The following is a 115,343-nucleotide window of genomic DNA, read 5'->3' as shown; positions in this document are numbered from 1 at the left end:
TAGCAATCGTAGGCCGGGTGAGGGGAGGTTGAGGTGGCAGAAGCGTCCACCAGGACCGTGGAGCGCGCATTGGCCCTGCTCGCGACCATCTGCGAGCGTGGCAGCGCGAATCTTGCTGACAGCGCGAGAGATTGCGACCTTGCGCCGAGCACGGCGCTACGGCTCCTGCGCACGCTGGAAGCCACCGGTTTTGTCGCCAAGGACGAAGTCGGCACCTACCGACCCGGCAGTCGAATCATCCAACTCGGTGCGCAGGCCCTGTCCAGCGAGTCTCTGGTCGACCTCGCCAGGCCGGCGATGGAGAAGTTGGTTGCCCAGACGGGTGAATCCGTCTACCTCTCCGTCGATGGCCACGCCGCCACTGCGCTCTACATCAGCATCGTCGAGGGAACCCATTCCGTCCGGCACGCCAATTGGGTCGGTCGCGCCATTCCCCTCGATATCTCGGCCGCAGGTCATGCGCTGCGCGGCGTAGTGAACACCGATGGATACGTCGTCATCGAACGCGGGGTCGAGGCGGACGTGACTGCCATCGCCTCCCCGCTGTACTCGGAGGCGCGCATCGTCGCTGCGCTGAGCATTGTCGTCCCGAGTTACCGACTCACCGGATCGGATGCTGCTCGGTATGGCGGACTGCTGGTCTCGGCGGCGGCGGAGGTATCCGCCCAGCTGAGCCGTCTCCGGAAATCTGGCCCCGACGAAAGCTCGGAAGAAAGACAGCCATGATCACATTCGACAACGTCTCCAAGGTCTATCCGGACGGCACAGTCGCCGTCGACAACCTGACGATCACCGCACCGAACGGAAAGATCACCACTCTGGTGGGTCCATCGGGATGCGGAAAGACCACCTCGATGCGAATGATCAACCGGCTCATCGAACCCAGTTCGGGCACGATCGAGCTCGACGGGGTCGATACGCAGACCCTGGACCGGGTCGCCCTGCGCCGGCGGATCGGCTACGTCATTCAGAACGCGGGCCTGTTTCCGCACCGGACCGTGGTCGACAACGTGGCGGCGCTGCCCCGCCTGCTCGGCGGAGGCAAGAAGGAAACCCGGGCCAAGGCGATGGACCTTCTGGAGCGAGTCGGCCTCGATGCCAAATTCGCGCGGCGGTATCCGTGGCAGCTGTCCGGCGGCCAGCAGCAGCGCGTGGGGGTGGCCCGCGCACTGGCGACCGATCCGCCTTTCCTGCTCATGGACGAGCCTTTCAGCGCTGTCGACCCGATCGTCCGCAGCCAGTTGCAGGACGAGTTCCTGCGCCTACAGGCCGACATCTCCAAGACCATCGTCATGGTCACCCACGACATCGATGAAGCGCTCAAGCTGGGGGATCAGGTCGTGGTGCTGCGCCAGGGCGGAACCCTGGCCCAGGCTGCGTCGCCGGCCGAATTGCTGGCCGCCCCGCAGGATTCCTTCGTCGCCGACTTCGTCGGCTCGGCCCGCGGCTACCAAGCCCTCGGGTTCCATCACATCGACGGCGAGCTCGCGCTCAGCGAAGAGCCGACAGTCACCGTGGGGCAGCCGGTTTCGTCGATACCAGCGGTCGACGGACGGTGGGTGCTGGCGATCGGGGACGGCCGCGCTCCACGTGGCTGGGTCGACACCTCGAACCTGTCCGGCGACACCGTCGCGGAGCGCGATGTCAACCTCTGCGGCACGACCGCCCGACACGGCGATCCACTGCGCGAGCTGCTCAACTCCGCGCTGTCGAGCCCGAGCGGACGCGCCGTCGTCATCGACGACTCGGGTGCCCTGTTGGGCACCGTGACCGACCAGAACCTCATTGCGGCGATCCGGCGCGCGAAGGAGGGGCGGTCATGAACTGGATCTCGTCCAATCTGGACCGCATTGTGAGCCTCACCGTCAGCCACACCTGGCTGACGGTGCTGCCCACGGTGATCGGATTGCTGCTGGCACTGCCGCTGGGTTGGTGGGCGCACCGGTCGCGGCGGGGGTATGCGGCCATTGTCGGCACCGCGGGCCTGCTCTACACCGTCCCGTCGCTGGCCCTCTTCATCCTGCTGCCGGTGCTGCTCGGCACCAAGATCCTGGATCCGATCAACATCGTGGTGGCGCTTACCCTTTACACCCTGGCGTTGCTGGTGCGGGTTGTCGCTGACGGGTTGAGCTCGGTGCCGCACGACACTGTGGCGGCCGCCGAGGCCATGGGCTACCGGGGCTGGCAGCGGCTGCTCTTGGTGGAACTACCGGTCGCCGTGCCGGTGATTGCCGCCGGACTGCGGGTCGCGGTGGTGTCCAACGTCAGCATCGTGACCATGGCTGCCCTGCTGGGTATTCCGCAACTCGGGTCGCTGTTCACCCAGGGCTTCCAGCTGCGGCTCTTCGTTCCACTCGTCACCGGCGTGGTGATGTGCGTCGTGCTGGCGGTGATCCTGGACGGCTTGATCATCGTGCTCAACAAGGTGCTCACCCCCTGGCGGCAGCGGACGGTGACCTCATGAACATCTTCGGTTGGTTCACCGACCCGGCGCACTGGACCGGTTCGGGCGGTATCCCCATGCAGGTCGGTTACCACCTGCTGTATTCGGCGATCGCCTTGCTGGGCGCGCTGGCGATCGGCGTCCCGCTCGGAATCCTGATCGGCTACACCGGGCGGGGTGAGACCCTGGTCGCCGGCCTCGCCAACGCTCTGCGGGCGCTTCCGAGTCTGGGCCTTCTGGTGCTGCTGTTCCTGATCTTCGCCCCCGTCGTCGCGGGCAAGCTCGTCTACATCCTGCCGACCATCGTGGTGCTGGTGCTGCTGGCGGTGCCGCCGATCCTTACCGGCACCTACGCCGGAATCCAGAACGCGGATCCCGATGCGGTGGGTGCGGCCCGGGGCATGGGATTCACGAAACGTCAGATTCTGCTACGGGTTCAGCTCCCCTGTGCCTTGCCGCTGCTGATCTCCGGGATCCGCAGTTCGACACTGCAGATCGTCTCCACCGCGACCATCGCGGCCTACCTGGGTCTGCAGGGCCTGGGCCGATTCATCCTCGACGGCCGGGCGCAGGCGAACTTCAGCGAAATGGCCGGCGGCGCAATCCTCGTCGCCCTCCTGGCCATCGTCTTGGAACTCGGCTTCGCCTGGCTGGGCCGATTGATCGTGTCGCCCGGCCTGCGCCGGGTGGCCGCCAAAACCAACCCGCTCGAAACCGCCGTCCCGATGGAGCCCGTGAGATGATCAGACGCAAATTGTTGTCCGCCCTGACCGCCACGGTTGCCGCAACACTGACGCTGTCTGCCTGCGGCCTCAACAGCGATCCGCTGTCCTCCGACGGTTCCGGCGGCTCGGAAGGATCCGGGGTCATCATCGGATCCGCCGACTTCACCGAGAGTCAGCTGATCGCCAGCATCTATTCACAGGCGTTGCAGGCCAAGGGAATCAGCGTCAAAGAACAGTTCAACATCGGCAGCCGCGAGGTGTACCTGGCGGCCTTGAAGGACGGCTCGATCGACCTGGTTCCGGAGTACTCCGGCGCGCTGCTCAGTCATCTGGATCCGAAGTCGACCGCCTCCTCCACCGAGGCGGTGATCACCGGCCTGGTCAGCAACATGACGCCGGGAATCACCTTGCTGGCTCCATCGGGCGCCCAGGACAAGGACGTCGTCGCGGTCACCAAGGCCACCGCGGAAAAGTACAACCTGCACAAGATCTCCGACCTCGCGCCGGTCGCCGGTGAACTGGTGCTTGGTGGGCCGCCGGAGTGGAAGTCCCGGGTTCAGGGTGTGGTCGGCTTGCGTGACGTGTACGGGCTGAACTTCAAGGAGTTCGTCAGCCTGGACGCCGGCGGCACCCTGACGATGACGGCGCTGACCAACGGCCAGATCCAGGCTGGCGACCTGTTCAGCACCGATCCGGGGCTCAAGGCCAACAACCTTGTCGCCCTTGAGGATGACAAGGATCTGTTCGCGGCCGAGAACGTGATCCCACTGGTCAAATCGGCCAAGCAGACCGAAACCCTCACCAAGGCACTCAACGCCGTGTCGGCGAAGCTGACCACCGACGACCTGATCGACATGAACGCCGAGGCCGCGACCGGAACCAACCTCTCCGACATCGCCAAGAAATGGCTCGCCGACGCGGGCCTGAGCGGTAACTGAGCACTACACGAAAAGGAACCACCCCATGACCGTGACATCCGGGCCCCGCCCCGTCCGCTCTGCCCGTGGCAGCGAAATCTCCTGCAAGGGTTGGCAACAGGAAGCCGCCCTGCGCATGCTGATGAACAACCTCGACCCCGAGGTCGCCGAGCATCCCGAAGATCTGGTCGTGTACGGCGGCACCGGCAGGGCCGCGCGGAGCTGGGAAGCCTTCGATGCGATCGTCGCGACCCTGCAGTCCCTCGAGGACGACGAGACCATGCTCATCCAGTCCGGCAAGCCGGTCGGCGTGTTCCGTACCAACGTGTGGTCACCGCGCGTACTGCTGGCGAACTCGAACCTCGTGGGCGACTGGGCCACGTGGGAGCAGTTCCGCAAGCTCGAGGCCGAGGGCCTGATGATGTACGGCCAGATGACCGCCGGCTCCTGGATCTACATCGGCACGCAGGGCATCCTGCAGGGCACCTTCGAAACCTTCGGTGCGGTGGCGCGCAAGAAGTTCGGCGGAACGCTGGCCGGCACCATCACCCTGACCGCGGGGATGGGTGGCATGGGCGGGGCGCAACCGCTGGCCGTCACCATGAACGACGGTGTGGCGATCTGCGTCGACTGCGACGAGAGCCGCATCGACCGGCGGATCGCACACCACTATCTGGACACCAAGGCCGCCGACATCGACGAGGCTCTGAAGATGGCGGTCGAGGCGCGAGACGCCAAGCGGCCGTTGTCGATCGGTTTGGTGGGCAACGCCGCCGAGGTGTTCCCCGAACTATTGCGGCGCGAGGCGCCGATCGACATCGTCACCGATCAGACCTCGGCGCACGATCCGCTGGCCTATCTTCCGCTGCACATCGACTTCGAGGACATGAAGAAGATGTCCGAGAAGGATCCGGTCTATTTCACCGAGCAGGCCGAGCTGTCCATGGCCAAACACGTCGAAGCCATGGTCGGTTTCATGGACCGCGGAGCCGAGGTCTTCGACTACGGCAACTCGATCCGTGACGAGGCCCGCAAGGCCGGATACGACCGGGCTTTCGCTTTCCCAGGGTTCGTCCCTGCCTACATCCGGCCGCAGTTCGAGGAGGGACTCGGCCCGTTCCGGTGGGCGGCACTTTCGGGTGATCCCAAGGACATCGCCGCCACCGACCGGGCGATCCTGGAGCTCTTCCCCGACAACACGCATCTGCGCCGCTGGATCACGATGGCCGGGGAGAAGGTCAAGTTCGAGGGCCTGCCGGCCCGCATCTGTTGGCTCGGCTACGGCGAACGACACAAGGCGGGGTTGAAGTTCAACGAGATGGTCGCTTCCGGTGAGCTGTCGGCGCCGATCGTGATCGGCCGCGACCACCTGGATTCCGGGTCGGTCGCCTCGCCCTACCGCGAAACCGAGTCGATGCTCGACGGATCCGATGCGATCGCCGACTGGCCGCTGCTCAACGCGATGGTCAATGTCGCCTCGGGAGCCTCCTGGGTGTCGATCCACCACGGCGGCGGTGTGGGGATGGGGCGCTCGATCCACGCGGGTCAGGTCTGTGTCGCCGACGGCACCGAGTTGGCCGCGCAGAAGCTTGAGCGGGTGCTGACCAACGACCCGGGTATGGGCGTCATCCGGCACGTGGACGCCGGCTACGAGCATGCCGCCTCTGTCGCCCGCGAGCGTGGCGTCCGGATCCCGATGTGGGAGAACGCATGACCGCCTTCGACTCGCTGTGGCCGACGATCCTCGATGTCGGACGCAATTCCGGCACCGGTGGTTACCGCCGGTTCGCGTGGTCCGACGCCGACATGACGCTGAGGGAGTGGTTCGTCGGGGAGGCCGACCGCCGCGGCATGGGCGTCGAAGTCGACCGCAACGGCAACATGTGGGCGTGGTGGATGCCGCGGGGATGGTCCGGCGATCCGCGCGACGCCTTCGTGACGGGTTCGCATCTGGACTCGGTGCCCGACGGTGGTGCGTTCGACGGACCACTCGGTGTGGTGTCCGCGTTTGCGGCGGTCGACATCCTGCGTGAGCGTGGTGTGGTGCCCACCATTCCGGTCGGGGTGGCGGCGTTCTCCGACGAGGAAGGGGCACGCTTCGGCGTGGCATGTGTCGGATCGCAACTGTCGACCGGCGCCCTGAGTCCGGAGCGCGCCAGAGGACTGCGGGACAACGACGGAATCACGTTGGCCGAGGCCCTCACCCGTGTCGGCCGCAATCCGGAACATCTCGGTGCCGACCCAAGCCTGGCCGAACGGGTCGGGGTATTCGTCGAACTGCACGTGGAACAGGGCCGGGCGATGGACCTGGTGGACGCGCCCGTCGCGGTGGCGTCGTCGATCTGGCCGCACGGGCGGTGGGAATTCACGTTCGCCGGTGAGGCCAACCACGCGGGTGCGACGCGGCTGATCGACCGCCGCGACCCCATGCTCGCGTTCGCATCCTCGGTGCACTCCGCGCGGGCCGAGGCGGCCCAGCACGGTGCGGTGGCCACCTTCGGCAAGGTGATCGTCTCCCCGAACGGGGCCAACGCGATCCCGTCGCAGATCCGCGCGTGGCTGGACGCCCGAGCACCCGATGAGGCCACCCTGACCGCGCTGGTCGAGCGGATCACCGCGGAGGCGCACCACCACGCCGCCACCGATTCGATCGATCTCGAGGTGTTCGCCGAATCCGTCACGCCGATCGTCGAATTCCCGGAGGGACCGCGGGCCAGGCTGCTGAAGGCCCTCGCCCATCTGGGGGAGGTACCCGTGTTGCCGACGGCGGCGGGTCACGACGCCGGCATCCTGTCCGAACAGGTGCCAACCGCGATGTTGTTCGTGCGCAACCCAACCGGTGTCTCGCACTCACCTGCCGAGTTCGCCGAACCGGGCGACTGCAATCAGGGCGCGGTCGCCCTCGCCGATGTCATGGCGGACTGGGTGACCGCGTGACGACAGCCGTGGCCGATTGGTGGTGCGAACACGCCTGGCTGGGCGGCGACACCGTCGAATCCGGGGTACTGATCTCGGTCGCGGAGGGGAAGGTCGCGTCGATACGGACCGACATGTCACCCGTTGGAACGGCGAATCGGCTGCGGGGCCTGGTCATACCGGGCCTGGGCAACGCGCATTCGCATGCATTCCACCGCGCGCTGCGGGGACGCACGCAGCGCGACCGTGGTTCGTTCTGGACGTGGCGGGATCTGATGTACCGGGCCGCTGACCGACTCGATCCGGACACCTACCGGGCACTGGCCCGGGCCGTGTACGCCGAGATGACGCTGGCCGGGATCACCTCTGTCGGGGAATTCCACTACCTGCACCACGACGTGGGCGGGCGGCCGTACTCCGACCCGAATGCGATGGGGCACGCGCTGATTGCGGGCGCTGCAGAGGCGGGACTGCGCCTGACGCTGCTCGACACCTGCTATCTCAGTTCGGCTCCGGACGGGGCGCCGCTGAACGAGGGACCCCAGCAGCGCTTCGGTGACGGCAGCGGAGCGGCCTGGGCGGAGCGAGTCGAGACTTTGCGTCGGGAAACGCAGGCATCCCCCGGACTGCTTGTGGGCGCCGCACTGCATTCGGTGCGCGGAGTCCCGGTCGAACACATGCCCGCGGTCGTCGAGTGGGCTGACGCCAACCAGGCGCCGCTGCATGTGCACTCGTCGGAACAGCGGGCCGAGATCGACCAGTGCATCGCTGTGCACCGCCGAACACCCACGGCTGTCCTCAAGGACGCAGGGGTGCTGGGATCCCGGACCACGGCGGTCCACGCCACCCATTTGACCGATCGGGATCTCGCCGACCTGGACGAGACGGCGACGGGTGTGTGTTTCTGCCCAACGACCGAACGGGACCTCGGCGACGGAATCGGCCCCGCGCCGGCGCTTCTCGACCTGAAGGGATTGTTCAGTCTGGGATCGGACAGTCACGCGGTCATCGACCTGTTCGAGGAGGCCAGGGCCGTCGAACTCGACGAGCGGTTGGCCCGGCAGAAACGTGGAATCATCGCGGCGGCAAAGCTGTTGGAGGCGGCGACGATCGGCGGGCAGCATGCACTCGGATGGACCGACGCGGGAGAGTTCCGGGTCGGGGCACGCGCGGATCTCGTCGCGGTGGACCTCGGCTCGGTGCGTACCGCGGGCAGCGGTGCGTCGGTCGAGGCGCTGGTGTTCGCGGCCGCCGCGGGCGATGTCACCGATGTGGTCATCGACGGTCGGGTCGTGGTCTCCGACCGCAGGCACGTAACTGTCGACGCCGCTGCCGAACTCGCCGCGACGATCTCCGATCTGATGGGCGGGTCATGAGCACCGTGTACACCGGTATCGCCGAACTGGTGACCAATGATCCGGCGTTCGGCGACGGCAGCGCACTGGGCGTCATCGCCGATGCGGCCGTGGTCGTCGAGGGGGAATCCATCGCGTGGGCCGGTCGACGCGCCGATGCACCGGATGCCGACGCCCGCGTGGACTGCGGCGGGGTCAGCGTCATTCCAGGCTTCGTCGACAGTCATGCCCATCTGGTGTTCGCGGGCGAACGCTCCGCGGAGTTCGCCGCGAGGATGAGCGGGAAACCTTATGCAGCAGGCGGGATCGCGACGACGGTCGCCGCCACGCGCGCCGCCGACGATGCCACCTTGACCGCTGGGGTCAGCCGCCTGGCCCGCGAACTGCGTACGGCGGGCGTGACCACCTTCGAAACGAAGAGCGGGTATGGCCTCACTGTGGCCGACGAAGCCCGTTGCCTGGCCGTCGCCCGCGAATTCACCGGCGAAACTACCTTTCTCGGTGCGCATGTGGTGCCGGCTGAGTACCGGGACGACCGCGAGGGCTACATCGCTCTGGTCGCCGGCCCGATGCTCGACGCCTGCGCTCCGGCCGCCCGTTGGGTCGATGTGTTCTGCGACCGGGGGGCTTTCGACGTCGACGAGTCCCGGGTCATTCTGCGCGCCGGCATCGAGGCTGGTCTGCTACCCCGCGTACATGCCGGTCAACTCGGTCCCAGTGGCGGAATCCAGATGGCGATCGAGCTCGACGCCGCGTCAGTAGATCACTGCACCTATGCCACCGATGCCGACATCGAAGCGTTGGCCGCGGGGGCAACGGTCGCGACCTTGCTGCCCGGCGCGGAGTTCTCGACGCGGGCGCAATGGCCCGATGCCCGCAGGATGTTCGACGCCGGTGTCACGGTGGCGATCGCGACCGACTGCAACCCGGGCAGTTCCTTCACCACGAGCATGCCGTTCTGTATCGCCGTGGCGGTCAGGGATATGAACTTCACCCCGGCGGAGGCGCTGTGGTCGGCGACAGCCGGCGGTGCGGCCGCGTTACGGCGCACCGATGTCGGCATGCTGTCACCCGGCAAGCGGGCGGACTTCATCTGCCTCGACGCGCCGTCGTACGTCCACTTGGCCTACCGGCCCGGCGTGCCGCTGGTGCGAGACGTCGTGGTCGGCGGCCAGATCGCCTAGAACACTTCGGCTTCGAGGCGCCGCAGATGCTGACGTGGGGGCCCGAGCAGCTGTGCACTGCCGTGCGCCCGCTTGAAGTACAGCTGGATGTCGCTCTCCCAGGTGATGGCGATGCCGCCATGCAGCTGGATGGCTTCGGCCGTTACGGCGGACAGCGCCTCGCTGGCGAAGTAGCGGGCCAGGGAGGCCGTGGTGGGTGACGGGGCGGCGATGGCGTCGTTGACGACGGCGCGGGCCGAAGACACCTTGACGTACAGGTCGGCCATCCGGTGCTTGAGCGCCTGGAAGCTGCCGATGGCGCGGCCGAACTGCACCCGGTCCTTGGTGTAGGCGACGGTGAGATCGAGGCATCGCGTCGCGGCACCGATCTGTTCGGCGGCCATCAGCAGGGCGGCGGTGTCGGCCAGGCCGGGATCGGCGCCGAGGACGACGGTGTCACCGGGGATCACCGCGGACAGCCTGCGGGTCAGATCCATGGTGGATTTGGGGGTCGCGGTGAACGTGGTCCAGCGCGTCAGGTTCTCCCCGTCGGCGGCGATGACGACATCGGCCACGTCACCGTTGATGACGTAGTCGGGGTCGAAGGCGACGGTGCCGATGGAGGCGCCTTCGGCGAGGCCTTCGAGCGGCTCGTGATCTTCGACGGCCAGCAGCGCGAGTTCGGCCAGGGTGGTGCCGAGCAGCGGGGTGGGCACCAGGGCCTTGCCGAGCTCTTCGAGAACCACTGCGGCATCGGCGAGTTCGCCGCCGGCTCCGCCTAGTTCCTCGGGGACCACCAGGGCGGCCGCACCGACCTGCTCGCACAGCAGGCTCCACAGCTTCCCGTCGTAGCCGCGCTCGGACTCCATGGCTGTGCGCACGGCCTCCGGCGAGGCGTGCTTGTCGACCAGGGCGGCGACGGTTTCGCGCAGCATTTGCCGTTCTTCACTCACGAGAGGACCTCCAGCAGTCGACGACGATGCGTAGTGGGATCGCCCCAGGCGCTGCGCAACGCCTGCACACGCAGCAGAGACAGGGACAGGTCGTGTTCCTGGGTGAACCCGATGGCGCCGTGGGTCTGCAGCGCCGACCGGGCGGCCAGCAGCGCGGCGTCGGCAGCCGCGACCTTGGCGGCGCTGATGTCACGTGCGGTGTCGGGCGATCCCTCCGCCAGTGACAGCGCCGCGCCGTAGACCAGCGGCCGGGCCATTTCGACAGCGATGAGCACATCGGCGAGCTTGTGCTTGATGGCCTGGTACGAGCCGATGATCCGGCCGAACTGGGTGCGCTGCTTGGCGTATTCGACGGACTGATCCAGCATGGCCTGGCCGGCGCCGACCAGCTGGGCGGCGGTCGCCAGGACACCGAACTCATAGGCCCGCGCGGTGTCCGCGGCCTGGGTATCACCGGTTGCGGTGACGTCGAACAGCTTTCGGGCCGGGTCGATGGAATCGTGTGCGGCGCCGACCGTGACGGCGCCGACCTGCCCGTCGGCGGCGAGCAGGGTCAGTCCGGCGACGTCGGCGTTGACGGCGCGCGGCACCTGCGGAGGCATGGCGACGGTGGCGATCAGCTCACCGGAGGCCAAAGCAGTGGAGCGCTCGCCCCATTCATCTAGGCCGGCGAGCAGGATCGGTGCGACGGCGATGGATTCGGTCACCGGACCGGGCACCGCCCAGTAGCCCAGCCGCTCCAGCGCGACGACGAGGTCGACGGGGCTGGCTTCGATGCCGTCGTACTTCTCGGGTACCAGCAGCGCGGTCACTCCGAGGTCGGTCAGCTGTGCCCACACCTTGCGGCCGGGCGCGGTGTCGCCGTCGCCCCAGGCGCGCACGGCAGCCGGAACATCGGCGGCCCCCAGTGCGGCGTCGATGCTGGCCGCGAAGTCCCGCTGCTGTTCGTCGATTTCGAAATTCACTTTGGCTCCCGGGGCAGGCCAAGAAGGCGCTCGGCAATGATGTTGCGCTGGATCTCGTTGGTGCCGGCGTAGATCGGGCCGCCCAACGCGAACAGCAGGCCTTCGGTCCAGTGGTCGACGAGCTCGGCGTCCGGACCCTGCATGTCGAGTGCGGTCTGATGCAGGGCGACATCCAGATCGGACCAGAACACCTTGGTCACCGAGGACTCGGCGCCCAGCTCACCACCGTTGGCCAGCCGGGTCACGGTGCCGAAGGTGTGCAGCCGGTAGGCCTGGGCCTTGATCCAGGCATCGGCCACCCGGTCGGTGAACGCCGGATCGGGATTGCTCTTCCACTGTGCGACAAGCCGTTCAGCAGGTGCCATGAAGCGTGCCGGGCTACGCAGCGACATGCCGCGCTCGTTGCTCGACGTACTCATCGCCGCGCGCCAGCCCTCGTGCACGCCGCCGATCACGTCGTGGTCCGGCACGAACACGTCGTCGAGGAAGATCTCGCCGAACCCGGTGTCGCCACCGAGCTGGGCGATCGGGCGCACGGTGATGCCGGGAGCCTTGAGGTCGAACATGAAGTAGGTCAGACCCTTGTGGCGCTGTGCCTCCGGGTCGGAGCGGAACAGACCGAACCCGCGCTCACCGAAGGGCGCGCGGGAGCTCCAGATCTTCTGCCCGTTGAGTTTCCAGCCGCCGTCGACCTTGGTGGCCGTCGAGCGCAGCGAGGCCAGATCGCTACCTGACTCGGGCTCGGACCAGGCCTGGGCCCAGATCTCCTCGCCGCTGGCCATTTTCGGCAGCACCCGCTGGAGCTGTTCCTCGGTGCCGTGGGCGAACAGCGTCGGCGCCAGCATCGCGGTGCCGTTGGCGCTGGCCCGGCCGGGGGCGCCGGCGTGGAAGTACTCCTCCTCGAACACCACCCACTGCAGCAGGGTGGCGTCGCGGCCGCCGTACTCCTTGGGCCAGGCGATCACCGACAGTCCGGCGTCGAAGAGCACCTTGTCCCAGCGGCGGTGCTGTTCGAAACCCTCAAGGGTGTCGTACGACTTCGTCGGGAACGAGTCCCGATTGGCCGTCAGGAAGTCGCGGACCTCGGCCCGGAAGGCCTCGGTCTCGTCGTCGAATGTCAGGTCCATTGCACCCCTTCTCGGGTCCCTCTGCTGCGCAGCACCGGTTTGATCACCTTGCCGCCCGGATTTCGCGGCAGCACATCCAGAAACTCAACTGATCGCGGCGCCTTGAAGTTGGCCAGATGCTCACGGGCGTAAGCGATCACGGCGGCCTGGTCGAGTGTGACGCCGGGCTTGAGCACCACAAAGGCCTTGCCGACCTCGCCGAGTCGCTCGTCGGGAACGCCGATCACCGCTGTCTCGGACACGCCGTCCAACCGGGCCAACACCTGCTCGATCTCGGCCGGGTACACGTTGAACCCGCCGCTGATGTACATGTCCTTGAGGCGATCGGTGATCGTCAGGTTGCCACGCGCGTCGAGCGTTCCGATGTCGCCGGTGTGCAGCCAGCCCTCGGCGTCGATGGTCGCTGCGGTGGCCTCGGGGTCATCGAGGTAGCCGAGCATGACGTTGGGCCCGCGCAGCAGCACTTCACCCGAATCATCCAGGCGCAGTTCGAAATCGGCGATCGGCCGGCCACAGGTGGTGGCCACGGTGACGGCGTCGTCGTCGGCGCTGCACATGGTGCCGAATCCGGCTGCCTCGGTCAGGCCGTAGGCGGTCAGCACGATGTCGATGTCGAGTTCGGACTGCATCCGCTCGATCAGCACCACCGGCACCACGGCCGCGCCGGTCACCGAGAAACGCAGCGAGGACAGGTCGTAGTCGGCGCGGTTGGGATGGTCCAGCAGGGTCTGGAAGATGGTCGGCGGGCCGGGCAGGACGGTGATGCGCTGCTCGGCAATGGTTTTCAGGACCTGTTCGGGTTTGAACGTGAGCACCGGGTACAGCGTCGCGCCGGTCTGCAGGCAGGGCAGGATGCCCGCCTTGTAGCCGAAGTTGTGGAAGAACGGGTTGATGGCGAGGTAGCGGTCGGCGCTGGTGACCTGGCCGCACTCGGCCCAGGCTGCAGACCCGTCGAGCGACTGGCGGTGCGCGCACAGCACGCCCTTGCTGCGCCCGGTGGTGCCGGAGGTGAACAGGATGTCGGAGACGTCGTCGGGCTGCACTGCCGCGGCGCGTGCGTCGACCCGTTCCAAGGCCTCTGATCCAGATCCGCGGGCGACGAACTCGTCCCAGGTCCCGTCCTGTTTATCGATGGGCACCCGCACGATGTGGCGCAGCGCCGGGAGCGCGTCACGGTCCAGTTCGGCGGAGCGGTCCGAGCCCAGGAACTCGCCCGCCGCGATCAGCAGCGGGGCCTCGGTGCGGGCCAGGATGTCGGTGGCCTCGCTGGCGGTGTAGCGGGTGTTCAGCGGCACCATCTGTGCGCCGGCGTAATGCGTGGCCAGGCAGGCCACCACCCAGTGCCAGGTGTTGGGCGACCAGATCGCCACCCGATCGCCGGGTGCGACACCGAGGTCGATCATCGCCGCGGCGGCTTGGCGTACGTGCGCGCGCAGTTCCGAATAGGTGAGCCGCTGATCATCACTGACCAGGGCGTCGTGGTCCGAATACTGCACGGCAACCCGGTCCAGCACCGCTGGAACGGTGCGGCGATCGCTCGTCATCGATGCTCCCTTAACAAAGCAAGTGCTTGGTAGGTTAGCCTACAGGGGTGATAGAGGTCCAGGAGTTCCGGGCCGAGGTCCGGCAGTGGCTCGCAGACAATCTTGTTGGCGAATTCGCAGCGCTCAAGGGCCTGGGCGGACCGGGGCGTGAACACGAAGCCTTCGAAGAACGACGGGCATGGAATCAGCATCTGGCCGCGGCGGGGTTGACCTGCCTCGGCTGGCCGGTGGAGCACGGCGGGCGCGGCCTGTCGGTCGCGCATCGCGTCGCCTTCTATGAGGAGTACGCCCGCGCCAACGCGCCCGACAAGGTCAACCACCTGGGAGAGGAGCTGCTGGGGCCGACGCTCATCGAGTACGGCACCCCCGAACAGCAGAAGCGGTTCCTCCCCAAGATTCTCGACGTCACCGAACTCTGGAGCCAGGGCTACTCCGAGCCCAACGCCGGCAGTGACCTCGCCAATGTGGCGACGACGGCCGAGCTGGTCGGCGACGAATGGGTCATCAATGGCCAGAAGGTGTGGACCTCGCTCGCCCACTGGGCACAGTGGTGCTTCGTGGTGGCGCGCACGGAGAAGGGCTCCAAGCGGCACGCCGGGCTGTCCTATCTGCTGGTGCCGCTGGATCAGCCGGGCGTCGAGATCCGCCCGATCATCCAGCTGACCGGAGACTCCGAGTTCAACGAGGTGTTCTTCGACGACGCCCGCACCGAGGCCTCGCTCGTGGTCGGTCAGCCCGGTGACGGCTGGCGCGTCGCGATGGGCACGCTGACCTTCGAGCGCGGGGTGTCCACGCTGGGACAGCAGATCCGCTACGCACGCGAGCACTCCAACCTCGTCGAGCTGGCCAAGCGCAGCGGCGCGGCCGACGATCCGCTGATCCGCCAGCGCCTCACCGAGTCGTGGACCGGCCTGCAGGCCATGCGTTCCTACTCGCTGGCCACCATGGATGTGGAACAGCCCGGGCAGGACAACGTGTCGAAGCTGCTGTGGGCCAACTGGCATCGCGAGCTCGGCGAGATCGCCATGGACGTGCAGGGCACAGCCGGGCTGACCCTGCCCGAGGGTGAGTTCGACGAGTGGCAGCGGCTCTACCTGTTCTCGCGTTCGGACACCATCTATGGCGGGTCCAACGAAATCCAGCGCAACATCATCGCCGAGCGGGTGCTCGGCCTACCCCGAGAGGCAAAAGGGTGAGTGATCTCTCCGTAGCTCCCAAAGAGGTCGAGGGCCACGGCCTATTGGCGGGCAAGGTGGTCCTGGTGACCGCCGCCGCCGGCACCGGCATCGGCTCGTCCACCGCGCGCCGTGCGCTGCTCGAGGGTGCCGACGTGGTGGTGTCCGACTACCACGAGCGCCGTCTGAACGAGACCCGTGACCAGTTGGCCGAGCTCGGCCTGGGCCGGGTCGAGGCCGTGGTCTGTGACGTCACCTCCACCGAGGCGGTCGACGCACTCATCGCCCGGTCGGTCGAGAAGATGGGCCGCTTGGACGTTCTGGTGAACAACGCCGGCCTGGGCGGCGAGACCCCGCTGGTCGACATGACCGACGACGAGTGGGACCGCGTCCTGAACGTCACCCTGAGCTCGGTGATGCGGGCGACCCGCGCCGCGCTGCGCTACTTCCGCGACGTCGAGCACGGCGGCGTGATCGTCAACAACGCCAGTGTTCTCGGCTGGCGCGCACAGCATTCGCAGTCGCACTACGCCGCGGCCAAGGCCGGCGTCATGGCGCTGACCCGTTGCAGCGCAATCGAAGCCGTCGAATACGGCGTGCGGATCAACGCGGTCTCGCCGAGCATCGCGCGGCACAAGTTCCTCGAAAAGTCGGCCGATGCGGCCCTGCTGGACCGGCTGTCGTCGGACGAGGCGTTCGGCCGTGCGGCCGAGCCTTGGGAGATCGCCACCACCATCGCCTACCTGGCCAGCGATTACTCGAGCTACCTGACCGGCGAGGTCATCTCGGTTTCCAGCCAGCGGGCCTAGCGGTCGTGACCACGCTCGCCGATGTGATGGTCGAGCTGGCCGAACTCGAAGATCTGAAGATCCGCGAGGTCAACGAGAGGCACGGCGACGATCACGGCGTGCACCTCGGCAAGCTGCGCGCATTCGCGAAGCGACTCAAGACGCAGCAGGGGCTGGCGGGAGAAGGCGTTCGAGCGTGACGAGCTGGACACCATGGTGCGTGAAGCGCGCGCACCGAAGGTTCACGACTGGCTGGTGAACTACGTGGTGAAGAAGCACCCGGAGGCCGGAGAGCTGCGCCTGGCCTGGTCCGCAGACCCGGATCCGTAGTCGCCAGTGCCGGCCGGGCACTTACCGCGGATCACGGAGATGGTGCGCCGCCAAGAAGCCTAGGGTTCTTCCATCCCGCGCCGCGCCAGCCCGGTCCGGTCCGCCCAGCCGCGGATGTCGCCCTTGGTGATGGCCAGTGCCAGCAGTTCGGGAAATGCGTCAGGGGTGCAGGCGAACGCCGGGATTTCCATCGCGGCCAGATCGGCGGCGATCTCCCGGTCGAATGACGGTGCGCCCGAATCGGACAGCGCCAACAGCACCACCACCTGAACGCCCGCATCGACGAGTTGCTTGACCCGGGCCAGCATCTCGTCGCGGACGCCGCCCTCATAGAGGTCCGAGATCAGCACGAAGATGCTGTCGGTCGGCCGCGTGACCAAGGTCTGGCAGTAGGCGATAGCCCGGTTGATGTCGGTGCCGCCGCCGAGCTGGGTACCGAACAATACGTCGACGGGATCGTCGAGGAGATCGGTGAGGTCGACGACTTCGGTGTCGAACACCACGAGTGAGGTGCGCAGCGACCGCATCGACGCGATGACCGCCCCGAAAACTGCCGAGTACACGATTGATTCGGCCATCGAACCGGACTGATCTATGGCCAGCACGATGTCCTTGGTCACCGATCGGCCGGCGCGGCGGAACCCGACCAGCCGTTCGGGGATGATCGTCTTCAGGTCCGGCTGAAAAGTTTTCAGGTTGCGGGCGATGGTGCGGTTCCAGTCGATGTCGGAGGCCAGCGGCCGGTTGGTCCGCGCGCTGCGCGACAGCGCGCCGCGCAGCGTGGCCCGGGTGCCGTCGGCGATGCGCCGCTCGATGTCCTCGACCACCTTGCGCACCAGGGCCCGAGCCGAGGCCTTCGACTCGTCGGGAATGGCCTCTCCCAGCGTGATGAGCGTGGTGGCCAACGACAGGTCCGGGACGACGCTGTCCATCATCTCCGGTTCGAGCAGCAGCATGCGCAGGTTGAGCCGTTCGATGGCGTCCTGCTGCATCACCTGAACCACGGTGCTGGGGAAGTACTTTCGGATGTCGCCCAACCAGCGCGCCACCTTGGGCGCCGATCCGCCGAGCCCGCCCTTGCGGTCGTAGAGCGCCGACAATGCCTTGTCCATCTCGACGTCACCGGCTTGCAGGCCCGGCAGCGATTCGGCATCCGACCCCAACACGAGTCGCCACCGGCGGTCGCGTTCGTCCGGGATGGTGTCATCAGCCATGGTTGATACCTCGTGCGAAGATGGCGGCCGCCGCGATCACGGCGGGGCGAGCGCGTTCGGCGTTGATGTCGAATTCGGTGGTCACGGCCGACCCTGCGGTGGCCACCGCATGCCCGATGTTGCGTTTTATGCCGGCGTCGAAGGTGCTGAAGGTGCGACGCACCAGCGGCAGGACATCGGTGAACTCCGTTGCCGTCAAACCGATCAACCATTCGTCGATCACGGAGAGCAGCTCGGTGTCGTGCACCAGCAGCAGTCCGCTGCCGGACAGAAAACCCTCGATCCAGGCGGACTTCTCGTCGGCCGGCGCACCGATGCTCAAGGCGCGGCGCATGCGGCGGGCCGCTTCGGTGGTGGTGAACACCGCTCCGTCGACACCGATTCGGACGAACCGGCCGACCAGGCTGCCGTGCAGATCATCGCGATCAGCCAGCCGCGCGATGGTGGCCAGCCATTCGCCGCGCACGTCCCCCTCCAGCAGATCCACGGTGTCGGTGACTGCGTTGACGTGGGCGAGCATTTCGGCGGCCGCGTCCGGACCCAGTCCGGTCAGCGTCGCCGGGAGCCCGACGTTCACCCGGCGCAGCAGCGACGTGGTGACCGCGCCGAGTGCGCCTGCGTCGGTGCGGCGCACATCGCCGTAGCGCAGAGAGCGGGCCAGCGCGGGCAGAGCCGCCATGAGTTCGGTGAGGTCCCGGTCGACCGCGGCCTTGTTCTCCAGGATGGCCAGCAGTTGCGGGACAGCCTCGTCGACACCGCCGAGCAGGGCCGCCTCGATCGCCGCGGTGACCTGGCCCAGATGCGTTGCGTTCTCGGCGGTGTCGGCCAGTTTCGCTTTGCAGGCGCGATAGACGGTATTACCCCACACCGAGGAGATCACGACCTTGACCGCGAACTCGGGCTGCCACTGCAGGGTCCAGGGTTCCTTGAACGTGCCCTGCCCGCTGGCTGTCTCGGGCTCGCCCCACGGTATGTCGAGTACGGCAAGCCGGTGCAGCAGATGGGATTTGGCCAGGTCGTTGGGCTTGCGCAGGTCGAGGGTGACCGGTTTGGCTCCCGCGTCGGGTTTGAGCCGCAGCGATTTCTGCTGCTTGGCGATGTCGGCGAGCAGCGGCACCATCGGCAGGTGTTCGGGAATGCTGCCGAGCCGTTCGCCGACGACCAGCTCCCGCACGATCAGCCCGAACCGGGTGTCGGAGCCCTCGCACAACACGGCCTCGGTGGCCTCGTTGACCTCACTCAAACCCGGATGTGCCCGGCCCCGCATCGCGGCCAGTGCGTTGGCCAGCCGGACTCCTTCGATGACGTGGGCCGACGACACAAAGATGTCGTGGTCGCGTAATGCCCTGGCGGCCAGCGTGAGCCAGGTTTCCACCGGTCGGTCCCGCTCGAGGAACGCGTGCTGGTACCAGCCGGGTGAGCGGACGCCTGCGCCGTAGCCCGAGGCCGCGGACAGTCGCGAATGCGTCCAGGGCACCCACACCGTCGCGGACTTGACCTTGGGCAGGCCGCGCAGCAGTGCCGAGTCCGCGCTCGCGGCCGGCAGTTTCCCGGCCAGCGCGGGCGCGTGCCAGGCTCCGCACACCACGACGACCGCCGAGAATTCCTTGGCGGCTTTACGGATCACCTGGCGCATGTGTGCTTCGCGCTGATGCTCGATCGGATCGTCATTCTCAGGCAGGGGGTCGGGCTCGAGTTCCCGCACGGTGTGCATGGCCTCGGTGATCGCCTCGAATCCGGTGCCGTCCGTCCGGGATTCGACGACATCATCCCACCAGCGTTCGGGGTCGTCGTAACCCGCGGCGTCGGCAAGGGCCGCGATCGGATCTACCCGCACCCGCGACGTGTTCTCGTGCCGCTGGTCGCGCTGGGCCAGTACGGTGGCCGCGGGCAGATCGCAGAACCGCACCGGAACCTGGCGCCGGGCCGCCCACAACAGCGCCTGCCACTCGGGGGAGAAGGCGCCGAACGGCCAGAACGCCGACACCGCGGGATCGTCGACCGCGTAGGCCATGATCGCCACGGGCGGCACCATGTCCGGGTGGTCGACGTCGGTGGTGAGCCGGTCCGCGTCGGCCGGGCCTTCGATCACCACGATGTCCGGCTGGATTCGGTCCAGCTCGGACAGCACGGCACGGGCAGACCCGGGACCGTGGTGCCGAATACCCAGGACGTGGGTGGTCACGAGTTCAGCACGTCCCGCGATGCCCGGTAGAAGTCGGCCCAGCCGTCGCGTTCGCGCACCACGGCCTCCAGGTACTCCAGCCACACCACCGCGTCGTTGACCGGATCCTTCACGATCGCACCGACGATGCCCGCCGCGGTGTCGGCCGGTCGCAGCACCCCGTCGCCGAAGTGCGCCGACATCGCGATGCCCTGCGTCACCACGGAGATCGCTTCGGCGGTGGACAGGGTGCCGGACGGTTGCTTGAGCTTGTTGCGGCCGTCGGCGGTCAACCCGGAGCGCAGTTCGCGGAAAACGGTGACCACCCGGCGGATTTCGTCGGCGGAGGTCGGCACCTTCGGGAGTTGCAGCGATCCGCTGATGTCGGCCACCCGGCGCGTCACGATCTCCACCTCGTCTTCGAGGCTCGCGGGCAGCGGAAGCACCACGGTGTTGAACCGGCGGCGCAGGGCTGAAGACAGGTCGTTGACGCCGCGGTCGCGGTCGTTGGCCGTCGCGATCACGTTGAAGCCTTGCGTGGCCTGCACCTCGGAGCCGAGTTCCGGTATGGGCAGAGTCTTTTCGGACAACACCGTGATGAGCGCATCCTGTACCTCCGACGGGATACGGGTGAGCTCCTCAAGCCGCGCGATCTTGCCGGTGCGCATCGCGGTCATGATCGGTGACGGAACCAAAGCCTGCTCGGACGGACCTTCGGCGATCAGCCGGGCGTAGTTCCAGCCGTATCGCACGGCTTCCTCGACGGTGCCCGCGGTGCCCTGGACCAGTAGCGTCGAATCCCCGGTCACGGCCGCAGCCAGATGCTCCGACACCCACGTCTTGGCCGTGCCGGGGACCCCGAGCAGCAGCAGCGCCCGGTCGGTGGCCAGCGTCGCCACGGCCACCTCGATGATCCGTCGGGGTCCGATGTACTTCGGGGTGATCTCGACTCCAGCAACGGTTTCCCCACCCAGCAGGTAGCGCACCACCGCGTGCGGCGACATCGACCAGTTCGGTGGCGCCGGCTTGTCGTCGGCGCTGCGCAGCGCGGCGAGTTCGGTGGCGAACAGTTGCTCGGCGTGCGGACGCAGCAGGGTGTTCGGCCCGCTTGTATGGGCAGCAGGAGTCATCGGAGTTCCTTCGCAATGTCGGATCGCAGGGTGAGCAGCTCGAAGATGGTGGCGTAGAACTTGTGCAGCTCTTCGTCGGCGGTGAGGTCGGTGAGGGTGGCGAAGCGTGGCAGCCAGTCCAGCGGGTACCCGGCGGCGAGGTGTGCCGCGGCCTCGCGGCGTTGGCGCGCCGTGCCCCAGCCGGCCCCGGCCAGGGATCCGAACAGGCCTGCGGCAACCTCACGGACGAACGGTTGCGGCAGGCCCGCCACGATGCGCACCAGGGGCGCGGCCTCCGCGGTGTTGGTGAGCGCGCGGATCAACTCGGCCGCGATCGCCGGGTGTGCGGTGGCGGGGTCGAAGTGCGTGGCGTAATCGCTGGGCAGACAACGCTGCAACAGCGGCACCGCCCAGGTGGGGTCGTTGCCTCGCAGCGCACTGCCGGTCAGCGCGGCCAGCACGGGTTGGTAGGTGGTTTCCGAGAGCGTGCGGGCCACCTTCTCCGGTGCGACCGCGCCGAAAACCTCGGCCCAGAACCCGATCGGGGTGCGGGCGACGACGGCTTCCGGCTTGGTGGTGCTCAGCCCGTCACGAACCGCCGCGGCGTCGGGCGAGGGCAGGGGATGCACCGCGATCTTCGCGCCCAGCAGTGACTTCTTGACCGAGAAGATCTGAGCGGCACGGGCTTTCATTCTGTCCAGGTAGCGGCTGCATGACCGGTCGCCCAGCACCGCGATGGCGGCACTGCTGACCGTGACCGCCCGATCGTCGAGCGCGGCCTCCAGGAAGGGTTCGTCGGCGTCATGTTCGGGTGACGCGAACGCCGCCAAGAGGGCCACCCGGGACTCGGCGTCCTCGCTGGCCCAGTGCTCCGCCACCAGATCGCGGGCCCGGTCCGGGTCGAGCGTGCGCGCGGTCGCGAGCCAGCTCAGGCGCTTGGCGGTGTCGCCGTGGGTGTAGTCGGCCTCCTTGGGCCACTCCGTGGCCTCCGTCCGCACCACATTGCGCAGCGCGCGGTGGTTGCGACCGTAGTGTTCGACGGCGTACCACTGGCCGCCGCTGCCGATGGCGTCCCAGAGTGCTTGCGTCACAGCGTCACTCTGCTGCAGGCGCAGCAGTCCGGGGATCAGCCGAGGGGGCAGGCGCAGGCCGGCCGCGGCGATGTCGGCGAGCGCGCCGTCGAGGATGGGACGCACGGTCAGTGCGCGTTCGATGAGGAAGCCGTGCGCGGCGGTGATCAGCGGCCGGATCTCCGGCGGTGCCGAGGGCGCATTCGGTTCGACACGTTCGGGACGCTGCCCGGCGCGCCGTGCGAGCGCGTAAAGGGCCGCCACCCGCAGCACCGACCCGACCGGATCGGCGGCGTCGTGCACCGCAGCGACGCTGCCGTCAACCGGGGCGTCGAATGTGCCGTCCGGGAAGGGTTTCGCGCCATATCCCACCGTGGCGGCGGAGATCATCCGCGCATAGTCGCTCACAGCGCGGTCACCGCCGGTCCGGTCAGGCGCGATGGTGGCTCGTCGCTCAACATGGACAGCGGGTCGATGCCGTCTGTGGTGATCTCGACCAGCAGCGGCTGCAATCGCCCGCCACTTCCGGCCTGCAGGCGCGCCCAGCGGTCGTCGTCGCAGATCGCGGAAAGGGCATTGCCGTCCGCGTCGACCAGATGGCGGCGTTTGGGCCTGCTGTGTTGCACGGCCCGGGCGGTGACGATCGCCGGGAACCGCAGCAGCCAGGGGTCGACCGACAGTGCGCGGGCCCGGGCCGCGAGCGCGTCGTCGATACCGGTGCCGGTCACGCTGAGGTGTTCGATCGGAGTCGTCGGCACGTCGCCGTCGGGGATCGCGACGCGGAAGCTCGACGGGCCGCCGGGATACAGGTGGACGCTGCCGGCGAACTCGCGCCCAGGGGTGAGCCGGTTGTCGAAACTGGCGCCGCTCGGCGCGGTCGACTGCACGTTGACCAGCAGCCCGGTGCCCGTGCCGCTCAACCACATCCGCCGGGTGGTGTACCGGTCCTCCAAGGTTTCCGCGTATCCGAGTACCTGCCAGGTGTCGTTCACCGGATCGGTGGCCAGGACCTCGGCCCGTGACACCGTGAACCCGATGTGCCGGCGCACCGCGGCGGCGGTCTCCTCGGACAGCGCGTCGATGGTGCGGTACGCGTCGGCCAGCAGCCGCATCAACGCGAGATCCTCGATGATCTTCCGCGGCCACTCGTCGTGCGTGAGGTGCCCGGGCAGGCTGCGCAACCAGCGCGCCAGGCCAGGTGCCTTCGCGTCGACCATGCGTTTGGCGATCGGTTCACTCCACCCGGCGTACGGATCGACGCTGATCCCGGCGATGCCGTTGCGGACCTGGTCGTCGATCCACCGCCGGAGTTGCTCCAGGCCCTCGGCGACGCTGTGCTCCCGCGCCGCGACCGCCTTCTCGCTGACCTCACGCGGTGCCTTCGGGGGAGCCGGTGTGACGACGGCGCTCGGCGGGGCTTCCGCCGCGGTGTCGACGCTGCCGCCGCACCAACGCAGCACCAGACCGGCCACATGTTTGCAGGGAAACTGCCGCGACGGGCACGAGCACTTGTACGTCGGACCCACCAGGTTGACCTGCACGCGGTACGGGGTGCGACCGCTGCCCTGGAAGTCTCCCCACAACAGGGTCTGGGTGGCGCCGGTGTTGGACCAACCCGCCGCGCCGGCGAGTTTCTGGCCCGCGGCGTAGGCCTTCCCGGCAAACTGGCGTACCTCGTCGGTGGACCATGCCGTGTTCTGGTCCACCCCGTTGTTCACCGCCGCCCCTTCAAATGCCTGCTGACCCTGAGCCAGCGTAGCCAGATCGGCAGACAGGGTCTCCACAAGATCTTCACAAACGCTGCCCTTGGCCACCACAACCTGCACTTAGAGTCGGATCCGTGAAGCGAATCCTGGTCGTCGACGACGAGCCGACCATCCTGTCCGCGGTGGCCACCAGGCTGCGCGCCGAGGCATTCGAGGTCGAGACCGCCGTTGACGGACCGTCGGCGGTGGCAACCGCCGCGGCTACCCAGCCGGATCTGGTGGTGCTCGATGTCATGCTGCCCGGCTTCGACGGACTGGAGGTGTGCCGGCGCATCCAGGCCGAGCGCGTGGTGCCGGTGCTGATGCTGACCGCCCGCAGCGACGAGACGGACATGTTGATCGGTCTGGGTATCGGCGCCGACGACTACCTGACCAAGCCGTTCAGCATGCGCGAACTGGTGGCCCGGGTACGGGTGCTGTTGCGGCGGGTGGATCGGTCGGCCGGTGACCAACCGCTGTCGGTGGGCGACTATCGCATCGACCTCACCGAGCGCCGGGTGCATCAGGGAGACCAGGAGATCCATCTGACCCGAACCGAATTCGACCTGCTGGCCTTCCTGGCCGGCCGCCCCCGCGCCGCGGTGCCCCGCGAGACGCTTCTGGAGCACGTCTGGGGTTGGGCGTCGGATGTGGAGAGCCGGACGGTGGACAGCCACGTCAAGGCATTGCGGCGGAAGTTGGGGTCGGAGTTGATCCGAACCGTGCACGGCGTCGGCTACGCCCTGGAGGTTCCGCGGTGAGTTTCGCCGGCCGGGTGACCGCACTGTGGGACCGGCTACCGAGGCCGCTGGATCCTTTCGCGTCGTTCAAGGTCAAGACCGGCCTTTTGGTCGGAGGTGCAATCCTGTTGGCCTCGTTCACCTTCTGGGTCGGTGCCAGCTGGCAGTTCCGGTACGCGCTGCTCGCCGCGCTCGCCACGTCGCTGATCCTGACGCAGTTCCTCGCCCACGGAATGACCTCGCCGCTACGGCAGATGACGGCTGCAGCGCGCGCCATGGCACAGGGGGACTACAGCATCCGGGTACGCGCCACCTCGCGCGATGAAATCGGGCAACTGGCAACGGCATTCAACCAGATGGCGGCCGACCTCGGGGCCGCTGACGAGTACCGGCGCGGGTTGATCGGCAACGTGTCCCATGAGCTGCGCACGCCGATCACCGCCCTGCAGGCGGTGCTGGAGAACGTGGTGGACGGGGTCGTCGAACCCGATGCCGAGACCATGCGGATGGCCCTGTCTCAGACCGAACGTCTGGGCGAATTGGTGACCAACCTGCTCGACCTCTCGCGTGTCGAAGGTGGGGCGATTCCGTTGCAGATCAGCCGGTTCGATGTCGACGAGTTCCTGCGCGAGGCCGTCGAACACGTCTCCGTATCGGCCGCCGACGTACCGGTGGCGCTCAGGGTGTCGCCACCGGGCCTGAAGGCCGTGGCGGACCCGGCGCGGCTGCGGCAGGTCGTGGTGAACCTGGTGGACAACGCGATGCGGCACAGTCCGGCCGGTGGCCGCGTAACGGTGCTGGCGGCCCGCGGGGTATCGGGCCTGCGGCTGGAGGTCACCGATCAGGGCCCGGGCATCGCGCCTGCCGAACGTGAGCGGGTCTTCGAGCGGTTCACCCGCGGCGCCACCTCGGACGGCGGAACCGGTCTGGGGCTCGCGATCGCGCGGTGGGCAGTCGAATTGCACGGCGGTGTCATCGAAGTGATGGCCACCGAGTCGGGATGTCGGATCAGGGTCAGCATCCCTGAGTCCGCGATGGGGGAGAGGTCGAGATGACGACAACAGTTCCGGAGACGCCACCGCTGCTGATCGGGCCGGCATTGCCGCGTCAGGGTGAACCGGGTTGGACGGTGTGGTCCCACCGGGTGTGGCCCATCGCCCCGCTGGCCTCAGCGCCCCGCCGGGTGTTGGCGGCCGCGCTGATTGCCGGGCTGGTCGGCACCGGAGTGTGGCGCCTGTCTGTGCTCAGCATCGGCTACCTGGTGGTTGGTCTGCTGGTCTTCGGCGTCGTCTACGGCACCGCGCCGCGCCGCCCGAGCCGGCCCGAATCGTTCGGTATCGGACTGACGCTGGCCCTGCTGGCCGTGCCGGCGTTGCTGGCCGCCGGTTGGATGGGCGCGCTGTGTCTGACGGCCGCCTGGATCATCGGCTGGTGCACGCTGGTCGGTGGCCGGACCTGGACTGCGGTGTTCGCCGGGCCGTTTCTTCCGTGGGTGCTGTTGGGCCGGTTACGGGGTTGGGTGTACCAGGCGGTGCGGTCCGCGTTACCTGCCCGCTCGGGACTGCCCAGCCTCGGACGCGTCGCCGCGGTGACCGGACTGACCGTCGGCCTGGTGGTGGTGTTCGGTGCGCTGTTCGCCGCCGCTGACCCGGCATTCGCGCACCTGGCCGGCAACCTGGTGCCCTCGGTCGTCGGAGTCGATTTTTTCTCGCGGACAGCTGTATTCGGCATCGTGGTGACGTTCGTGCTGGGCGGGGCTTACCTCGTGCGGTTCCCGCCGCGCCTGGACGCGATGGCCCCGGTGCCGATGCAGCCGGTGCCGCGGTGGGAGTGGGCGCTGCCGCTGGGGGTACTCGACACGCTGTTCATCGCGTTCGTCGCGGTGCAGGCCACCGTGTTGTTCGGCGGGCACACCCATGTGCTCGAGACCGAGGGGCTGACCTATGCGGAGTACGCCCGCCAGGGGTTCTGGCAGCTGCTGTGGGTCTCGGCGCTGACGCTGCTGGTGCTCAGTGTGGTGATCAGAGTGGCGGGCCGGGTCAGCGCCGCCGACCGCAGGGTGCTGCGGATATTGGTCGGAATCCTTTGTGTCACATCAATTGTGGTGGTGATATCGGCAATCCATCGGATGTGGCTGTACCAGCAGGCGTACGGCTTCAGCACGGAGCGGCTGATGGTTGTCACCACCGAGGTATGGCTGGGCGCGGTGTTCGTGCTCGTCGCGGTCGCCGGGATCCGGATGACCGGCCGGTGGCTGCCGCGGGCCGTCCTGGTGGCCGGTGTCCTCGCCCTGCTCGGGCTGGGCGTGTTGAATCCGGAACGCTTGATCGCCGACCGCAACATCGACCGCTTCGAGCAGACCGGCGCGCTCGACGCCGAATATCTGTCCGGGCTGTCCTCTGATATCGATCCGGCACTGCACCGGTTGCCTGAGCACATTCGCGCCTGCGTGCGGTCCGATGGTCCGGAATCGGACCCGTGGTACCTGTTCAATCTCTCGCGGTCGCGAGCTGACCGTCCGGCGGTGACCGATCTTCCGGAGTATTGCTCGGCGTACTGGTCGTACGACTACCGGTAGGTCGCCAGAATCGCGCCGATTCAAAGACTGTCAACCTCGCCGCCGTAGGCCGAAGGTATCCCGCATGACCGCACTCGCCGTCGACGGATCAACTCGAACCACTCCACTCGATCCCGTCGCGCTCGACCCGGAGACGCTGGGTTATCCGGCCGACAACCGCGCTGCCATCCCGCCGCTGGCCAAGCAGTGGGAGCGGCTCGATTTTCGCGAGATCCTTTCCCGGCCTGCCGCTTTCCTGTCGATCAGCCAATCCAACTCGCTGTACAGGCCGGGCGGGGTTCAATACGCGGAGGGTCACGCGTTTCGCGGCAGCCTGGACGCGACCGTGAAGGTGGCGAACGCGGCCCGTTCGGCGCCGAACTTCGTTTCGTTCAACTGGATCGGGTTCTCGGTGTTCCGCGACGACTACCCGAAGACGGATTTCGACAAGGTCCAGTACGACGGGTGGACCGGCCACATCGACGCCACCCCCGAGCAGATCGCCTGGGACAACGAACTTGTCGGGGAGCTGCGTGACCTGGTCCAACCCGGTGACAACGAGTTGTACGAGAAGGCGCTCCAGACGGCTTTCGTCGGCACCGACCTTCCCGGTGCGTTGAGCCGGCAACGGGTCGAGGTGTTGGTGCTCACCGGGATACATCTCGACTGGTGCGTGGAAGGCAACGCCCGCGCGGCCCGGGACCACGGCCTGCTGCCCATCGTGATCGGCGACGCGACCGGTGCCGCCCACCCCGACCAGGAGCGGGCCGCGTTCGAACGGATCAACAACTTTTTCGCGCCGGTCATCACCTCGGACCAGTTCGCGGATTGGGTCGGCCGCTGATGGGTAACGTCGGGCTGCTCCTGGTCGGCGTGGCGCTGTTCGTCAACGGCTTGGTTTCGGTCGGAGTTGTCGATGCCCGGGGCGCCGCCCCGATCAACCTGTTCGTCGGAACTGCTCAGGTTGTCCTGCCCACACTGGTGCTCGTCCAAGCGGGAGGCGATCCGGGCATCGTCAACGCGACCTGGCCGAGTTACCTGTTCGGATTCACCTACCTGTGGTTCGGTTTCATCCAGATCTTCGACATCGACACGCGGGGATTCGGTTGGTACAGCACGTTCGTCGCAGCGGTCGCGGCCTACTACGCGATCAAGAGTGTCGGGACCGATCCGGTGTTCGCCGTCATCTGGGCGACGTGGGCGATCATGTGGTCGCTTTTCTTCGTGCTGCTGGGTCTCGGGGTGACGAAAGCCGGCCGGATTGACCTGGGCCACTTCACCGGATGGTTCCTCGTGCTGCTCGGGGTTCCGACCTGCACCCTGCCGGCGATCCTGCTGTTGAACGGGATCTGGCCGACGTCGCCGGTCGCTGGTGTGGCGGCCCTGGTGGTGCTGTTGGCCGCCACCGCGCTGTCCGTGGCGCTGTCTCGTCGGAGTGCACGAGGTGAGGACGTGCTCTCGGTTCCGCCCGGCGGCCTCGCCGAGACGCCGGTCGTCGGGGGTGTGCCACAGCCGGTGTGAACCTGACGCGCAACGGCGGGCCTCCCATCGGGGGGCCCGCTTTCGTGTGTGAGCGGCGTGACGCGGCGGAATGAAAGCCGAACGTGACCTAGCAAGCGCTTGGTTGCTATGCTGTGACGATGGCGGATACGCCCAGCCAACCGGCAAGCAGACGCGACGAGCTTCTGGACCTTGCCGCGACCATGTTTGCCGAACGCGGCCTGAAGGCAACGACAGTCCGCGATATCGCCGACTCCGCAGGAATCCTGTCCGGCAGTCTCTACCACCACTTCAAGTCCAAAGAGCAGATGGTCGAAGAGGTCATGCGGGACTTCCTGGACTGGCTGTTCGCGCGGTACCTGGAGATCCTCGACCAGGAGTCCACTCCGTTGGGCCGCCTCACCGGCTTGTTCATGGCCTCGTTCGAGGCGATCGAGCACCGGCACGCGCAGGTGGTGATCTACCAGGACGAGGCCAAGCGGCTGTCCGACATCCCGCAGTTCGGTTTCGTCGACGAGCGCAACCGGGAACAGCGCAAGATGTGGGTGGACATCTTGCAGCAGGGCATCGCCGACGGCACGTTCCGCCAGGACATCGACGTCGACCTGGTGTACCGGTTCATCCGTGACACCACCTGGGTTTCGGTCCGCTGGTATCAACCGGGCGGACCGCTTTCGGCCGAAGAGGTCGGCCGGCAATACCTCGCCATCGTCCTCGGCGGAATCACCGCCGGGAACGCCACTGTCAAAGGAGACCAGTAATGCCTGAGGCATACATCGTCGACGCCGTGCGCACGCCGGTCGGCAAGAAGAACGGCTCGCTGGCGCAGGTGCACCCGATCGACCTCGGCGTGCACGCATTCCGCGCCATCTTCGACCGGGTCGACGTCGATCCGGGTGCGGTCGACGACGTCATTGTCGGTTGCGTCGACGCCATCGGCGGGCAGGCCGGCAACATCGGCCGCCTGACCTGGCTGGCCGCCGGATACCCCGAGGCCGTCCCCGGCGTCACCGTCGACCGGCAGTGCGGTTCCAGCCAGCAGGCCATTTCCTTCGGTGCCCAGGCCATCATGTCGGGCACGGCCGATCTCATCCTGGCCGGCGGCATGCAGAACATGAGCTGGATCCCGATTTCCTCGGCCATGGTGGTCGGCAAGGAGTTCGGATTCACCTCGCCCACAAACGAATCCAAGAGCTGGCTGCACCGCTACGGCGACCAGGAGATCTCGCAGTTCCGCGGCTCGGAAATGATCGCCGAGAAGTGGGACATCTCCCGCGAGGAGATGGAGGAGTTCGCCTACAACAGCCACCAGCGGGCGTTCGCGGCGATCCGGGCCGGCCACTTCGACAACGAGATCGTCCCGGTCGGTGACTTCGGCATCGACGAGGGGCCGCGTGAGTCGACGCTGGAGAAGCTGGCCTCGCTGAAGCCACTCGTCGAGGGCGGTCGGCTGACTGCCGCGCTGGCCAGCCAGATCTCCGATGGTGCGGCGGCGGTGCTGCTGGCCTCCGAAGAGGCGATCAACAAGTACAACCTGAAGCCCCGCGCCCGCATCCACCACATCAGCGCGCGCGGCGATGATCCGGTGATGATGCTGACCGGCCCGATCCCGGCCACCCAGTACGCGCTGGAGAAGACCGGCCTGTCGATCGACGACATCGATACCGTCGAGATCAACGAGGCCTTCGCCCCGGTGGTGCTGGCCTGGCTGAAGGAGACCAAGGCGGATCCGGCGAAGGTCAACCCGAGCGGCGGCGCCATCGCGCTGGGTCACCCGCTGGGCGCCACCGGTGCCAAGCTCTTCACGACCATGCTCAACACGCTCGAGCGCACCGGGGGCCGCTACGGCCTGCAGACCATGTGCGAGGGTGGCGGCACCGCCAACGTCACCATCATCGAGCGCCTCTGATCTGCCGGATCACTTCCGTCAACAGTGCCCCGCAAGCTCCGGCTTGCGGGGCACTGTTTGCATCAGGGGCGGTGGCCGAGCAGCGCGGAGATCGCCTGCTCGGCCTTGGCGATCTCCAGTGGTTCGCCGGTGATGATGTCGGCGTAGAGGAACGACTCGACGATTCGCACGATGAGGTAGGCCAGGTCATTCGGCGGTAGTGGCGGATCCAGCCGACCTTCGGTGATCTCGTCTTCCAGGAGTTCGGCGATGGCCGCGGTCAGGCGGGACTGCAGTTACCTCGACCGTCTGGACTTGGGTTTCATCGTCGACCGCGAGCTCGTGCCCGATGTGTGGGACCTGGCCGACGGGCATATCGACGAGATCTGCTGAACCGCAACTGGTTCTGCGCTAGTCCGCATCCGTCGCGAATCGCACCTGCTGCGCAGCCTCGACCAGCGCGCGCGCCAACACCGATCCCGGCTCTGTCGCGCTGGTGACCAGTGCGACCGTCGCGGTCACCGACGGGTCGTTCAGCGGCACCACCCGCACCTCGGCCGGCGGGCGCAATGTGCGCAGCCAGTTCCGGCCGACGATGCTGGCCCACCGGCCGGTGCCGACGTGGGCCAGCAATGAGACCACGGAATCGGCTTCCAACTGCGGCGACGGGGCCAGACCGCACTCGGCGAGCGCGTCATCGAGGAGTTGACGACCCCGCATGTCCTTGTTCAGCAGGCACAACGGCAGTTGCAACGCGTCGGCCCAGGTGATCGGATCCGATTGGCTCGCCAGCAAGTCGCCGCTGGCGATCAGCACCTGACGCTCCTCGTAGAGCGGTGTGACCAGCAGGTCCGCGGTGTTCTGCCCGTCCGGGTAGTTGATTCCCGCGTCCAGCTCGAACCGGCGGAGGCGTTCCACGATTCCTGCCGAGCGCTGACTGCTCTCCAATTGCACCCGCACCAGCGGATGCTCGGCGCAGAACGCATCGGTGAGCAGGGCGACGGTGCTCGAGGCAGCGGGGATGACGCCGAGCCGCAGCTCTCCGGTCAGCCCGGTCTGCAGCGCCGTGACCTCGTGGATGAGTGCGTCGTGATCGGCCAGGATCCGACGCGCCCACAACACCAACCGCTCGCCTTCGGGCGTCAGACCTTCAAAGCTCTGCCCCCGCCGCACCAGTGGAACCTTGAGTTCGTTCTCCAGTTTGCGGATGGCTTCCGACAGCGCCGGCTGCGATACGTAGCACGCGCTCGCGGCGCGGGCGAAATGCTTCTCGCGGGCGAGCGCGACGAAGTATTCGAGCTGGCGGAACAGCATGAGCCATTCGACCACGGTCGATAGGCACGACTTATCAGGTCGTCGGAAATTGCCCTTGGACTCCGGTGTTTCCCGGCGCGCAGACTGAACTCATGACAGACCGGGGCACCGAACAGCGCACTGACGCCGAGGGGCATGACCAACCGGCGTTCCATCCCTACCATCACCCCGCGGCCGGATGGGGTGCCGCCAAGAGCGTCACCGAGTTCCTGATCCGCGAGCGCGAGCCCATCGACGGCCCCCGCGCGATCATGAAGATGAACCACGAGGACGGCGGCTTCGACTGTCCGGGCTGCGCCTGGCCCGATGACATGAAAGGCCTCAAACTCGATATCTGCGAGAACGGAATCAAACACGTCACGTGGGAGATGACGCACAAGCGCTGCGGTCCGGGCTTCTTCGCCCAGCACACCGTCTCCGAACTGGCGTCCTGGAGCGATTTCGCGCTCGAAGACCAGGGCCGGCTGACCGACCCGATGGTGTACAACTCCGAGACCGATCACTACGAACCGATCAGCTGGCACGACGCGTTCGAGGTGGTCGGCCGGGCATTGGCAGATCTGGACGACCCGAATCAGGCGTCGTTCTACACCTCTGGCCGTCTCGGCAACGAGGCCACCTTCCTGTACCAGCTGATGGCCCGCGAGCTCGGCACCAACAATCTGCCGGACTGCTCCAACATGTGCCACGAGGCCAGCGGGCGCGCGCTGCAAGCCGCGCTGGGCACCGGCAAGGGCACCGTCGACCTCGAGGACTGGGAGACGGCGGACGCGTTGTTCATCATCGGCGTCAACGCCGCCTCCAACGCGCCGCGCATGCTGACCGCGCTGTCCGAGGCCTACCGCCGGGGCGCGCAGATCGTGCACATCAACCCGCTGGTCGAGGCCGGCGCCACCAAGACCATCATCCCGCACGACTTTCTGCGGATGGCGACCTTCAAATCCACCAGGACGGGCACGCTCAACCTGCAGCCCCGGATCGGCGGAGACATGGCACTCATCCGCGGTATCGCCAAAGCCGTTCTGGAACAAGCGGATACCGATCCCAAGGCGCTCGACGCGGAGTTCATCGACCGCTACACGGTCGGTTTCGACGACTACCGCGCGGTGTGCGAGGCGACGTCGTGGGACGAGATCGAATACAAATCCGGCGTCCGTGAGAAAGACATCCGCAAGGCGGCCACGATCTACTGCGATGCCGACCGCAGCATCATCAGCTGGTGCCTGGGTGTCACCCAGCACGAGCACGGCGTGGACAGCGTGCGGGAGATCGTCAATCTGCTTCTGCTGCGCGGCAATCTGGGGCGCGAAGGCGCCGGCCCGTCGCCGGTGCGCGGCCACAGCAATGTGCAGGGGAACCGCACCTGCGGGATCGACCACCGGCCGGCCGCGGCCTTCCTCGACCGGCTCGCCGACGTGTGCGGAATCGAGCCGCCGCGCGCGCACGGAATGGATACCGTCAACACCATCGAGGCCATGCACCGCGGCGAGCTCAAGGTGTTCGTCGGTATGGGTGGCAATTTCGCCAGTGCCGCCCCTGACACCGCGTACACGTTCGCGGGGCTGCAGAAGTGCGATCTCACCGTGCAGGTGAGCACCAAACTCAACCGCAGCCATGTGATCCATGGCCGCCGGGCACTGATCCTGCCCTGCCTGGGCCGTACCGAGAAGGACCACCACAAGGCCGGGGTGCAGTCCACCTCGGTCGAGGATTCGATGAGCATGGTGCACCTCTCGCTCGGGATGAAGAAGCCCGCCTCGCCACACCTGATGTCGGAACCGGCGATCATCGCGGGGATCGCCCAGGCCGCACTGCCCACCAGTGCCACACCGTGGAGCTGGTACGTCGAGGACTACGACCGGATCCGGGACACAATGGCCAAGGTGCTCAACGGTTTCGAGGACTTCAACCGACGGGTGCGGCTGCCGCTGGGCTTCCGGATCAAGCAGCCCGCGCGGGAACTGATCTTCCTCACCCCGTCCGGCCGCGCCGAGTTCTCGGCGGCCGACCTACCCGACGGCAGCACCGCGCCGGGCACCCTGATCCTGGCCACGCTGCGGTCGCACGACCAATGGAACACCACCATCTACTCCGACAACGACCGCTACCGCGGCGTGAAGAACCTGCGCACACTGGTCTTCATGAATGCGCAGGACATGGCCGACCGCGGCATCAAGGAGTTCGACGACGTCGACATCGTCGCGACCGCGCGCGACGGCAGTACCCGATCGTTGAGGCGCTACAAGGCGATTCCGTACGGCATCCCGCGCGGCTGCGCCGCGGGTTACATGCCCGAGATGAACGTGCTGTGCGCTATCGGGGACTACAGCACCCAGAGCGACCAGCCGATCATGAAGAATGTCAAGGTGACTGTGGAACCCTCGGCCTGATGCACGCGTCCAGACTGCTCTCGGCGCCCGGCAGGCTCGGCGGATCGGTGATCGTCGGGGTCGGCGCCGGTGCCGTCACCGGTGCGTTGACCGATGCTCCGCTCGGTGTACTGGTTGGGATCGCCGCTACGGGAGCTGTTTTCGTTCTCGCAGGCTGGATTCTGCTGTGGCCCATGGACGCCGAGGCCACCCACCGTCACGCACATCAGGAAGCATTCAACCCGGTGGTCGACGAGCTCGTGATCGTGGCGGCCGCGGTCGGTGCGCTGGTCAGCATCGTCTTCATGCTCGTGCACGGTGGTTCGCACAGCGATCCGACTGCGGCAACGGCCGCTCTGGCCGGGGTTTTCATGGCGTGGGCCGGTATGCACCTGATGTACGCGGCGCGATACGCGAAGCTCTACTACACACCGGCGGTGGGCGGCATCGACTTCAACTCCGACGACCCACCGGCATTCCGCGACTTCTTCTACTTCAGCTACAACCTGGGAATGACCTATCAGGTCTCGGACACCAGCGTCACCGACACGACGATTCGCGCGGTGGCACTACGGCATTGCCTGCTGTCGTATCTGTTCGGCACCGTCATCCTGGCGACGACGATCAACCTTGTCGTCGGCATCGTGTCCAGCTGAGGCCGGGTCCGGGCAGCAGCACTGCGACGCCGATGGCCGCGGCGACGCCGATGACGGTGTCGATTCCGCGGTAGGTGAGCAGCGCCAGCGGCTCCGCCGGCTCGGCCAGATCGGTCATCAGCATGATCAGCGGGGTGAAGAACCCCAGGGCGATCGCGTGATGGTGTGCCATGAACAGTTCGGTGGGAAATAACAGCACCATCACGCAGACGGCCAGGATGTACTCGTTGGGATGAGGAACCAGGAGCAGCGCGGCCACCACGAGCCCGATGAGTGTCCCCATCAAGCGGTGCACACCGCGGCGGACCCGGCCACCGGTGTCGGCCGCGGCCATCGGACCGGCGGCAGCGGCGATCGCCCAGTTGGCATGGTCCACCCCGAGAAATAGACCTGCGGTGCCCGCCGTCGCGACGGCGGCCGCATACCGGGCAGCGTGGATCATCACGTTCTGCGCGGGGGTGGCGGCAAGGAGTGGGATGGGGGCAGCACGCGGTGCGTCGAGGGCGCCGAGCAGGATGCACAGTAAAGCCGTTGCGGCGCATATGGAGACGGCCGCCAACGGCGAAACCCGGCCAGCCGGTATCGTGGCGACCGCGCCGAGGGCGAACACCCCGTAGAACGGTCCCTCCGGTTTGAGTGCCAGGCGGTCGGTCACCACCGAACCCACCGTCACGAAGGCGACCGCGGTGACTACCAGCGCCCAGGGATGCGCGTGCACGTTCGCCAGTGTCACGCCGATGGTGACGCCGGCGACCAGGATGGCAGCCGCCTGGGTCTGATGGACGATGCGACGTTGCCGGGCCTCGGCCCGGCCGTACATCCCGGTGACGGCACCGAACACTGCGTAGATCATCAGGTCCGGGCGTCCGGCCACGAGCAGCGCCGCCCCGGGCACCGCCAGGCCGAGGGCGACCCGCAGTGCCGGGCGATGATCGCCCGGTGGAGGCGTCATCGCGATGCGCACCCGCGCGTACACCTCGACGGTGCGCATCTGGATTCTCCGATCGATGAAAACTGTGTTGGTGCAACCTCAATCGAGGTTGCACCACCGCGATGCACTCGTCAAAGCGGAGTTTCCGACGAGCTGATCGGAGCTGCCTATCGGTCACGCGGTCTGCGGATGTGGCGAAGCTGGCGTGCCATCATTTCGGACCGGCCATGCTGCTCTGATCGCTGGTCCAGGAAATGGTGTGCCGGAACGCCAGTCGACGGCGCATCTCGGCTCCAGGCATGACCCTTCCGACAACAGCCCGCAGCTGATCGAAACTCAGTTGCGGGTCGCGAACCGGGAACGGCGGGGGCACCGGCCCTCCGGGCGCCGGCCGCGGATGCTTGATCAGACCTATGAGCGGGTTGGTGACTGCGGAAGCCAAGTCCCACATCGTGTCCCGCGCCGACAGCGGTGCGGCCAGGCCGACGACGAGAAACCGGCCGCCGGGTGCGAGTAGACGTTTGACCTCGGTCAGCGCCTGCTCGACGTCGAGGTGGTGCAGGACCGCCACCATCGTGATCAGGTCGACGGGACCGTCGAGTTTGCCGAGTTGGCCGTCGTCGATGGTGACATTGGTCAGCCCGGCGCACCGCCGGCTCGCTTCGGCGCGCATCCCCGCGTCGAGATCCGTTCCGTGGACGTGCGTGAAACGGGGAGCCAGCTGAGCCACCAACCCGCCTTGACCGCACCCGATATCGATTGCGGTCCCGCGATGCCTGGGCAGGTTCGACAGGATCCAACGGTGGAAATGGTCGTTGTGGCTCCACGGGTGTCTGCTGTTGAAATCATGCAGTCCTTCGGCGGCCCGCCTCACCAGCGGGTGTTCGACGCGACGGATGTCCATCCGTCCACTGTGCCGGGCCGGCCGCGACGATGGCTATCCAGCGGTGGCCAGGCGGCGACGACGCCAGCCCGCGATCGCCCGCGCGGTGGAAGTGGTGGCGGGGACCAGGATCGGGAACAGACCGATGAAGAACAGAGAGAAGAAGCCGAGCACAGACATGCGGAACTCACTTTCGTGGCGGGGATTTTTGGCTGTCGCAACTGGTAGAGGACTTGGTGTTGCGTTCGTGACGTACGTTACAAAGCCGATGTGACTCTGACGATGTCCCGAGCGGCTGAAATATCGGTTGCGATATGTCCCCGGGGGACAAATGGGGTGGTTCCGCGGAATTCGCCACTGCCTGGACCTGGGGAACTACGGTTTAAGCATGCCCGGTGTCCGTCCCTTGGACGAGGCGACGATCGCGTCAGCCAGCCTCGCCGTCACCGGCCGGCTCGCCGACAAGCTGCCCGCCATCACTGCGGCCGTGCAACGATGTCTTATTGCTGAAATATCTGAACTTCGTGGTGAGGAGCAGCTTCAGCAGTTGCTGAGTGATTCCGTCGGCGCCAATATCGAGACTTTCTTCTCGGCGGTGCGGCACGGAATATCGGTGGACACCATTGGGCCGCCGACATCCGCGCTCGAATACGCTCGGCGGCTGGCTCAACGCGATGTGTCGGCAAATGCGTTGACGCGGGCATACCGGCTGGGCCATCGCGCGACGCTCGGGTTCGTCCTCGAAGAGGTGCGCGCTGCAGGCTTGACGCCGGAGCTGGCGCTGGCCGTGTACGAGCAGATGGAGGCGGTCTCCTTCGACTACATCGATGAGATCTCCCAGCAGATTGTTGGCGCGTACCAGGATGAGAGAGAGCGCTGGCTGGAATCGCGCAACAGCGTGCGGATGTCGAAGGTTCGCGAATTGCTCACAGCCGGTACCGATGTCGACGTTGACGCGGCCGCCAACGCAATCCGGTACCCGCTCAATCGAATTCACCTGGCGGGTGTGGCCTGGTGTGATGACTCCGACGCCGGCAACGAGTTGTCGGCGATGGAGCGGTACTTCGCCGGGTTCGCCGAATCGATCGGCTCGAAGGAGAGCCCACTGTTCATCTCCGTCGACCGGGTGACGGCGTGGGTGTGGATCCCGGTGCCCGGCGAGGCTGCTGACGATGTGGTGGACCGGTTACGCGACTTCGGTGACGGGCCATTCATCGCGGTTGGCGACGCGTTGCCCGGCGTCGACGGATTCCGGCACTCACACCGGCAGGCCCAGGACGCGCGGTCGGTGGCCATCGCGGCCGGCTCGCCGGCTCGGCGATTCATTGCCGCCGGCGACGACGGAGTCTCGGTGGCCGCGTTGCTCGGCGGCAATGTCGAATCGGCCGCTCAGTGGGTACGTGACGTACTCGGGCCGCTGGCCGAGAACACCGAGAACGACGAGCGGCTGCGGGAGACCCTGCGCGCCTTCCTCGGTAGTGGTTCCAGCTACAAGGCGGCGGCCGAGTTACTCCACATGCACACCAATTCGGTGAAGTACCGGGTAGCCCGCGCCGTCGAGCGGCGCGGGCGTCCCATCGTCGATGACCGGCTCACCGTTGAGCTGGCGTTGTTGCTGTGCCACCAGCTGGGTGCAGTGCTCCTGCGCTGAGTGCTACTGCACCGGTCCGGCACCGGTAATCCGCGAGCAGACGCAGAATCGCCCCTTTCGCGTCGGAAAAGGGCGATTCTGTGTCTGCTCGGCGAGAAAGTTACTGGATGTAGCCCGAGGCGGACTGCAGATGCGCGACAGCGTCGTCGACGATCTTCTCGACCAGTTCGGCACACGTCGGCAGATCGTTGATGATGCCCGCCACCTGGCCGGAGGCCAGCACGCCGGCGTCGGTATTGCCTTCCACCAGGCCGGCTTTGAGCAGCATCGGGGTGTTGGCCGCCATCACGACCTGCGACCAGGTGAGCTCTTTGCCGTGCCGCATGGCCATGCCGTCCTTGGCCATCGACAACCAGGTCATCCCGGAGAGCTTCTTGAACTTCTGGGCGTTGCCGATCGCTGCGGCGAAACCGCGTGCCCGCGAACCGCTCTCGAGCTTTTCCACCAGACCGGTGCGCAGCACCCGGTGCGGCATGCCGTCCACGCGGGTGGACACCACGGTGCCGTCCAGCGCGGCCTGCAGGTAACGCTCCTTGACGGCGTCGGGCACGGTGGAATCCGCGGTCAGCAGGAAACGAGTGCCCATCGCCACGCCCGCGGCACCGTAGGACAGCGCCGCGGCCAGGCCGCGGCCGTCGAAGAAACCGCCCGCCGCGATCACCGGCATGCCGGTGTCCTTGACAGCGTCGAGCACCGAGGGCAGCAGTAGCGTGGTCGCGACCGGGCCGGTGTGGCCACCGCCCTCACCGCCCTGCACGATCACCGCGTCAGCACCCCAGCCTGCCACCTTCTTGGCGTGCTTCGCCGCGCCGACCGACGGGATCACCACGACGCCTGCGTCTTTCAGCTTGGCGATCAGCTCGGGCTTGGGAGCTAGAGCGAAGGAGGCGACTTTGACTCCTTCGCGGATCAGGAGGTCTACGCGCGCACCGGCATCGCCCGCGTCGGCACGCATGTTGATGCCGAAGGGTTTGTCGGTGGCGGCCTTGACCTTGGTGACGGCGGTCTGCAGTTCCTCGAGCGTCATCGTCGCTGACGCCAGGATGCCGAGCCCGCCGGCATTGGAGGTTGCGGCGACCAGTCGTGCACCGGCCACCCAGCCCATTCCCGTCTGCACGACGGGATGCTCGATGCCGACCAGCTCGGTCAGCGGAGTCTTGAGCTTGCCCATTCTCTAAACCTTGACCTCTTTGTCGCGCAACGACTTTGGATCGATGACCTCACGCAGGAGCTTGAGTTCCTCGTCGGTGGCCAGCCGGGTGGTTTCCGCGGTGTCGAGACCGTGCACCTCGAACGAGGTGTTGTCGGCGACCTGATCGGCCTCGACGCCGGGGTGCAGCGACACTGCCCGCATCTGGTGATCGGGGCCGTTGAAGTCGAACACGCCCAGGTTGGACACCACGCGGTAGATGTTGGCGAACCGGTAGGCCGGGTTCTCCGGATCGACCTTGTCCCAGCCGATTCCGGAGACGATGTCCACCGATTCGGTGAACACGCGCTTGGAGTGGTTACCCACGAAGTAGCTCGTGGCGTGGTTGATCGAGTTGCCGGGGGCGCCGCGGACCCCGAACATCTGCCGGGTCGGCTGCTGGATCGGGCCGAACGCCGACAGGTTCTGGTTGCCGTAGCGGTCGATCTGGTTGGCGCCCATCACCACATGGCGCTTGCCCCAGGCCAGGGTCTCGAAGACCCGGTTGAACGGCATCCAGCCCTCGACGGTGAAGGGGGCGCCGATCGCCGGGGTATCGGCCAGGATCCGGGCCTCACCGTCGGTCAGCACGATGTCGGGGGAGAAGGTCAGCCGGGCCAGACGGGCACCGATCTGGACGACGGTGGTCATCGGGCTGGCCATGATCTCGCCGGCATCGCGGAACAGTTCGGCGCAGGCGACGGCGCACACCTCGGCGCGGGTCACGGCAATCACTTGCTGGCCTCCTTGTTTTCGGTGCTCCTCGCGTCCGCAGCGGCTTCTTTGAACTTCCGCACGGCCGCTTGGTAATCGGCCTCGCTACCGGACAGATACGTCTTGACGAACTCGGCCCAGGTCTCCTCGGAGCCGGCGGCCTCTGCGTAGTGGCGCTGGAACTTCTCGTCGCGCCGGTAGTCGGGCTCATTGGTGGTGAAGTGCGCACCGTTGGGAGCCTCGACCACGGAATCGACCATCATGCGGTTGATCAGCAGGGCCTGCATCGGAACGGCCTTGACCAGTTCCTCGGTGGAGACCACGCGCTCAACGGACAGGAAACGACGCTGCGCCGACATCAGGAACAGATCGTCGAAGTAGGGATCGATGCCCGTGTAGGCGGCATTGCCCTGGGCGTCACCGAGATTCATGTGCACGAAGGCCGCGTCGAGGTTCAGCGCGGGCATCGCGACGAGCTCCTCGTAGGCGCCGTCGGTCGGGTACGGCGACTTCACGGTCTTGAGCTCGTCGCCCCAGAACGTGCGGACATCGCTACCGAGACCGGCGCGGATCGGCAGGAACGGCAACCGCTGGGCGGCAGCCTGCAGGCCGCAGCGCAGCATGCCCTCGTCCATCTCGCGGGCCTCGATCGCACCGGTGGTGCGGGCCTTGGCGAACCACGGGTCGTAGAACGGCGGCGAGTCCAGGGACACGAAGCCGTAGTAGGCGCGCTTGACCTTGCCCGCGGAGCAGAGCAGGCCCAGATCCGGACCGCCGTAGGTGACCACGGTCAGGTCTTTGACGTCGGTGCGCAGCAGTGCGCGCACGAAGGCCATCGGCTTGCGCCGCGAGCCCCAGCCGCCGATGCCGATGGTCATACCGCTTTCGATCGAGGCGACGGCCTCGTCGAGAGTTGTCCTCTTGTCAGTCATTTTTCCCCTTCTCGGTTCCGGCGAAGGCGTCACGGTGCTCGTCGGACACACCGGACAGGTTGAGTTCGAAGGTGAAGCCCTGCTCCATCCGGTAGCGCGCGTTGACGGGCTGCACGTCGATGAAGTTCAGCGCCTCCTTGGCCGCCCGGATCACCCGGGTGTCCTTGCTGGCGATGTCGCGGGCCACGCGCAGCGCGGCCTCGTCGAGCTCGGCGCGCGGGACCACCTCGTGCACCGAACCGAAGTGGTGCAGCGTCTCGGCGGGCACGGTGGCGGCGGTGAAGAACAGGCGACGCATCAGGTGCTGGGGGACCAGGCGGGAGAGGTGCGTGGCGGCACCGAGCGCTCCGCGCTCCACCTCGGGGAGGCCGAACTTGGCGTCGTCGGAGGCGACGATCACGTCCGCGTTGCCGACCAGGCCGATCCCGCCGCCCACGCAGAAGCCGTTGACCGCTGCGACGACCGGGACCTCGCACTCGTAGACGGACTTGAACGCGTGGTAGCAGCCGCGGTTGGCGTCGATGAGCGCGGTGAAGCCTTCGGTGTTCTGCATCTCCTTGATGTCCACACCGGCGTTGAAGCCACGGCCCTCGGCCCGCAGGATCACCACGTGGGTGCTGCGGTCGCGGCCTGCGGCGGTGATCGCATCGCCGAGTTCGAACCAGCCGGCCGACGGGATGGCGTTGACGGGCGGGTAGTTGACGGTGACCGAGACGATGCCCGGCTCGACTGTCTTGGTGGTGATCGTCATCAATCCACTTCCTGAAGGGGTCGCTACCTAAGCAAGCACTTGCTTGGTACGCTAGCACAGTGACCGATACGCCAGAAGCCGGTGCCATCAATTTGGGTTTGACCGGCAAGGTGGTCCTGGTGACCGGCGGAGTGCGAGGGGTTGGCGCTGGAATCAGCGCGGTTTTTGCCGGTCAGGGCGCCACTGTGGTGACCTGCGCACGCCGTCCGATTGAGGGATTGCCCTACGAATTCCACAGCTGCGATGTCCGCGACGACGACTCGGTCGCCGCGCTCATCGAGGCCATCGTGGCCAAGCACGGTCGGCTGGACGCCGTGGTGAACAACGCCGGCGGATCGCCCTACGTGGCTGCAGCCGATGCGTCGGCGAAGTTCAGCGCCAAGATCATCGGGCTCAATCTGCTCGGGCCGCTCTCGGTCTCCCAGCACGCCAACGCGGTCATGCAGAAGCAGGAGACCGGCGGTTCGATCGTCAACATCTCCAGCGTCAGCGCGCACCGGCCCACCCCGGGTACCGCCGCCTACGGCGCGGCCAAAGCCGGCATCGACAATCTGACCACTACGCTGGCTGTCGAATGGGCGCCCAAAGTGCGGGTGAACTCCGTGGTGGTCGGCATGGTTGAGACCGAACAGTCCGAACTGTTCTACGGGGACGCCGAGTCGGTGGCCGCGGTGGCTGCCACCGTCCCGCTGGGCCGGCTGGCCAAGCCCACCGATATCGGCTGGGCCGCAGCATTTTTGACCTCTGACGCGGCGTCCTACATCAGTGGGGCGGCGCTGCAGGTGCATGGCGGTGGTGAACCGCCGACTTACCTCGACGCCTCGAACGCCAACAAATAATTCGGTCAGAAACTAAGTCGGCCAGGAATTAAGGAGAAGAACTATGGGATTGCTCGACGGCCGCGTGGTCATCGTGACGGGTGCCGGTGGCGGTATCGGACGTGAGCACGCGCTCGCCTTCGCCGCCGAAGGTGCCCGCGTCGTGGTCAATGACATCGGGGTCGGCCTGGACGGGTCGCCGGCCGGTGGTGGCAGCGCCGCGCAGAACGTGGTCGACGAGATCGTCGCGGCCGGAGGCGAAGCCGTCACCAGCGGTGCGAACGTCGCCGACTGGGCGCAGGCCGAAGGCCTGATCCAGACCGCCGTTGATGCCTTCGGCGGCCTCGACGTCCTGGTCAACAACGCCGGCATCGTGCGTGACCGGATGTTCGCCAACGCCACCGAAGAGGAATTCGACGCCGTCACCGCCGTGCATCTCAAGGGGCACTTCGCCACCATGAAGCACGCCGCCGCGTACTGGCGGGCCAAGGTGAAGAGCGGAGAAACCGGCCCCGACCAGCTTCAAGCCCGCATCATCAACACCAGCTCGGGTGCCGGCCTGCAGGGCAGTGTCGGGCAGGCCACCTACAGCGCCTCCAAGGCCGGCATCGCCGCGCTGACCCTGGTGGCCGCGGCTGAGATGGGTCGTTACGGCGTCACCGTCAACGGCATTGCGCCCTCCGCCCGCACCCGGATGACCGAGACCGTCTTCGCCGACATGATGGCCACCCAGGACGATGCCTTCGATGCCATGGCCGCGGAGAACATCTCCCCGCTGGTGGTGTGGCTGGGCAGCGTCGAGTCGCGTGACGTCACCGGCAAGGTTTTCGAGATCGAGGGCGGCAAGATCCGCGTCGCCGAGGGCTGGGCGCACGGTCCGCAGATCGACAAGGGTGCCAAGTGGGATCCCGCCGAGCTGGGCCCGGTCGTCAACGACCTGCTGGCCAAGGCTCGCCCCGCGGTTCCCGTCTACGGCGCGTAGTTCTCTCCGTCGATCAGACATAAAACTGCCCCTTTTCAAGCGAAAAGGGGCAGTTTTGTGTCCGGTCGCGCGTTAGGCGGCGTCCTTCTTTTCCGCCTTGTCCTTCGGGTCGCTCGGCGCGGTTTGGCCAGTGGCCTTCTTGACCGCATCCTTCATGTTGCGCACCGACGATGACACCTGATCACGGGCGTCCTCGACAGCGGCCTTGACCTTGTCGCTCGAGCGCTTCAGTTCCTTCGCGACACCCGGCGCGGCCTTGTTGCCATCGCTGAGATCCGTTGCACCAGAACGCGCCTTGAGCTTGGACGGCAATCCGGTCACGGCCGGCTTGGCGACAGAGGCGGCCTGGGCATTGTCCGCCGTGGCCTCGGTGGCCTCGGTGACATCGCGGGTGGTGTTCTGCACGGCCGTTTTGACGCTCTCGACGCCAGCCGTCAGCTTGTCGCGTAATTCGTTCTCGTTCTTGGGGATTGCCTTGTCGATGCGTTGGATGACCTCGGCGTTGATCGCCCGGCTGAACTTGGTCACGGAGAAGCTGGCATCGGCAAGGCCACGGTTGATCGCGGTGGCGATGGCGGCCGGATCACGTGTGGCGAAGGACTGCACAACACCATCTGCGGCCTGCTGCAACTGCCTCGACAGCGTGCGCAGCTGACGGAACGCCTCGACACGGAACGGGGTTTCGGGACCGATCTCGGTTCCGTTCCAGTTGACGACGCGCCAGCCGTCCTCAGGATTGCCCTCGACCACCACGTAACCGGTATTTCGCAGCGGATTGGTCATCAGCCACATCGGGTCCGCATTTTCTGCATTCAGGAAAACCCAGAACATTATTGCGCCGCCGTGCGAGAATGCTGCGGCATTCCGGTCCCCGTTGTCGTACATCGTCTGAATTGCGCCGTCCATGCGGGCATCGAATTCTCGGCCATTGATCGAGCCCGGGATCCGGGCGTCCAGGTCGCCCTGCAACCATTTCAGTGGCGCCTGCAGGTAGCCCTTGACGGCGTCGGATTCGGGAGTGCCCTCGTAGATTCCCGCCTCGATTTCCTGCAGGCCGGGAAGAACCTGGATCGGAAGGCCCAGATACTCCGCCATCGGTGCCGCGGTCAGTTGGGTCCGGACCATCGTCGAGGCGTAGATCGCATCGTAGTTGTTGTCGCCGAGCACTTTTACGATGTCGCGGGCCTGTTGCCGGCCCTTCTCGGTGAGCACCGGACCCGGGACGGAAGAGTCGGCAACGTTCGCCGCATTCGCTGTCGATTCACCGTGGCGGATGAAAGTGATACGCATGACTTCCGCGGCGTGCGCGGCAGGAATGGCCAGGAGAAATGCCAGGAACAGCATTCCCGTGCCTACAATCGTCGCTCGGATACCCGAGCGCCTGAAATAACTCATCTTGCTGCGTTCCTCCAATCGTTGTGTACAGGTGGAGCGAAATGAGCGTATGGCTGAGTTGCTGGGCATTGTTCAGATGTCTCGATGTTTGAGACTGGTTATTGCCACGGATTGCAAAGCAGAGGAATTGGTCCCTTTTGTTGCTTTTGGCGCGAATGCAAAAAGGCGCCCCGGACCAACTGGTCCGGGGCGCCCCTTGAGAATGCCGACTGGTTAGGCGGCATCCTTGTTACCGGCGGTGTCGTTGCCGGCACCGTCGTTGTCGGCGGCAGGCTTGCCGGTCTGGCCGGTGGCCTTCTTGACGGCGTCACCGAACTTCTTGATCGACGACGACACCTGATCCTGGGCTTCCTTGACCGCGGTCTGAACCTTCTCGCCGGTACGGCCGAGCGACTTCGTGACGCCCGGCACGACCTTGTTTCCATCGGACAGATTGGTCGCGCGACGCGGTGTGGCGATGCTGTCCAGGGTCTCCTGAACCTTCGTCTTCACCGCCGGGCCGGTTGAGGTCTCGTCGTCCCGCTGGCTTGCGGCCGTGACGGTCTCGCTGACCGCCTCCGGTGCCGCGGTGAGGTTGCGCGTGACGACGTTGGTGTTCACCGCGGCTTTCACGTTCTCCACCTCGGTGGACACTTTCTGCTGCAGATCTTCGGTGCTGGTCGGGATCGCAGCGGTCGTCCGCTTGATGATCTCGGCGTTGATCGCACGATTGAACTTGAGCACCGAGAAGCCCGCATCAGCGATGCCGCGGTTGATCGCGGTGGCGATGGTGGCGGGATTTCCTGAGGCGAAGGACTGCACAACACTGTTGGCGGCCTGCTGCAGCTGCCGGCTGAGGGTGCGGAACTGGAGCCCCACCTCGTGCTCGAAAGACGGCTCCGGTGCGAACTTCTGACCGTTCCAGTCCACCAGGGTCCAGCCATCTTCCGGATTGCCCTCGACGACCACGTAATCGGTGTTGCCCAACGTGTACTGGCTCAGCAGCATGCCCTTCTGGGCCATGCTGAGGTTGTTCGCGTTCATGATCGTCCAGAACATGATGGTGCCGCCGTGTGAGAACACGATGGCGTTCCGATCGCCCTTGTCGTACATGCCCTTCAGGGCATTGTTCACACCAGCGTTGAAATCATTGCCGTCGAAGTCGGTACCCGGTTGCGTTGCAGTGAGGTCGGCGGGTGCGCCAGGCAGGAGGCCGGCCCATTTGAGCGGCGCGAGGATGTAGGCAGTTCCGTACTGGTCCTGGGACTTGCCCTCCAACGCGCCTGCGGGGATCTCCGAGATGCCGTCTACCACCTGGATCGGCAAGCCGAGGTACTGCGACATCGGGGTCGCGGTCTGCTGCGTGCGCAGCATGGTCGAGGCGTAGATCGCGTCGTAGTTGTTGTCACCGAGCTTGTCTACCAACGCTTGTGCCTGCTGCCGGCCGGTCGGGGTGAGGCCGGGGCCGGGGATGGTGGTATCGATGATGTGGTTCGCATTGGCCTCCGACTCCGCATGGCGGACGAACGTCACACGCATGACCTCGGCGGCATGGGCCACGGGCATCGCCATGAAGAACGCGAGGAATGCCAGGGCGACACCCCCTAGGAGACTTCGGTATCGTGACGTCGGCGCGTCACCTCTGCGGCGGTTCATGTGTTTCCTCCATTGTGGCTGTAGGGATTTCACGTGACCTGCCGGTGACACTGCGCTGGCCGGCCAGTTGAATTGTCTGACCATTGGCTGTGAAGATGCGCAGTTATCCCGTTGTGTGGGAAGGAATTTGACAAGGATTTCGATTCTGCTACCGCCCTGATCCAGGCGGTGCAGATGCGGCTCAGTCCCCCTCCTCGAGCGAGGAGGGGGACCGACCCGGTTGGTATTACATTGCGCTACCGCCTATTTCACGCGGCGTCTTTGGCCTTCGGCTTGGCCGTGTTGTTGTCGGACTTGTCGGACTTCTCCGCCTTGTCGGCACCGGTGAGCTTCTTGACGGTCTCACGCGCCTGCTTGGCCGAGGATTCGATCCCGCTACGCACGTCGTCCGCGGCACGGTTGGCCCGGTCGCGAACCGCGGAGACTGCCTTACCCGGCTCTGCCTTGTTGCCGTCGCTCAGCTTGGTGGCGCCGTTGGTGGTACGGACCGCGGTGGTCTTCTCGACCGACTCGGTGGTCTTCTCGACCGCCGACGTGGCGCCCTCGCTGACCTTCTCAACCACAGCCTTGGTGTCCTCGGTGGCGTTCTCGACGGCGGACTTTGCGTCCTCGGCGAGGTCAGCCACTGTCGGGGCGCTACGTTCGGTGACAGCCTTCTGAGTGCTGAGCTTCGACACCTGCGTTGTCGACTGGCCCAGTGAGCCGGGGATGCCGGTGATCGCGTTGACGGTGTCGGTCACCGAATCCGTCACGAACTTGACCCCGGCCTGTGCGACGTCCTGGAGGCCCTGGGCGCCCGTGGTGACGATGCCCTGCGCGTCCAGCGAGAGAACCGGGATACGCATGTTGTAGATCGCCTTCTGTGGGGCGACGATCAGGTCACGCACATTGACGAACATCTGGGTCGGGTAGTTCGCCGGTCCGACTTCCTGGCCGGCCCATTCCTTGAGGGTCCAGCTACCGTCGTCGTTCTTCTCCACGACCACCGTGTCGGTGTTGTTCAACGGATGCTGCACGATCAGCAACAGGTTGGGGTTGTCGACGTTCATCATCGTCCACATCATGATGGTGGCGCCGTGCGAGAACACCGCGGCGTCGACCTCGCCGTCACCATTGGTGTCGGTGGTGTCGTCCTCGACCTGGGTAAGTGCATTCGTCACGCGCTCGTTGAACTCCAGGCCGTTTTCGCCACCGGGGATCGGGACGAACTGCAGGCCCATGGTCCACGCCAACGGCGCGAGGATGTAGCCGATGCGGCCGATGCCTTCACTTTCGGGCAGGCCCTCGAAGATGCCGGCACTGATTTCCTGTACGCCGGAGTTCTGCTGCGGGTGATCCGGGTCGAACGCGCCCAGGACCGTGACCGGCAACCCGCGCTTGGCGGCGAACGGCGCTGCGGTCTCCTGGGTGCGAATCATGGTCGAGGCGTAGAGCGCGTCGTACTTGGTGCACTCCGCGGTCGGGCACTGAGCATTGGCCCAGTCCAGCGCCTGCTGCTCACCGGTGGCGCCGCCGTTCTGGTTCACCTGATCGTTGGTCAGGTGCGGCCCCGGGGTGCTGGTGTCGATGTATCCGGAGGCGTTGCCCTGAGACTCGGCGTGCCGGATGAACGTCACGGTCATCGCCGCGGCCGGCAGGGTGGCAGCGGCGAACAAAGAACACGCCGTCAGGGTGGTTGCGGCGGCACCGGCAGCCCGGCGTCGATTGGGTCGTTGCATAGGGTCTCCATCGGTTCACGAAAACGTGGGCTGCCGCTCACTTGCCGTTAACTGTGTGCGCGCTCACAGAACATAATCAAAATTCTGTTCACTCGTCAATTCTGCTACGCAGAGTTGCGTAATTGGCCAGCTCCAGGACACCTGGCAACAGAAAGGCGCCCCCGGACAAAGTCCGGGGGCGCTGCGCGTTGTAGGCGGTCAGGCCGGGTCGCAGATCACGATCGGGATCTTGCGGTCGGTGTAGGACCGGTAGTTCACGAAGTCGGCATACATGGCGTCGAGCTTGGGCCAGTACACGTCGCGTTCGGCATCGGTGGCGTCGCGCGCGGTGAGTTCCAGGGTCTCGCGCTTGGTCTGGAACTTCACCTCGGGGTTGGCCACCAGGTTCAGGTACCACATCGGGTTGGTCGCACGGCCGCCCTGCGAGGCGACCAGCACGATGCGCCGGCCCTCCTGCAGGAACAGCAGCGGGCTGTCACGTTCCTCGCCCGACTTGCGCCCGATCGTGGTCAGGATGCCGACTTCGGCGCCACGCAGGAACTTGTCGCCGAACCGCCCGCCCGTCTTCTTGAAGATCCAGGTCTGGGCGCGCGACATCCACTTGATGGCGGCGCCGGTCGAATTCGCGTTGAGGCGTTCGACCTGTTTGGGGCTCAGCGGGCGAGGGGTGTTGGCCATGCGGTGGACCTTAGCGGCTGAGGAACGGGGTCAGGGACGCGCGGATGTGGTGGATCTGTCCGTCGGATTCGGGGATCAGGAACGTCTCGTCGACGTGCGAGCAGACCCGCCATCCGAACAGGCGTGGCTTGGTCAGTACGTCGAACTTGGCGCGGATGTTGTCGCCGTCGACGCTGTATTCCGGTGGCGTCGTCTTCTCGATCAACTTGAACTGCGGGCCGTTGTTCAGGCTGCGCCGCAAGTGATCACCGGAGCGGCCGGTCTTCAGGCCCATCTCGATGCGGATGCAGTCCGCCGTGAACGGCACCGCGTCGGCCTCATGCGTCGCCAGCGCATCGATATAGGCCTGGGCCGCCGCGATGCGGTCCGCTTCAGAGACAGGCACTAGATGCGCTCGATGATCGTGCCGGTGGACAGCGCGCCCCCGGCACACATGGTGATCAGCGCGGTGCTCTTGTCGGTGCGCTCCAACTCGTGCAGCGCCGTGGTGATCAGGCGGGCACCGGTCGATCCGACGGGGTGGCCGAGGGCGATGGCGCCGCCGTTGACGTTGACCTTGTCCATGTCGGCACCGTGCACCTGAGCCCAGGACAGCACCACCGAGGCGAACGCCTCGTTGATCTCGACCAGGTCGATGTCGCCCATCTTCATGCCGGCCTTCTCGAGGACCTTCGCGGTGGACTGCACCGGGCCGTCGAGGTGGTAGTAGGTCTCGGCGCCGACGTTGGCCTGGCTGATGATGCGGGCGCGCGGCTTGAGGCCCAGCGCCTTCGCCTTGTCCTCGTCCATCCACAGCACCGCCGCGGCGCCGTCGGAGATCTGCGAGGACGTACCGGCGGTGTGGATGCCGCCCTCCATCACCGGCTTCAGCCCGGCCAGGCCCTCAGCGGTGGTGTCCCGCAGACCCTGGTCGCGGCTGACGGTGTTCCATTCCGCGGTCGGCTGCTTGTTCTCGTCGATGACCGGTGCCTCGATCGGGGAGATCTCCCGGTCGAAACGACCCTCGGCCCAGGCCTGCTTGGCCTTCAGCTGCGACGCCAGACCCAGCGCATCCACATCGGCGCGGGTGATGCCGCGGCGCTTGGCGATCCGCTCGGCAGCCTCGAACTGGTTGGGCAGGTCGATGTCCCACGACGCGGCGCGGGCGCCGCCGCCGTTGGCCCCCAGGCCGACGCGGCTCATTGCCTCGATGCCGCAGGCGATGCCGATGTCGATGGCGCCGGTGGCGATCAGACCCGCGACCAGATGATTGGCCTGCTGGGCGCTGCCGCACTGGCAGTCGACGGTGGTGGCACCGACATGCTCGGGCAGTCCAGCGACCAGCCAGGACTGCCGGGTGACATTGTTGCCCTGCTCGCCGTACTGCGTGACGCAGCCGCCGATGAGCTGCTCGACGCTGCCGGGGTCGATTCCGGCCTTCTCGATGAGGGCCTTCTGGACGGCTCCGAGAAGCTCGGTGGCGTGCAGGCCGGACAACCAGCCGTTGCGCTTGCCGATGGGGCTGCGGGTGGCTTCGACGATGACAGGGTTACCCATGAAGTCAGGCTAGAACACGTTTCATTACTCTGACAAGCGCGGATGTATCACTGCCTTTGATCTGCGGTCAAGCCGTGTTTCAATGGTCTCAATTGGTACTAGACCACGTTGTTTCAAGCATTGCTGGCTACGCGCACGGCTTGCCGCAGACACTAGGAGTTAGACACATGGGCTGCCCGAACATCCCCAAGGAATTCGACTTCCTCGATTCTGAGCTCAACCTCAAGGGCCTGCCGGTCGAAGAGCTTGCCGAGCTTCGTAAGGCCGAGCCGGTTCGCTGGGTCGACGTGCCCGGTGGCACCGGAGGCTTCGGCGACAAGGGCTACTGGCTCGTCACCCGCCACGAGGACGTCAAGGACGTCTCGCTGCGCAGCGACGTGTTCTCCAGCTCGATGAACGGCGCGATCCCGGTCTGGCCCCAGGAGATGACCCGCGAGGCCGTCGACCTGCAGAAGGCCGTCCTCCTCAACATGGACGCACCGCACCACACCCGCCTGCGCAAGATCATCTCGCGTGGCTTCACCCCCCGCGCACTCTCGCGGCTCGAGGACGAGCTGAACTCGCGTGCCCAGGCGATCGCCAAGAACGCCGCGGCGTCGAACACCGGCGACTTCGTCGAGCAGGTGTCCTGCGAGCTGCCACTGCAGGCCATCGCCGAACTGCTCGGTGTTCCCCAGGACGATCGCGACAAGCTGTTCCGCTGGTCCAACGAGATGACCGCCGGCGATGACCCCGAGTACGCCGATGTCGATCCGGCGATGTCCTCCTTCGAGCTCATCTCGTACGCCATGAAGATGGCCGAGGAGCGGGGTAAGAACCCGACCGACGACATCGTCACCAAGCTGATCGAGGCCGACATCGACGGTGAGAAGCTGTCCGACGACGAGTTCGGCTTCTTCGTCATCATGCTGGCCGTCGCCGGTAACGAGACCAGCCGTAACTCGATCACGCACGGCATGATCGCGTTCTCGCAGAACCCCGATCAGTGGGAGCTGTTCAAGAAGGACCGGCCGAAGACCGCCGTGGACGAGATCATCCGGTGGGCCACGCCGGTGTCGGCCTTCCAGCGCACCGCCAGCGAGGACACCGAGATCTCGGGCGTCAAGATCAAGGCCGGCGAGCGCGTCGTGATGTCCTACCGCTCGGCGAACTTCGACGAGAACGTGTTCGACGATCCGTTCAGCTTCAACATCCTTCGCGATCCCAACCCGCATGTTGGCTTCGGCGGCACCGGGGCGCACTATTGCATCGGCGCCAACCTGGCTCGCCTGACGATCAACCTGATCTTCAACGCGGTGGCCGATCACATGCCCGACCTCAAGCCGGTCGGCGACCCCGAGCGGCTGAAGTCCGGTTGGCTCAACGGCATCAAGCATTGGCCGGTGGACTTCACGGGCACGTGCCCGGTCGCGGGCGAGCCGGCGAAACAAGCTTGAGTCACTGAGGCCCTCGACGAATCAAGGAGGATTCGGGTGGATTTCACACCGAACCCGGAACAGCAGGCCGTCGCCGATGTGGTGACGTCCGTTCTGGAACGCGACAACTCTTGGGATGCCCTGGTTTCCGGTGGTGTCGCGGCGCTGGGAGTGCCCGAACGACTCGGCGGTGACGGTCTGGGTCTGCCCGAGCTGTCCACCGCGCTGACCGAGATCGGTCGGCACGGCACCACCGGTGCGGCGCTGGCCACCATCGGCCTGGGTCTGGTGCCGCTCCTCGACCTGGCCTCCGACGCCCAGCAGGACCGTTACCTCGCCGGTGTGGCGACAGGTGCGGTGCTCTCGGCGGCGCTGAACGAGCCCGGGCAGTCGCTGCCCGAGCGGCCCGCCACCAACTTCGCCGAAGGCAAGCTCAACGGCACCAAAGTCGGTGTGCCCTATGCCGAGACGGCGAAGTGGTTGCTGGTCACCGCCGACAACGCGGTGGTGGTGGTTTCACCCGCGGCCGACGGTGTGACGGTCACCAAGACCCCGACCTCCAACGGTTCCGACGAATACGTGGTCACCTTCGCCGACGTCGCGGTCGACGCCGGCGACGTGCTCGGCGGCGCGACTGCGCACCGGGTCAACCAGCTGGCGCTCGCCGCCACCGGCGCGTTCGCCGCCGGTCTGGTGGCCGGCGCGCTGCGGTTGACCGCCGACTATGTGGCCACCCGCGAGCAGTTCGGCCGTCCGCTGTCGACGTTCCAGACTGTCGCCGCACAGCTGTCCGAGGTCTACATCGCTTCGCGGACAATCTCTCTGGTGTCCACCTCGGCCCTGTGGCGGTTGTCCGAGGGCCTTGACACCGACGAGGACCTGGCCATCCTGGGCTACTGGTTCACCTCGCAGGCCGCGCCGGCCATGCGGCTGTGCCATCACCTGCACGGCGGTATGGGTATGGACATCACCTACCCGATGGACCGCTACTACTCCTCGATCAAGGATCTGACCCGGCTGTTGGGCGGTCCGTCGCATCGCCTCGATTTGGTGGGAGCGTAATGTTCATCGATCTGACCCCGGAGCAGCGCGCGCTGCAAGCCGAACTGCGCGAATACTTCTCGACTCTCATCACGCCCGATGAGGCCAAGGCGATGGAGTCCGACCGGCACAACGAGGCCTACCGCACGGTGATCAAGCGGATGGGCAGCGACGGCAAGCTCGGCGTCGGTTGGCCCAAGGAGTACGGCGGCCTGGGCTTCGGTCCCGTCGAGCAGCAGATCTTCATCAACGAGGCCAACCGCGCCGATATCCCGTTGCCGATGGTCACGTTGCAGACGGTGGGCCCCACCCTGCAGGCCCTCGGCACCGAGGAACAGAAGAAGAAGTTCCTGCCCGGAATTCTCGCCGGTGAAGTGCATTTCGCCATCGGTTACTCCGAGCCCGACGCCGGCACCGATCTGGCGTCCCTGCGTACCACCGCGGTCCGTCACGGTGACGAATTCATCGTCAACGGACAGAAGATGTGGACCACCGGCGCGCACGACGCCGACTACATCTGGCTGGCCTGCCGTACCGACCCGACCGCAGCCAAGCACAAGGGCATCTCGATCCTGATCGTCGACACCAAGGATCCCGGCTACTCCTGGACCCCGATCATCCTGTCCGACGGGGCGCACCACACGAACGCGACGTACTACAACGATGTGCACGTGCCCGCCGACATGCTCGTGGGCGAGGAGAACGGCGGCTGGAAGCTCATCACCACCCAGCTCAACCACGAGCGGGTCGGCCTCGGGCCGGCCGGCCGCATCGCCGGCATCTACGACCAGGTGCACACCTGGGCATCGAAGCCCGGTTCGGACGGTGTCACACCGATCGAGCAGGACGACGTGAAACGCCTTCTGGGGCAGATCAAGTCGATCTGGCGGATCAACGAACTGCTCAACTGGCAGGTCGCGGCCTCCGGCGAGACCATCGCCGTGGCCGATGCCGCTGCCACCAAGGTGTTCTCGACCGAGCGGATCCAGGAAGTCAGCCGGTTGGCCGAAGAGATCGTCGGCAGTTACGGCAACCCGGCCGACTCGGAGACCGCCGAACTGCTGGTCTGGCTGGACAAGATGGCCAAGCGCAACCTGGTGATCACCTTCGGCGGTGGCGTCAACGAGGTCATGCGCGAGATGATCGCGGCGTCGGGCCTCCGGGTGCCGAGAGTGACCCGGTAGAGCGAAGGGTTGACATGAGCGCGAATCTGCAGGCCGGCATCGACGAGATCATCGCGGCTGGTCGAAGCAAGCCGACGGTGGCTCGGGATCTGGTGAATCAGCCGATGATTCACCACTGGACCGATGCGATCGGCGACAAGAACCCGATCTACGTGGACGCGGAGGCAGCAAGAGCTGCAGGGCATCCCGGCATCGTGGCGCCGCCGGCGATGATCCAGGTCTGGACCATGATGGGTCTGGGCCGCACCCGCTCCGACGATGATCCGCTCGGCCGTGCGATGAAGTTGTTCGACGACGCCGGGTATGTCGGCGTCGTGGCCACCAACTGCGACCAGACCTATCACCGTTACCTCGAGCCCGGCGAGCAGGTGGTGATGAGCGCCGAGATCGTCGGCATCGTCGGCCCCAAGCAGACCGCGCTGGGTGAGGGCTACTTCATCAATCAGAAGATTCGCTGGCATGTCGGTGACGAGGAAGTTGCCGACATGGACTGGCGGATCATGAAGTTTCTCCCGGCCGGAAAGCAGGCCGCGGAGGACTCAGCTGAAACAGCTGTCATCCCTGAGGATCTCGATCCGGACAAGCTGATGCGGCCGTCTTCGTCGCGGGACACCAAGTTCTTCTGGGACGGCATCAACGCTCACGAACTTCGGATCCAGCGTCGCCCCGACGGGACGCTGCAGCATCCGCCGGTGCCCGCGGTGTGGAAGGACTACCAGGAGCCGGTCACGCCGGACGACTACGTCGTGGCCTCGGGCAAGGGCACGGTGTTCAGCTACGTCGTGCACCACGCGCCGAAGGTGCCCGGGCGCACCCTGCCGTTCGTGATCGCCCTCGTGGAACTCGAGGAAGGGGTCCGGATGCTGGGCGAGTTGCGGGGTGTCGACGCCGATCAGGTGAAGATCGGAATGCCGGTCACCGCAACCTATATCGACTTCCCGGACAGTGAGATCAGTCCGGCTTGGACGTTGTACGCATGGGAGCCGCAAGCATGAGCCTGACTGTTTCCGATGTTGGCGTGGGCACTAGCCTCCCCGAACTCAAGATCTACGGCGACCCGACGTTCATCGTCTCCACCGCCATCGCGACGCGCGACTACCAGGATGTGCACCACGACCGGGACAAGGCGCAAGCCAAGGGTTCCAAGGACATCTTCGTCAACATCCTCACCGACACCGGGCTGGTCGGCCGCTACGTGACCGACTGGGCGGGACCGAACGCCGTCATCAAATCGATCAAGCTGCGACTCGGAGTGCCGTGGTACGCCTACGACACGATCGCCTTCACCGGTGAGGTCACCGAGATCGAGGGCGACCTGGTGACCTTGAAAGTGGTGGGCAGCAACAGCCTTGGCAACCACGTCATCGCCACGTCCACCCTGGCTCTGGGAGGCGCACAGTGAGCCTGTCCGGTAAAGCCGCCATCGCCGGTATCGGCGCCACCGACTTCTCCAAGAACTCCGGTCGCAGTGAACTGCGTCTGGCCGCCGAGGCGGTGCTCGACGCACTCGACGACGCCGGCCTCAAGGCGTCCGATGTCGACGGCTTGGTGACGTTCACGATGGACTCCAACCTGGAGACCGCCGTGGCCCGCTCGACCGGGATCGGGGATCTGAAGTTCTTCAGCCAGATCGGCTACGGCGGCGGCGCCGCGGCCGCGACGGTGCAGCAGGCGGCTCTGGCCGTCGCGACCGGTGTCGCGGAAGTCGTTGTGGCCTACCGGGCCTTCAATGAGCGCTCGGAATTCCGGTTCGGCCAGGTGATGACCGGCCTGACCGTCAACGCCGACTCGCGTGGCGTCGAGTACAGCTGGTCGTACCCGCACGGGCTGAGTACACCGGCCGCGTCGGTGGCGATGATCGCTCAGCGGTACATGCACGAATACGGCGCCACGAGTGCCGATTTCGGTGCGGTGTCGGTGGCCGACCGCAAGCACGCCGCGACCAACCCGAAGGCGTTCTTCTACGGCAAGCCGATCAGCATCGAGGATCATCAGAATTCGCGGTGGATCGCCGAACCGCTGCGGCTGCTGGACTGCTGCCAGGAGAGCGACGGCGGTGTGGCCATCGTCGTCACCACGCCCGAGCGGGCCAAGGATCTCAAGCACCGGCCGGCGATCATCGAGGCCGCCGCTCAGGGCGCCGGAACCGACCAGTTCACGATGTACTCGTACTACCGCGACGAGCTCGGTCTTCCCGAGATGGGGCTCGTCGGCCGTCAGCTCTGGCAGCAGAGTGGCCTGTCGCCCGACGACATCCAGACGGCGATCCTCTACGACCACTTCACCCCGTACACATTGATCCAGCTCGAGGAGCTCGGCTTCTGCGGTAAGGGCGAGGCCAAGGACTTCATTGCCGGCGGCGCCATCGAGATCGGCGGCCGGCTACCGATCAACACCCACGGTGGTCAGCTCGGTGAGGCCTACATCCACGGGATGAACGGCATCGCCGAGGGCGTACGCCAGTTGCGGGGTACCTCGGTCAACCAGGTCGACGGCGTGGAGCATGTGCTGGTCACCGCGGGCACCGGCGTGCCGACCTCCGGGCTCATCCTCGGATAAAGGTGCATCGCCACCCCCTTCGGGCACGGTAATGTTTGCTCCGGTTGTGCATCACGCATAGAAGGGGGCCGCGGTATGGCGGTGGAGCGCGACAGTAGCCCGTACGGGTCGCAGACGTTGCTCGGTCCGGGTTGGCCGAGTGTCGACGAAGAGCAGCTGACCGCGGCAGCGGCGTCGTATCAGAAGATCGCCGCCAAGATCAGCGGCACCGTCGTCCCACAACAGACCAGCCAGCTGTCGAAGCTGCAGGGTGGCTGGGAAGGCACCGCATCGCTGGCTGCCTCGGGTGAGGCGACCACGATGATCGGCGGGCACGAGGCCAATGGCCTACAGGCGCAGGCCATCTCCACAGCGCTGATGAAAATGGCAGCGACCGTGGCGGAGACCAAGACGATCGTCAATGCCGCCGCTCAGGAAGTGCAGGTCGAGGTCGAGGCGATCCAGAAGCTGGGGGTTCTCGGCGGCGATGTGCAGGCACTGATCGAGAGTCGGGTCAAGGCGGGTTTGGCGCAGAACACCGCGACGGTCTCGGCTGCCTCCGCGGAAATGGCGGACAGCCTGAGCACGGTGGCCAACCTTCCGCAGATCGGTACTCCGCCGACGGCCCAGGCGCAGCAGGCAGCCCAGAAGGGCGCCGATTCGATGATGCAGCTGATCAGTCAGCTGCCGCAGATGCTCGGCCAGATCCCGCAGATGGCCAGCCAGATTCCGCAGCAGCTCTCCCAACCGCTGCAGCAGTTGTCGCAGCCCTTGCAGCAGCTGACCTCGATGTTGGGTTCGGGCGGCAAGGGCACAGGCGGTGGGCCCAGCCCGTTCTCGGCATTCTCGAACCATCCGGCGGCCGGCGGCTCCGGTCCCAGCAGTGGTGCGGGCATGGTCAAGGCCGCGGGTCTACCCGGGGGCTCCGGTGGCGGCAGCCCGCAGACCCCTTTGTTGGCGAAGATGGTGGGCGGTGGCAGCACTTCACCGGTCTCGGTCGACGCCGGTGCCACCGCCGCTGTGGTTGGCGGTGTCGCCCCAGTGGCGGCCGCCAATGCGGCCGGCGGCGGCATGGGTGGTGGCATGGGCATGATGGGCGGCGGCCAGCGGGCCGGTGGCGGTGGGGGCACCGCGACCGGACTGGCGGTCCCGGCTCCTTTGGAACATGACACGGGGGATGGTGACGATGACTATGACGATTGGTGATCGGTGTCGACGAGAAGGGGGCAACCGTGGGTGAGCTAGGCCCGATGAAAATGCCCGGGGCGATCGGCTGGGACGCCGCGTCGTTGAATCTGCCGGAGATGCCGCCGATTCAGGCCGGCGAAGACGCGATGAGCATGACCATCTCCGGCATCCTGCCGGCTCTGGCGGCCTCGCTGACCACCAATGTGACGGCGTTGTCAGCCAAGGAAAACATGTTCAACGCCAAGCTTTCGGATGCCCAGGGCGCCTACGAGAAGGCCGACGAGTCCGGTGGTCAGGGTGTCGGTCAGCTCAGCCAGATGATGGGGCAGATGGGGCAGATGGGCCAGATGGCCAGTGCTCCCGCCCAGATGGCAGGCCAGATGGGTGGGCAGTTCGGCTCCCTGATGGAGCCGTTGATGAAGGCCATGGAAGGCGCCAAGGGCGGCGGTTCGGAGAACGGCGGCGCACCAGGTGCCGGCCAGCCCGGCGGCCCGGGTGGGCCCGGCGGCCCGAATCCGCAACAGCAGCAGGACGAACGCGAAGCCAAGCTCGACGATCGGGACAAGCAGCAGAACGATCGCGAGACAGCGCAGAACGAACGCGACGTTGCGCAGGACCGACGCGACGCCGGTCTGGATGCGCGGGAGACGCAGATGAACGCCCCCACCGGCGGGGCGGCGTCGGCGGCTCCGCATGCGGCGCCTCCGGTCACGCACTCGGCACCGCCCGCGTCCGCACCGCCCGCTGCCGCGCCTGCCCCGAGCCAGCCGGCTCCCGGCCCGGTTCCGGTGGCACCCGAGGCCCCACGTCATTCCGGCGGGGACGATCTCTGGAAGCGGATGTAGATCTGCGTTCGCACGTCGGATGTCAGTGACGTGAGAGCTAAATTTCGGCGCTTCGTTCTTTTTTTCTTCAGGCATTGCTAACTCTGCAGTAATCGGGACATATCCGCCCCTGTGCCGCAGGTCCCGAGCCGCTCTCGCCAGCTCCGCGGCGCCGCGGCGGTGGACTTCTCCTGCCGATATTTGACGCATGCGTCATGAGTACTGAACTGGCAGAATGGCTTTGGTAGCCGGTATCGGACTATGGGTATGAATACCGGTGCGTGTTGGACTGATCGGGGCGCTGGCTAGCGCGCATGCATGGATGTATCGATTTCGATACTTCCAATCGCAAACTTTGCCAGGTGGACCTTTCTGAACCGGTTGACGCGGAAATGGCAAATGCATAACAATCGGCCCACTCTGGAATGTTAGTGCCGGACGAGATCCTGTCAGAATTCTGTCGGAACCCTGTTAGGCCCTGCCAGAGGGGAGGGTTGTTGACTATGAGATGGACGTTGCAAGCGATAGGACGGACCACCACACCGCCGAGGGCAATACGTGCGTTCGCCGCGTGTGATTGAACAAGATCACCGCGATGAACGAGATCTCAGTCGAGCTGGCTACGTCGACGAGTCTGGGCGCCTTGACGAAAACGATAGGCCACCCCGTAGCGGACTCCGCCGCTCACAGGCCTGAGTTGGTATGCGGTCCGCCGCGCAGCAACGGTAGGAGTTCGACAAACCCGCGACTGTATCCGGCGCCGCGCGACCAGTTGCACGATTGGGAGCCTGCACCGCCCCGCGGCGGATGGGCGGACCCATATGGGGCCGATGGGCCTGGTCTACTCCGCGACACCAGAGTGCTCATTGTGGACGACTGCACGCTGTACCGCGATTATCTCGCGACAGTCCTTGTCTCACATGGTGCGGTGGCGCCCGGGGTTGCCTGGGACATGCCCTCCCTGAGGGCAGCTGTTGAGGCAACCCAGCCCTGGGTCGTCTTGCTGAACATGGGGACTCGTGACAGCGCAGCATTGCTGCGGCGGGTGCTGAGTTTGAGCATGCAGGTGCGGGTGATCGTTCTAGGCGTTTCCGAGGACGACGAACCCGAGATCGTCGCGTGCGCCGAGGCCGGCGTGGCGGGATACCACCTGCGTACGGAAACGCTCGAGGATCTGCTCGTGTTGATACACAAAGTTGCTGCAGGCGAATCGATGTGTTCGCCGCGGGTGTCGGCAATCCTGCTTCGACGGTTGTCACTCCTGGCATCTCAGCGACAACCGACCACCAAGGAACTAGTCCTTACGTCCCGGGAGATCCAGATCCTCAGGATGCTGGAACTAGGACTTGCGAATCAGGATATCGCCGACGAGCTGTGCATTGCAGTCCACACTGTCAAGAATCACGTGCACAGCCTGCTGACCAAGCTCGGTGTCAGTACCCGCGGGCAGGCAGCGGTTCTGGCCCGCACCATCCTGCACGCCGACGACCATCTAGGGATCTAGTCCGGGATTCAGTCCGAAAATCGCTCTCTTGGTCCATATACCAACGGCTTTCAGGCCCCGATAGTGAAGTGATGTTTACGGGGGTTAGCTCAGAGCGTAGCGATGGAATCGCTGGCGACCGGGGAATCGGCTGATGTGCGGCATCATTGCCTGCCGGACAGGCCGACCCGCAGTCGATTATCTGCGGGTGGGGTTACGCCGGCTGGAGTACCGCGGGTACGACTCCGTCGGAGTAGCGCTGCAGACCACCTCCGGCGATGTTGTTCGGCTTCGGACGACCGGACGGATCGGTGCTCTGGACGGGATGCTGCAGGAATGGGCTGGGGCTCGGTTCGGCGGGATCGGCATTGGGCACACTCGATGGGCGACCCATGGCGCGGTGAGCGAGGTGAATGCGCACCCGCACGCTGACTGCACCGGGGGAATCTCCTTGGTGCACAACGGAATCATCGAGAACGCCGAAAGCCTGCGGGTGGAGTTGGTCAATGCTGGGCACACATTCGCGACCACAGTTGACAGCGAGGTGCTGTGCCACCTGATCGAGGACGAGCGAAAGAGCCACACCGACCCGGTCGATGCTGTGCGTATTGCCCTCGCCAGGGTTGACGGGTCGTGGGCCCTTGCCGTCCTGGTACAGGGCGTCGGTCGAATCATCCTCGCTGCCAATCATTCCCCTCTGGTGGTGGCCCATACTCCGCATGGTGATTTCGCAGCGAGTGACCTCACAGCGATCGCGGATTGGGCCGAGGAATATCGCATACTCGCCGACGGCGACGTCATCGACTTGTCGAACGTCGGGGACTTCGGACCAGCAGTGGCTCGTGACGTCGAGTTGGACGGCTACGCAGACCATATGGCCAAGGAGATCGACGAACAGCCGCACGCGATCGCCAGACTCCTCGATGAGCTGGGGGATGGGATCGCAACCGGGGAGGTCTGGTCCGGCCTCTGTCTGCCGCCCTTCGACCGCTTGCGGGTCATTGGCTGTGGCACCTCGCTGAATGCCGGCAACGTGATCGGCAACCTGGCTCGCGGGTTGGGCGGGATACCGGTGGCGTCCGTCGTTGGCAGCGAAGCGGCTGCGGAGGTGGCGGATACGTCGCAGCTGTGCCTGGCTCTGAGCGAGTCCGGTGAGACCGCCGACGTGCTGCGCGCGGTGGAGTCGTCGGCAGTTGGGGCGTCGCCCTTACTCGTGCTCACCAACAATTCGCATTCCACGCTGGCCCGGTTGGGAGATGCCGTCATCGGATGCTCGTCCGGTCCTGAGGTCAATGTGGCGGCAATCAAAACCTTCGTGTGCCAGATCATCTCAGGGACAGCGGTAATGGTGTCGGCGTTGATTGCGATGCGGAGAATATCCGCACGGTCGGGGCGGCGACTCGTCGACGATCTGCGGCGGGTCCCCGACCAACTCGCCGTGGCCGCAACCGTGGCCAAGTGTGTGATACCACCGATAGTCGAGAATCTCACCGCTGATCCGGGATTCATCTTCATCGCTCGTGGCAACGGCCTGCCGTATGCCGCCGAGGGAGCGTTGAAGCTCACGGTACTCGCCCGTCGGTGGGCCGAGCACCATCCGGCTGGTGAGCTCAAACACGGACCCTTGGCGCTTGTCGCTTCGGGTACTCCCGTCGTTGTCGTCGACAATGGTGATCCCCAGTTGCCCGGCAATCTCGCCGAGGTCGAACGGGCCGGCGGCCGGATCGTCACCATCGGTTCCGTAGGTAGCTCGGTGCCGGTCGTCGACAGCGTCTGCGCTCCTTGGGGTCCGATCGTAGCGATCCCACCGCTGCAGATTTTCGCCCGCACCCTGGCTGTGGCATTGGGCTTGGACGTTGACAAGACCCGAAATCTTGTCAGATCGGTGACAGTCGAATGAGCCGAAACTGCCAGTACAACTTGGCCATTTCCATCCCTATCCATCGCGAGCCGCGCTGAACGAATGGAAAGCTATGTCTCACAATGTTTTTCTCGATCCGAGTATCGCCTATCCCGACGCTGACGCCGGCGCCGATCTGGTCACGGACTTCGCTGCCGCGGTTCGTGACTGGCCGGATCACGCTGCCGTCGTACACAACGGGATCGCCACCACCTACCGTGACTTCGCTGAACGGGTCAGACTTGCCGCATTCCGCTATCGCGCGGGTGAATTCGGGGTCGACAGGTTGTCAGGTCTCATCGGGGTGTTGGTCTCGCACACTCCCGAGGTGGCCGAGCACCTACTGGGAATTCTGCAGGCCGGTGCCACCTACTGTCCGATCGACGCTGCGCTCCCGGTTGCTCGAAGAAAGGAGCTCGTCGCGGTGCTGGGTGTTGGTGAGCCATGGAGTCTGCGGATCGACACCCTCGACGGTAAGTCGACAGCATCGGAAACCGCTCTGCCGCAGACTATGTGGGAATCGGATGACCCAGCCTACGTCCTGTGCACCTCGGGGTCCACCGGAGTGCCGAAACCGGTGATGGTCTCCAGGCGCGCCCTGGCCGTGACGGTTCGCGCGCTACGCGAACTGTTCGGGCTCACCCCCGACGATCGCGTGCTTCAGTTTGCCTCGCTCGGTTGGGACACCTGCTTGGAGGAGATCTTGCCGGCGTTGACTTCCGGCGCGACACTGGTTTTCGACGATGAGGCGCATACGAGCTCGTTCCAGGCCTTCCTACGCATGCTGGCCGAGCGTGAGATCACCGTACTCGATTTGCCTACCGCCTTCTGGCACGAACTTGTGTTGTTCCTGCACGAAGAGCAGACGGCACTACCGGACAGCGTCCGGCTGATGGTGATCGGCGGCGAGCGGGTCGATCCAACCCGGCTGCGGCAGTGGCGTGATCTCGATATGGGGCGGGTGGGGTTGCTCAACACCTACGGGTGCACCGAGACCACGATGATCACCCATGCGGTGCAGTTGAGTGGTCCCGGTACCGAACCGGGTGTCGCGGCCCGCGGCGCCGAGGCGCCACTCGGGCGTCCGCTGCCTCACGTCCGCGATCACGTCACCGATGAAGGTGAGTTGTTGGTGTCCGGCCCGGGCCTGGCCACCGGGTACCTCGGACTGCCGGAGCTCACGGCGACCGCATTTCCCGTTGCCGACCACGGATTCGGACGGGCCAGATGGTTTCACTCCGGAGATCTGGTGATTCGAGGCGAACGAGGTCTGCTCTATTCGCGTGGCCGCACCGATGAACAGGTGAAAGTCCTTGGTGTGCGGGTGCATCCGGCCGAGGTGGAAGCGCAGCTGAACACCCACCCCGCGGTCGGCGGAGCTGTGGTGGTCGGCGAGCGGGCACTCGGCCGCACTTCGTTGATCGCGTACGTCGTCCCAGTTGCGGCGACCACTCCGGGTGAGCTGAAACGTCACCTTGGGTTGCGCCTGCCCAGTCAATTCGTGCCCAGCAAGGTCAAATTCGTTACCGCACTGCGGTATACGTCCAGTGGAAAAATCGACAGAGCGGCAACACAGCGGGCCGCAGCGGACTGCGACAGTAAGGGAGCGGGCCGATGAGCGTCGGTCATATCATCCAGATCTTCCGTAGGGTCCTCCAAACCGTCGAGGTGAATGCACACTCCGATTTCTTCGAACTCGGCGGTGATTCGCTCTTGGCCACTCGGGTGCTCAGTGCGATTGCACGAGATTTCGGTACGGAGTTGTCGTGGGAGGAATTTATCGAAAACCCGTCGGCGGACGGGTTGTTCGCCAAAGTTGCCGCCGCAGTGCCATGAACGCGGGAGACATGCGTGTCATCGTCGTCGGTGCAGGCCTGGCCGGGCTGACGGCTGCGCTCGACCTGGCAGCGGCAGGTGCGGCGGTCACTGTGCTGGAGGCCCGAGAGAGGGTAGGCGGCCGGATGCACGGCGTCCCGATATCCGAGGGTGTCGTCGCAGACGGAGGTGCTGCCTATCTGGGTGTGCGGCACACCGAGTTGATCTCGTTGCTGAAGGAGCACGGACTCGATGTGGCTTCCACTGCGATGGACGGGGACAGCACGTTCCTGTTGTCGGATCGTCGGACGACAACCGCGAGTCGGGTCCCTCCACTGGATGCGGTCGCGCTCGGTGGACTGTTCGATCGGCTTGAGGACCTCGTTGCACAGGTGGGCCCGGAGGCACCGTGGCGGAACCCACTAGCGAGACACCTCGACCGGCGGACCGCGGCCCGCTGGATTGCCGATGAGGTCACGCATCCGGATGCGAAGACCTTCTTCCCGCTGTTCCTCGGCGAGATGATGGCGGCCGACCCGACCGCGATCTCGGTGCTGCACATGGCGTTCTATCTGAGCTCTGGCGGAGGGATCCGCTATCTCAACGCCTTCGAGGGCGGCGCCCAGCAGTGGAGGATCGACGGCGGCGCGCACCTGCTGGCCGAGGCGCTCGCCGAACGACTTGGTGATCGTGTGCGGCTGGGAATTGCGGTAAAGGCGATCCATCAAACCGTTGACGAGGTTGTTGTGCACGCGATTTCAGACATCGATGGCACGCGGACGGAGTATCGGGCTGACCAGGTGGTCGTGGCGGTGCCACCGCTGTTGGCGCAGCGGATCGAATTCCGGCCCACGCTGCGCACGCCTCGGGCGACCGTAGCCACGGGCCGCGGCTGCGCGGTCAAGGTACACATGAGCTACCCGGCTCCGATCTGGCGTGAGCATGGCCTGTCCGGGTGGTCGGTGAGCTCGGACGGACCCTTGCTCTCGACCGTCGACGATTCTCCGCCGGATGAATCCGCCGGTGTGCTGACCGGGTTCGTCACCGGATCGGCCGCATCGGCGTTCAGCGTGCTGTCGCCGGCAAGACAATGCGAGGCGGCCCTGGCTCACACTCGTCGGCTCTTTCCGCAACTACCGCCGCCGACGGGATGCACGGTGACCGACTGGCTTGCCGAGAAATACAGCAGGGGGTGCTACGCCGCCCTGTTCGGCCCGGGCGACTGGCTGCGGCTCGGACCGGCGTTGACCACTCCCCATGGCCGCGTTCACTGGGCGGGCACCGAAACCAGCCTGGAGTTCTTCGGGTTGATGGAGGGTGCGATCAGGTCAGGCCGACGCGTCGCGACCGAATTGATCCGTGGCTCCGAAACGGCGAACTCATTTCGAAAGGTTCTGTCGCTATGACGACACTCAGCGAATCCAGGCAGACGGTCTTCACCGCGGTTTCCGATCAGCCGTATACGTACGTGCGTAAGGAACTGTCCGAACCGGATTGGCGGCGCTACCCAGGCTGGGCAATGGTCACCGAGTCCGAATGGGGAGATCCGCAGTGGCAGCGTGCACACTCCATCAAGAACATCCGGCAGCTGCGCGCGGTGGTGGGGGACCTGCTCGACGAGCGGTTCTATGCCGATCTGACCGCCGACCAGGTGCAGCGGGCGACCATGTCGATGTTGCTCCCGCCGCAGATGCTCAACACCATGGCTCCCCACTGCGCGCCTGAACGTCGCTGGTTCACCGAAGCGTTCTATGCCGATCCAATCCGGCGATACATGCTGCCGGTGTTCAGCGATCGCGATCCGGAATGGTGCTCACACCCTTATGCCGAGCGAGATTCGTTGCACGAGAGCGACATGTGGGTGGTGGAGGGGCTCACACATAGATACCCGACCAAGGTGCTCGCCGAACTTCTCTCGACGTGCCCGCAGTACTGCGGGCATTGCACGCGGATGGATCTGATCGGAAACTCCACACCGACGATCAGCAAAGCCAGACTGACCCTCCAGCCGGTCGAGCGGTGGGACCGAATGCTGGATTACCTGCGAGCCACACCGACCGTGCGCGATGTCGTGGTGTCCGGCGGTGATGTCGCCAACATCCCATGGCCACGGCTGGAATCGTTTGTCATGCAGTTGCTCGCGATCGACTCCATCCGCGACATACGCCTGGCCACAAAGGCATTGGCCGCACTGCCGCAGCATTGGTTGCAGGCGAAGGTGGTCGACGGAGTCGATCGCGTGGCGCACATTGCCGCCTCCCGAGGGGTCAACCTGGCCTTACACACCCACATCAACCACGTGCAGTCGGTGACGCCGCTGGTCGCCGCGGCGACACGGGCACTGCTCGACGCGGGACTGCGGGATGTCCGGAACCAGGGGGTGTTGATGCGGGGGGTGAACGCCACCACAGAGGACCTCCTCGACCTCTGTTTCGCACTACAGGGCGAAGCAAACATCCTTCCGTACTACTTCTACATGTGCGACATGATTCCCAACGCCGAACACTGGCGGACATCGCTGTGGGAAGCACAGGAACTGCAGCTGGCAATCATGGGTTATCTGCCCGGCTTCGCGACGCCGCGAATCGTCTGTGATGTTCCCTTGGTCGGCAAGCGATGGGTCCATCAAGTGATGCGCTACGACCGGACCCGGGGCATCTCCTACTGGAGCAAGAACTACCTGACCGGCTTGGACGGATCGGACGTGGACGCCCTGAACCGCGTCTACGAGTTCTACGACCCGATCGACAGTCTGCCTGCAGCCGGGCAGGCATGGTGGCGAAAAGTCCGCGGCTGTGCCAGTGGCGCAACGGCTTCGGGGGAGCAGCAGTGATGTGGGTATGGAAAACGAGTCGGGGCACGTCGTCGGGGACCGCGATCGCCGCGACGGAATCCCGATAGCAGAGTTCGTCGAGTTGGGGTAAAACAATGCAACAAAACGCAATCCGGACGATACCGGTCGATCGTCCTTCCCAGACCGGGAATGTTCGTGCTACGGAGGCCGACGGTGCAAGCCCGGTCCTGCTGAAACCGGACGCAGCCAAGGGTGGTGATGGAGCCGGCCCGCGACGCCTCATACCGAGCGAGGTGTTCGAACGCACCATTTGGCAACGGCGATACGCAGCCGAGCTCCGGCTGACGGACACCCTGGCCGTGTGTGCAGCAGTAATCCTGGCGCAGTACATCCGATTCGGAACGACCGAATCAGCAGCAGGCACCTACAAGTACTTCGTGCCGGGCTTCTCCGCCGCATTCGTCCTCGTGTGGCTGACCGCTCTGGCCGGATTTCACACCCGATCCCCGCGGGTCATCGGCTCCGGTATCGAGGAGTATCGGCGTGTGATCACCGCTTCCTTCTGGACATTTGGAGCGATTGCGATTGTCACGCTGCTCCTCAAGGTCGACGTCGTGCGCGGCTATCTGGCGGTTGCGCTTCCTCTGGGGATCGTGGGTCTCGTGCTGAGCAGATTGTTCTGGCGGGGCCGGCTGGCACGGAAGCGCTCAGAGGGTGGCTACCAGACGGCCGTGCTGGCCATTGGGGAACCCGAGGCAGTACAGAACCTGGCCAATGAGTTGACCCGAGATGCGGTAGACGGCTTCCGCATTGTGGGAGTCGGCGTGCCGGGATACGGCCCGTCGCGTGGCGAGCGGATGGTCGTGAACGGTGGAGAGGTCCCGATCATCGGTGGGGAGACCCAGGTGCTGGAATCGATCCGTACCTGTGGTGCGGACACCGTCGCCATTGCCGGGACCGAACACTTCGGAGTTCGCGGGATCCGAAGGCTCATCTGGGATCTCGAACCCCTGCAAGTCGATCTGATCGTCTCGACCGGAGTGATGGATGTCGCCCTCTCCAGGTTGGTGATGCGACCGATCGCCGGGCTTCCGCTGCTGCACATCGAGAAACCCCAGTATCTCGGTGCGAAGCGATTCCAGAAACGCGCCTTCGATGTCGGCTTCGCATCGGCGGCACTGATCGTGACTCTGCCAATACTGGCCGCCACCGCGATTGCGATCAAGGCGAGCAGCCGCGGGCCGGTGTTCTATTGCTCTGAACGCATCGGCATCGACGGCATGCCCTTCTCGATGATGAAGTTCCGCACCATGGTCCGGGACGCCGACAAACAGTTGGCAAGGCTGTTGACGACGAACGAAAGTGATGGATTGCTGTTCAAGCTCCATGACGATCCGCGCATCACTCGCGTCGGTCGGTTGTTGCGGCGATTCAGCATCGATGAGCTACCGCAGTTCCTCAACGTATTACGAGGGGAGATGAGCGTCGTAGGACCGAGGCCACCGCTGCGGCGGGAGGTGGAGGCATATGACTGCGACGTGTTGCGTCGGCTGTTGGTGAAGCCAGGCGTAACAGGATTGTGGCAGGTGAGCGGCCGCTCCGACCTGTCGTGGGAGCGCTCCGTCCGTCTGGATCTCTCGTATGTCGACAACTGGTCGATGATTCAGGACGCTCTGATCATCGCCAAGACTTTGCGGGCTGTATTCCGGCACACCGGGGCCTACTGAGGTCTGTCATGAGCGATCAGATCACCGTCACCGTTCTGGGCATCAACTACGCTCCGGAACCCTTTGGCATTGCGCCATATACGACGGCATTGTGCCGCGGCCTGACGTGCCGGGGCTACCGGGTCAACGTCGTGACAGGAATGCCTCACTACCCGCAGTGGCGGGTGCCGGCGGAGTATCGCTGGAGATGGACGTCGTTCGAGACGGTGGACGGCGTGTCCCTGAAACGGGTGCGGCACACGGTGCCAACGCGAACATCGAACGCTCGCCGGCTTCTGATGGAGGCAACTTTCGGGGCTCGCGCGGCTGCATCGCGCTGGAAGCAGCCGGATGTGGTGATCTGCACAACCCCGGCACTGATATCGACGGCAGCTCAATGTGTGCGGCAACGGGTATCCGGCCGGCACCGACCAGCTTTCGGTATCTGGGTTCAGGACCTGTACGCGGTCGGCCTGAACGAAATCCAGAATCCGGGATCGGCGGCGACCAGACTCGCCGGCATTGTGGAGAGCTGGGTGATGCGGGAGGCCGATGGCATCGTCGTGGCGCACGACCAGTTCCGCAGGCAGCTCGTGCGGAATCTGAACGTAGATGCCGGCAAGATCACGACGATCAGGAACTGGACTCATGTTCAGTCGACCGGCACAGGTGACCGAACCGCAGCCCGTGGCCGCCTGGGTTGGGCCGATGACGAAACAGTGGTGCTGCACGCCGGGAACATGGGCGTCAAACAGGGCCTCGAGAACGTTGTCCGTGCGGCCCAGATCGCAGACCAGAACAAACTGAAGCTGCGCTTTGTTCTCATGGGCGACGGGAACCAACGACGCATGCTCGAGGTGATGGCTGATCAGACAACTCGGCTGGAAATCCGGGACCCGGCCCCGCAAAGTGAATTCGCCGATACTCTGCGTGCCGCCGACGTCCTGCTCGTGAACGAGCGGCCGGGTGTGGCCGAGATGTCGATACCGAGCAAGCTCACTTCGTACTTCCAGAGCGGGACGCCGGTGTTGGGTGCTACGAGTCCTGAAAGTAACGCCGCACAGGAGATTCGGGGTTCGAGAGCCGGGATTGTGGTCGCTGCAGGAGACCCGGGACAACTGCTCGATGCCGCCATGTCGCTCGGCAGCGACGCAAATCGACGGTGCGAGTTGGGAAGCAATGGAATTGCCTACGCTGCAGCCGAACTCAGTGAGGCGGCATCGATCGAAAAGTTCGACAACTGGATCAAGTGCGTACTGGCGACACGACAAAATTCGAGTGGCGGGAATGCCGGCACCGACGAACCAGTCATTCACGCAGCCGGATCATGGGGGCAGTGATGAGCAAGGTGGCACTGATAACCGGGATCACGGGGCAAGACGGCTCATATCTGGCCGAGCTGCTACTGGCCAAGGGCTACGAGGTGCACGGCCTGATCAGGCGCGCGTCGACGTTCAACACGGTACGCGTCGAACATCTTTACCAAGACCCGCACCTCCCAGGTGCCAGGTTGTTTCTCCACTACGGCGACATGTCTGATGGTGCGCGGCTGTCGATGTTGTTGAGCAAGATCCATCCCGGCGAGGTCTACAACCTTGCGGCGCAATCCCACGTGCGGGTGTCGTTCGATGAGCCGGAGCACACCGGCAGCGTCACGGGTGTTGGCTCGGTGCGCCTGCTGGAAGCGGTGCGACAGGCGGGACTGTCGTGCCGGTACTACCAGGCGTCGAGTTCCGAGATGTTCGGTGCCTCTCCACCGCCGCAAAGTGAGATCACACCGTTCTATCCAAGGTCTCCCTATGGAGCCGCAAAGGTGTACTCCTATTGGGTCACAAAGAATTACCGCGAAGCCTATGGGATGTTCGCAGTGAACGGGATCCTGTTCAATCATGAGTCGCCCCGGCGTGGTGAGACCTTTGTGACCCGGAAGATCACCCGTGCGGTCGCTCGGATCAAGGCCGGCAGCCAAGATGAGCTGTTCTTGGGCAACCTTGATGCCGTGCGTGACTGGGGGTATGCGCCGGAGTTCGTGGAGGGTATGTGGCGGATGCTGCAGGCCGACGAGCCCGACGATTACGTGCTGGCGACTGGGCAGGGGCACACCGTGCGGCAGTTCGTCCGAATCGCATTCGAGCGCGTTGGGCTGAACTGGCAGGACTACGTGCGATTCGACGCGAATTATGTGCGCCCCACCGAGGTGGATGCGCTTATCGGAGATGCCTCCAAGGCTGCCCGAGTGCTCGATTGGAAGGCGGAGGTGTCAGCGCCCGACCTCGCAGCGCTCATGGTGGACGCGGATATCTCGGCCCTCCGGTGTGCGGGAACCCCATGGGTGGACAAACCGGCTTTGGCCGGCTGGGAATAGCAGAGGCTGATGAAGGGGCGACGGGATGAGCACAGTGGCTGAACAGAATTCACCGCAGCTTCCGGGCAACAGCTCTGGACTGGGCAACCGCTTCGCCCTGGATGGGTTCACCGGCCACGGATACAGCCGCGGCCGCGGGGTGGCATTGCAGATCCTGTGGCTGGCATCGCGCGGATTGTTGATGAAGTGGTGGTGCCCCAATGCAGTTCGGGTTGGGGCGCTCCGGTTGTTCGGCGCCAGAATCGGAGCAGGGGTCATAGTTCGGCACCAGGTGAAGATCCATTGGCCGTGGAAGCTGACGATCGGGCGCAATTCCTGGATCGGTGAGGAGGCCTGGATCCTCAACCTCGAACCGGTACATATCGGATCAAACACGTGTATCTCGCAGGGAGCCTTCTTGTGCACGGGCAGCCACGGGCGACTGAGTCCCACTTTCGAATACGACAATGCACCGGTTGTCATCGGGGATTCGGTGTGGGTGGCGGCGCGAGCGACTGTGCTGCGCGGTGTCCGTATCGGTGATGGCGCGACGGTCGGGGCGACGGCGATCGTGACCGATGACGTGCCGGCCGGCGCAACAGTGCTGGCAGCTCAGTCGCGCGTCCACCGGACGACGCGGTTCGGGTGATCGGAGACACTCATGCAGACGGATTCCCCCATCTACGTCGCCGGCCACCGCGGCATGGTCGGTTCCGCGATTGCGCGCCGACTTCACGACGCGGGATACCGAAACATCTTGACTCGCACGCACGCTCAGCTTCCCTTGGATGAAGCCGTCGCGGTGGAGGAGTTCTTCGCCGCTGAGCGGCCCGAGTGCGTGGTCCTGGCGGCAGCGAAAGTGGGTGGAATCATTGCGAACTCGACTCAGGGCGCCGATTTCATCCGCGAGAATCTCAAGATTCAAACCAATGTCATCGACGCTGCCTACCGTTACGGCACAACGAAATTCATGTTCTTGGGGTCGAGCTGCATCTATCCCAAGTTTGCGAAGCAGCCGATCGCGGAGGAGGCGCTGCTCTCCGGTCCGCTGGAAGAGACCAATCTGCCCTATGCGATCGCGAAGATCGCCGGCATCACGATGTGCGATGCGTATGCAAAGCAATACAGTTTCAATGCGTTCTCGGTCATGCCCTGCAACGTGTACGGGGTGGGTGACAACTTTCATCCGGAGCATTCTCATGTGGTCGCTGGGTTGATGCGCCGATTCCATGACGCGAAGTTGTCGAATCTTCCCGAGGTGGTGGTGTGGGGATCGGGATCACCGCTGCGGGAACTCATCGACGCCGACGACCTGGCCGACGCTTGTGTCTTTCTACTCAGGGATTACCACGCCGGAGGAATCGTCAATGTGGGTTCGGGGCAAGAGATCTCGATCCATGATCTTGCTCTGTTGCTGAGAACAATCGTCGGCTTCGAGGGTGAGGTGAGGTTCGACGAGACTCGGCCGGACGGAACTCCGCGCAAGATCATGGACAGTGGCAAACTGAGGAATCTCGGCTGGCGTCCCACGCTCACTCTCGAAGCCGGCCTGAAGAAGATGTACATGTGGTTCGCCGAGTCTCAGGCCGGCGACCAGCCAGTGGGGCGACGTTCATGAAGAAGATCGAGCTTCTGGTTTGGCTGCTGCCGGGCAGCCCCCTGAAGAACAAGATGCTGCGGAGGTTCGGCCACGACGTTTCCCCGGCAGCCCGCATTGGCCCGGTACTGGTGTTGAATGTCGGTCGCGCCGTTATCGGCAGGGACGCGAAGATTGCTGCGCTGAACATCTTCCGATCTCTGCGGTTGTTGCAGATGGGAGAGGGCGCCACGCTGGGTTCTTTCAACATGATCTCTGCGCATCCCGCCTATCAGGCGTTGGACCCTGAGGTGGGAAGTCTGATCATGGGCGACGGTGCCGCCGTCACGAGTCGGCACAATGTCGATTGCTCCGGGATCGTGCGGATCGGCGATATGTCTGCCGTCGCTGGTCAGCGGACCACGATTTTGAGCCACGAGATCGACATCATGCGCAACATCCAATCAGCCGGGCAGGTTGTCATCGGTGAGCGTTCGGCGGTCCTGACCAACTGCCTGGTGTTGAAAGGCGCTGTACTTCCTCCATATTCGCTGTTGATCGCGAGCTCGACTTTGATCAGGAGCAGAGAGTTGAATCCGGCTCCAGGGATCTACGGAGGATCTCCGGCCCAGTTCATCCGGCCCAACCCTACCGACGCCGAGAGTTGGTTCGAGCGTGGCGAGATCGCGACGACCGAACTGAGGATCGACCTTCCTCGCCGCACAAGCCGTCGAGCCTCCGGTCCTCGCCAGAGTCACATTTCGACATTCCAGCAGTAGTTCGATGGGGGGCGGCGATGACGAGGAGAGCACCCATGAAGGTCTTGCAGGTGCTGACGCTGATGTCCCCCGATGGTGCGTACGGTGGTCCTGCCCGGGTCGCGCTCAATCAATGTGCTGCTCTGGCCGAGGCAGGTCATCAGCCGATCTTGCTGGCCGGAACGCATGGTTATTCTGTCCCACCACAACAGATCGACGGCACGCCCGTCCGATTGTTCCGGGCTCGGCGAGTACTTCCGAGGGTCGGCTATGCCGCCACCTGGGCCCCCGCGATGGTCGGCTGGCTCAGGCGCCACGGATCCGAGTTCGATGTGGTGCATGTGCACCTGGCGCGTGACCTGGTGACCATTCCGGCGGCTCGCACCGCGCTGCGACTCGGGTTGCCCGTAGTCGTGCAGACGCACGGGATGATCGTCTCCGGCACGCACCCGCTGGCGGCGCCCATTGATGCGTTGTGGACAAAGAAACTCCTCGGATCCGCCGGTGCCGTCTTCTACCTCAACGATGCGGAGCGTGCAGAACTCAGCGTCATCGGCGGTCCGGGGCTGAGGTTGGAACCGCTCGCAAATGGTGTGCCGCTGGAATCAGACGTCCGCTCACACCAGCGGACACAACCCCCTGAGGTGTTGTTCCTTGCGCGCCTGCACAAGAGGAAGCGCCCGGACGTTTTCGCCGCGGCGGCGCTCGAACTGCTGCGCCGGGGCACAGACGCACAGTTTGCCCTCGTGGGCCCGCCGGAGGGAGCGGAAGCGGCAGTCGACCGCATCATCGCCGAGGCACGCGCCGACGGCTTCGGCGAATCACGTCTGCGCCGGGAACCTGCGGTAGCTCCGGGGCACGCCGGCGAAAGGATGAGGACGGCCTCCGTGTACGCACTTCCCGCGGTCCGAGAACCGTTCGGGATGTCCATCATCGAGGCCCTCGCCGAGTCGGTTCCGGTGGTGATCAACGCCGACGGCGGCCTCGCCGACTTCGTGGAGCGGAGCCGTTGCGGTGCAGTCGTCGCTGGCGGCCCGCACGACTACGCGGGCGCGATCGCGCGGTTGCTCGCTGACCCGGTGACCGCTCGCACCCAGGGCGCGGCCGGCCGGGCGGCGGTTCGCGCGACTTATGGCATGGAGCCGGTACGCCAGAAACTCGAAGACGTGTACGGCGGGATCACGCTGCGAATGTCGAAATGAACAGCCGAATCACGCACCGACCATTCTGGCTGGGCTTGCAGATCGCATTCGCAGTGCTCCTCGCCGTTACGGTGACGGGTGCGCTGTGGATGGGGTTCGTCCGAGGGCGCGCTCCCGTTGCGGCACAGGGGATCAGCGTCGAAGCCACCTTCACCGGCATGCCCAACGGGCCCGCGCCGGATCGGTTCGACGGTGGCGAGCCGGCCCGGGTCGCCGGTACCCCGGAGGATCCGGGCGCCCGTCCCAGGCTCCTGGGCGGTCGGCTCACGTATCAGCCCACCGGCGAGGAGCTTGCGGCCGGATTCTTCAGCACACCGGATCTGGGTGCGCCGGTGCGGTCGCTCGGGACACGATTTGTGTTCCAGCCGGGCAGCGGCACCAAGGGTGCTGTCGCGTTGGTGGTATCCCGTGATATCGGCTCGGAGTTCCCGCCGACGATCCGTCCGCTGCCGGTGCATTTTGTACTGACGCCGGTGAATTGGAACGTCAGCGTGACGCATTCCACCGGGGACCCTCTGACTGTCATTGCAGCGGGCGACTTTCCGCTGCCCTTGGCCGAAGACGGATCGACGGTGTACGAGGCGGGGCTCACCATCAGCGGTTCGGAACTCACCCTGGATCTACCGCAGGGCGTGCATCGGATCATCTCTGATCCGCGGATATCGGAGTGGCAGGGAAGTTATGCAAGCTTCGAACTGTTCGCCAACCACGGGTTGACGGATTCACTTCCCGCCTTGGAGAAGGTATGGGCATCGGCGGCCGGGGAGTAGGCGACATGGCGGGGCCGTCGAGGTTCAGCAGGGCGCGGGCGCTCGTCGGCGGGATCGATCAGGCCTTCTCCAGCGTGAGCAATGGTCTGATCGTCTATGCGATCGCGGTCGTGACCTCGGTTGCCGACTTCGGGCGGATCGGCCTGGTGATGACGCTGCTGGCCGCAGCCATCGGCGTCCAACGCGGTGCGCTGGGTACGCCGCTTCTCCTCAGTTCGGCGAAGGCTGTCACCGATCTCCGTCGGGAGGGCGGATATGCGATGACGACGGCGTTGATCATTGCGCCGGTCGTCGGAATCGCGATGGTGGCTGTCGCCGGTTCGGCGGTGCGCACCCAGGCCGTGCTGCTGATGGTGGCCACTCCGGTGATCCTCGTCCAGGATGTCTTGCGCTACATCGCTGTTGCCGAAGGCCGGTCGCACATCGCAGCCATCTGGGACGGCGTGTGGTTCGCCGGCTCGGTCATTCTGCTGGTGGGTACCTGGTTCGAGTTACCGCATTTCACCGCCACTTTCCTGGTGTGCGCCTGGGGTTTGCTCCCACTTGTCGCGCTCGTCGGCATGCTCGTCAACATCCGGGTGGCACCGAGGCTCGCGGGTTTCGGCGAATGGATGGCCGACGGTTGGAGGCACCGCGTCCGCTATGGCACGGAGGCCGGCCTGGAGCAGGTCACAGTGTTCGCGGTGTTGCTGTTCGTGACGTTGCTGCTCGGTCCGGTCGTCACCGCCGCGGTTCGTGGTGCAACGGCGGTCTTGGCGCCGGTAGCGATCCTGGCCAGTGCCGTGCCGCTGATTGTGATCTCCGAGGGTGCACGCCTGACGATGCGGCCGATGCACGTGTGGCGAATTCTGGTCCGCGTCGCGTCGGTGCTGTCGCTGGCTGCCGTTACGTTGGGTAGCGCCCTGTACTTCCTGCCGCTGAAATGGGGTGAGCGTCTCCTCGGTGCGACATTCGCTGCGACACAACAGATCGTGCCGATCATCGCATGCGAGTACGCCATCGGCGCCTGGGTTGTTGTGGTGTCCATCTATCTTCGTACCTTCAATCGCAGTCGCGATGCCCTCAGGTTGAAGATCGGCTACGTGGCGGTGATGCTGCTGACCTCACTCGGCGCCACCGTCGCGTTTCGCACGGCATCCGGTGTGGCCCTCGGCATGGTCGCCGGGACAGCGTTCATCGCGACGATGGCATTGGCGTGGTTCCGGCCGTGGGCCGACGGCAACGAAGTGACACCCCGATTGCCGCAAGCGCACTCGCCGGCCGACCCGAAGCGACGGGTGTCGATGCCCCTCACCGGTTCGGTCGCTCGAGCCGAGCTGCCGAACACCGTCGCCGCCCGCCTGGCATCGCGCGCACATGCCTCCGACGGCCTCCGTACCTTGTGGGTCGGGGCGGTCCTTGTCGTCTTCGGTCCCGTGGCCATCATCAGGTACACGGGAGTGCCGGAGAACCTGCTGTGGCTGTGGTCTGTGCCGATGATCGTCCTGGCGGGCTTCCGATTTGCCTGGTTGGTCGGCAGCGGTGAGCGTCGCCTCTTCGAAATGATGTACTGGGCGTTCGCCTATGCGTTCCTGGGCCTCGCCCCGTTGGCGCAACTCCGCATGGACGCATTTCCGAACACCGTCGCGCGCATGGATATGAGCTTGATCGCGGTGGGATCCCTGATTGCGATCGTCGGTAGCTTCGCCTTTCTGCTCGGGGTACTGGCGGACAACGCCACGCTTCGACGCGGAAACGCTGGGCGCGCCTCGCCGGTCAGAAACACGTCGCGTGTGTTGACGATCGACCGCACGCGCGTGTTGTTGCTGGCCGGCTTCGCGGTCATGTTCAACATCTACTACCTGTCAAAGGTCGGCTGGATCCAGTTCACCCAGAGTCGTGACGAGGCTTTCGCGGTGTACAACGCGATCTGGCCGCCCGGTTCCCTGGGCGTGATGGTTCGTAGTTGTACCTTCATGTCTCTGCTCGTCGCTTTCGTCGCGCTGGTTCGGTACCGCCGCGAGATGAAGCGCGCCGGCGAGCTTGGATTCCCCGTCGCGGCCGGTGCGCTCAGGCTGAATTCCGTACTTGCCGTGCTGGTCGGGCTGTTGATGGCCAACAGCATGAACCCGATATCGAATGCGCGGTACCTTTCGGGTACGGCGATCCTGGGTGCGGCGACGGCATTGGGCCTGTTTGCGACCCGAACCAGATTCCGGGTAACCGCGGTGTCTTTCTTGTTGGGCCTCCTCGTTGTCTTCCCGTTGGCCGACGCATTTCGGTACGGGCGCGAGGCCAACTTCAAGGCGACCAATCCTGTGGAGGCGCTGATATCGCCTGATTACGATTCGTTTGGGCAGCTCGTGAATGGATATCTGGTCGCGGAGCGGGATGGCATCGTACCCGGCCGGCAGCTACTGGGTGTTTTCTTGTTTGCCATTCCGAGGAAAATCTGGGATGACAAGCCTGTCGATTCAGGGATTCTCATCGCAAATGTGCGGGGATATCGATTCACGAACCTCTCGGCGCCGCTCTGGACAGAGTTCTATTTGAACGGCGGATGGCTCCTGCTCATACTCGGTATGTTCGGTCTGGGGTGGTGGCTGCATCGCATTGATTCAGGAATCGAACGACAGTTCACTACGGCCGGTATGCCCGCCCTGCTCAATTGCGTCATACCGTTCTACATGATGATCCTGTTGCGCGGATCGCTCCTACAGGCTGCTTCGTTTCTGTTTTTCATTCTGCTGTTCGCCGCATTCGTGCGAAGACGCTCGGTAATTCCAGGGATTCCGGACGGTGTTCCCCGATCTCCGGACGATCCCCACGTGTTCGACCCGCCAGAACGACCCAAGGGCAACTATGTCCGGGTCTGACAGGAAGTCGCCAGGCGCGAGGCGCGGGCTTTTGGTGCTGTTCAGCATCGTTCTCCTGGTGCTGACGGCGGGTGTCGGATATGCACAATGGCGCCGAAGCAATGTGTCTACGCATGTGCAAGGACTTGGCGCCTCGGCGCCATCGATCGGGTCGATGTTCGATTACCGGCCGACATTGCTGATCGTCGGCGATTCCTTCGCCGGCGGCACTGGCGATGTGACCTTCCGCCCGTATCCGTATCTTCTCGGCGATCGACTCGGTTGGAACCTCACGGTGGATGCCCAGGGTGGGACCGGGTTTATCAATGCGGGGGATGTCAAAAAGCGCGGTACGCCTTTCGCAGTCCGTCTTGACCGAGATGAGCATCTGTACAACGCGGACTACGTTCTGATCGACGGGGGCCGAAACGATCTGGATCTGGTGCCGGTCGAGGTCATCACTGCTGCCGATGAATACATCAAGAGGGTACGTGCCGCTTGGCGACAGGCGATAATCATTGTGATCCTTCCGTCTTTTGTGTCGGCAGAGGAGGCGTCGAACTATCCCACGATTTCTGCGGGGATGAGGCGTAGCGCCGAAGAAGTAGCCGCTCACGTCATCGATCCAGTGGCGGAAGGATGGTATCGCGAGAGGGATCTCGCTCCACTTTTCTGGCACGACGGCATTCATTTGAATGCTGTGGGCAACGAATATTACGCGAGCAGGATATTCGATGATATGAGGTTGATGGGGTTGGTGAAATGAAAAGCATCGGCACCGTATTCGCGATTGCCCGGCGTAATTTCCTGACGCTGCTGTGCTGGGCATTGTTTGGGGGTGCCGCCGCGAGCTCCATGACGTTCTTCCTTCCGGTGGAGTACCAGGCCAGTGCCCGCGTGATGATCGTGGCGCCCTACTGGAACGATTCGACGGCTCTTGCCGATCCGAATTTCGGTGCGGCGGTACTGGCTTATGGCGACGAGTTCACCCAGCAGCGGATGGCGAGCTATGCGCGGCTGGTCGAGACGCCTTTTGTCACAGGGCCGGTGGGAGAACGTCTGGGCCTGGCGATTTCGGCGCAGGATCTGAGCCGGAAGGTATCCACGCATGTCATCCCGGATACGGTCATCATGGAGATACAGGCGAGCGACCGGTCTCCCACGACAGCTGCCTTGATAGCCGACGAGACGGCACGACAGCTGATAGCCACTGTGAAAGAGGTCGAGCGACCGCCGTTCTCCAGGGTGTCTCCGGTCCAGCCGTTGTTGGTGGAACCGGCTGCTGTTCCCACCCATCCGGTTTCACCACAGACAGTGCTCTATATCGGATCGGGTCTGCTCCTCGGGTTCCTGACCGGATTGACATATGTGTCGATGCGGGAAGGCAGGACGCTTGCCGAACTCGTGGGCTCCGGCGACGACGCCGACGACGTACTCGGGATTCTGTCGCCGGGTGAATCGGCGCCTGATCTGGTCGACGCCGACGCGGGTTTCACCGAGCTCCGGATCAACCAACTGCGCGGCGATGCCTGGGCACTTTTGTTTTTCGTCGCGCCCCGGGCCACACCGGCCGTGCTGATGGCGACTCGGCGACTCGCAGCAGTCCGGGCAAATGTCCGGAGCCGAAGGCCGGTCGTCGTCATCGCCGATCCGGCGGTGGACACCGGTGGTACGGGCCGACCGGGACTTCGAGACGTGGCCGCAGGCCGGGCTGCACTCGACGCTGCGGTCGTGTTCGACGAAGACGGGGGATTCGATTGGCTGCCGTTCGGGGGTGTGGCTGAGTCTGATCCGAATCAGCGCTGCGATGAACTGAGCGCTGTGCTCGATCAACTGGCGGTCACCCACGACGTGCTCGTCGTCGCGCCGGCGGTGCTGGAGTCGGTCGACGCGTTCGATCTGGCTGGGGTGGACAGCGTGACGGTCTTGGTGACCGAGGTCCCTGAATCCTCGAGTTCCGAAGTGCGAGAGGCTGAGCGACTCGTGCGGATGGGACAGGGGCGTTACCTCGGGCGCATCGTCGTGGCGGCGCCCGCATTCGCACACAACGGCGTCGCCGACCGCTGGTAGTCGGCAGTACGAATCGATGATCCGGAGGGACCATGGAACTTTTCAAGCGATGGTGGATCGTCCTACGGCGACACTGGTTGTGTGTCGCCGTCTGCCTGGTAGCGGCAGTGGTCGGGGCGAGTGCCTATAACGTCACCGCCCACCCGCAGTACACGGCGTCGACCCAGCTGTTCCTGCGGGCGCCCGATGTCAAGACTTCGGCCGGCGCTTACCAGGGCGACCTGTTCTCGCGGCAGCGTGTTCAGACCTACTCGAAGATGTTCAAGAGCGACGATCTCGCCCAGCTCGTCATCGACCGGCTCGGGTTGAAGCTGACTTCCCAGGAGATGGTCGGCAAGGTGTCTGCATCGACGGTCAAAGATACTGTCCTGATGATTGTTTCGGTAACCGATCCGAATGCGGATCGGGCGGCCAACATCGCCAACGCCTACGGTGACGTGCTCAATACCTATGTGGCGAAGATCGAGTATGTCGACAACAACCCCGATATTCCGCCGTTGGTTCAGGTGGTGACCCGGGCGAGTCCCGCCACCACGGTGTCGACTGGATATCCGTTGTGGCTGACCTGCACCGCCGCGGTCATCGGTGCCCTGGCCGCAGCGCTGGCCCTGATCTGGCTGCTCGAACGCTTCGACACGAGGGTGCGGTCTCGCCGCTCCGTGGAGGCAATCACGGGAAGCGCGGTGATCGGCCAGTTCGCGCGTAACAAGGTGTTGGCCCGAAAAGCCGATGTGGACCACGCTTTCGATGCGGACGAGAGTTTCCGGCAAGCTGCCTTACGCCTGAGCGTCAATGTCGATTCGGGTCTGTATCGCCTGTCCGGGATAAGCAAGCCGCCCGTGTTGGCGGTGATCGCCCCGCATCATGGTGATGGCGCGAGTATGGTGTCGCGAACGCTCTGCCGAGCGTTCGCCGAACGTGGAAGATCCGTTGTCGAGCTGCAATTCGGTTCGGAGAGCGCAGAGTCGGAGCCGATGCGCGAGTATGCCAGTTCCATCGCGGTAACGACGGTCGGTCTGATGTCGGTGCTCACCGCCGAATGCTTCGACCGTCGCCTGGATGTCGCGAAGGAAGGCGCCGACATCGTCATCCTCGACTGTCCGCCCTTCATCGAATCCGTCGAGGCTCATGCTCTGATGGGTGCCGCCGATGTTGTCGTTCAGGTGGTCGACGCCGGTGAGACGACTCGTTCGCTCACTGAGATGGCCGACGGGACAAAGATAATCGGCACCCCCGTCCTCGGGGTGGTCGTCAACTTCGCTCGCGCCTCCTCGACTGTGGACGGCCGCTATCTGTAGGGGTGGCGTTGCCGGACGGATCGCCGCGGTCCTCGCGCTCGTGGCGGTTTTCGTCTCCCTCGGCCTCGATTTCAGCCCTTCGAATTTTCAGGAGGGAGAGGCCCACCCCGAACGCGCCGTCACCGCGTACCTGCCTTTCGATCTACCCACCGGCCCGACACGTCATAAGGTATTCGCACACTATGTACCGAATTTCCCCATATCAATTGACAACATGGATGGGGGCAGTGATTATTACCAACTCCAGTATCTCTCCCCGGAGGGTGAAGAAGGAATTCACGCCGGCTACGGCGGGTTGCTCCGAGACCGTCCGCTGCCACGCCAGCGGATGGATCGGCCGGATTGGCAGATCGAGGACTTCGAGACTGAGATAGGCCAAGCCAAATCGGTGGGTATAGATGGATTCGCAATAGATGTCATCAAACCCCGAGCGGAGTCTGATGTAGTGGCCAATCTCCTCACGGCCGCCGCTCGAAATGGCAACTTCGACATTCTCGTCACCGCCGACATCTCTGGGCCGCTGTCCGGACTTTCTGCTGAAGAGTTCGTCGCAGACATGTCCACATATCTGGATGCGCCGGCGGCGTATCGGCTTCCCGACGGTCGTCCGGTGCTCGGCGCGTTCGCCGCCGAACGCCGAGATCCGGGGTGGTGGGCTGCGGTGTTGGAAGCCCTGGCCGTGAAAATGCATACCAGTATTGCGTTCGTCCCCATCTTCGTCGACGTCGCGGACAACATCGCCGGATACGCTTCGATCTCCTACGGGTTCTCCGCGTGGGGCGGCAGAAGTCCTCGCGGAATGTCCCCATCGGATCGTGCTCGGGGATCGCCGCGTGATCTGATCAACCAAGCGCATCTCCACGGAAAGATCTGGATGCAGTCCGTCCCCTTCCAGGACAACAGGCCACGCATAGGCACCTTCGAAGAGTCGTTGAATGGGATGACGAATAGAATGGCCTGGCAGCTTGCGATCGAGGCGGGGGCCGAATGGGTTCAGCTGATCACCTGGAACGACTACGCGGAATCGACGGCGATGGCTCCGTCGGTTGCCCATGGATGGCGCATGCTCGACCTCAACGCATACGACATCGCCACGTTCAAATGGCGTGAGCGGCCTAGGATTACGCGCGATGCGGTTTTCGCCTCATACCGGATCCAGCCTGTCGCCGCGCTTCCGGAGTATCCGGAAACGATGCTGATGCGCCCGGTCCCGGATGCCTCCGAACCGCGCGATGCCATCGAGGTGGTCAGTTTTGCCACCGCTCCCGCCCGAGTGGAGATCGACGCAGGCGATCAACAGACGTCATGTTTCGCCGCCCCCGGTCGCGGAACATGCGTGGCACCGCTGCGCCCGGGATCCTTCACGGTGACGATGGCCCGCGGCGGCGCCGTGGTGGCATCGGCGCAAGCGGCCGTCCCCGTGAGCAACCACCCATTCGTCCAGGACCTGCAATACCGGTTGGTGGGAGGGCTGCGGTAGTCCAATTCTTGGCGCTCGGTGTGGCCGTGTTCCGGTCTGGCTCAACTAGATGTCGGTGAGCCTGGACGTCGCACGCCACCGTTGTATCTCCACCCGCCTATCCGTGTCGGCGCTACCGTAGAACTGCTCGGCCGCCACATATGGGGCATTTATCTCGCTGATCGCAGGGTGTGAGTAGGGGCCGTAAATCGTACCGGTGGGGGCCAGCACCCAGGCCTTGCCGAGGTCTTTCCGGACGTAGACGGCGACGTGCTGAGTATCGGTCGTGAAAGGTCTTCCGTACGCAACATTGGCGATAACGGTGAGAGTGTCATTCTTCCACACACCATATTCGAAGTGATCAGCCAAAAACGTGACGTGCGCTGGACTGTCCGGCACCGCGGTAATGCCCAGAAGTCCGGACGGCAGCGGGTTCGCGAACAAGCACAAGACCAATTGACCGCCGTCTGTTGTCCCTGATGCACTGAAATTCCAGTCGGCCGCGATGTAGGCGGCGGTGGCACTGAGCTGGCCGGACGCGTATCCCGCCCCCTTCCCGACGCCGCTGAAGGCGATGATGGACCTGCCTCCGGAAACGGTCGGCATGGCGGTGTCGTTCGGGGTGTACGTGAGAGTTGCCGTCTGGCCGGAGTCGAACGTCGGAGGATGCTGGCCGTTCGGCATGGTGGTGTAGTCCTGGTACAGATCGATGTGCTCGACCATCGGTGCTGATCGCGCGCATCCGGTCGTCAGCAGACTGAGCAACAACGCCCCGGACACGATGCCGCGCAGCAGTTTTGATGCGATGGCCGCCCTCACACCATTACGGAGGACCTTCCTCGCCGGCCGAACCGGGGGCACCCTGCCGACGCGGCTGGGCGTCTGGACACCAGTCGGGAGCCAGGGTTTGGATGTCGTCAAATGAACCATCGAGCCCTTCCGGTGGACCGAAAGCCTTACCGGATTATGGCCGACGCTGCGCTGGTTCGGAGGGACATTGCGAGGCTGCTGCGCTCAAAGGTCCTGCGGTGCGTCAGATCCGGACGTTCGTTCTCCGCATCGACGGCGTATTCAGCGCCTGGCCAATAGGGCGAAGTGCAACCCGGCGGGCCTTCCGCCAGCACGGACGATCTGCCTGCCGGCCTCGTTTTCACGACCGATCTTGCCGTGAAAACGAGGCCGCCAAAGCGGCTCGATCGGATTGGCCCTAGGCCGCGACGAGCTCCACACCGGACAGTACGACGGCGTTGTCCCGCGACGGTGCGGTGAGCACGCCGATGAACTTGCCGTCTTCCTTGGCGCGCAGGAGTGCGACGGGCGCAACCCGGATCAGGTGCAGAGCCGGGTGAACCGGTACCGCGCGATCACCAAACTGCTGGGGGTCGACCCCGGCGGCAACCTGTCCTGCTGACGCAACGCTCGCCCGGGGCCCATTTGAGCAAACACTGACACGGTCTTCCGGGAGTGTCTACCGTCAGTGCAGGTGGGTTGTGCCGTCAAGAAACGCCGGATTCCTCGCGGGAGGATTGATGATCACGCATTTGGACATCAGCAGTGGAGGGGCACGGTGAAGATCTTGTGTGTCGGCGGGGGGCCGGCCGGGCTGTCGTTTGCCACCCTGATGAAGGGGCGGGACAAGGCGCACGAGATCACCGTCCTGGAGCGGAATCCCGCAGGATCGACATACGGCTGGGGGATTACCTACTGGCAGCCACTGCTGGACAAGCTTGCTGACATCGACCTGGGGTTGGCCGATGAGATTCGTGATAGCTCGTTCCGTTGGTCCGACACCGTGATTGACCTCCAAGGTGCTCAGGCGGAGATCAGCGGGCACTCTGGATTGAGCATCAATCGTCGGGCGCTCATCGACATATTCTCTAGGCGTGCAACAGAACTCGGAATCAACATTCAGTTTGAGCGCGATGTGGCGGACCCTTCTCGCCTACCGGAAGCTGACTTGATAATCGCGTGTGACGGCGCAAACAGTCGGCTGAGGAAACTCCACTCGGACATATTCGGGACGAATGTCGTCATGGGCAGAAACAAGTTCGTCTGGCTGGGCACAGGCAGGGTTTTCGATGCGTTCAACTTCGCCTTCGCTGAGACTGCTGCCGGATGGATCTGGTTCTACGCCTATGGTTCTGATGAACGGACAAGTACCGTCATCGTCGAGTGCTCACCGGAGACCTGGACCGGGCTCGGCTTCGACACCCTGGCAGAAGAGGATGCCACGGCACTTCTGAGCCGGATCTTCGAGCGGCAGTTGGATGGTCATCCATTGCTGAGCGCCGCGCCCAATCGTACTGGCGCAGTCTGGACAAATTTTGCGACGGTGACCAACAAGAGCTGGCACCACGACAACATCGTTCTCATGGGCGACGCGGCTCACACCACGCACTACAGCATCGGATCAGGGACGATCTTGGCACTCGAAGATGCCATCGGGCTCGCTGAGAAGCTTTGCAGGCACCAGGATCTGGAGTCCGCGCTCGATTCGTACCAAGCTGAGCGGTCGCGGGCCATCGTGCCTCACCAGGCCTGGGCGCGAAACAGTGCGCAGTGGTACGAGGACCTTCAGCGCTACATTCGTCTGCGCCCGGCAGAGTTCTCGGTAGCGCTCCGGGCGCGCCGCTCTCCGATGCTCCCGCATGTCCCCCCGTCGATCTACTGTCGGCTGTACCGGGTGACGGAGGGGCTGTACCGCGTGACACAGGAATCCGCGGCACTGCAGAAGCTTCGGGAGCGGCTGGGGCCCAAGGCTGTTCGGCCCAGTGGGTAGGGCAGTGCGGTTTACGCCTAAGCCGGGACGAGCTCCACACCGGACAGTACGACGGCGTTGTCCCGCGACGGTGCGGTGAGCACGCCGATGAACTTGCCGTCTTCCTTCCAGATGTTGGCCTGCAGCGTCTCTCCGGGGATCACCACGCCGGCGAACCGGGCGCCGTAGGAAGCCACCTGGGACACGTCGCCGTCGAGCAGGTTGTCGACGATGGCCTTGCAACCGATGCCGTAAGTGCACAGTCCGTGCAGGATCGGCCGATCGAAGCCCGCCGCCGCGGCAAAGGCCGGGTCGGAGTGCAGAGGGTTGCGGTCACCGCACAGCCGGTACAGCAGCGCCTGCTGCGGCAGCGTCGGCAGCGAGATCTCGACATCGGGTGCGCGATCAGGCAGTTCGGCCGAGGTCGCCGGTCCGCGCTCGCCGCCGAAACCACCCTCACCGCGGGCGAAGATCGACCGCTTGGTGGTCCACAGCACCTTGCCGGATTCATCGGTCACCGTGGATTCGCTGACGATGACGGCGGCCTTGCCCTTGTCCCAGATCTCGGTGAAGCGCTGCACCGACTTCGCGGTGCCGCTGGTCGGGATCGGGCCCGGCACGCTCACGGCCTCGCTGGCGTGCAGCACCTTCGACAGCTCGATGTCGATACCGGGGAACTGCACCTTGGGCGCCTCGGTCATGTGGAAGCTGACCGCGACGTTGCCGAACGTCGGCAGCACCTGTGGGGTGTCGTCGACGAGGTAGCTCAGCTCACGCGCGCTCATCGGGTCGGCACCGGCGCCGAGGCCCAGGTGGTACAGCTGGATGTCGCTGCTGGTCCAGGAGAACTCGATGGGCTCCAGCTCGGCGCCCAGCGCCTTGTCGAGATCGATCGGCATGTCAGCCCCTTGTGTTCGATGTGGCGGGAACCGCCGCGGCGATGTCGAGCGCCGCGAGGTATCCAAACGTCATGGCGGGACCAATGGTGCCGCCGGGGCCGGGGTAGGTGTGACCCATCACCGGTGAGCTGACGTTACCTGCGGCGTAGAGGCCGTCGATCACGGAGTCGTCGTCGCGTAGCACGCGGCCGACGAGGTCGGTGCGGACACCGCCCTTCGTGCCCAGGTCGCCCGGCACCATCTTGGCCGCGTAGTACGGGCCGTGTTTGATTTCGCCGAGGTTGGGGTTGGGCTTGTTGGTGGGATCGCCGTAGTAGCGGTCGTATGCGCTCTCGCCGCGGTGGAAGTCCTCGTCCACCCCGGAACGGGCGAAGCCGTTGAACCGGTCGATGGTCGCGCCGAACGCGTCGGCGGGCAGACCGGTCTTGGCGGCCAGCTCCTCGAGGGTGTCGGCCTTGACGATGACGCCGGATTCCAGCCACTTCTTCGGAATTCGTTGTCCGGGCTGCAGACCCGCGAAGATGAAGCGGTCACGGTACTGCTGGTCGAAGATCAGCCAGGCCGGGATGTTCTCGCCCGGGCCCGCGCCCTGGCCGTACTCGCCGCCGTACATGTGGTGGCAGGCCTCGACGTACGGCATCGATTCGTTCATGAACCGCTTGCCGGCCATGTTGACGATGATCGAGCCGGGGGAGTTGCGCTCGGACAGGGCGAACCACGGCGAGTCGGTCAGCGGGACCGTCGGGCCCCACCACGAGTCCTCCATGAATTCGAGTGCAGCACCCTGCTTTTCGGCGGCCAGGATGCCGTCGCCCGTATTCGCCACCGCGCCCACCGTCCACTCGGTGGTGATGGGGGCGCGCTGGTACTTCACCCGCATCTGCTCGTTGTGCTCGAATCCGCCTGAGCCCAGGATCACTGCGCGGCGCGCGCGGATCAGTTGCGGTTCAGCGGTTTCGCCCTTGGTGGTGTCGCGGACATAAACGCCGCGGACGACGCCGTCCTCGACGTAGAGATCGGTCAGCGCGGTGTTCAGCTGGACCGGGACGCCGGCCTGCTGCAGGCCGATGCGCAGCGGCGCGATCAGCGCTCGGCCCATGCCGACCAGGTTCTTGCCGGTGGCGTTGGCCCACACGGAACGGACACCCACCTTGATGCTGCGCAGCACGCCGCGGGGATGACGCTTGAGCTGGTTGAGCCGCACGTAGTCCTGCTGCATCACCACCATGTTCATCGGCACCTTGCCGTACGGCGGCTCCAGGCCCTTCTCGTCAACTCCGAGCTTCTTGGCGTTGAACGGCTTGGGCTCCACCGAGCGGCCGGTGGGCTTGCCGCCGGGCGTCTCGGGGTAGTAGTCCGAGTACCCGGGCACCCAGCACAGCTTGAGCGGGGAGTTCTTCAGGACGAACGACAGCATCTCCGGCGAGCGGTCGAGGTAGGTGTCGATCTTCTCCGCGGGCACCACGTCACCGATGATTTTGTGCAGGTAGGTGCGGGCGGCCTCGGGGGTGTCTTTCACGCCGTCGCGCTTGAGAATCTCGTTGTTCGGGATCCACACCCCACCACCTGACCGCGCAGTGGAACCTCCATAGTGCGGTGCCTTCTCTACGACTACTGTCGAGAGGCCCTGATGGGCCGCGGTGAGGGCGGCGACCATGCCGGCAGCGCCGCTGCCGACCACGACAACGTCGTACTCCTGTCCAGTCATGTAGAACACGTTATAGAATTGCCGGGCCTGTGGACAACTGCGCCGGTCAAAGAAGCGAGGGGAATTCACCAAAATGCTTAGTGTCGAGGTGCGCGATGAGCTCGCTGCCGATCTCGCTCAGGCCGAGCGGAGCCGGGTTCCGATGACGCCGCTGACGGATCGGTACGGCGATATCGATGTGGTGGATGCCTACGAGATCCAGCTGATCAACATCCGGCAGCGGGTCGCCGAGGGTGCACGCATCATCGGTCACAAGGTCGGGCTGTCCAGCAAGGCGATGCAGGACATGATGGGTGTCGACGAGCCGGACTACGGCCATCTCCTCGATGAGATGGAGGTGTTCGAGAACGTTCCGGTGCCGTCGTCGAAGTTCCTGTACCCGCGCGTCGAGGTCGAGGTCGGGTTCATCCTGGCCGACGATCTGCCCGGGGCCGGCTGCACCGAGGAGGACGTGCTGGCCGCGACGGCCGCATTCGCCCCGGCGATCGAGCTGATCGACACCCGCATCACCAACTGGCAGATCAAGTTGTGCGACACCATCGCGGACAACGCCAGCAGCGCCGGTTGGGTGCTCGGGGAAGCGCGGGTGTCGCCCAAAGACATCGACATCTGCAATATCGACGCTGTCCTGACCAACCACGGCAAGGTCGTGGCCGAGGGACGCAGCGATGCGGTGTTGGGAAATCCGGTCACCGCGGTGGCCTGGTTGGCACGCAAGGTGGAGAGCTTCGGCGTGCGTCTGAAGGCCGGTGACATCGTGTTGCCGGGCTCGTGCACGCGTGCGATAGATGCACCTCCGGGCAGCGATTTCGTCGCTGACTTCGCCGGGTTAGGTTCTGTACATCTTTCTTTCGAATGATGTTTCGAGGATAGGGAGCCGATATGGCTGAAAAGGCATCAGTTGCCATCGTCGGGTCGGGCAACATCAGCACCGACCTGCTTTACAAGTTGCTGCGTTCGGAATGGCTCGAGCCGCGTTGGATGATCGGCATCGATCCGGCGTCCGAAGGTCTGGCCCGGGCCCGCAAGCTTGGTCTGGAAACCAGCCACGAGGGTGTGGACTGGCTGCTCGCCCAGAACGAGAAGCCGGACATGGTGTTCGAGGCCACCAGCGCCTACGTGCACCGGGACGCTGCTCCGCGCTACGCCGAGGCCGGCATCCGCGCGATCGACCTGACCCCGGCGGCCGTCGGCCCCGGCGTCATCCCGCCGGCGAACCTGCGCGCGCACCTCGATGCGCCGAACGTCAACATGGTCACCTGCGGTGGCCAGGCCACCATTCCGATGGTGTACGCGGTGAGCCGAGTGGTGGGCGTTCCTTACGCCGAGATCGTGGCGTCGGTGTCCTCGGCGTCGGCCGGTCCGGGCACCCGGGCGAACATCGACGAGTTCACCAAGACCACCAGCGCAGGTGTGCGCGACATCGGTGGGGCTCGCGACGGCAAGGCGATCATCATCCTGAACCCGGCCGAGCCGCCGATGATCATGCGCGACACCATTTTCTGCGCGATCCCCGAGGATGCTGATCACGCCGCGATCACGCAGTCCATCAAGGACGTGGTGGCCGAGGTGCAGACGTATGTGCCGGGCTACCGGCTGCTCAACGAACCGCAGTTCGACGAACCGTCGGTGGTCAACGGTGGAAACCACCTGGTCACCGTGTTCGTGGAAGTGGAGGGTGCCGGTGACTACCTGCCGCCCTACGCTGGAAATCTGGACATCATGACCGCGGCGGCGACGAAGGTCGGCGAGGAGATCGCGAAAGAGTCGCTGGCGGTTACTGGAGGTGCGCAAGCATGAGTGACATTTTCTTCAACCCGGCGTGGGACGTCCGGATGACCGACACGTCGCTGCGCGACGGGTCCCATCACAAGCGCCATCAGTTCACCAAGGACGAGGTCGGCGCCATCGTGGCCGCTCTGGATGCTGCCGGGGTTCCGGTCATCGAGGTGACCCACGGTGACGGCCTGGGCGGGTCGAGCTTCAACTACGGGTTCTCCAAGACCCCGGAGCAGGAGCTGATCAAGCTGGCCGCCGAGACGGCCAAGGAAGCCAAGATCGCCTTCTTGATGCTGCCGGGTGTGGGCACCAAGGAAGACATCAAGGAAGCCCAGAGCAACGGTGGCTCGATCTGTCGCATCGCGACCCACTGCACCGAGGCCGACGTCTCGATCCAGCACTTCGGGCTCGCCCGTGAGCTGGGCCTGGAGACCGTCGGGTTCCTGATGATGAGCCACACCATCTCTCCGGAGAAGCTGGCCAAGCAGGCCCGCATCATGGCCGACGCGGGATGCCAGTGCGTCTACGTCGTCGATTCGGCGGGCGCGCTCGTACTCGAAGGTGTCGCCGACCGGGTGGCGGCGCTGGTTGCCGAACTCGGTAACGATGCTCAAGTTGGATTTCACGGCCACGAGAATCTCGGCCTGGGCGTGGCCAACTCGGTCGAGGCTGTGCGCGCGGGTGCCAAGCAGATCGACGGCTCCTGCCGCCGGTTCGGCGCGGGTGCGGGCAACGCACCGGTCGAGGCGCTGGTCGGGGTGTTCGACAAGATCGGCGTCAAGACCGGCATCGACTTCTTCGACATCGCCGATGCCGCTGAAGAGGTCGTCGCCCCGGCGATGCCGACCGAGTGCCTGCTGGACCGCAACGCGCTCGTGATGGGCTACGCGGGGGTGTACTCCAGCTTCCTCAAGCACGCGGTGCGCCAGGGCGAACGCTACGGGGTGCCCGCCCACGAGCTGTTGCTCCGCGTCGGCCAGCGGAAGCTGATCGGTGGTCAGGAAGACCAGCTCATCGACATCGCGCTGGAGATCAAGCGCGAGCAGGAAGCAGAGAAGGCCAAGGCCTAACCTCGCCAGACGTATTTCCTCGCTGGGCCTTCCGTGACCGGAGGGCCCAGCGTGCTTTTCGCCTCACATTCGGGGCTGTCCCAGGCGGCCGCCCGCACGATACGAGCGGTGAAATAACCACCGCTGCAGCGCATTACACACTCGAAGTTGACTGACCGGGTCCGGAAGGTGGGACTGTCGGGCGCACCCGGCATCATTGGGGTCATGGCAACCCGCGAGCAGGCCCAGGCGATCCTCGAACAACTGGCCGGGCCGGGGGCGGTGCTGCGCGATGACCAGTGGGCTGCGATCGAGGCTCTGGTGGTGCAGCGGCGCCGCGCACTGGTCGTGCAACGCACCGGGTGGGGCAAATCGGCGGTCTACTTCATCGCGGCCAAGCTGCTGCGCGCCTCCGGTCGTGGGGCGACGGTCATCGTGTCCCCGCTCCTGGCATTGATGCGCAACCAGGTGGCGGCCGCCGAGCGGGCCGGGGTGCGGGCCGCCACGATCAACTCCGGCAATGTCACCGAATGGGACGCGATTCACCGGCAGGTGGCCGACGGAGAACTCGACGTACTACTCGTCAGCCCCGAGCGCCTCAACAATCCCGACTTTCGTGACAACGTGCTGCCGGCACTGGCCGCCGATGCGGGTCTGGTGGTGGTCGACGAGGCGCACTGCGTGTCCGACTGGGGACACGACTTCCGGCCGGACTACCGCCGGATTCGTACCCTGATCGCCGAATTGGGTTCCGAGGTACCGGTTCTCGCGACCACTGCGACTGCCAACGACCGGGTGGTCAGTGATGTCGCGGCGCAGTTGGGGGTGGGCGGATCGGATACCTTGGTGCTGCGTGGTGGGCTGGACCGCGAGTCGTTGCGGCTGTCGGTGGTGCAGGTGGGCACCCCCGCGCAGCGGGCCGCGTGGATCGCGGCGCAACTGGACTCCCTGCCCGGCTCGGGCATCATCTACACCCTCACGGTCGCCCAGGCCCACGACGTGGCCGCACTGCTGGCCGAGCGTGGCCACAAGGTGGCCGCCTACACCGGGTCCACCGACACCACAGAACGCGAACAATTGGAAGCCGACTTGCTCGGCAACCGCGTCAAGGCCCTGGTGGCCACGTCCGCGCTGGGCATGGGCTTCGACAAACCCGACCTGGGATTCGTCGTGCACCTGGGGGCGCCGTCGTCGCCGATCGCTTATTACCAGCAGGTGGGGCGCGCCGGGCGCGCGACCGACAGCGCCGAGGTGATCCTGCTTCCCGGCACCGAGGATCAGGACGTCTGGCGGTATTTCGCATCGGTGGCATTCCCGTCTGAATCCATGGTGCGCCATGTCATCGGCGCCTTGGAGTCCGACCGCGCGCAGTCCACCCAGGCGCTGGAACCCCTGGTGGATCTCAACCGGTCCCGCCTGGAGATGGTGCTCAAGGTGCTCGACGTCGACGGCGCGGTCCGCCGCGTGAAGGGCGGCTGGATCGGCACAGGAGTGCCGTGGAGCTACGACGAGGCGCGCTACCAGGCACTGGACCAGGCGCGTCGCCGGGAGCAACAGGCGATGCTGGACTATCAGACCACCGACGGCTGCCGCATGGCCTTCCTGCGTGGCCAACTCGACGATCCCGAGCTGACCGCCGGTGCGCAATGCGGACGCTGTGACAACTGCGCCGGTCGGCAGTACCAGGCCACGGTGGCGGAGGACATCCTCACCGACACCGCGCAACGCCTCTCGAGACCCGGTGTCTTGGTGGCCCCGCGCAAGCAGTGGCCGTCCGGGTTGGCTGCCCTGGGGGTGCCGCTGTCGGGTCGGATCACCGAGGGTGCAGCACCCGGCCGGGCGATCGGCAGACTCACCGATCTCGGCTGGGGAGCGCGGCTACGGCGACTGCTGGCCGAGCCTGACGGCGAGGTACCCGACAACGTGATCGCTGCGGCCGTCGACGTCCTCAAGGCCTGGGACTGGGATCAGCGGCCGGTGGCGGTGATGGGGCTGGATTCTCATACGCACCCGATGCTGATCTCCTCGACTGTGGGGCGTCTGGCCGAGATTGGGCGGCTGACGAATCTCGGCATCCTGAGCTACACCCCTCAACACCGGCCTGTCACCGCTGCGAATTCGGCCTACCGAGTGGCGGCGCTGGACGGTGCCTGGGAACGACCACAACTGGATCCGAAGGGGCCGGTGCTGTTGGTCGACGACATGTCGGACACGGGCTGGACACTGACCATGGCCGCCCGGCTGCTGCGTGATGCCGGTGTGCCCGCGGTCCTGCCGTTGGTGTTGGCAAGCGTCAGCTGAGTCATCTGGCGAAGCTTGACCGGTGTCCCCGGCGAGCGAACTTTTCGGCGTCCGGTTCGGGCGGCAGATATCCGGCGCAAAATAACGCTGCCAGCAATTAAGCTCCGGGTTTATTTCACTAGTCAACGAATTATGTTTACTGTCTCTGCAAGTCCGTGCGCGTATCGCGCCAATAGGCTCGGGTTTCAAGCTGGCTGTAGGCCGCACAAGAGGCGACGATGAAGATCAAGTCGGTGCGGCTACGGTGCGGCGGATTCCGCACCAATTGTTCGCCAGTTTTTGCGTTCGGAAACTTTGAAAACAATGATCTTGATAATGGAACTATCCATTACGTGGCTAACTGTCGGTCGTCGATTCCGATCGTGAATCACGATGAGTTGCGGTTGGCGGATGATTCGCTCGGATTTTGCTGGAACCTCGATGGCGGGAGGTCGGGCTACCCATTGGTGGGGTTGGGGGCTTGTTGGCGTCCCGGTTCTCTTGTGCTCCGCTTCGCTAGATAGAACTACACGCGTGTTCTTGATATGGGCCGCGACCGACGAGCGGCCCTCGAAGCCGGATGTGGCACGGGTGGAATCGGCGTTTCCCGCGTCACTTTTACCCGCGGCCTTGCCGCCGATCGGACGGATCCCAAACGCAGCGGTCGCCGAGTGTTTCACCTGGGAAATGCCTGTGTGAACGGCTAGCGGGGCCGTCCCGACCGCGGGCCTCGACGCTCCCTGGGGGCGACGCTGACCCCGCGGTGTACCCATGCGTTCGCCGAGCAGCGTCCACGTCCTATTTGTGTATTACATGCCAATTGTGTGGGAAGAATTTGGCCACCCGTCCGGGCCGGCCCGGCATCGAGCGGTCGGTGTCGGGGTCGGTGAGTCCAACCTCCGGGGTTACTGAAGGTCGCGAGTGGCGCACGTCAGTGGGGTCTTCGCGGTGAATCTCAACGGCATTTGCTCGCCCCGGGTCGGCCAGTTGATTGAGAAGGTGAATACCCTCAGTACAGCAACAGGAAATGCTTGGATTGCTAATTCTGCACCTCCGTCAAGAAGATGTGGATATGCTGGCGCTCTGCAACAAGACACGTCAAAGCTGGAGTGGGCCACAAGAAACAGACATCGTGGAGATCAGGTGCGGGGCCGATGCCGTGTGTCCGGATTCTCGAACGATATTTACTGGTCGACTCGACGATGGGGGGGACCAGGTGAGCATCAACCCGTTTGACGACGACAACGGCCGTTTTCTCGTCTTGATCAACGACGAGGAGCAACACAGTCTGTGGCCGACCTTCGCCGATGTTCCTGCCGGTTGGAAGGTGGTGTACGGCGAATCGGATCGCGCTGCGTGCCTGGACTACATCGAACAGAACTGGCCGGATATCCGGCCGAAGAGCCTGCGCGACAGATTGGCGCAGACCCAGGGGTCTGACAACTAAATCTGAGAACCAATGGGCCGGGGGGCTGGCAAGAGATTTCGCGGTGGGAGAGTCTGATGCAGCACGTTGAACAGGCGCTGCCGATAACACGCGCACAGCTCGATATATGGCTTGCGCAAGACGTCGCTCGTTCCGGTACGGAGTGGCAACTCGGCTTGTTCGTCAAGATCGTGGGTGAGGTAGACCGCGACGCCCTCGAATGGGCGATCTGTCGTGTGATCCGCGAGGCCGAACCGATGCGGGCCACGTTCTTCGAGTCGGACGGGCAGGTCTTCCAGCGGACGGTCGACTACCCGAGCGTTGAGCTGGCGTTCCACGACCTGACCGGCACCGCCGATCCCGAGCTGAAAGCCCGGGAGCTGGCGGCGGAAATCGAACGTACGCCCTTACCCCTGACGGGTCCGCTGTTCAAATGCGCACTCTTTCAGACCCGTGCCGACGAGCATTTTCTGCTCGCGTGCTGTCACCACATCGTTCTGGATGGAACCGGTATCGCGCTCGTCGGCGCTCGGCTTGCGTCGGTTTACTCGGCACTTGTCACCGGTGCACCCATTCCGCCTGCGATCTTCGGATCGCTGTCGGATCTGATCGCCTGCGAGGCGGACTACGAAGCGTCCGGTGACTACCTCGACGACCAGGAGTACTGGAACCGGCACCTTCCACCGGAAAGTGACCGGCAGCAGTGGTCTGTCGAGACCGACGACAACCATGAGGTTCATTGGCCTACGGCCCCGGTGCAGTTGGATTCCGACCTGCTCCACAGGGTCGACGCGCTGGCCCGGTCGAAGAACGTCCCCCGCTCATCGGTCGTCACCGCGGCGTGTGCACTCCTCGTGCGCGGGTGGTGTGCCGACGGCTCAGACGTCGTGCTCGACTTCCCCGTCAGCCGTCGTGTGCGCCCCGAGTCGCGGACGCTTCCAGGGATGGTGGCGGGGGTTGTGCCGCTGGTGTTGACGGCCCCCCCGGCGTTGTCGATTTCCGATTTCATCGACCATGTCGAGGCGCGCATCCAAGAAGCCGTGCAGCATCAACGGTTTCCGGTGCATGCATTCGAGCGCAAGGTCAACCCGCGCGCAGTGGGGCAGATGGCCAATCGGGTGAGCGTGAACTTCCTTCCGTCGACGTTCAATTTGGACTTTGGTGGTGCGGCGGCGTCGGCGTCGTTGACCAACGCCGGCGTCGTGGGGGGCTTTGGACTGATCTTCTCCAGCGCAGGAGATCAATTGCTTCTCAGCACCATGGGGACCGGCCAGCCGTTCTCCAATTTTGAGGTATCTGAACTTGCGGCCCGGTTGCAGCGGGTGTTGGTGGCGATGACGGCTGATCCGGCTCAGTTGTTGTCGTCGGTGGATGTGCTCGATGTTGCCGAGCGGGCGCGTCTGGATGAGGTTGGTCATCGGGCGGTGCTGACCGAGTCGGTGGTGGAGTCTTCGATTCCGGCATTGTTCGCGGCGCAGGTGGAGCGGGCTCCGGGGGCGGTGGCGGTCAGTTTCGAGGGTCGGTCGATGACATACCGGGACCTGGATGAGGCGTCGAACCGGTTGGCGCGCTTGCTGGTTGCCGAGGGGGCAGGTCCGGGTGGGTGTGTCGGTCTGTTGACGGGGCGTTCGGCCGATGCGGTCGTCGCGATCTTGGGGGTTTTGAAGTCGGGGGCGGCGTATCTGCCGATTGATCCGGTGGTGCCGGATGCGCGCATCGAGTTCATGGTGGCTGATGCGGCGCCGGTGGCGGTGATCACGACCACCGAGCTGAGAGATCGACTCGGCGAGTGTGGCGCAGCGGTCATTGATATCGATGATCCGCGTATCGACGCTCAATCCAGCTCGGCACTGCCGGTCCCGGCACCGGATGATGTTGCGCACGTCATCTACACGTCGGGGACGACGGGTGTGCCGAAAGGCGTTGCGGTTACGCATCAGAACGTGACGCGGTTGTTTGATCGCCTGGATGTGGGTGTGGAGTTGGGTCCGCAGCAGGTGTGGGCTGCGTGTTCGTCGTTGGCTTTCGATTACTCGGTGTGGGAGATCTGGGGGGCGCTGCTGTTCGGCGGCCGTCTGGTGGTGGTGCCCGAGTCGGTGACGCGGTCACCGCAGGACCTGCAGTCGTTGCTGGTTGACCAAGAGGTGACAGTGTTGAGCCAGACTCCTTCGGCGGTAGGGGTTTTGGATCCACAGGTGTTGGGTACGGTGACGTCGTTGATGGTGGCTGCCGAGCCCTGCCCGCCCGATGTGGTGGACAGCTGGGCGCCGGGTCGGGTGTTGATCAATGGTTACGGTCCAACCGAGACGACGGTGTATGCCACGATCAGTGCTCCGCTGGCCCCCGGTTCCAATACCGTCCCGATTGGCGTGCCGGTGCCGGGGGCGGCGTTGTTCGTCCTTGATCGGTGGCTGCGAGAAGTTCCGGTCGGTGTGGTGGGTGAGTTGTATGTGGCCGGCCGCGGTGTGGGCGTCGGGTATCTGGGCCGGGCGGGGTTGACCGGATCTCGGTTTGTTCCTTGCCCGTTCGGCGCACCTGGCGCCCGGATGTATCGGACGGGAGATCTGGTCTCGTGGGGCCCGGACGGGCAGCTGCGGTACGCCGGGCGTGCTGACGAACAGGTCAAGATCCGCGGCTACCGCATCGAACTCGGCGAAATCCAGACAGCGTTGGCCGATCTGGATGGCGTGCAGCAGGCGGTGGCCGTTGTCCGTGAAGACCGCCCAGGTGATAAGCGCCTGGTCGGCTACATCACCGGAACGGCAGATCCGGTGTCGGTACGGTCTGCGTTGGGACAGCGGCTACCGGATTACATGGTGCCTGCGGCGATTGTGATGCTTGAGTCGTTGCCGCTGACCGTCAACGGAAAGCTCGACAAGCGAGCCCTGCCCGCACCCGAATACACGGGCGACCGGTATCGGGCACCGTCGACTGCCACCGAAGAAATCCTGGCCGGCATCTACGCCCAGGTGCTCGGCCTGGAGCGAGTCGGCGTTGACGACTCCTTCTTCGAGCTCGGCGGCGACAGCATCATGGCGATGCGGGTGGCCGCCGCCGTCAACACGAGTTTGTCTGCCGGGCTTGCGGTGCGGACATTGTTCGATGCACCGACTGTCGCGCAGTTGGCCCCGCGCCTCGGCGAGGGATCTGACGGACGTGCGCCGCTCACCGCGGGCGAGCGTCCCGCGGTAGTGCCGCTGTCCTACGCACAGAACCGCATGTGGTTCCTCAACCGGTTCGAGGATGGCGCGGCGACCTACAACATGCCGATCGCATTCCGGATCAACGGCGCATTGGATGTGGGTGCGCTCGATGCGGCGCTTGATGACGTGATCGCCCGGCATGAGTCGCTGCGCACGGTGTTTCCCGATGTCGACGGTGTGCCGTCGCAGAAGGTACTGCCCGCGCAGCCCGGACTGTGGCGCCGCGGCGGGCCGGCGGTGGTGTCGGCAGCGGAAGCCGATGTGGTCGGCGAGTTGATCTCCCTGGCCGAGTACCGATTTGACCTATCGAGTGAGATCCCGATCCGGGTGCAGATCTATGAAGTCGGTCGGCAGCAGTACGTCCTCGGGATCGTATTGCATCACATCGCCTTTGACGGCTGGTCGATGGCCCCGATGGCGCGTGATGTGGGAGAGGCGTATCGGGCGCGGGTACAGGAGCAGGCTCCGGAGCGGGTGCCGCTACCGGTGCAGTACGCCGATTACACTCTGTGGCAGCAAGATTGGCTGGGTTCCGAGTCTGATCGAGACAGTGTGACAGCCCGCCAGCTGGCCTATTGGCGGCAGGAGTTGGCCGACCTTCCTGAGGTGGTGTCACTGCCGGCCGATCGGCCGCGCCCGCCGGTACCGAGTTATCGCGGTGATGCGGTTGATCTGTACATCGGACCGGAGTCGTGGGCGGGAATCAAGGCGGTGGCCGCGGCTCACAACGCGACGGTGTCGATGGTGCTGCAGGCGGCGATGGCAGTGGCGCTGCACCGGGCCGGGGTCGGCGAGGACATCGCGTTGGGCACCCCGATCGCTGGACGCATGGACCAAGCGCTTGACGAGTTGGTCGGGTTCTTTGTCAACTCCTGGGTCCTGCGGGTGGGGGTTGCCCCCGCGCTGCGGTTCAGCGAAGTGCTGGAGCGGGTACGGCAAAAAGCGCTGGATGCCTATGCCAATCAAGACGTGCCTTTCGAGTTGTTGGTGGAGCGGCTCAACCCGACGCGGTCCACGTCGCATCATCCGCTGTTCCAGGTGGCGTTGGCTTTCCAGAACAATGTCCGTCCCACGATCGAACTCGACGAACTCGACGTCGAACCGGTGGCTGCCGATATCCGCACCGCCCGATTCGACTTGGAATTCGATCTGAGGGAGCTGCCCAGCGGGGACACGAGCGTGCTGTTCGACATGAACGCGGCGCCGACTGGTCGCCCCGGTTCGCTGATGGCGGCAGGCACGGTCGCCTATGCCACCGATCTGTATGACCGTTCCAGTGTCGAGCGGCTGGTGGGTTGGTTCGGCCGGGTGGTCGATGCCCTGGTGGCTGATCCGTCGGTGGTGGTGGGCGACGTAGGACTGCTGGATCAGGATGAGCGGGATCTGGTGCTGCACAAGTGGTCTGGTGCCGATATATCCGGACCCGAGGGTTTGGCCCCGGAGTTGCTGGCGGCGGCGGTCACTGCAGATCCGGACGCTGTTGCGGTTGTGGACGGGTCGCGTGAGCTGTCGTACCGGGAATTGGATGAGGTCTCAAATCGGTTGGCACGGGCCTTGATCGAGGTGGGGGTGGGTCCTGAGCGCGCCGTCGGTGTGGCGATGGGCCGCTGCGCCGAGTTGGTGGTCGCGTGGTGGGCGGTGCTCAAGGCCGGTGGGGTGTATGTGCCGGTTGATCCGGCGCATCCGGCCGAGCGGATCTCCACGGTGTTGGACACCGTCGACGCGATTTGCGTGCTCACCTGCGGTGTCGGTGGGGTCGATGGGGCTGGTGGCCGTCTCGTGGTCCCGCTCGATGTGGTGGATCTGTCCGAGCACCGTGCGGATCCCCTTACCGATTCGGATCGGTTGGCGTCATTGAGTATTGACGATGCGGCCTATGTGATCTTCACGTCGGGTTCCACCGGTACGCCGAAGGGCGTGGCGGTCAGCCACGCCGGGATCTTGGGGGTGGCTGCGGCGCATCGTGAATTGTTCGACGTGGGTGCGGGTGCGCGGGTGCTGATGGTGGCGGCACCGACGTTCGACGCCTCGGTGTTCGAATGGTTGTGGGCGGCGGCCTCGGGGGCGGCGTTGGTGGTGGCCCCGCCGGAGTCTTATGCCGGTGAGGCGTTGACCGCGGTCCTTGAAAGCCAGAATGTCACTGCCGGGTTGATCACCCCGACGGTGCTGGCGACGCTGGATCCAGCCCGGATTGATGGACTGGACACGTTGGTCACCGGTGGTGAAGCTTGCCCGGCGGAGTTGGTGGCCGCGTGGGCGCCGGGTCGGCGGATGTTCAACGCGTACGGTCCAACCGAAGTGACCATCTGGGCTACCTGGAGTGCGTTGTCGGCCGGGGAGCCGGTGCGGATCGGTGCCCCGGTCCCGGGTACCTGCGCGCTGGTGCTGGATTCACGGCTGAACCCGGCCCCGGTCGGGGTGGTGGGCGAGCTGTATCTGGCCGGTCCTGTGGTTGCGCGCGGCTACGTGGGCCGGGCGGAACTGACCGCAGACCGATTCGTGGCCAACCCCTTTGGTGCTCCGGGTACCCGCTTGTACCGCACCGGCGACCTGGTGCGGTGGACCTCGGCAGGCAGCCTGCAATACCTGGGTCGTGCCGATGCACAGATCAAACTGCGTGGGCAGCGTTTGGAACTGGGCGAGATCGAGAACACTCTGCTGGCCTGCCCCCAGGTCACACGGGCGGCCGCCGCGGTACATCGGGGTAGCACCGGTGTCGATCATCTGGTCGGCTACATCGCGCTCGAGCACGGCCGTACCGCCGACCACGACGCCGACGTGGTGGACCAGTGGCAAAACATGTACGACGACCTCTATGACGCCGACCTCGAAGAGGTGGAGTTCGGCAATGACTTCCGGGGATGGAACAGCAGTTACACCGACGACGCGATTCCGCTGCACGAGATGGCGGAGTGGCGCGCGGCAACCGTCGACCGGATTCTGGCACTGGGGCCACAGCGGGTCCTGGAACTCGGCGTGGGCTCGGGGCTCTTGCTTTCACAGATTGCCCCGAACTGCGTGGAGTATTGGGGGACAGACTTTTCCGCGCCGACCATCGCGACCTTGCAGACTGCGGTTGCCGGACAGCCATGGGGAGATCGGGTTCATCTGCTGACCCGGCCGGCGCATGTCACCGAAGGGCTGCCGCAGAACCAGTTCGACATGGTGGTGATCAACTCGGTGGTCCAGTACTTCCCGAGCGCGGGGTATCTGGCCGAGGTCATCGACAAGGCAGTGGAGCTGTTAGCTCCGGGCGGAACGTTGTTCGTCGGCGATGTGCGCAACCACAGCCTGCAGGGCGCGTTCCAGACCGGCATCGCGTTGGCACGCAGCAGCTCTGGCACCGACACCGACGACCTTCGTCAACGGGTGCAACGCGCGATCTTGGGTGAGCACGAATTGCTTCTGTCCCCGGAGTTCTTCACGGGCTGGGCGGCCGATCACCCGTCGGTGGGCGGGATAGGTATCCAGGTCAAACGGGGTGAGGCCGACAACGAGCTGACCCGGTACCGCTATGACGTCATCGTCCGCAAGTCGCCCATCCAGGTGTGCTCGCTGGCGGGTGCTCCGACCTGGGCGTGGACGGACTGTGCGGGTCTGAGCGGCCTGCATGCCGAGTTGACGGCCCAGCGCCCGGCCACGGTGCGGGTCAGCGCGATTCCTCGTGCCGGGGTCTTCGCCGATGTGGTGACTGAACAGGCCCTCGCCGCGGGGCTCACACTTGCCGAGGCGCTCGTGCATGCGGACTCGACCATTGCCGCCGAGGATGTCGTCACTCCTGAGCTGCTGTACGGGCTCGGCGAGGCGGCCGGGTACCACGTCGCGGTCACATGGGGTGCGCAACCCGGCACATTGGATGCTGCCTTCATCGCGATCTCCGACGGCGAGGCGATGCCGGCCCTCACCGATCTCTACCAGGCCGCCACCGACTCGCGTCATCGCGGCAGTTACGCCAACGACCCACACACCAACGCAAAGGTCGGCGAGGTGCGCCAGTGGTTGGCCGAACAGTTGCCCGAATACATGGTGCCGACCCAGATCGTGGTGCTCGACGAGTTCCCGTTGACCTCTTCGGGCAAGATCGACCGCAAGGCCCTGCCCGAACCGACATTCGCCGCAACCTCCTTCCGTGCCCCGCAGACAGACACCGAGAAGATCGTTGCCGAGGTGTTCACGGAGGTGCTGGGACTCGGCAGGGCCGGCCTTGATGACGATTTCTTCGCCCTGGGCGGGGATTCGTTGATCGCCATCCGGGTCACAGCGCGCCTGCAGTCGGCGCTCGGTCGGGATGTTCCGGTGCGGTACCTGTTCGACGCACCCACGGTCGGGGGATTCGCCGACTATCTGGACCGGCATCAAGATGGAATAGCCCGCCCATCGCTGACTGTGCAGAAGCGTCCCGAGTCCGTGCCGTTGTCGTATGCCCAGCAACGGTTGTGGTTCTTGGAGCAACTGCAGGGCCCGTCGCCGATCTACAACATGGCGATTGCGTTGCGGCTTCAGGGCCGACTGGATACGGACGCATTGGGCGCGGCGCTGGCCGATGTGGTCGGCCGGCAGGAGAGCTTGCGCACCGTCTTCGGATCGGCTGACGGGGTGCCGCACCAAATTGTTGTCGACGTTGAACAGACTGACTTGAATTGGCGGATCGTTGATGCCGGCGGTTGGTCAGACCGTCAGCTCGATGATGCCATCGATGCGACCGCGGGCCATAGCTTCGACTTGTCGAGTGAGATCCCGATCAAGGCCACCCTGTTCCGCGTTGCCGAGGACGAGCATGTGTTGGCGGCGGTGGTTCACCATATCGCGGCCGATGGTTGGTCGATTGCGCCGCTGGTGCGTGATCTCGGCGCGGCCTATGCGAGCCGGTGTGCCGGTGATGTCCCTGACTGGTCGCCGTTGCCGGTGCAGTACGCCGATTACACGTTGTGGCAGCAGGATTGGTTGGGATCGGTATCTGATCCCGATAGCGTGATCTCGGATCAGTTGGCCTACTGGAGAGATGCGCTGGCCGGGTTGCCGGAGCGGCTGGAGTTGCCCACGGACCGGCCGTATCCGCCGGTGGCCGATTATCAGGGTTCCAGTGTGGTGGTGGACTGGCCTGCTGAGTTGCAGCAGCAGGTGGCGAGGGTGGCGCGTGAGCACAACGCAACCAGTTTCATGGTGGTTCAGGCCGCACTGGCGGCGTTGCTGGCACAGTTGAGCGCCAGTTCCGATGTGGCGGTCGGTATCGCGTCGGCCGGCCGCGGTGAGCCCGCACTGGACGAGTTGGTCGGGTTCTTCGTCAACACGTTGGTGTTGCGGGTGGATGTGGGTGGGGACCCAACGGTCGCCGAACTCTTGGAGCAGGTACGCCAGCGTGCTTTGGCGGCGTTCGAACATCAGGATGTGCCGTTCGAGGTACTGGTGGAGCGGCTCAACCCGGCTCGCAGCCTCACCCATCATCCACTCGTGCAGGCCATGGTGACCTGGCAGAACCTGCCATGGCAGCATGGCGATCCGGTCGCCGGGCTGGCGCTGGGTGATGTGCAGGTCACCCCGTTGGAGGCGGAAACCCGCTCTGCCCGTATGGATCTGGTGTTCTCTCTGGCCGAACGCTTCAGCGACACCGGTACGCCGGCCGGGATCGACGGGGTGGTCGAGTTCCGTACCGACGTGTTCGACGCGGCAAGCATCGAAACGCTGATCGAGCGGTTGCAGCGGGTATTGGTGGAGATGACGGCCGACACGACTCAGCGCTTGTCGGCAGTGGGCATGCTCGAGGTTGCCGAGCAGGCACGGCTGGATGAGATCGGTCATCGGGCGGTGCTGGACCGGCCGGTGGTGGAGTCCTCGATTCCGGAGGTGTTCACCGCGCGGGTGGCGCAGGCTCCGGACGCGGTGGCGCTACGTTTCGACGGTCGGTCGATGACCTACCGCGAGTTGGATGAGGCGTCGAACCGGTTGGCGCGCGTGTTGATCAGCGAGGGCGCCGGTCCGGGTGCGTGCGTCGGCCTGTTGACGGGTCGTTCAGCCGATGCGGTCGTCGCGATATTGGCTGTGCTCAAGACGGGGGCAGCGTATCTGCCGATCGATCCGGCTGTGCCAGATGCCCGCGTCGAGTTCATGTTGGCCGATGCGAAGCCGGCGGCGGTGGTGACCACCACGGAGTTGGCCGAGCGGATTCATGGGCGTGGCGTGCCGGTCGTCGAGGTCGACGATCCCCGTATCGATGTGCAGCCGGCCACCGCACTGCCCGTCCCTGCGCCGGACGATATCGCTCACATCATCTACACCTCCGGTACGACAGGTGTACCGAAAGGCGTTGCGGTTACGCATCAGAACGTGACGCGACTTTTTGACGGCCTTGATGTGGGTGTGGAGTTGGGCCCGGGCCAGGTGTGGGCCCAATGTTCGTCGCTGGCGTTCGATTACTCGGTGTGGGAGATCTGGGGAGCGCTGCTGTTCGGCGGCCGGCTGGTGGTGGTGCCCGAGCAGACCACACACTCGCCGCAAGATCTACAGGCACTTCTGGTCGGCGAGCATGTCAGTGTGTTGAGCCAAACCCCCTCGGCGGTAGGGATGTTGGCATCGGAAGGGCTGGAGTCAGCCGCGTTGATGGTGGCTGCTGAGCCTTGTCCTGCCGAGGTGGTGGATCGTTGGGCGCCGGGCCGGGTGATGATCAACGGGTACGGGCCGACCGAAACCACGGTGTATGCCACGATCAGCGCCCCCTTGCAGGCGGGTGCGGGTGTGGTGCCGATCGGCGTGCCGGTACCGGGGGCAGCGTTGTTCGTCCTTGATCGGTGGCTGCGAGAAGTCCCTGCCGGCGTGGTCGGTGAGCTATATGTGGCCGGCCGCGGTGTCGGTGTCGGATATCTGGGCCGGGCGGGCCTGAGCGGCTCCCGGTTTGTGGCGTGTCCCTTTGCATCCGGTGTGCGGATGTATCGGACCGGCGATCTGGTCTCGTGGGGCCCGGACGGGCAGCTGCGGTACGCCGGGCGTGCTGATGAACAGGTCAAGATCCATGGCTACCGCATCGAACTCGGCGAAATCCAAACAGCGCTGGCCGATCTAGATGGTGTCGAGCAGGCGGTTGTGATCGCGCGCGAGGACCACCCCGGGGACAAGCGCCTGGTCGGCTACGTCACCGGCACCGCGGATCCGGCGCACGTACGGACGGCGCTGGCCGAGCGGCTTCCCGCCTACATGGTGCCTGCCGCGGTCGTGGTCCTCGATGCGCTGCCGCTGACCGTCAACGGCAAGCTCGACAAACGAGCTTTGCCGGAGCCGGAGTACGTCGATACGGATCATTACCGTGCTCCTACGACTCCCACCGAAGAAATCCTGGCCGGCATCTACGCACAGGTGCTCGGGCTGGAACGCGTCGGAATAGAGGACTCGTTCTTCGACCTCGGCGGTGATTCCCTGTCGGCGATGCGACTGATCGCCGCGGTCAACACCAGCCTGGACGCCGACGTGGGCGTCCGTACCCTGTTCGACTCTCCCACGATTGCTCAACTGGCACCGCAGATCAAGGCGGGCACGGGCGGACGTCAGCGGCTGACCCCTCGACAGCGTCCAGCTGTCATCCCGTTGTCCTACGCCCAACAGCGGTTGTGGTTCCTGGAGCAGTTGCAGGGGCCGTCGGCGATTTACCACATGCCGGTCGCATTGCGGTTGAGCGGTCGGCTGGATGCCGATGCGCTGGGGCGGTCACTGGCGGACGTAGTGGGGCGACACGAGACTTTGCGCACTGTATTCGGCGCGGTCGACGGTATTCCGCAGCAACTGGTGATGCCGGCCGGGCAGGCAGAACTGGCCTGGCAGATCGTTGACGCCACCGGATGGTCGACAGATCGATTGGAAGAGGCAGCCGGAGCGGTGGCGCGTCGCCCATTTGATCTCAGTGGCGAGATCCCATTGCGTGCAACCCTGTTCCGGGTCGATGAGGACGAACATGTGCTGGTGGCGGTGGTTCACCATATCGCTGCCGATGGTTGGTCGATCACGCCGTTCGTGGCCGATCTGGATGCGGCCTACGCGAGCCGGTGCGCGGGTCGCGCCCCCGATTGGTCACCGTTGCCGGTGCAGTATGCCGATTACACGTTGTGGCAGCAGGACTGGCTGGGCTCGGAGTCTGATCCGGACAGTGTGATCGCCACGCAGTTGGCCTACTGGGAGCAGGCATTGGCGGGGTTGCCGGACCGATTGGAGTTGCCGACGGACCGGCCGTATCCGCCGGTGGCCGATTATCAGGGTTCCAGTGTGGTGGTGGACTGGCCTGCTGAGTTGCAGCAGCAGGTGGCGAGGGTGGCGCGTGAGCACAACGCAACCAGTTTCATGGTGGTTCAGGCCGCACTGGCGGCGTTGCTCGCGCAGTTGAGCGCCAGTTCCGATGTGGCGGTGGGAATTGCGACCGCTGGACGCAGTGATCCGGGACTTGACGAACTGGTGGGATTCTTCGTCAACACCCTGGTTCTGCGGCTGGATCTGGCCGGCGATCCCACCGTTTCTGACCTGCTGGGGCAGGTGCGTCAGCGCGGCCTGGCGGCGTTCGAACATCAGGATGTGCCGTTTGAGTTGCTGGTGGAGCGGCTCAACCCGGCTCGCAGCCTGACGCATCATCCGCTCGTACAGGTGATGGTGTCGTGGCAGAACTTTGCCGCGGATCAGGCTTCCAGTTTGGTGCTCGGCAATGTCCAGGCCACGCCCTTGGATGCGGAAACCCGAACCGCACGTATGGATCTGGTGTTCTCCCTGGCTGAACGCTTCACGGAGACCGGTGCCCCGGCCGGGATCGGCGGCGTAGTCGAGTTCCGTACCGATGTATTCGACGCTCCCGGCATTCACACCCTGCTGGTGCGGTTGCAACGGGTATTGGTGGCCATGACGGCCGACACGACGATGCGGTTGTCGTCCGTGGATGTGCTCGACGCCGCTGACTGTGCGCGCCTGGATGAGGTTGGTCATCGGGCGGTGCTGGACCGGCCGGTGGTGGAGTCCTCGATTCCGGAGGTTTTCGCCGCGCAGGTGGCGCAGGCTCCGGATGCCGTAGCGGTACGTTTCGACGGTCGGTCGATGACCTACCGCGAGCTTGATGAGGCGTCGAACCGCCTGGCGCGCACGTTGATAGACCAGGGTGCCGGCTCCGGCGAGTGCGTGGCGCTGCTGCTCGAGCGCTCGGCGCAGGCTGTTGTGGCGATCTTGGCAGTGCTCAAGACGGGGGCAGCGTATCTGCCGATCGATCCGGGGCATCCCGACGCCCGGGTCGAGTTCATGCTGGCTGATGCGATGCCGGTCGCGGCCATCACCACGGGTGGGTTGGCCGAGCGGTTGGGCGGATGCGGCGTGCCGGTGGTCGAGGTCGACGATCCCCGTATCGATGTGCAGCCCGCCGTCGCTTTGCCGGTGCCAGCGCCGGACGATGTCGCGCACATCATTTACACGTCGGGAACGACGGGGGTGCCGAAAGGCGTTGCAGTTACGCATCAGAACGTGACGCGGCTTTTCGACGGCCTTGATGTGGGCGTGGAGTTGGGGCCGCAGCAGGTGTGGGCGGCGTGTTCGTCGCTGGCGTTCGACTACTCGGTGTGGGAGATCTGGGGGGCCCTGCTGTTCGGCGGGCGTCTGGTGGTGGTGCCGGAACAGGTCACTCGCTCACCGCAGGAGCTGCAGGACTTGGTTGTCACCGAGCGGGTGACCGTGTTGAGTCAGACTCCCTCTGCCGTGGGGGTTTTGGATCCTGCCGTTCTGGGTTCGGTGTCGGCGTTGATGGTGGCGGCTGAGCCGTGCCCGGTCGACGTGGTGGACCGCTGGGCTCCGGGGCGGGTGTTGATCAATGGGTACGGGCCGACGGAGACGACGGTGTATGCCACGATCAGTGCCCCGCTACAGGCCGGGTCGGGTGTGGTGCCGATCGGTGTGCCGGTGCCCGGTGCCGGCTTGTTTGTGTTGGATCGGCGGTTGCGTCCCGTGCCTCTGGGTGTTGTGGGTGAGCTGTATGTGGCCGGCCGCGGCGTCGGTGTCGGATATGTACGGCGGTCCGGTCTGACTGGATCACGTTTTGTTCCTTGTCCGTTCGGCGCACCTGGCGCCCGGATGTATCGGACGGGAGACCTGGTCTCGTGGGGCCAGGATGGCCAGTTGCGGTATGCCGGGCGTGCCGATGAGCAGGTCAAGATCCGCGGCTATCGCATCGAACTCGGTGAAATCCAAACAGCACTCGCCGATCTCGATGGGGTGCAGCAGGCGGTGGTGATCGCCCGTGAGGATCGTCCGGGCGACAAGCGCCTGGTCGGTTACCTGACCGGAACCGCTGACCCATCCGAGGTCCGCGTGCAGCTTTCACGGCGGCTGCCGGCCTATATGGTGCCCGCGGCGGTGGTACCGCTCGACGCGCTGCCACTGACCGTCAACGGCAAGCTCGACAAACGAGCTCTGCCCGCACCGGAGTACAGCGACACCGACCACTACCGTGCCCCGACCACTGCCACCGAAGAAATCCTCGCCGGCATCTACGCCGAGGTTCTCGGGATCGACCGCGTCGGGATCGATGACTCCTTCTTCGACCTCGGCGGAGACTCACTGTCGGCGATGCGACTCATCGCCGCGGTCAACACCAGCCTGGACGTCGATATGGCCGTCCGCGCCCTGTTCGACGCACCCACCGTCAGCCAACTCGCACCCCGCATCGGCACCGGCTCCAGTGGACGCGAACCGCTACTGCCGCAACAGCGGCCGGCCGTCATCCCGTTGTCCTATGCCCAACAGCGGCTGTGGTTCCTCAACCGGTTCGAGGGCGGGGCGGCGACCTACAACATGCCGATCGCGTTCCGGATCAATGGCGCGTTGGACCTGGAGGCGCTCGATGCGGCTCTGGATGATGTGGTCACCCGCCACGAGTCACTGCGCACGGTGTTCCCCGACGTCGATGGTGTGCCGTCACAGAAGGTGCTGCCGACGCAGCCGGGGCTGTGGCGTCGCGGAGGCCAGGCGGTGGTGCCGGTAGCCGAGGACGATGTTGTCGGCGAGTTGATCACTCTGGCGGGGTACCGGTTCGATCTGGCCACGGAAATCCCGATGCGGGCGCAGATCTATGCGGTCGGCCCCGAACAGTACGTGCTCGGAATTGTTCTGCACCATATCGCCTTCGATGGCTGGTCGATGGCGCCGATGGTCCGGGACGTGGGCGTCGCCTATGCCGCCCGGTGCGGCGGGCAGGTCCCTGCCTGGTCACCGTTGCCGGTGCAGTACGCCGATTACACGCTGTGGCAGCGCGAACATCTGGGAGATATCGCCGATCCGGACAGCCGTATTTCTGAGCAGTTGGCCTATTGGCGGCAGGAGTTGGCGGGCCTACCGGAAGTGGTGTCGCTGCCCACGGATCGGCCGCGCCCGCCGGCGCCCAGCTACTGCGGCGACGGAGTGGACCTGCGCATCGATCCCCAGACCTGGGCCGGGCTCAAGGCGGTGGCCGCGGCGCACAACGCAACGGTGTCGATGGTCTTGCAGGCCGTGATGTCGGTGGTGATGCACCGGGCGGGGGTCGGTGACGACATCGCGCTGGGTACCCCGATCGCCGGTCGCAATGATCAGGCGCTCGAGGATCTGGTCGGGTTCTTCGTCAACACCTGGGTGTTGCGGGTGGCGCTGGACTCACAGCAGCGGTTCAGCGATGTGGTCGATCAGGTGCGTCGGAAGGCGCTGGATGGGTACACAAACCAGGATGTGCCGTTCGAGTTGCTGGTGGAGCGGCTCAACCCGACACGGTCCACGTCGCACCATCCGCTGTTCCAGGTGGCCCTGGTCTACCAGAACAACGTGCGCCCCGAGGTGATCCTGGAGGGCGCCGGCATCGAGCCGATGTCGATGGTCACCCGCACTGCCAAGTTCGATCTGGATGTCGACATCAGGGAGGTGCCCGACGAGGAGTCGGGCGCGCCGAGGGCCGCCGGAGTGCTGACCTATGCCACGGATCTGTTCGATCGATCCACGATCGAGCGGTTGGTGGGTTGGTTCGGCCGGGTGGCCGAGGCTGTGGTGGCCGATTCGTCGGTGGTGGTGGGCGAGGTGGGCCTGCTGGATCACGAAGAGCGGGATTTGGTGTCGCACAAGTGGTCTGGTGCTGATGTCATCGCGCCGGTCGGGTTGGGCCCGGAGTTGTTGGCTGCGGCGGTGGCTGCCGGACCGGATGGTTTGGCGGTTGTCGATGGGCCGCGTGAATGGACGTACCGGGAGCTGGATGAGGCTTCCAACCGGCTCGCGCGGGTATTGATCGACGTCGGGGTGGGGCCTGAGCGTGCGGTCGGTGTGGCGCTGGGCCGGTGTGCGGAGTTGGTGATCGCATGGTGGGCGGTGCTGAAGGCCGGTGGGGTGTATGTGCCGGTGGATCGGGCGCACCCGGCCGAGCGGATCGGCACCGTGCTGGACACCGCGGAGGCGGTGTGTGTACTGACCCGTGGCGCCGACCCTGTGGCCGGAGCCGGCACTCGCCCGGTCTTGGACGTCGACGCACTGGACGTGTCGAGAATCTCTGCGGAACCGATCAGCGACGCGGATCGGTTGGCGCCATTGAGTATTGACGATGCTGCCTATGTGATCTTCACATCGGGTTCCACCGGTACGCCGAAGGGTGTGGCGGTCAGCCATGCCGGGGTTCTGGGGGTGGCCGCGGCCCATCGCGAGCTGTTCGGGGTGGGTGCGGGTGCGCGGGTGCTGATGGTGGCAGCGCCGACGTTCGATGCCTCGGTGTTCGAATGGTTATGGGCGGCCGCTTCGGGGGCGGCGTTGGTGGTGGCACCGCCGGATTCCTATGCGGGCGAGGCGCTGACGGCGGTGATCGAGGATCAGCGGGTCGAAGCCGCGTTGATCACCCCGACTGTGGTGGCAACGCTCGACCGCACCCGGTTGGGCGGGTTGCGAACATTGGTCACCGGTGGTGAGGCCTGCCCGGCCGAGTTGGTGGCCGCGTGGGCGCCGGATCGGCGGATGTTCAACGCGTACGGTCCGACCGAGGTCACCATCTGGGCTACCTGGAGTTCGTTGTCGGTCGGGGAGCCGGTGCGGATCGGCGCCCCGGTCCCGGGTACCTGCGCGCTGGTGCTGGACGCGCGGCTGAACCCGACCCCGGTCGGAGTGGTGGGTGAGCTGTATCTGGCCGGTCCTGTGGTTGCGCGCGGCTATGTGGGCCGCGCGGAACTGACCGCAGACCGATTCGTGGCCAACCCCTTTGGTGCCCCCGGCACTCGCCTGTACCGCACCGGAGACCTGGTGCGCTGGACCTCGGCAGGGAGCCTGGACTACCTGGGTCGTGCGGATGCTCAGGTGAAGCTGCGCGGACAGCGGCTGGAATTGGGGGAGATCGAGAACACCCTGCTGGCCTGCCCGCAAGTCAGCCGTGCCGCTGCCGCGGTCTACCACAACGATGCCGCTGATCACCTGGTCGCTTATGTCGCCTTGGAGCGCGCCAGCAGTGCTGATCATGATGCGGAAGTCGTCGATCAGTGGCAACACGTCTACGACGAGCTCTATGACGCCGACCTCGATGTGGTCGAGTTCGGCAGCGATTTCCGGGGCTGGAACAGCAGTTACACCGGGGACCCGATTCCGCTGGATCAGATGCAGGAATGGCGCTCAGGTGCCGTCGATCGGATTCTGGCGCTTCGGCCTGAGCGGGTACTCGAGCTCGGCGTGGGTTCGGGGCTCGTACTCTCGCAGATCGCTCCGAAGTGCGTGGAGTATTGGGGGACAGACTTTTCCGCGCCGACCATCCGGACATTGGAATCGGCGGTGGCCGGGCAACCATGGGGAGACCGGGTCCGGTTGCAGGTGCAGCCGGCCGATGTGGTCGACGGGCTGCCGCAAGGATACTTCGACACGATCATCATCAACTCGGTCATCCAGTACTTCCCCAATGCGGTTTATCTGACCGAAGTCATGGACCACGCTGTGGAGCTGTTGGCCCCGGGCGGAACGTTGTTCGTCGGCGATGTGCGCAACCACAGCCTGCAAGGTGCATTCCAGACGGGTATCGCGTTGGCGCGCAGCGGCTCCGGTACGGACACTGACGATCTCCGCCAGCGTGTGCAGCGCGCGGTCCTCGGTGAACCCGAGCTGCTGCTGTCCCCTGAATTCTTCTCCACCTGGGCGGCCGAGCATCCTGTGGTTGGCGGATTGGGCATCCAGGTCAAGCGTGGGGAGGCCGACAATGAGCTGACCCGGTACCGCTACGACGTCGTCGTCCACAAGTCGCCCACCCAGGTGTGCTCGCTGGCCGACGCACCCATCTGGGCATGGACCGACTGTGCGGGGCTGAGCGGGCTGCATGTCGAGTTGACGACCCAGCGGCCGCGAGCGGTGCGGGTCAGTGCGATTCCCCGTGCCGGGGTGATCGCCGACGTGTTGCTCGAACACGCCCTTACCGCTGGGCATTCGGTGACCGAGGCGTTGGCCCAAGTCGATGCCGACGCCTCGGCAGCTGACGCGGTCACACCCGAACTCTTGTATCAGATAGGTGATGCGGCCGGGTACCACGTCGCAGTCACCTGGGGCGCGCACCCCGGTACCGTCGACGCGGTCTTCGTCGCTGCCACCGGTGAGGGGCGCACGCCGGTGCTGACCGACCTGTACCTATTGGCGGGCGGGTCGCATGAGCGCAGCGCCTACGCCAATGATCCGGACACCAACAGCAAGGTCAGCGAGGTACGGCAGTGGTTGGCCGCTAGATTGCCCGAATACATGGTGCCGAGCCAGATTGTGGTGCTCGAGGAGTTCCCGTTGACGTCCTCGGGCAAGACCGACCGCAAGGCCCTACCCGAGCCGGTGTTCTCGGCCACCACATTCAGGTCGCCACAGACGCCGACGGAGAAGACGGTCGCCGAGGTGTTCGCCGAGGTGCTCGGCCTCGACCAGGTCGGCCTGGATGATGATTTCTTCGCCCTGGGCGGGGATTCATTGATCGCCATCCGGGTCAGCGCGCGCCTGCAGTCGGCGCTCGGTAAGGACGTGCCCGTCCGGTTCCTGTTCGACACACCCACCGTCGGAGGGCTGGCCGGCTGCCTGGACCGCCAACAGAGCGACGCGGTACGCCCGCCGCTGCAGGTGATGCCACGCCCGCAGACCATCCCCTTGTCATACGCCCAGCAGCGGTTGTGGTTCTTCGACCAATTGAACGGCCCATCACCGGTTTACAACCTGGCCGTGGGCTTGCAACTGAGCGGGGATCTCGATCCCGTTGCGCTCGGCCAGGCGCTGGCAGATGTGGTGGGTCGCCACGAAAGCCTGCGCACACTGTTCACCTTGGCCGGCGATGCGCCCCAGCAACTGGTGGTGCCGGCCGAAAGCGCCAACGTGTGCTGGCAGGTGGTCGATGCGGCCGACTGGCCCGCAGACCGGTTGGTCGAGGCCGCCGGTGCAGTCGCGCGTCACCCGTTCGACTTGTCGGCCGAATTGCCCCTGAAGGCCACGCTGTTCCGTGTCGCCGAGGATGAACATGTGCTGGTGGCGGTGGTGCACCACATCGCTGCTGATGGCTGGTCGGTGACCCCGTTGGTGGCGGATCTCGGCGCGGCCTACGCCAGTCGATGCGCGGGCCAGCTCCCCGACTGGTCACCCCTGCCGGCCCAGTACGCGGACTACACGCTGTGGCAACGTTCGTACCTGGGTGATCTCTCCGACACCGACAGTCGCATCTCCGGGCAGTTGGCGTACTGGGAGGAAGCGTTGGCCGGGCTGCCGGAGCGGCTGGAGTTGCCGACGGACCGGCCGTATCCGCCGGTGGCGGACTATCGCGGGGCCGCCCTGGTGGTCGAGTGGCCCGCCGAGCTGCAGCAGCGGATCGCCCGGCTTGCTCGTCAGCAGAATGCGACCAGTTTCATGGTGGTACAGGCCGGGCTGGCGCTGCTGCTGTCGAAGCTGGGCGCGAGCTCCGATGTGGCGGTGGGTATCTCGATCGCCGGCCGCACAGATCCGGCGTTGGACAACCTCGTCGGGTTCTTCGTCAATACCTTGGTGCTACGCGTCGACTTCGCCGGAGATCCGACCATCGGCGAGCTGCTGGACCAGGTGCGGCAGCGCGGCCTGGAAGCCATCGAGCACCAGGATGTGCCGTTCGAAGTTGTGGTGGATCGGCTCAACCCGACCCGCAGCCTGACCCATCATCCGCTGGTACAGGTCATGTTGTCCTGGCAGAACCTGGCCTGGCAGCACAGTGCCGATACCGCAGGTGGCCTGACGCTGGGGAATGCACGGGTGACACCGCTGCCCGCGCAGACCCACACCGCGCGTACGGACCTGACATTCGCGTTGGGGGAGCGGTGGAGTCAGACCGGTGAGCCGGCCGGGATCGGAGGGACAGTGGAGTTTCGTACCGATGTCTATGACGAGGCGACCGTCGAGCGACTGATCGATCGGTTGCGGCGGGTGCTGATGGCTATGACCGCCGAGGCGGAGGCGTCGTCGTGACTGCTGATCTGACCCGGCGTTTGTCATCGATGGATTTCTTGGACGAGGACGAACACTCCCAGTTGTTCGAGTGGGGTAATCGCGCGGTGTTGACTGAGCCGATCGTTGTGTCGGCGTCGATTCCGGGGTTGTTCGCTGCGCAGGTGGCTCGTGCGCCGGAGGCGGTGGCGGTGACCTTCGGCGGTCGCTCGATGTCATATCGCGAGTTGGACGACGAATCAAATCGGTTGGCGCACACGCTCGTTGACCTCGGTGCGAGGCCGGGGCAGTGTGTGGCGGTATTGTTGCCCCGGTCGGCAGAGGCCGTTGTCGCGATTCTGGCGGTGCTCAAGTCGGGGGCGGCATATCTGCCGATCGATGCGATGCATCCTGATGCGCGGATCCGGTTCATGCTCGATGATGCGGCGCCGGTTGTGGCGGTGACCACGAGTGGTTTGGCCGGACGGCTGACGGATTGCGTTGTGACGATTGTCGATATCGACGATCCGGGTATCGTTGCGCACACCGGCCCGTTGCCCGCGACTGTCGCCGACGATGTTGCCTATTTGATTTACACGTCGGGCACGACTGGTGTGCCGAAGGGTGTGGCGATCACTCATCGCAACGTGGCTCGGCTGTTGGGGACGTTGGATGCGGAGTTGGGGCTGGCGGGTCAGGTTTGGACGCAGTGTCATTCGTTGGCGTTCGACTATTCGGTGTGGGAGATATGGGGGGCGTTGCTGTTTGGCGGGCGGTTGGTGGTGGTGCCTGAGGTGGTGACACGAGCGCCCGAAGAGTTGCTCGCCTTGTTGGTCGCTGAGCAGGTGACGGTGTTGAGTCAGACGCCGTCGGCGTTTTTTGCGTTGCAGTCGGCTGATGCGTTGCTTCCTGAGTTGGGCCGTCAGTTGAAGTTGGAGACGGTGGTTTTTGGTGGGGAAGCTCTTGAGCCGCAGCGGCTTCGGGGGTGGTTGGAGGGTCATCAGGGGTCGGCGCGGTTGATCAATATGTATGGGATTACCGAGACGACGGTGCATGCGTCGTTCCGGGAGATCGTCGCGGGTGATGTTGAGGGCAGTGTGA

At 65.3% G+C, this 115,343-nt stretch carries 84 protein-coding genes and 4 pseudogenes; 60 read left to right on the top strand and 28 right to left on the bottom strand.

Features of this window, described 5'->3' with window-relative positions; translation table 11 throughout:
- Nucleotides 1-33: 33 nt before the first annotated feature.
- Genes AB0I14_RS21315 through hutI form a run of 9 tightly spaced genes read left to right on the top strand, consistent with a single transcriptional unit; the run spans nt 34 to nt 9,540 of the window.
- The gene (locus AB0I14_RS21315) at nt 34-726 is read left to right on the top strand and encodes a helix-turn-helix domain-containing protein (protein ID WP_358025676.1); all 693 of its coding nucleotides are present in this window, start codon (nt 34-36) and stop codon (nt 724-726) included.
- Nucleotides 723-1,823 carry an ATP-binding cassette domain-containing protein gene (locus AB0I14_RS21310; RefSeq protein ID WP_358025674.1) on the top strand — a complete coding sequence of 367 codons (1,101 nt, stop codon included), beginning with the start codon at nt 723-725 and terminating at the stop codon, nt 1,821-1,823. Before AB0I14_RS21315 ends, AB0I14_RS21310 begins: the two co-directional genes overlap by 4 nt.
- A complete protein-coding gene (locus tag AB0I14_RS21305) occupies nt 1,820-2,464 on the top strand; it encodes an ABC transporter permease (RefSeq protein ID WP_358025672.1) in 645 nt (214 codons plus the stop codon). Before AB0I14_RS21310 ends, AB0I14_RS21305 begins: the two co-directional genes overlap by 4 nt.
- A complete protein-coding gene (locus AB0I14_RS21300) occupies nt 2,461-3,186 on the top strand; it encodes an ABC transporter permease (protein WP_358025670.1) in 726 nt (241 codons plus the stop codon). The genes AB0I14_RS21305 and AB0I14_RS21300 overlap by 4 nt, the downstream gene beginning before the upstream one ends.
- Nucleotides 3,183-4,106, top strand: a complete 924-nt coding sequence (locus tag AB0I14_RS21295; RefSeq protein ID WP_358025668.1) for an ABC transporter substrate-binding protein — start codon at nt 3,183-3,185, stop codon at nt 4,104-4,106. Before AB0I14_RS21300 ends, AB0I14_RS21295 begins: the two co-directional genes overlap by 4 nt.
- Nucleotides 4,107-4,131: 25 nt before the next feature.
- Nucleotides 4,132-5,799 (top strand): urocanate hydratase, encoded by a 1,668-nt coding sequence (gene hutU / locus AB0I14_RS21290; RefSeq protein WP_358025666.1) that lies wholly within the window; start codon nt 4,132-4,134, stop codon nt 5,797-5,799.
- Entirely contained in the window at nt 5,796-7,022 is a 1,227-nt protein-coding gene (locus AB0I14_RS21285) for an allantoate amidohydrolase (protein ID WP_358025664.1), read from the top strand. The genes hutU and AB0I14_RS21285 overlap by 4 nt, the downstream gene beginning before the upstream one ends.
- Nucleotides 7,019-8,377 (top strand): formimidoylglutamate deiminase, encoded by a 1,359-nt coding sequence (locus AB0I14_RS21280; protein WP_358025662.1) that lies wholly within the window; start codon nt 7,019-7,021, stop codon nt 8,375-8,377. Before AB0I14_RS21285 ends, AB0I14_RS21280 begins: the two co-directional genes overlap by 4 nt.
- The gene (hutI, locus tag AB0I14_RS21275; protein WP_358025660.1) at nt 8,374-9,540 is read left to right on the top strand and encodes an imidazolonepropionase; all 1,167 of its coding nucleotides are present in this window, start codon (nt 8,374-8,376) and stop codon (nt 9,538-9,540) included. Before AB0I14_RS21280 ends, hutI begins: the two co-directional genes overlap by 4 nt.
- On the opposite strand, the gene AB0I14_RS21270 is transcribed toward hutI, so the two are convergent.
- From AB0I14_RS21270 to fadD3, 4 genes are read right to left on the bottom strand one after another with little or no spacing between them, the layout of a single operon-like run.
- Complete coding sequence (locus AB0I14_RS21270; RefSeq protein ID WP_358025658.1) at nt 9,537-10,472, bottom strand: acyl-CoA dehydrogenase family protein; 936 nt, start codon at nt 10,470-10,472, stop codon at nt 9,537-9,539. The genes hutI and AB0I14_RS21270 overlap by 4 nt on opposite strands.
- A complete protein-coding gene (locus AB0I14_RS21265) occupies nt 10,469-11,437 on the bottom strand; it encodes an acyl-CoA dehydrogenase family protein (protein ID WP_358025656.1) in 969 nt (322 codons plus the stop codon). Before AB0I14_RS21265 ends, AB0I14_RS21270 begins: the two co-directional genes overlap by 4 nt.
- Nucleotides 11,434-12,564 carry an acyl-CoA dehydrogenase family protein gene (locus tag AB0I14_RS21260; RefSeq protein WP_358025654.1) on the bottom strand — a complete coding sequence of 377 codons (1,131 nt, stop codon included), beginning with the start codon at nt 12,562-12,564 and terminating at the stop codon, nt 11,434-11,436. The genes AB0I14_RS21265 and AB0I14_RS21260 overlap by 4 nt, the downstream gene beginning before the upstream one ends.
- Nucleotides 12,555-14,108, bottom strand: a complete 1,554-nt coding sequence (fadD3, locus tag AB0I14_RS21255) for a 3-((3aS,4S,7aS)-7a-methyl-1,5-dioxo-octahydro-1H-inden-4-yl)propanoate--CoA ligase FadD3 (protein ID WP_358025652.1) — start codon at nt 14,106-14,108, stop codon at nt 12,555-12,557. Before fadD3 ends, AB0I14_RS21260 begins: the two co-directional genes overlap by 10 nt.
- A 47-nt stretch (nt 14,109-14,155) precedes the next feature.
- Here fadD3 and ipdE1 point away from each other — a divergent pair, with 47 nt between their 5' ends.
- From ipdE1 to AB0I14_RS21240, 3 genes and pseudogenes are all read left to right on the top strand, one after another.
- Nucleotides 14,156-15,304, top strand: a complete 1,149-nt coding sequence (gene ipdE1, locus AB0I14_RS21250) for an acyl-CoA dehydrogenase IpdE1 (protein ID WP_358025650.1) — start codon at nt 14,156-14,158, stop codon at nt 15,302-15,304.
- On the top strand, nt 15,301-16,092 hold the full coding sequence (ipdF, locus tag AB0I14_RS21245; RefSeq protein ID WP_358025648.1) for a (5R,7aS)-5-hydroxy-7a-methyl-1-oxo-2,3,5,6,7,7a-hexahydro-1H-indene-carboxyl-CoA reductase: 792 nt from the start codon (nt 15,301-15,303) through the stop codon (nt 16,090-16,092). The genes ipdE1 and ipdF overlap by 4 nt, the downstream gene beginning before the upstream one ends.
- Before the next feature lie 26 nt (nt 16,093-16,118).
- Nucleotides 16,119-16,427: pseudogene (locus tag AB0I14_RS21240) on the top strand (DNA alkylation repair protein); the annotation flags it as partial.
- Between the two features lie 33 nt (nt 16,428-16,460).
- Here the strand turns inward: AB0I14_RS21240 and AB0I14_RS21235 are convergent.
- From AB0I14_RS21235 to AB0I14_RS21215, 5 genes are read right to left on the bottom strand one after another with little or no spacing between them, the layout of a single operon-like run.
- Nucleotides 16,461-17,615: a VWA domain-containing protein gene (locus AB0I14_RS21235; RefSeq protein WP_358025646.1), complete on the bottom strand. Its 1,155-nt coding sequence runs from the start codon at nt 17,613-17,615 to the stop codon at nt 16,461-16,463.
- Nucleotides 17,608-19,800: a DUF5682 family protein gene (locus tag AB0I14_RS21230; protein WP_358025644.1), complete on the bottom strand. Its 2,193-nt coding sequence runs from the start codon at nt 19,798-19,800 to the stop codon at nt 17,608-17,610. Before AB0I14_RS21230 ends, AB0I14_RS21235 begins: the two co-directional genes overlap by 8 nt.
- Nucleotides 19,797-20,909, bottom strand: a complete 1,113-nt coding sequence (locus AB0I14_RS21225) for an AAA family ATPase (RefSeq protein ID WP_358025642.1) — start codon at nt 20,907-20,909, stop codon at nt 19,797-19,799. The genes AB0I14_RS21230 and AB0I14_RS21225 overlap by 4 nt, the downstream gene beginning before the upstream one ends.
- Nucleotides 20,906-22,366 (bottom strand): DUF5691 domain-containing protein, encoded by a 1,461-nt coding sequence (locus AB0I14_RS21220; protein WP_358025640.1) that lies wholly within the window; start codon nt 22,364-22,366, stop codon nt 20,906-20,908. Before AB0I14_RS21220 ends, AB0I14_RS21225 begins: the two co-directional genes overlap by 4 nt.
- On the bottom strand, nt 22,363-23,742 hold the full coding sequence (locus AB0I14_RS21215) for an SWIM zinc finger family protein (RefSeq protein ID WP_358025638.1): 1,380 nt from the start codon (nt 23,740-23,742) through the stop codon (nt 22,363-22,365). The genes AB0I14_RS21220 and AB0I14_RS21215 overlap by 4 nt, the downstream gene beginning before the upstream one ends.
- A 56-nt stretch (nt 23,743-23,798) precedes the next feature.
- Between AB0I14_RS21215 and AB0I14_RS21210 the strand changes: the two genes are divergently transcribed.
- From AB0I14_RS21210 to fadA6, 7 genes are all read left to right on the top strand, one after another.
- The gene (locus AB0I14_RS21210) at nt 23,799-24,464 is read left to right on the top strand and encodes a response regulator transcription factor (protein ID WP_358025636.1); all 666 of its coding nucleotides are present in this window, start codon (nt 23,799-23,801) and stop codon (nt 24,462-24,464) included.
- A gap of 14 nt (nt 24,465-24,478) precedes the next feature.
- On the top strand, nt 24,479-25,498 hold the full coding sequence (locus tag AB0I14_RS21205; RefSeq protein WP_358026370.1) for a HAMP domain-containing sensor histidine kinase: 1,020 nt from the start codon (nt 24,479-24,481) through the stop codon (nt 25,496-25,498).
- Nucleotides 25,495-27,021, top strand: coding sequence for a DUF4173 domain-containing protein (locus tag AB0I14_RS21200; RefSeq protein ID WP_358025635.1), 1,527 nt, complete (start codon nt 25,495-25,497; stop codon nt 27,019-27,021). The genes AB0I14_RS21205 and AB0I14_RS21200 overlap by 4 nt, the downstream gene beginning before the upstream one ends.
- Nucleotides 27,022-27,085: 64 nt before the next feature.
- Complete coding sequence (locus tag AB0I14_RS21195) at nt 27,086-27,844, top strand: cysteine hydrolase (RefSeq protein WP_358025634.1); 759 nt, start codon at nt 27,086-27,088, stop codon at nt 27,842-27,844.
- Complete coding sequence (locus AB0I14_RS21190) at nt 27,844-28,521, top strand: AmiS/UreI family transporter (protein WP_358025633.1); 678 nt, start codon at nt 27,844-27,846, stop codon at nt 28,519-28,521. The genes AB0I14_RS21195 and AB0I14_RS21190 overlap by 1 nt, the downstream gene beginning before the upstream one ends.
- A 119-nt stretch (nt 28,522-28,640) precedes the next feature.
- Nucleotides 28,641-29,261: a TetR family transcriptional regulator KstR2 gene (gene kstR2, locus AB0I14_RS21185; protein WP_358025631.1), complete on the top strand. Its 621-nt coding sequence runs from the start codon at nt 28,641-28,643 to the stop codon at nt 29,259-29,261.
- Nucleotides 29,261-30,409: a steroid 3-ketoacyl-CoA thiolase FadA6 gene (fadA6, locus tag AB0I14_RS21180; RefSeq protein ID WP_358025629.1), complete on the top strand. Its 1,149-nt coding sequence runs from the start codon at nt 29,261-29,263 to the stop codon at nt 30,407-30,409. Before kstR2 ends, fadA6 begins: the two co-directional genes overlap by 1 nt.
- Nucleotides 30,410-30,471: 62 nt before the next feature.
- Here the strand turns inward: fadA6 and AB0I14_RS21175 are convergent, their stop codons facing one another.
- A complete protein-coding gene (locus tag AB0I14_RS21175) occupies nt 30,472-30,621 on the bottom strand; it encodes a QsdR family transcriptional regulator (protein ID WP_358026367.1) in 150 nt (49 codons plus the stop codon).
- Nucleotides 30,622-30,658: 37 nt separating this feature from the next.
- Here AB0I14_RS21175 and AB0I14_RS21170 point away from each other — a divergent pair, with 37 nt between their 5' ends.
- Nucleotides 30,659-30,781 (top strand): WS/DGAT domain-containing protein, encoded by a 123-nt coding sequence (locus AB0I14_RS21170; protein WP_358025627.1) that lies wholly within the window; start codon nt 30,659-30,661, stop codon nt 30,779-30,781.
- 18 nt (nt 30,782-30,799) lie between these two features.
- On the opposite strand, the gene AB0I14_RS21165 is transcribed toward AB0I14_RS21170, so the two are convergent.
- Nucleotides 30,800-31,702, bottom strand: a complete 903-nt coding sequence (locus tag AB0I14_RS21165; RefSeq protein ID WP_358026364.1) for a LysR family transcriptional regulator — start codon at nt 31,700-31,702, stop codon at nt 30,800-30,802.
- Nucleotides 31,703-31,794: 92 nt separating this feature from the next.
- Here AB0I14_RS21165 and AB0I14_RS21160 point away from each other — a divergent pair, with 92 nt between their 5' ends.
- Together AB0I14_RS21160 and AB0I14_RS21155 are read left to right on the top strand one after the other, a co-directional pair.
- Nucleotides 31,795-34,092, top strand: coding sequence for an FdhF/YdeP family oxidoreductase (locus AB0I14_RS21160; RefSeq protein ID WP_358025625.1), 2,298 nt, complete (start codon nt 31,795-31,797; stop codon nt 34,090-34,092).
- Nucleotides 34,092-34,727, top strand: a complete 636-nt coding sequence (locus AB0I14_RS21155) for a DUF1345 domain-containing protein (protein ID WP_358025623.1) — start codon at nt 34,092-34,094, stop codon at nt 34,725-34,727. The genes AB0I14_RS21160 and AB0I14_RS21155 overlap by 1 nt, the downstream gene beginning before the upstream one ends.
- On the opposite strand, the gene AB0I14_RS21150 is transcribed toward AB0I14_RS21155, so the two are convergent.
- The 3 genes from AB0I14_RS21150 to AB0I14_RS21140 form a co-directional block, all read right to left on the bottom strand.
- Entirely contained in the window at nt 34,696-35,718 is a 1,023-nt protein-coding gene (locus AB0I14_RS21150) for an FUSC family protein (RefSeq protein ID WP_358025621.1), read from the bottom strand. The two genes, AB0I14_RS21155 and AB0I14_RS21150, sit on opposite strands and share 32 nt — an antisense overlap.
- Nucleotides 35,719-35,869: 151 nt before the next feature.
- Nucleotides 35,870-36,562 carry a methyltransferase gene (locus AB0I14_RS21145; protein ID WP_358025619.1) on the bottom strand — a complete coding sequence of 231 codons (693 nt, stop codon included), beginning with the start codon at nt 36,560-36,562 and terminating at the stop codon, nt 35,870-35,872.
- A gap of 33 nt (nt 36,563-36,595) precedes the next feature.
- Nucleotides 36,596-36,721 carry a hypothetical protein gene (locus AB0I14_RS21140; protein ID WP_358025617.1) on the bottom strand — a complete coding sequence of 42 codons (126 nt, stop codon included), beginning with the start codon at nt 36,719-36,721 and terminating at the stop codon, nt 36,596-36,598.
- A gap of 208 nt (nt 36,722-36,929) precedes the next feature.
- On the opposite strand from AB0I14_RS21140, the gene AB0I14_RS21135 reads away from it, so the two are divergent.
- Nucleotides 36,930-38,192 (top strand): helix-turn-helix domain-containing protein, encoded by a 1,263-nt coding sequence (locus AB0I14_RS21135; RefSeq protein WP_358025615.1) that lies wholly within the window; start codon nt 36,930-36,932, stop codon nt 38,190-38,192.
- Nucleotides 38,193-38,292: 100 nt separating this feature from the next.
- On the opposite strand, the gene ipdC is transcribed toward AB0I14_RS21135, so the two are convergent.
- From ipdC to echA20, 4 genes are read right to left on the bottom strand one after another with little or no spacing between them, the layout of a single operon-like run.
- Nucleotides 38,293-39,363, bottom strand: a complete 1,071-nt coding sequence (ipdC, locus tag AB0I14_RS21130; protein WP_358025613.1) for a (3aS,4S,5R,7aS)-5-hydroxy-7a-methyl-1-oxo-octahydro-1H-indene-4-carboxyl-CoA dehydrogenase — start codon at nt 39,361-39,363, stop codon at nt 38,293-38,295.
- Between the two features lie 3 nt (nt 39,364-39,366).
- Entirely contained in the window at nt 39,367-40,116 is a 750-nt protein-coding gene (ipdB, locus tag AB0I14_RS21125; RefSeq protein ID WP_358025611.1) for a cholesterol ring-cleaving hydrolase subunit IpdB, read from the bottom strand.
- On the bottom strand, nt 40,113-41,027 hold the full coding sequence (gene ipdA / locus AB0I14_RS21120) for a cholesterol ring-cleaving hydrolase subunit IpdA (protein WP_358025609.1): 915 nt from the start codon (nt 41,025-41,027) through the stop codon (nt 40,113-40,115). Before ipdA ends, ipdB begins: the two co-directional genes overlap by 4 nt.
- On the bottom strand, nt 41,020-41,778 hold the full coding sequence (gene echA20 / locus AB0I14_RS21115; RefSeq protein WP_358025607.1) for a (7aS)-7a-methyl-1,5-dioxo-2,3,5,6,7,7a-hexahydro-1H-indene-carboxyl-CoA hydrolase: 759 nt from the start codon (nt 41,776-41,778) through the stop codon (nt 41,020-41,022). Before echA20 ends, ipdA begins: the two co-directional genes overlap by 8 nt.
- A gap of 59 nt (nt 41,779-41,837) precedes the next feature.
- Between echA20 and AB0I14_RS21110 the strand changes: the two genes are divergently transcribed.
- The gene (locus AB0I14_RS21110; protein ID WP_358025605.1) at nt 41,838-42,617 is read left to right on the top strand and encodes an SDR family oxidoreductase; all 780 of its coding nucleotides are present in this window, start codon (nt 41,838-41,840) and stop codon (nt 42,615-42,617) included.
- Between the two features lie 43 nt (nt 42,618-42,660).
- Nucleotides 42,661-43,578 carry an SDR family oxidoreductase gene (locus tag AB0I14_RS21105; protein ID WP_358025603.1) on the top strand — a complete coding sequence of 306 codons (918 nt, stop codon included), beginning with the start codon at nt 42,661-42,663 and terminating at the stop codon, nt 43,576-43,578.
- A 72-nt stretch (nt 43,579-43,650) separates the two neighbouring features.
- On the opposite strand, the gene AB0I14_RS21100 is transcribed toward AB0I14_RS21105, so the two are convergent.
- The 6 genes from AB0I14_RS21100 to AB0I14_RS21075 form a co-directional block, all read right to left on the bottom strand.
- Complete coding sequence (locus AB0I14_RS21100) at nt 43,651-44,991, bottom strand: histidine phosphatase family protein (protein WP_358025601.1); 1,341 nt, start codon at nt 44,989-44,991, stop codon at nt 43,651-43,653.
- A gap of 195 nt (nt 44,992-45,186) precedes the next feature.
- Entirely contained in the window at nt 45,187-46,608 is a 1,422-nt protein-coding gene (locus AB0I14_RS21095) for a histidine phosphatase family protein (RefSeq protein WP_358025599.1), read from the bottom strand.
- A 248-nt stretch (nt 46,609-46,856) separates the two neighbouring features.
- Nucleotides 46,857-48,326, bottom strand: coding sequence for a histidine phosphatase family protein (locus AB0I14_RS21090; protein ID WP_358025597.1), 1,470 nt, complete (start codon nt 48,324-48,326; stop codon nt 46,857-46,859).
- Between the two features lie 198 nt (nt 48,327-48,524).
- Nucleotides 48,525-49,004 carry a nitroreductase family deazaflavin-dependent oxidoreductase gene (locus AB0I14_RS21085; protein WP_358025595.1) on the bottom strand — a complete coding sequence of 160 codons (480 nt, stop codon included), beginning with the start codon at nt 49,002-49,004 and terminating at the stop codon, nt 48,525-48,527.
- A 10-nt stretch (nt 49,005-49,014) separates the two neighbouring features.
- On the bottom strand, nt 49,015-49,389 hold the full coding sequence (locus tag AB0I14_RS21080; RefSeq protein WP_358025593.1) for a hypothetical protein: 375 nt from the start codon (nt 49,387-49,389) through the stop codon (nt 49,015-49,017).
- Nucleotides 49,389-50,540, bottom strand: coding sequence for a steroid 3-ketoacyl-CoA thiolase (locus AB0I14_RS21075; protein ID WP_358025591.1), 1,152 nt, complete (start codon nt 50,538-50,540; stop codon nt 49,389-49,391). Before AB0I14_RS21075 ends, AB0I14_RS21080 begins: the two co-directional genes overlap by 1 nt.
- Nucleotides 50,541-50,707: 167 nt before the next feature.
- Here AB0I14_RS21075 and AB0I14_RS21070 point away from each other — a divergent pair, with 167 nt between their 5' ends.
- The 27 genes from AB0I14_RS21070 to AB0I14_RS20940 all read left to right on the top strand — a co-directional run bounded on the left by AB0I14_RS21070 (nt 50,708) and on the right by AB0I14_RS20940 (nt 82,760).
- A complete protein-coding gene (locus AB0I14_RS21070; RefSeq protein ID WP_358025589.1) occupies nt 50,708-51,976 on the top strand; it encodes a cytochrome P450 in 1,269 nt (422 codons plus the stop codon).
- A 36-nt stretch (nt 51,977-52,012) separates the two neighbouring features.
- Nucleotides 52,013-53,017: an acyl-CoA dehydrogenase family protein gene (locus AB0I14_RS21065; RefSeq protein WP_358025587.1), complete on the top strand. Its 1,005-nt coding sequence runs from the start codon at nt 52,013-52,015 to the stop codon at nt 53,015-53,017.
- Nucleotides 53,017-54,180, top strand: coding sequence for an acyl-CoA dehydrogenase FadE29 (gene fadE29, locus AB0I14_RS21060; RefSeq protein WP_358025585.1), 1,164 nt, complete (start codon nt 53,017-53,019; stop codon nt 54,178-54,180). Before AB0I14_RS21065 ends, fadE29 begins: the two co-directional genes overlap by 1 nt.
- Nucleotides 54,181-54,194: 14 nt before the next feature.
- Entirely contained in the window at nt 54,195-55,175 is a 981-nt protein-coding gene (locus AB0I14_RS21055) for a bifunctional MaoC family dehydratase N-terminal/OB-fold nucleic acid binding domain-containing protein (protein WP_358025583.1), read from the top strand.
- Nucleotides 55,172-55,582: a MaoC family dehydratase gene (locus tag AB0I14_RS21050; protein ID WP_358025581.1), complete on the top strand. Its 411-nt coding sequence runs from the start codon at nt 55,172-55,174 to the stop codon at nt 55,580-55,582. The genes AB0I14_RS21055 and AB0I14_RS21050 overlap by 4 nt, the downstream gene beginning before the upstream one ends.
- Before the next feature lie 2 nt (nt 55,583-55,584).
- Nucleotides 55,585-56,739 (top strand): lipid-transfer protein, encoded by a 1,155-nt coding sequence (locus tag AB0I14_RS21045; RefSeq protein ID WP_358026363.1) that lies wholly within the window; start codon nt 55,585-55,587, stop codon nt 56,737-56,739.
- 75 nt (nt 56,740-56,814) lie between these two features.
- Entirely contained in the window at nt 56,815-57,924 is a 1,110-nt protein-coding gene (locus AB0I14_RS21040) for a hypothetical protein (RefSeq protein ID WP_358025579.1), read from the top strand.
- A gap of 26 nt (nt 57,925-57,950) precedes the next feature.
- On the top strand, nt 57,951-58,751 hold the full coding sequence (locus AB0I14_RS21035) for a hypothetical protein (RefSeq protein WP_358025577.1): 801 nt from the start codon (nt 57,951-57,953) through the stop codon (nt 58,749-58,751).
- 565 nt (nt 58,752-59,316) lie between these two features.
- The gene (locus AB0I14_RS21030; RefSeq protein ID WP_358026360.1) at nt 59,317-60,234 is read left to right on the top strand and encodes a response regulator transcription factor; all 918 of its coding nucleotides are present in this window, start codon (nt 59,317-59,319) and stop codon (nt 60,232-60,234) included.
- Nucleotides 60,235-60,367: 133 nt separating this feature from the next.
- Nucleotides 60,368-62,113 (top strand): glutamine--fructose-6-phosphate transaminase (isomerizing), encoded by a 1,746-nt coding sequence (gene glmS, locus AB0I14_RS21025; protein ID WP_358025575.1) that lies wholly within the window; start codon nt 60,368-60,370, stop codon nt 62,111-62,113.
- A 73-nt stretch (nt 62,114-62,186) separates the two neighbouring features.
- Nucleotides 62,187-63,731: an AMP-binding protein gene (locus AB0I14_RS21020; protein WP_358025573.1), complete on the top strand. Its 1,545-nt coding sequence runs from the start codon at nt 62,187-62,189 to the stop codon at nt 63,729-63,731.
- Nucleotides 63,728-63,949 carry an acyl carrier protein gene (locus AB0I14_RS21015; protein ID WP_358025571.1) on the top strand — a complete coding sequence of 74 codons (222 nt, stop codon included), beginning with the start codon at nt 63,728-63,730 and terminating at the stop codon, nt 63,947-63,949. The genes AB0I14_RS21020 and AB0I14_RS21015 overlap by 4 nt, the downstream gene beginning before the upstream one ends.
- Complete coding sequence (locus AB0I14_RS21010; RefSeq protein WP_358025569.1) at nt 63,946-65,334, top strand: FAD-dependent oxidoreductase; 1,389 nt, start codon at nt 63,946-63,948, stop codon at nt 65,332-65,334. Before AB0I14_RS21015 ends, AB0I14_RS21010 begins: the two co-directional genes overlap by 4 nt.
- Nucleotides 65,331-66,761 (top strand): lysine 2,3-aminomutase, encoded by a 1,431-nt coding sequence (locus tag AB0I14_RS21005; RefSeq protein ID WP_358025567.1) that lies wholly within the window; start codon nt 65,331-65,333, stop codon nt 66,759-66,761. The genes AB0I14_RS21010 and AB0I14_RS21005 overlap by 4 nt, the downstream gene beginning before the upstream one ends.
- A gap of 242 nt (nt 66,762-67,003) precedes the next feature.
- On the top strand, nt 67,004-68,449 hold the full coding sequence (locus tag AB0I14_RS21000; RefSeq protein WP_358026357.1) for a sugar transferase: 1,446 nt from the start codon (nt 67,004-67,006) through the stop codon (nt 68,447-68,449).
- Between the two features lie 8 nt (nt 68,450-68,457).
- Entirely contained in the window at nt 68,458-69,768 is a 1,311-nt protein-coding gene (locus AB0I14_RS20995) for a glycosyltransferase family 4 protein (RefSeq protein ID WP_358025565.1), read from the top strand.
- Complete coding sequence (gene gmd, locus AB0I14_RS20990) at nt 69,768-70,793, top strand: GDP-mannose 4,6-dehydratase (protein ID WP_358025563.1); 1,026 nt, start codon at nt 69,768-69,770, stop codon at nt 70,791-70,793. Before AB0I14_RS20995 ends, gmd begins: the two co-directional genes overlap by 1 nt.
- A gap of 25 nt (nt 70,794-70,818) precedes the next feature.
- The gene (locus AB0I14_RS20985; protein WP_358025561.1) at nt 70,819-71,421 is read left to right on the top strand and encodes a DapH/DapD/GlmU-related protein; all 603 of its coding nucleotides are present in this window, start codon (nt 70,819-70,821) and stop codon (nt 71,419-71,421) included.
- A gap of 12 nt (nt 71,422-71,433) precedes the next feature.
- The gene (locus AB0I14_RS20980; protein ID WP_358025559.1) at nt 71,434-72,390 is read left to right on the top strand and encodes an NAD-dependent epimerase/dehydratase family protein; all 957 of its coding nucleotides are present in this window, start codon (nt 71,434-71,436) and stop codon (nt 72,388-72,390) included.
- The gene (locus AB0I14_RS20975; RefSeq protein ID WP_358025557.1) at nt 72,387-73,127 is read left to right on the top strand and encodes a hypothetical protein; all 741 of its coding nucleotides are present in this window, start codon (nt 72,387-72,389) and stop codon (nt 73,125-73,127) included. The genes AB0I14_RS20980 and AB0I14_RS20975 overlap by 4 nt, the downstream gene beginning before the upstream one ends.
- A 35-nt stretch (nt 73,128-73,162) precedes the next feature.
- A complete protein-coding gene (locus tag AB0I14_RS20970) occupies nt 73,163-74,308 on the top strand; it encodes a glycosyltransferase (RefSeq protein WP_358025555.1) in 1,146 nt (381 codons plus the stop codon).
- Nucleotides 74,305-75,078, top strand: coding sequence for a hypothetical protein (locus AB0I14_RS20965; protein WP_358025553.1), 774 nt, complete (start codon nt 74,305-74,307; stop codon nt 75,076-75,078). Before AB0I14_RS20970 ends, AB0I14_RS20965 begins: the two co-directional genes overlap by 4 nt.
- Entirely contained in the window at nt 75,054-77,933 is a 2,880-nt protein-coding gene (locus tag AB0I14_RS20960) for a hypothetical protein (RefSeq protein ID WP_358025551.1), read from the top strand. The genes AB0I14_RS20965 and AB0I14_RS20960 overlap by 25 nt, the downstream gene beginning before the upstream one ends.
- A gap of 34 nt (nt 77,934-77,967) precedes the next feature.
- Nucleotides 77,968-78,678 carry an SGNH/GDSL hydrolase family protein gene (locus AB0I14_RS20955; protein WP_358025549.1) on the top strand — a complete coding sequence of 237 codons (711 nt, stop codon included), beginning with the start codon at nt 77,968-77,970 and terminating at the stop codon, nt 78,676-78,678.
- Nucleotides 78,675-79,982: a hypothetical protein gene (locus tag AB0I14_RS20950; protein ID WP_358025547.1), complete on the top strand. Its 1,308-nt coding sequence runs from the start codon at nt 78,675-78,677 to the stop codon at nt 79,980-79,982. The genes AB0I14_RS20955 and AB0I14_RS20950 overlap by 4 nt, the downstream gene beginning before the upstream one ends.
- 32 nt (nt 79,983-80,014) lie before the next feature.
- Complete coding sequence (locus AB0I14_RS20945) at nt 80,015-81,280, top strand: Wzz/FepE/Etk N-terminal domain-containing protein (RefSeq protein ID WP_358025545.1); 1,266 nt, start codon at nt 80,015-80,017, stop codon at nt 81,278-81,280.
- Between the two features lie 40 nt (nt 81,281-81,320).
- Entirely contained in the window at nt 81,321-82,760 is a 1,440-nt protein-coding gene (locus AB0I14_RS20940) for a glycoside hydrolase family 71 protein (RefSeq protein WP_358025543.1), read from the top strand.
- Nucleotides 82,761-82,805: 45 nt separating this feature from the next.
- Here the strand turns inward: AB0I14_RS20940 and AB0I14_RS20935 are convergent, their stop codons facing one another.
- The gene (locus AB0I14_RS20935) at nt 82,806-83,558 is read right to left on the bottom strand and encodes a hypothetical protein (protein ID WP_358025541.1); all 753 of its coding nucleotides are present in this window, start codon (nt 83,556-83,558) and stop codon (nt 82,806-82,808) included.
- 388 nt (nt 83,559-83,946) lie between these two features.
- A pseudogene (locus AB0I14_RS20930) lies at nt 83,947-84,036 on the bottom strand (3-alpha,7-alpha,12-alpha-trihydroxy-5-beta-cholest-24-enoyl-CoA hydratase); the annotation flags it as partial.
- 186 nt (nt 84,037-84,222) lie between these two features.
- On the opposite strand from AB0I14_RS20930, the gene AB0I14_RS20925 reads away from it, so the two are divergent.
- Nucleotides 84,223-85,518 carry an FAD-dependent monooxygenase gene (locus tag AB0I14_RS20925; RefSeq protein WP_358025539.1) on the top strand — a complete coding sequence of 432 codons (1,296 nt, stop codon included), beginning with the start codon at nt 84,223-84,225 and terminating at the stop codon, nt 85,516-85,518.
- A gap of 17 nt (nt 85,519-85,535) precedes the next feature.
- Here the strand turns inward: AB0I14_RS20925 and AB0I14_RS20920 are convergent, their stop codons facing one another.
- Complete coding sequence (locus AB0I14_RS20920; RefSeq protein ID WP_358025537.1) at nt 85,536-86,396, bottom strand: MaoC/PaaZ C-terminal domain-containing protein; 861 nt, start codon at nt 86,394-86,396, stop codon at nt 85,536-85,538.
- Between the two features lies 1 nt (nt 86,397).
- Nucleotides 86,398-88,104 carry a 3-oxosteroid 1-dehydrogenase gene (gene kstD, locus AB0I14_RS20915; RefSeq protein ID WP_358025535.1) on the bottom strand — a complete coding sequence of 569 codons (1,707 nt, stop codon included), beginning with the start codon at nt 88,102-88,104 and terminating at the stop codon, nt 86,398-86,400.
- Between the two features lie 73 nt (nt 88,105-88,177).
- On the opposite strand from kstD, the gene AB0I14_RS20910 reads away from it, so the two are divergent.
- The 7 genes and pseudogenes from AB0I14_RS20910 to AB0I14_RS20880 all read left to right on the top strand — a co-directional run.
- Complete coding sequence (locus tag AB0I14_RS20910) at nt 88,178-88,963, top strand: 2-keto-4-pentenoate hydratase (protein WP_358025533.1); 786 nt, start codon at nt 88,178-88,180, stop codon at nt 88,961-88,963.
- Nucleotides 88,964-88,986: 23 nt separating this feature from the next.
- Nucleotides 88,987-89,904: an acetaldehyde dehydrogenase (acetylating) gene (locus tag AB0I14_RS20905; protein ID WP_358025531.1), complete on the top strand. Its 918-nt coding sequence runs from the start codon at nt 88,987-88,989 to the stop codon at nt 89,902-89,904.
- Complete coding sequence (gene dmpG, locus AB0I14_RS20900; RefSeq protein ID WP_358025529.1) at nt 89,901-90,953, top strand: 4-hydroxy-2-oxovalerate aldolase; 1,053 nt, start codon at nt 89,901-89,903, stop codon at nt 90,951-90,953. Before AB0I14_RS20905 ends, dmpG begins: the two co-directional genes overlap by 4 nt.
- Nucleotides 90,954-91,157: 204 nt before the next feature.
- The gene (locus AB0I14_RS20895; protein ID WP_358025527.1) at nt 91,158-93,233 is read left to right on the top strand and encodes a RecQ family ATP-dependent DNA helicase; all 2,076 of its coding nucleotides are present in this window, start codon (nt 91,158-91,160) and stop codon (nt 93,231-93,233) included.
- A 1,195-nt stretch (nt 93,234-94,428) separates the two neighbouring features.
- Nucleotides 94,429-94,659 carry an MbtH family protein gene (locus AB0I14_RS20890; protein ID WP_358026354.1) on the top strand — a complete coding sequence of 77 codons (231 nt, stop codon included), beginning with the start codon at nt 94,429-94,431 and terminating at the stop codon, nt 94,657-94,659.
- 56 nt (nt 94,660-94,715) lie between these two features.
- Nucleotides 94,716-101,120, top strand: a pseudogene (locus tag AB0I14_RS20885) (amino acid adenylation domain-containing protein); the annotation flags it as partial.
- A gap of 705 nt (nt 101,121-101,825) precedes the next feature.
- A pseudogene (locus AB0I14_RS20880) lies at nt 101,826-115,343 on the top strand (amino acid adenylation domain-containing protein); the annotation flags it as partial.

Origin of the sequence: Mycobacterium sp. NPDC050441 (assembly GCF_040655355.1) — a bacterium.
Classification (GTDB): domain Bacteria; phylum Actinomycetota; class Actinomycetes; order Mycobacteriales; family Mycobacteriaceae; genus Mycobacterium.
This window is presented reverse-complemented; position numbering and strand designations above follow the sequence as displayed.

What these genes read in the sequence shown, in the direction of transcription:
- AB0I14_RS21105 (WP_358025603.1), top strand. Translation starts at nt 42,661, where the DNA reads ATGGGATTGCTCGACGGCCGCGTGGTCATCGTGACGGGTGCCGGTGGC.
- hutU (WP_358025666.1), top strand. Translation starts at nt 4,132, where the DNA reads ATGACCGTGACATCCGGGCCCCGCCCCGTCCGCTCTGCCCGTGGCAGC.
- kstR2 (WP_358025631.1), top strand. Translation starts at nt 28,641, where the DNA reads ATGGCGGATACGCCCAGCCAACCGGCAAGCAGACGCGACGAGCTTCTG.
- AB0I14_RS21005 (WP_358025567.1), top strand. Translation starts at nt 65,331, where the DNA reads ATGACGACACTCAGCGAATCCAGGCAGACGGTCTTCACCGCGGTTTCC.
- kstD (WP_358025535.1), bottom strand. Translation starts at nt 88,104, where the DNA reads ATGACTGGACAGGAGTACGACGTTGTCGTGGTCGGCAGCGGCGCTGCC.
- AB0I14_RS20910 (WP_358025533.1), top strand. Translation starts at nt 88,178, where the DNA reads ATGCTTAGTGTCGAGGTGCGCGATGAGCTCGCTGCCGATCTCGCTCAG.
- echA20 (WP_358025607.1), bottom strand. Translation starts at nt 41,778, where the DNA reads ATGACGATCACCACCAAGACAGTCGAGCCGGGCATCGTCTCGGTCACC.
- AB0I14_RS21020 (WP_358025573.1), top strand. Translation starts at nt 62,187, where the DNA reads ATGTCTCACAATGTTTTTCTCGATCCGAGTATCGCCTATCCCGACGCT.
- AB0I14_RS21050 (WP_358025581.1), top strand. Translation starts at nt 55,172, where the DNA reads ATGAGCCTGACTGTTTCCGATGTTGGCGTGGGCACTAGCCTCCCCGAA.
- AB0I14_RS21305 (WP_358025672.1), top strand. Translation starts at nt 1,820, where the DNA reads ATGAACTGGATCTCGTCCAATCTGGACCGCATTGTGAGCCTCACCGTC.
- AB0I14_RS21040 (WP_358025579.1), top strand. Translation starts at nt 56,815, where the DNA reads ATGGCGGTGGAGCGCGACAGTAGCCCGTACGGGTCGCAGACGTTGCTC.
- AB0I14_RS21155 (WP_358025623.1), top strand. Translation starts at nt 34,092, where the DNA reads ATGCACGCGTCCAGACTGCTCTCGGCGCCCGGCAGGCTCGGCGGATCG.
- AB0I14_RS20970 (WP_358025555.1), top strand. Translation starts at nt 73,163, where the DNA reads ATGAAGGTCTTGCAGGTGCTGACGCTGATGTCCCCCGATGGTGCGTAC.
- AB0I14_RS21055 (WP_358025583.1), top strand. Translation starts at nt 54,195, where the DNA reads ATGAGCGCGAATCTGCAGGCCGGCATCGACGAGATCATCGCGGCTGGT.
- AB0I14_RS21150 (WP_358025621.1), bottom strand. Translation starts at nt 35,718, where the DNA reads ATGCGCACCGTCGAGGTGTACGCGCGGGTGCGCATCGCGATGACGCCT.
- AB0I14_RS21140 (WP_358025617.1), bottom strand. Translation starts at nt 36,721, where the DNA reads ATGTCTGTGCTCGGCTTCTTCTCTCTGTTCTTCATCGGTCTGTTCCCG.
- AB0I14_RS21235 (WP_358025646.1), bottom strand. Translation starts at nt 17,615, where the DNA reads ATGGCTGATGACACCATCCCGGACGAACGCGACCGCCGGTGGCGACTC.
- AB0I14_RS20895 (WP_358025527.1), top strand. Translation starts at nt 91,158, where the DNA reads ATGGCAACCCGCGAGCAGGCCCAGGCGATCCTCGAACAACTGGCCGGG.
- AB0I14_RS20985 (WP_358025561.1), top strand. Translation starts at nt 70,819, where the DNA reads ATGAGCACAGTGGCTGAACAGAATTCACCGCAGCTTCCGGGCAACAGC.
- AB0I14_RS20965 (WP_358025553.1), top strand. Translation starts at nt 74,305, where the DNA reads ATGAACAGCCGAATCACGCACCGACCATTCTGGCTGGGCTTGCAGATC.
- AB0I14_RS21160 (WP_358025625.1), top strand. Translation starts at nt 31,795, where the DNA reads ATGACAGACCGGGGCACCGAACAGCGCACTGACGCCGAGGGGCATGAC.
- AB0I14_RS21075 (WP_358025591.1), bottom strand. Translation starts at nt 50,540, where the DNA reads ATGGGTAACCCTGTCATCGTCGAAGCCACCCGCAGCCCCATCGGCAAG.
- AB0I14_RS20905 (WP_358025531.1), top strand. Translation starts at nt 88,987, where the DNA reads ATGGCTGAAAAGGCATCAGTTGCCATCGTCGGGTCGGGCAACATCAGC.
- fadD3 (WP_358025652.1), bottom strand. Translation starts at nt 14,108, where the DNA reads ATGACGAGCGATCGCCGCACCGTTCCAGCGGTGCTGGACCGGGTTGCC.
- gmd (WP_358025563.1), top strand. Translation starts at nt 69,768, where the DNA reads ATGAGCAAGGTGGCACTGATAACCGGGATCACGGGGCAAGACGGCTCA.
- fadE29 (WP_358025585.1), top strand. Translation starts at nt 53,017, where the DNA reads ATGTTCATCGATCTGACCCCGGAGCAGCGCGCGCTGCAAGCCGAACTG.
- AB0I14_RS21195 (WP_358025634.1), top strand. Translation starts at nt 27,086, where the DNA reads ATGACCGCACTCGCCGTCGACGGATCAACTCGAACCACTCCACTCGAT.
- AB0I14_RS20980 (WP_358025559.1), top strand. Translation starts at nt 71,434, where the DNA reads ATGCAGACGGATTCCCCCATCTACGTCGCCGGCCACCGCGGCATGGTC.
- AB0I14_RS20975 (WP_358025557.1), top strand. Translation starts at nt 72,387, where the DNA reads ATGAAGAAGATCGAGCTTCTGGTTTGGCTGCTGCCGGGCAGCCCCCTG.
- AB0I14_RS20960 (WP_358025551.1), top strand. Translation starts at nt 75,054, where the DNA reads ATGGGCATCGGCGGCCGGGGAGTAGGCGACATGGCGGGGCCGTCGAGG.
- AB0I14_RS21295 (WP_358025668.1), top strand. Translation starts at nt 3,183, where the DNA reads ATGATCAGACGCAAATTGTTGTCCGCCCTGACCGCCACGGTTGCCGCA.
- AB0I14_RS21015 (WP_358025571.1), top strand. Translation starts at nt 63,728, where the DNA reads ATGAGCGTCGGTCATATCATCCAGATCTTCCGTAGGGTCCTCCAAACC.
- AB0I14_RS20950 (WP_358025547.1), top strand. Translation starts at nt 78,675, where the DNA reads ATGAAAAGCATCGGCACCGTATTCGCGATTGCCCGGCGTAATTTCCTG.
- fadA6 (WP_358025629.1), top strand. Translation starts at nt 29,261, where the DNA reads ATGCCTGAGGCATACATCGTCGACGCCGTGCGCACGCCGGTCGGCAAG.
- AB0I14_RS21285 (WP_358025664.1), top strand. Translation starts at nt 5,796, where the DNA reads ATGACCGCCTTCGACTCGCTGTGGCCGACGATCCTCGATGTCGGACGC.
- ipdA (WP_358025609.1), bottom strand. Translation starts at nt 41,027, where the DNA reads ATGACTGACAAGAGGACAACTCTCGACGAGGCCGTCGCCTCGATCGAA.
- hutI (WP_358025660.1), top strand. Translation starts at nt 8,374, where the DNA reads ATGAGCACCGTGTACACCGGTATCGCCGAACTGGTGACCAATGATCCG.
- AB0I14_RS20920 (WP_358025537.1), bottom strand. Translation starts at nt 86,396, where the DNA reads ATGCCGATCGATCTCGACAAGGCGCTGGGCGCCGAGCTGGAGCCCATC.
- AB0I14_RS21085 (WP_358025595.1), bottom strand. Translation starts at nt 49,004, where the DNA reads ATGGCCAACACCCCTCGCCCGCTGAGCCCCAAACAGGTCGAACGCCTC.
- AB0I14_RS21095 (WP_358025599.1), bottom strand. Translation starts at nt 46,608, where the DNA reads ATGAACCGCCGCAGAGGTGACGCGCCGACGTCACGATACCGAAGTCTC.
- AB0I14_RS21135 (WP_358025615.1), top strand. Translation starts at nt 36,930, where the DNA reads ATGCCCGGTGTCCGTCCCTTGGACGAGGCGACGATCGCGTCAGCCAGC.
- AB0I14_RS21070 (WP_358025589.1), top strand. Translation starts at nt 50,708, where the DNA reads ATGGGCTGCCCGAACATCCCCAAGGAATTCGACTTCCTCGATTCTGAG.
- AB0I14_RS21165 (WP_358026364.1), bottom strand. Translation starts at nt 31,702, where the DNA reads ATGCTGTTCCGCCAGCTCGAATACTTCGTCGCGCTCGCCCGCGAGAAG.
- AB0I14_RS21090 (WP_358025597.1), bottom strand. Translation starts at nt 48,326, where the DNA reads ATGCAACGACCCAATCGACGCCGGGCTGCCGGTGCCGCCGCAACCACC.
- AB0I14_RS21170 (WP_358025627.1), top strand. Translation starts at nt 30,659, where the DNA reads ATGGCCGCGGTCAGGCGGGACTGCAGTTACCTCGACCGTCTGGACTTG.
- glmS (WP_358025575.1), top strand. Translation starts at nt 60,368, where the DNA reads ATGTGCGGCATCATTGCCTGCCGGACAGGCCGACCCGCAGTCGATTAT.
- AB0I14_RS21145 (WP_358025619.1), bottom strand. Translation starts at nt 36,562, where the DNA reads ATGGACATCCGTCGCGTCGAACACCCGCTGGTGAGGCGGGCCGCCGAA.
- ipdC (WP_358025613.1), bottom strand. Translation starts at nt 39,363, where the DNA reads ATGGGCAAGCTCAAGACTCCGCTGACCGAGCTGGTCGGCATCGAGCAT.
- AB0I14_RS21190 (WP_358025633.1), top strand. Translation starts at nt 27,844, where the DNA reads ATGGGTAACGTCGGGCTGCTCCTGGTCGGCGTGGCGCTGTTCGTCAAC.
- AB0I14_RS21310 (WP_358025674.1), top strand. Translation starts at nt 723, where the DNA reads ATGATCACATTCGACAACGTCTCCAAGGTCTATCCGGACGGCACAGTC.
- AB0I14_RS21225 (WP_358025642.1), bottom strand. Translation starts at nt 20,909, where the DNA reads ATGACTCCTGCTGCCCATACAAGCGGGCCGAACACCCTGCTGCGTCCG.
- dmpG (WP_358025529.1), top strand. Translation starts at nt 89,901, where the DNA reads ATGAGTGACATTTTCTTCAACCCGGCGTGGGACGTCCGGATGACCGAC.
- AB0I14_RS20995 (WP_358025565.1), top strand. Translation starts at nt 68,458, where the DNA reads ATGAGCGATCAGATCACCGTCACCGTTCTGGGCATCAACTACGCTCCG.
- AB0I14_RS21300 (WP_358025670.1), top strand. Translation starts at nt 2,461, where the DNA reads ATGAACATCTTCGGTTGGTTCACCGACCCGGCGCACTGGACCGGTTCG.
- AB0I14_RS20945 (WP_358025545.1), top strand. Translation starts at nt 80,015, where the DNA reads ATGGAACTTTTCAAGCGATGGTGGATCGTCCTACGGCGACACTGGTTG.
- AB0I14_RS21010 (WP_358025569.1), top strand. Translation starts at nt 63,946, where the DNA reads ATGAACGCGGGAGACATGCGTGTCATCGTCGTCGGTGCAGGCCTGGCC.
- AB0I14_RS21200 (WP_358025635.1), top strand. Translation starts at nt 25,495, where the DNA reads ATGACGACAACAGTTCCGGAGACGCCACCGCTGCTGATCGGGCCGGCA.
- AB0I14_RS21260 (WP_358025654.1), bottom strand. Translation starts at nt 12,564, where the DNA reads ATGGACCTGACATTCGACGACGAGACCGAGGCCTTCCGGGCCGAGGTC.